This is a genomic window from Labrys sp. LIt4 (assembly GCF_017813775.1).
Classification (GTDB): domain Bacteria; phylum Pseudomonadota; class Alphaproteobacteria; order Rhizobiales; family Labraceae; genus Labrys; species Labrys okinawensis_A.
In genome coordinates this window covers 112,590-227,932 of sequence record NZ_JAGIPY010000005.1, presented here as the reverse complement: position 1 = coordinate 227,932, position 115,343 = coordinate 112,590, and the positions used below count along the sequence as shown (strand labels likewise).

General features: G+C 64.8%; 97 protein-coding genes (2 of these 97 cut by a window edge). 51 read left to right on the top strand and 46 right to left on the bottom strand.

The features are described 5' to 3' along the window. Nucleotides 1-684, top strand: the end of a protein-coding gene (locus J8I29_RS11755) for an EAL domain-containing protein (RefSeq protein WP_105862608.1). The gene continues 2,163 nt to the left of window position 1, outside the view; the window shows 684 of its 2,847 coding nt (coding positions 2,164-2,847); the start codon falls outside the window, past its left edge; it ends in the stop codon at nt 682-684. Nucleotides 685-771: 87 nt separating this feature from the next. Here the strand turns inward: J8I29_RS11755 and J8I29_RS11750 are convergent, their stop codons facing one another. After that, complete coding sequence (locus J8I29_RS11750; RefSeq protein WP_068291605.1) at nt 772-1,389, bottom strand: YqgE/AlgH family protein; 618 nt, start codon at nt 1,387-1,389, stop codon at nt 772-774. A gap of 167 nt (nt 1,390-1,556) precedes the next feature. Between J8I29_RS11750 and J8I29_RS11745 the strand changes: the two genes are divergently transcribed. The 3 genes from J8I29_RS11745 to J8I29_RS11735 all read left to right on the top strand — a co-directional run bounded on the left by J8I29_RS11745 (nt 1,557) and on the right by J8I29_RS11735 (nt 3,707). Beyond that, on the top strand, nt 1,557-2,399 hold the full coding sequence (locus tag J8I29_RS11745; RefSeq protein ID WP_209431778.1) for a protein-disulfide reductase DsbD domain-containing protein: 843 nt from the start codon (nt 1,557-1,559) through the stop codon (nt 2,397-2,399). Between the two features lie 96 nt (nt 2,400-2,495). After that, nucleotides 2,496-2,978 carry a peroxiredoxin gene (locus tag J8I29_RS11740; RefSeq protein WP_209431777.1) on the top strand — a complete coding sequence of 161 codons (483 nt, stop codon included), beginning with the start codon at nt 2,496-2,498 and terminating at the stop codon, nt 2,976-2,978. A 369-nt stretch (nt 2,979-3,347) separates the two neighbouring features. Further along, nucleotides 3,348-3,707: a hypothetical protein gene (locus J8I29_RS11735; protein ID WP_209431776.1), complete on the top strand. Its 360-nt coding sequence runs from the start codon at nt 3,348-3,350 to the stop codon at nt 3,705-3,707. A 39-nt stretch (nt 3,708-3,746) separates the two neighbouring features. Here J8I29_RS11735 and rnhA read toward each other — a convergent pair whose 3' ends face one another. The 13 genes from rnhA to J8I29_RS11670 all read right to left on the bottom strand — a co-directional run bounded on the left by rnhA (nt 3,747) and on the right by J8I29_RS11670 (nt 17,999). Beyond that, nucleotides 3,747-4,220, bottom strand: a complete 474-nt coding sequence (gene rnhA / locus J8I29_RS11730; RefSeq protein WP_209431775.1) for a ribonuclease HI — start codon at nt 4,218-4,220, stop codon at nt 3,747-3,749. Beyond that, nucleotides 4,217-5,182, bottom strand: coding sequence for a homoserine kinase (locus tag J8I29_RS11725; protein ID WP_105862486.1), 966 nt, complete (start codon nt 5,180-5,182; stop codon nt 4,217-4,219). Before J8I29_RS11725 ends, rnhA begins: the two co-directional genes overlap by 4 nt. 170 nt (nt 5,183-5,352) lie before the next feature. After that, complete coding sequence (ispH, locus tag J8I29_RS11720; RefSeq protein WP_209431945.1) at nt 5,353-6,342, bottom strand: 4-hydroxy-3-methylbut-2-enyl diphosphate reductase; 990 nt, start codon at nt 6,340-6,342, stop codon at nt 5,353-5,355. A 62-nt stretch (nt 6,343-6,404) separates the two neighbouring features. Continuing rightward, nucleotides 6,405-7,055, bottom strand: a complete 651-nt coding sequence (locus J8I29_RS11715) for a response regulator (RefSeq protein WP_209431774.1) — start codon at nt 7,053-7,055, stop codon at nt 6,405-6,407. Between the two features lie 4 nt (nt 7,056-7,059). Continuing rightward, complete coding sequence (locus tag J8I29_RS11710) at nt 7,060-8,130, bottom strand: ATP-binding protein (RefSeq protein WP_209431773.1); 1,071 nt, start codon at nt 8,128-8,130, stop codon at nt 7,060-7,062. Nucleotides 8,131-8,353: 223 nt separating this feature from the next. Beyond that, complete coding sequence (locus tag J8I29_RS11705; protein WP_209431772.1) at nt 8,354-9,688, bottom strand: nitrate/sulfonate/bicarbonate ABC transporter ATP-binding protein; 1,335 nt, start codon at nt 9,686-9,688, stop codon at nt 8,354-8,356. Between the two features lie 18 nt (nt 9,689-9,706). Continuing rightward, entirely contained in the window at nt 9,707-11,458 is a 1,752-nt protein-coding gene (locus tag J8I29_RS11700) for an ABC transporter permease subunit (RefSeq protein ID WP_209431771.1), read from the bottom strand. A gap of 85 nt (nt 11,459-11,543) precedes the next feature. After that, complete coding sequence (locus tag J8I29_RS11695; RefSeq protein WP_209431770.1) at nt 11,544-11,804, bottom strand: hypothetical protein; 261 nt, start codon at nt 11,802-11,804, stop codon at nt 11,544-11,546. A 345-nt stretch (nt 11,805-12,149) separates the two neighbouring features. After that, nucleotides 12,150-12,947, bottom strand: coding sequence for an ATP-binding cassette domain-containing protein (locus J8I29_RS11690; RefSeq protein WP_209431769.1), 798 nt, complete (start codon nt 12,945-12,947; stop codon nt 12,150-12,152). Beyond that, on the bottom strand, nt 12,947-13,933 hold the full coding sequence (locus J8I29_RS11685; RefSeq protein ID WP_209431768.1) for an ABC transporter permease: 987 nt from the start codon (nt 13,931-13,933) through the stop codon (nt 12,947-12,949). The genes J8I29_RS11690 and J8I29_RS11685 overlap by 1 nt, the downstream gene beginning before the upstream one ends. A gap of 97 nt (nt 13,934-14,030) precedes the next feature. After that, nucleotides 14,031-15,050: a substrate-binding domain-containing protein gene (locus J8I29_RS11680; protein WP_209431767.1), complete on the bottom strand. Its 1,020-nt coding sequence runs from the start codon at nt 15,048-15,050 to the stop codon at nt 14,031-14,033. A 143-nt stretch (nt 15,051-15,193) separates the two neighbouring features. Beyond that, nucleotides 15,194-16,756 (bottom strand): FGGY-family carbohydrate kinase, encoded by a 1,563-nt coding sequence (locus J8I29_RS11675; RefSeq protein WP_209431766.1) that lies wholly within the window; start codon nt 16,754-16,756, stop codon nt 15,194-15,196. A 199-nt stretch (nt 16,757-16,955) separates the two neighbouring features. Further along, entirely contained in the window at nt 16,956-17,999 is a 1,044-nt protein-coding gene (locus J8I29_RS11670; protein ID WP_209431765.1) for an LLM class flavin-dependent oxidoreductase, read from the bottom strand. Between the two features lie 119 nt (nt 18,000-18,118). Here J8I29_RS11670 and J8I29_RS11665 point away from each other — a divergent pair, with 119 nt between their 5' ends. Next, nucleotides 18,119-18,586, top strand: coding sequence for a helix-turn-helix domain-containing protein (locus J8I29_RS11665; RefSeq protein ID WP_245196887.1), 468 nt, complete (start codon nt 18,119-18,121; stop codon nt 18,584-18,586). Here J8I29_RS11665 and J8I29_RS11660 read toward each other — a convergent pair. Next, nucleotides 18,558-19,067 carry a hypothetical protein gene (locus J8I29_RS11660; protein WP_105862496.1) on the bottom strand — a complete coding sequence of 170 codons (510 nt, stop codon included), beginning with the start codon at nt 19,065-19,067 and terminating at the stop codon, nt 18,558-18,560. The two genes, J8I29_RS11665 and J8I29_RS11660, sit on opposite strands and share 29 nt — an antisense overlap. A 105-nt stretch (nt 19,068-19,172) precedes the next feature. After that, a complete protein-coding gene (gene msrB, locus J8I29_RS11655; RefSeq protein ID WP_209431763.1) occupies nt 19,173-19,649 on the bottom strand; it encodes a peptide-methionine (R)-S-oxide reductase MsrB in 477 nt (158 codons plus the stop codon). Between the two features lie 204 nt (nt 19,650-19,853). Between msrB and J8I29_RS11650 the strand changes: the two genes are divergently transcribed. The 4 genes from J8I29_RS11650 (at nt 19,854) to J8I29_RS11635 (ending at nt 21,474) form a co-directional block, all read left to right on the top strand. Next, nucleotides 19,854-20,219: a Rap1a/Tai family immunity protein gene (locus J8I29_RS11650; protein WP_209431762.1), complete on the top strand. Its 366-nt coding sequence runs from the start codon at nt 19,854-19,856 to the stop codon at nt 20,217-20,219. 235 nt (nt 20,220-20,454) lie between these two features. After that, nucleotides 20,455-20,781, top strand: coding sequence for a metalloregulator ArsR/SmtB family transcription factor (locus J8I29_RS11645; RefSeq protein ID WP_348536006.1), 327 nt, complete (start codon nt 20,455-20,457; stop codon nt 20,779-20,781). Further along, complete coding sequence (locus J8I29_RS11640; protein ID WP_105862499.1) at nt 20,778-21,209, top strand: SRPBCC domain-containing protein; 432 nt, start codon at nt 20,778-20,780, stop codon at nt 21,207-21,209. Before J8I29_RS11645 ends, J8I29_RS11640 begins: the two co-directional genes overlap by 4 nt. A 52-nt stretch (nt 21,210-21,261) precedes the next feature. Continuing rightward, a complete protein-coding gene (locus J8I29_RS11635) occupies nt 21,262-21,474 on the top strand; it encodes a hypothetical protein (protein WP_209431761.1) in 213 nt (70 codons plus the stop codon). 40 nt (nt 21,475-21,514) lie between these two features. Here the strand turns inward: J8I29_RS11635 and rocF are convergent, their stop codons facing one another. Continuing rightward, nucleotides 21,515-22,450 carry an arginase gene (gene rocF, locus J8I29_RS11630; protein WP_209431760.1) on the bottom strand — a complete coding sequence of 312 codons (936 nt, stop codon included), beginning with the start codon at nt 22,448-22,450 and terminating at the stop codon, nt 21,515-21,517. 125 nt (nt 22,451-22,575) lie between these two features. On the opposite strand from rocF, the gene J8I29_RS11625 reads away from it, so the two are divergent. Then, nucleotides 22,576-23,013 carry an Lrp/AsnC family transcriptional regulator gene (locus J8I29_RS11625; RefSeq protein ID WP_105862502.1) on the top strand — a complete coding sequence of 146 codons (438 nt, stop codon included), beginning with the start codon at nt 22,576-22,578 and terminating at the stop codon, nt 23,011-23,013. 232 nt (nt 23,014-23,245) lie between these two features. Continuing rightward, nucleotides 23,246-23,800 (top strand): GNAT family N-acetyltransferase, encoded by a 555-nt coding sequence (locus J8I29_RS11620; protein ID WP_209431759.1) that lies wholly within the window; start codon nt 23,246-23,248, stop codon nt 23,798-23,800. On the opposite strand, the gene J8I29_RS11615 is transcribed toward J8I29_RS11620, so the two are convergent. The 3 genes from J8I29_RS11615 to J8I29_RS11605 form a co-directional block, all read right to left on the bottom strand. Beyond that, the gene (locus J8I29_RS11615; RefSeq protein ID WP_209431758.1) at nt 23,769-26,822 is read right to left on the bottom strand and encodes an efflux RND transporter permease subunit; all 3,054 of its coding nucleotides are present in this window, start codon (nt 26,820-26,822) and stop codon (nt 23,769-23,771) included. The two genes, J8I29_RS11620 and J8I29_RS11615, sit on opposite strands and share 32 nt — an antisense overlap. Then, entirely contained in the window at nt 26,819-27,877 is a 1,059-nt protein-coding gene (locus J8I29_RS11610; RefSeq protein WP_181161156.1) for an efflux RND transporter periplasmic adaptor subunit, read from the bottom strand. The genes J8I29_RS11615 and J8I29_RS11610 overlap by 4 nt, the downstream gene beginning before the upstream one ends. A 143-nt stretch (nt 27,878-28,020) precedes the next feature. Next, nucleotides 28,021-29,139, bottom strand: a complete 1,119-nt coding sequence (locus J8I29_RS11605; protein WP_209431757.1) for an efflux RND transporter periplasmic adaptor subunit — start codon at nt 29,137-29,139, stop codon at nt 28,021-28,023. Between the two features lie 286 nt (nt 29,140-29,425). Here J8I29_RS11605 and J8I29_RS11600 point away from each other — a divergent pair, with 286 nt between their 5' ends. Then, complete coding sequence (locus J8I29_RS11600; protein WP_209431756.1) at nt 29,426-29,947, top strand: TetR/AcrR family transcriptional regulator; 522 nt, start codon at nt 29,426-29,428, stop codon at nt 29,945-29,947. 9 nt (nt 29,948-29,956) lie between these two features. Here the strand turns inward: J8I29_RS11600 and J8I29_RS11595 are convergent, their stop codons facing one another. Further along, entirely contained in the window at nt 29,957-30,907 is a 951-nt protein-coding gene (locus J8I29_RS11595) for a LysR family transcriptional regulator (RefSeq protein WP_209431755.1), read from the bottom strand. 93 nt (nt 30,908-31,000) lie between these two features. On the opposite strand from J8I29_RS11595, the gene J8I29_RS11590 reads away from it, so the two are divergent. Beyond that, nucleotides 31,001-31,876 carry an aldo/keto reductase family oxidoreductase gene (locus tag J8I29_RS11590; RefSeq protein ID WP_209431754.1) on the top strand — a complete coding sequence of 292 codons (876 nt, stop codon included), beginning with the start codon at nt 31,001-31,003 and terminating at the stop codon, nt 31,874-31,876. Nucleotides 31,877-32,015: 139 nt separating this feature from the next. Here J8I29_RS11590 and J8I29_RS11585 read toward each other — a convergent pair whose 3' ends face one another. The 3 genes from J8I29_RS11585 to J8I29_RS11575 all read right to left on the bottom strand — a co-directional run bounded on the left by J8I29_RS11585 (nt 32,016) and on the right by J8I29_RS11575 (nt 35,826). Continuing rightward, nucleotides 32,016-33,683 (bottom strand): OFA family MFS transporter, encoded by a 1,668-nt coding sequence (locus J8I29_RS11585; RefSeq protein ID WP_209431753.1) that lies wholly within the window; start codon nt 33,681-33,683, stop codon nt 32,016-32,018. 103 nt (nt 33,684-33,786) lie between these two features. Then, nucleotides 33,787-34,599: a glucose 1-dehydrogenase gene (locus J8I29_RS11580; RefSeq protein WP_209431752.1), complete on the bottom strand. Its 813-nt coding sequence runs from the start codon at nt 34,597-34,599 to the stop codon at nt 33,787-33,789. Nucleotides 34,600-34,899: 300 nt separating this feature from the next. After that, complete coding sequence (locus J8I29_RS11575) at nt 34,900-35,826, bottom strand: LysR family transcriptional regulator (RefSeq protein ID WP_105862512.1); 927 nt, start codon at nt 35,824-35,826, stop codon at nt 34,900-34,902. A gap of 268 nt (nt 35,827-36,094) precedes the next feature. On the opposite strand from J8I29_RS11575, the gene J8I29_RS11570 reads away from it, so the two are divergent. The 3 genes from J8I29_RS11570 to J8I29_RS11560 all read left to right on the top strand — a co-directional run bounded on the left by J8I29_RS11570 (nt 36,095) and on the right by J8I29_RS11560 (nt 39,105). Continuing rightward, the gene (locus tag J8I29_RS11570) at nt 36,095-37,123 is read left to right on the top strand and encodes an aldo/keto reductase (protein WP_209431751.1); all 1,029 of its coding nucleotides are present in this window, start codon (nt 36,095-36,097) and stop codon (nt 37,121-37,123) included. Nucleotides 37,124-37,464: 341 nt separating this feature from the next. Then, nucleotides 37,465-38,049 (top strand): histidine phosphatase family protein, encoded by a 585-nt coding sequence (locus tag J8I29_RS11565; RefSeq protein ID WP_209431750.1) that lies wholly within the window; start codon nt 37,465-37,467, stop codon nt 38,047-38,049. Between the two features lie 174 nt (nt 38,050-38,223). Continuing rightward, nucleotides 38,224-39,105, top strand: a complete 882-nt coding sequence (locus J8I29_RS11560) for an NAD(P)-dependent oxidoreductase (protein ID WP_209431749.1) — start codon at nt 38,224-38,226, stop codon at nt 39,103-39,105. 58 nt (nt 39,106-39,163) lie between these two features. On the opposite strand, the gene J8I29_RS11555 is transcribed toward J8I29_RS11560, so the two are convergent. The 4 genes from J8I29_RS11555 to J8I29_RS11540 form a co-directional block, all read right to left on the bottom strand. Then, nucleotides 39,164-39,910 (bottom strand): FecR family protein, encoded by a 747-nt coding sequence (locus J8I29_RS11555; protein ID WP_209431748.1) that lies wholly within the window; start codon nt 39,908-39,910, stop codon nt 39,164-39,166. A gap of 286 nt (nt 39,911-40,196) precedes the next feature. Then, on the bottom strand, nt 40,197-41,711 hold the full coding sequence (locus tag J8I29_RS11550) for a multicopper oxidase family protein (RefSeq protein WP_209431747.1): 1,515 nt from the start codon (nt 41,709-41,711) through the stop codon (nt 40,197-40,199). A 15-nt stretch (nt 41,712-41,726) separates the two neighbouring features. Then, nucleotides 41,727-44,057, bottom strand: coding sequence for a heavy metal translocating P-type ATPase (locus tag J8I29_RS11545; protein ID WP_209431746.1), 2,331 nt, complete (start codon nt 44,055-44,057; stop codon nt 41,727-41,729). A 141-nt stretch (nt 44,058-44,198) separates the two neighbouring features. Next, a complete protein-coding gene (locus J8I29_RS11540; RefSeq protein ID WP_348536005.1) occupies nt 44,199-45,410 on the bottom strand; it encodes an alpha-hydroxy acid oxidase in 1,212 nt (403 codons plus the stop codon). 246 nt (nt 45,411-45,656) lie between these two features. On the opposite strand from J8I29_RS11540, the gene J8I29_RS11535 reads away from it, so the two are divergent. Next, nucleotides 45,657-46,895, top strand: coding sequence for an MFS transporter (locus J8I29_RS11535; RefSeq protein WP_209431745.1), 1,239 nt, complete (start codon nt 45,657-45,659; stop codon nt 46,893-46,895). A 100-nt stretch (nt 46,896-46,995) separates the two neighbouring features. Here the strand turns inward: J8I29_RS11535 and J8I29_RS11530 are convergent, their stop codons facing one another. After that, a complete protein-coding gene (locus tag J8I29_RS11530; protein WP_209431744.1) occupies nt 46,996-47,883 on the bottom strand; it encodes a LysR family transcriptional regulator in 888 nt (295 codons plus the stop codon). A 171-nt stretch (nt 47,884-48,054) separates the two neighbouring features. Between J8I29_RS11530 and J8I29_RS11525 the strand changes: the two genes are divergently transcribed. Continuing rightward, nucleotides 48,055-49,554, top strand: coding sequence for a CoA-acylating methylmalonate-semialdehyde dehydrogenase (locus tag J8I29_RS11525; protein ID WP_209431743.1), 1,500 nt, complete (start codon nt 48,055-48,057; stop codon nt 49,552-49,554). A 138-nt stretch (nt 49,555-49,692) separates the two neighbouring features. Here J8I29_RS11525 and J8I29_RS11520 read toward each other — a convergent pair whose 3' ends face one another. From J8I29_RS11520 to J8I29_RS11510, 3 genes are all read right to left on the bottom strand, one after another. Then, nucleotides 49,693-51,117 (bottom strand): aldehyde dehydrogenase family protein, encoded by a 1,425-nt coding sequence (locus J8I29_RS11520; RefSeq protein WP_209431742.1) that lies wholly within the window; start codon nt 51,115-51,117, stop codon nt 49,693-49,695. A 255-nt stretch (nt 51,118-51,372) separates the two neighbouring features. After that, on the bottom strand, nt 51,373-52,692 hold the full coding sequence (locus J8I29_RS11515) for an FAD-binding oxidoreductase (protein ID WP_209431741.1): 1,320 nt from the start codon (nt 52,690-52,692) through the stop codon (nt 51,373-51,375). Nucleotides 52,693-52,764: 72 nt separating this feature from the next. After that, the gene (locus tag J8I29_RS11510) at nt 52,765-54,132 is read right to left on the bottom strand and encodes a glutamine synthetase family protein (RefSeq protein WP_105862618.1); all 1,368 of its coding nucleotides are present in this window, start codon (nt 54,130-54,132) and stop codon (nt 52,765-52,767) included. 115 nt (nt 54,133-54,247) lie between these two features. Here J8I29_RS11510 and J8I29_RS11505 point away from each other — a divergent pair, with 115 nt between their 5' ends. Beyond that, nucleotides 54,248-54,943 (top strand): GntR family transcriptional regulator, encoded by a 696-nt coding sequence (locus tag J8I29_RS11505; RefSeq protein WP_209431740.1) that lies wholly within the window; start codon nt 54,248-54,250, stop codon nt 54,941-54,943. 20 nt (nt 54,944-54,963) lie between these two features. Here the strand turns inward: J8I29_RS11505 and J8I29_RS11500 are convergent, their stop codons facing one another. The 4 genes from J8I29_RS11500 to J8I29_RS11485 all read right to left on the bottom strand — a co-directional run bounded on the left by J8I29_RS11500 (nt 54,964) and on the right by J8I29_RS11485 (nt 59,617). After that, nucleotides 54,964-56,394, bottom strand: a complete 1,431-nt coding sequence (locus tag J8I29_RS11500) for a GGDEF domain-containing protein (protein WP_209431739.1) — start codon at nt 56,392-56,394, stop codon at nt 54,964-54,966. Nucleotides 56,395-56,677: 283 nt separating this feature from the next. After that, nucleotides 56,678-57,187 carry a nucleoside deaminase gene (locus J8I29_RS11495; RefSeq protein WP_348536004.1) on the bottom strand — a complete coding sequence of 170 codons (510 nt, stop codon included), beginning with the start codon at nt 57,185-57,187 and terminating at the stop codon, nt 56,678-56,680. A 75-nt stretch (nt 57,188-57,262) separates the two neighbouring features. After that, entirely contained in the window at nt 57,263-58,030 is a 768-nt protein-coding gene (locus J8I29_RS11490; RefSeq protein WP_068289700.1) for an SDR family oxidoreductase, read from the bottom strand. A gap of 81 nt (nt 58,031-58,111) precedes the next feature. Then, nucleotides 58,112-59,617: an amino acid permease gene (locus tag J8I29_RS11485; protein WP_209431738.1), complete on the bottom strand. Its 1,506-nt coding sequence runs from the start codon at nt 59,615-59,617 to the stop codon at nt 58,112-58,114. Nucleotides 59,618-59,779: 162 nt separating this feature from the next. Between J8I29_RS11485 and J8I29_RS11480 the strand changes: the two genes are divergently transcribed. From J8I29_RS11480 to J8I29_RS11470, 3 genes are all read left to right on the top strand, one after another. After that, on the top strand, nt 59,780-60,610 hold the full coding sequence (locus J8I29_RS11480; protein ID WP_209431737.1) for a helix-turn-helix transcriptional regulator: 831 nt from the start codon (nt 59,780-59,782) through the stop codon (nt 60,608-60,610). 155 nt (nt 60,611-60,765) lie between these two features. Continuing rightward, nucleotides 60,766-61,449, top strand: coding sequence for an ankyrin repeat domain-containing protein (locus J8I29_RS11475; protein WP_209431736.1), 684 nt, complete (start codon nt 60,766-60,768; stop codon nt 61,447-61,449). A gap of 22 nt (nt 61,450-61,471) precedes the next feature. Then, nucleotides 61,472-62,731 (top strand): cyanate transporter, encoded by a 1,260-nt coding sequence (locus J8I29_RS11470; RefSeq protein ID WP_245196885.1) that lies wholly within the window; start codon nt 61,472-61,474, stop codon nt 62,729-62,731. Nucleotides 62,732-62,797: 66 nt separating this feature from the next. Here the strand turns inward: J8I29_RS11470 and fghA are convergent, their stop codons facing one another. From fghA to glmS, 3 genes are all read right to left on the bottom strand, one after another. Next, entirely contained in the window at nt 62,798-63,634 is an 837-nt protein-coding gene (gene fghA, locus J8I29_RS11465; RefSeq protein ID WP_209431735.1) for an S-formylglutathione hydrolase, read from the bottom strand. Nucleotides 63,635-63,956: 322 nt separating this feature from the next. Continuing rightward, entirely contained in the window at nt 63,957-65,300 is a 1,344-nt protein-coding gene (glmM, locus tag J8I29_RS11460) for a phosphoglucosamine mutase (protein ID WP_209431734.1), read from the bottom strand. 256 nt (nt 65,301-65,556) lie between these two features. Then, nucleotides 65,557-67,380: a glutamine--fructose-6-phosphate transaminase (isomerizing) gene (gene glmS / locus J8I29_RS11455; protein ID WP_209431733.1), complete on the bottom strand. Its 1,824-nt coding sequence runs from the start codon at nt 67,378-67,380 to the stop codon at nt 65,557-65,559. A gap of 1,135 nt (nt 67,381-68,515) precedes the next feature. On the opposite strand from glmS, the gene J8I29_RS30415 reads away from it, so the two are divergent. The 13 genes from J8I29_RS30415 (at nt 68,516) to J8I29_RS11390 (ending at nt 88,050) form a co-directional block, all read left to right on the top strand. Then, a complete protein-coding gene (locus J8I29_RS30415) occupies nt 68,516-70,567 on the top strand; it encodes a glycosyltransferase (protein ID WP_209431732.1) in 2,052 nt (683 codons plus the stop codon). A 326-nt stretch (nt 70,568-70,893) separates the two neighbouring features. Beyond that, nucleotides 70,894-72,279 (top strand): tetratricopeptide repeat protein, encoded by a 1,386-nt coding sequence (locus J8I29_RS11445; RefSeq protein WP_209431731.1) that lies wholly within the window; start codon nt 70,894-70,896, stop codon nt 72,277-72,279. Nucleotides 72,280-72,398: 119 nt separating this feature from the next. After that, complete coding sequence (locus J8I29_RS30410; RefSeq protein WP_209431730.1) at nt 72,399-74,594, top strand: glycosyltransferase; 2,196 nt, start codon at nt 72,399-72,401, stop codon at nt 74,592-74,594. Next, entirely contained in the window at nt 74,591-76,684 is a 2,094-nt protein-coding gene (locus tag J8I29_RS11435) for a glycosyltransferase (RefSeq protein ID WP_209431729.1), read from the top strand. Before J8I29_RS30410 ends, J8I29_RS11435 begins: the two co-directional genes overlap by 4 nt. Before the next feature lie 18 nt (nt 76,685-76,702). Then, entirely contained in the window at nt 76,703-78,580 is a 1,878-nt protein-coding gene (locus J8I29_RS11430; RefSeq protein ID WP_209431728.1) for a tetratricopeptide repeat protein, read from the top strand. A gap of 238 nt (nt 78,581-78,818) precedes the next feature. Beyond that, nucleotides 78,819-80,102, top strand: a complete 1,284-nt coding sequence (locus J8I29_RS11425) for a nucleotide sugar dehydrogenase (protein WP_209431727.1) — start codon at nt 78,819-78,821, stop codon at nt 80,100-80,102. Between the two features lie 206 nt (nt 80,103-80,308). Further along, a complete protein-coding gene (locus J8I29_RS11420) occupies nt 80,309-81,565 on the top strand; it encodes an ABC transporter permease (RefSeq protein WP_209431726.1) in 1,257 nt (418 codons plus the stop codon). Between the two features lie 5 nt (nt 81,566-81,570). Next, complete coding sequence (locus tag J8I29_RS11415) at nt 81,571-82,275, top strand: hypothetical protein (protein ID WP_209431725.1); 705 nt, start codon at nt 81,571-81,573, stop codon at nt 82,273-82,275. Next, a complete protein-coding gene (locus J8I29_RS11410; protein ID WP_105862543.1) occupies nt 82,253-83,431 on the top strand; it encodes a sugar ABC transporter in 1,179 nt (392 codons plus the stop codon). Before J8I29_RS11415 ends, J8I29_RS11410 begins: the two co-directional genes overlap by 23 nt. Before the next feature lie 92 nt (nt 83,432-83,523). Then, nucleotides 83,524-84,363, top strand: a complete 840-nt coding sequence (locus J8I29_RS11405; RefSeq protein ID WP_209431724.1) for a hypothetical protein — start codon at nt 83,524-83,526, stop codon at nt 84,361-84,363. Nucleotides 84,364-84,519: 156 nt separating this feature from the next. After that, entirely contained in the window at nt 84,520-85,521 is a 1,002-nt protein-coding gene (locus J8I29_RS11400; protein WP_105862545.1) for an NAD-dependent epimerase/dehydratase family protein, read from the top strand. 150 nt (nt 85,522-85,671) lie between these two features. Then, on the top strand, nt 85,672-86,664 hold the full coding sequence (locus J8I29_RS11395; protein WP_209431723.1) for a hypothetical protein: 993 nt from the start codon (nt 85,672-85,674) through the stop codon (nt 86,662-86,664). Nucleotides 86,665-86,874: 210 nt separating this feature from the next. Continuing rightward, entirely contained in the window at nt 86,875-88,050 is a 1,176-nt protein-coding gene (locus J8I29_RS11390; protein WP_209431722.1) for an endo alpha-1,4 polygalactosaminidase, read from the top strand. A gap of 156 nt (nt 88,051-88,206) precedes the next feature. On the opposite strand, the gene glmU is transcribed toward J8I29_RS11390, so the two are convergent. Together glmU and J8I29_RS30405 are read right to left on the bottom strand one after the other, a co-directional pair. Continuing rightward, nucleotides 88,207-89,562: a bifunctional UDP-N-acetylglucosamine diphosphorylase/glucosamine-1-phosphate N-acetyltransferase GlmU gene (gene glmU / locus J8I29_RS11385; RefSeq protein WP_209431721.1), complete on the bottom strand. Its 1,356-nt coding sequence runs from the start codon at nt 89,560-89,562 to the stop codon at nt 88,207-88,209. Between the two features lie 130 nt (nt 89,563-89,692). Continuing rightward, entirely contained in the window at nt 89,693-90,298 is a 606-nt protein-coding gene (locus J8I29_RS30405) for a lysozyme inhibitor LprI family protein (protein ID WP_348536003.1), read from the bottom strand. 263 nt (nt 90,299-90,561) lie between these two features. On the opposite strand from J8I29_RS30405, the gene gcl reads away from it, so the two are divergent. The 6 genes from gcl to J8I29_RS11350 all read left to right on the top strand — a co-directional run bounded on the left by gcl (nt 90,562) and on the right by J8I29_RS11350 (nt 98,108). Beyond that, the gene (gcl, locus tag J8I29_RS11375; protein ID WP_105862549.1) at nt 90,562-92,331 is read left to right on the top strand and encodes a glyoxylate carboligase; all 1,770 of its coding nucleotides are present in this window, start codon (nt 90,562-90,564) and stop codon (nt 92,329-92,331) included. Between the two features lie 97 nt (nt 92,332-92,428). After that, on the top strand, nt 92,429-93,214 hold the full coding sequence (gene hyi / locus J8I29_RS11370; RefSeq protein ID WP_209431720.1) for a hydroxypyruvate isomerase: 786 nt from the start codon (nt 92,429-92,431) through the stop codon (nt 93,212-93,214). Nucleotides 93,215-93,380: 166 nt separating this feature from the next. Continuing rightward, nucleotides 93,381-94,274, top strand: coding sequence for a 2-hydroxy-3-oxopropionate reductase (gene glxR, locus J8I29_RS11365; RefSeq protein WP_209431719.1), 894 nt, complete (start codon nt 93,381-93,383; stop codon nt 94,272-94,274). A gap of 56 nt (nt 94,275-94,330) precedes the next feature. Then, complete coding sequence (locus tag J8I29_RS11360) at nt 94,331-95,605, top strand: glycerate kinase (protein WP_209431718.1); 1,275 nt, start codon at nt 94,331-94,333, stop codon at nt 95,603-95,605. Continuing rightward, on the top strand, nt 95,605-96,873 hold the full coding sequence (locus J8I29_RS11355) for an allantoate amidohydrolase (protein ID WP_209431717.1): 1,269 nt from the start codon (nt 95,605-95,607) through the stop codon (nt 96,871-96,873). The genes J8I29_RS11360 and J8I29_RS11355 overlap by 1 nt, the downstream gene beginning before the upstream one ends. A gap of 11 nt (nt 96,874-96,884) precedes the next feature. Beyond that, entirely contained in the window at nt 96,885-98,108 is a 1,224-nt protein-coding gene (locus tag J8I29_RS11350; protein ID WP_105860804.1) for a M20/M25/M40 family metallo-hydrolase, read from the top strand. 597 nt (nt 98,109-98,705) lie between these two features. Here the strand turns inward: J8I29_RS11350 and J8I29_RS11345 are convergent. Further along, on the bottom strand, nt 98,706-99,977 hold the full coding sequence (locus J8I29_RS11345; protein WP_105860803.1) for a urate hydroxylase PuuD: 1,272 nt from the start codon (nt 99,975-99,977) through the stop codon (nt 98,706-98,708). 363 nt (nt 99,978-100,340) lie between these two features. On the opposite strand from J8I29_RS11345, the gene J8I29_RS11340 reads away from it, so the two are divergent. The 3 genes from J8I29_RS11340 (at nt 100,341) to puuE (ending at nt 103,235) form a co-directional block, all read left to right on the top strand. Continuing rightward, a complete protein-coding gene (locus tag J8I29_RS11340) occupies nt 100,341-101,294 on the top strand; it encodes a LysR family transcriptional regulator (RefSeq protein WP_209431716.1) in 954 nt (317 codons plus the stop codon). A 153-nt stretch (nt 101,295-101,447) separates the two neighbouring features. Beyond that, entirely contained in the window at nt 101,448-101,801 is a 354-nt protein-coding gene (gene uraH, locus J8I29_RS11335; protein WP_105860800.1) for a hydroxyisourate hydrolase, read from the top strand. A gap of 3 nt (nt 101,802-101,804) precedes the next feature. Then, nucleotides 101,805-103,235 carry an allantoinase PuuE gene (gene puuE / locus J8I29_RS11330; RefSeq protein ID WP_209431715.1) on the top strand — a complete coding sequence of 477 codons (1,431 nt, stop codon included), beginning with the start codon at nt 101,805-101,807 and terminating at the stop codon, nt 103,233-103,235. Nucleotides 103,236-103,401: 166 nt separating this feature from the next. On the opposite strand, the gene J8I29_RS11325 is transcribed toward puuE, so the two are convergent. Then, the gene (locus tag J8I29_RS11325; RefSeq protein WP_209431714.1) at nt 103,402-104,490 is read right to left on the bottom strand and encodes an AI-2E family transporter; all 1,089 of its coding nucleotides are present in this window, start codon (nt 104,488-104,490) and stop codon (nt 103,402-103,404) included. Nucleotides 104,491-105,143: 653 nt separating this feature from the next. On the opposite strand from J8I29_RS11325, the gene glgX reads away from it, so the two are divergent. The 3 genes from glgX to J8I29_RS30400 all read left to right on the top strand — a co-directional run bounded on the left by glgX (nt 105,144) and on the right by J8I29_RS30400 (nt 108,411). After that, entirely contained in the window at nt 105,144-107,261 is a 2,118-nt protein-coding gene (glgX, locus tag J8I29_RS11320) for a glycogen debranching protein GlgX (RefSeq protein WP_105860797.1), read from the top strand. A 132-nt stretch (nt 107,262-107,393) separates the two neighbouring features. Further along, a complete protein-coding gene (locus J8I29_RS11315; RefSeq protein ID WP_209431713.1) occupies nt 107,394-107,771 on the top strand; it encodes a response regulator in 378 nt (125 codons plus the stop codon). A gap of 151 nt (nt 107,772-107,922) precedes the next feature. Next, on the top strand, nt 107,923-108,411 hold the full coding sequence (locus tag J8I29_RS30400) for a response regulator (RefSeq protein ID WP_181161023.1): 489 nt from the start codon (nt 107,923-107,925) through the stop codon (nt 108,409-108,411). A gap of 45 nt (nt 108,412-108,456) precedes the next feature. Here the strand turns inward: J8I29_RS30400 and J8I29_RS11305 are convergent, their stop codons facing one another. Then, nucleotides 108,457-109,248, bottom strand: a complete 792-nt coding sequence (locus J8I29_RS11305; protein ID WP_105860794.1) for a response regulator — start codon at nt 109,246-109,248, stop codon at nt 108,457-108,459. Nucleotides 109,249-109,570: 322 nt separating this feature from the next. On the opposite strand from J8I29_RS11305, the gene J8I29_RS11300 reads away from it, so the two are divergent. The 3 genes from J8I29_RS11300 to J8I29_RS11290 are packed head-to-tail and all read left to right on the top strand — an operon-like array spanning nt 109,571 to nt 112,063. Beyond that, nucleotides 109,571-109,792 carry a NepR family anti-sigma factor gene (locus tag J8I29_RS11300; protein WP_105860793.1) on the top strand — a complete coding sequence of 74 codons (222 nt, stop codon included), beginning with the start codon at nt 109,571-109,573 and terminating at the stop codon, nt 109,790-109,792. After that, the gene (locus J8I29_RS11295; RefSeq protein WP_105860792.1) at nt 109,779-110,336 is read left to right on the top strand and encodes a sigma-70 family RNA polymerase sigma factor; all 558 of its coding nucleotides are present in this window, start codon (nt 109,779-109,781) and stop codon (nt 110,334-110,336) included. Before J8I29_RS11300 ends, J8I29_RS11295 begins: the two co-directional genes overlap by 14 nt. 32 nt (nt 110,337-110,368) lie before the next feature. Further along, nucleotides 110,369-112,063, top strand: a complete 1,695-nt coding sequence (locus tag J8I29_RS11290; RefSeq protein WP_209431712.1) for a sensor histidine kinase — start codon at nt 110,369-110,371, stop codon at nt 112,061-112,063. A 508-nt stretch (nt 112,064-112,571) separates the two neighbouring features. Here the strand turns inward: J8I29_RS11290 and J8I29_RS11285 are convergent. Continuing rightward, a complete protein-coding gene (locus J8I29_RS11285; RefSeq protein WP_209431711.1) occupies nt 112,572-114,602 on the bottom strand; it encodes a response regulator in 2,031 nt (676 codons plus the stop codon). Nucleotides 114,603-114,637: 35 nt separating this feature from the next. Then, on the bottom strand, nt 114,638-114,841 hold the full coding sequence (locus tag J8I29_RS11280) for a hypothetical protein (protein ID WP_209431710.1): 204 nt from the start codon (nt 114,839-114,841) through the stop codon (nt 114,638-114,640). A 388-nt stretch (nt 114,842-115,229) separates the two neighbouring features. On the opposite strand from J8I29_RS11280, the gene J8I29_RS11275 reads away from it, so the two are divergent. Next, nucleotides 115,230-115,343: the 5' portion of a DUF2934 domain-containing protein gene (locus tag J8I29_RS11275; RefSeq protein WP_181161021.1), read on the top strand. 177 nt of this gene lie beyond the right edge of the window; 114 of the gene's 291 nt are visible here — the first part of the coding sequence; its start codon is at nt 115,230-115,232; the stop codon falls past the right edge of the window.

The window sequence follows — 115,343 nt, the reverse complement described above, 5'->3', positions numbered from 1 at the left end:
GCCGGCTTCGAGGCGATCGTGCGCTGGGAGCATCCCAAGCTCGGCCGCCTGCCGCCAGGCGAGTTCAACGCCATGGCCGAGGAGACGGGGCTGATCGTCGATGTCGGCCTGTTCGTGCTCGACCGCACCGCCCGCCAGCTCTCGATCTGGCAGCGCCTCGTCGAGGTCGAGCCGCCCTTGTTCGGCATGGTCAACATCTCCAGCCGGCAATTGCTGCGGCAGGACCTCGTGCAGGACATCAAGGCGGTGATGGCCCGGGCGGGCATCGAGCGCGGCTCGCTCAAGCTCGAGGTCTCCGAGAGCCTGGTGATGGAAAATCCCGAATATGCCGCACAGATCCTGGCCCAGCTCAGCGATCTCGGCGTGGGCCTCGCCATGGACGGCTTCGGCACCGGCTATTCCAGCCTGTCCTATCTCCAGCGCTTCCCCTTCGACATGCTCAAGATCGATCCGAGCTTCGTCAAGGAAGGCGACCGCGGCCGGCCGGTGATCCTGCGCTCGATCATCGCGATGGCTGGCGATCTCGGCATGGAGATCATCGCCGATGGCGCCGAGGCCGACAGCGATGCCGAAGAGCTGGGCGAGCTCGGCTGCCAGTTCGCCCAGGGCGAGGCCTTCGGCGATCCCGTAACGGCGGAGGAGGCCCGCAGGCTGATCGCCGGGCCGGTGCGGCTGAGGGCGTAGCCCGGGACCGCCGGCTTTCAGCCGGCTCTTCCCATCCTAAATTCGTAGCGGTTCCAAGAGCCGGCTGAAAGCCGGCGGTCCCAGGGCTTACGCGTGGCCGGCATCCCGCGAGAACAGGCCGGGCTCGATGCCGAGCTTGCGCAGGGCCCGGGTATATTTGGTGTCGACCTGGTCGTCGAACAGCAGCCCCGGATCGGCATCGCAATGCAGCCAGCCATTGGCCTGGATCTCGCGTTCCAGCTGCCCGGCGCCCCAGCCGGCATAACCCAGCGCCAGCAAGGCCTGTTCCGGCCCCTCCCCGATGGCGATGCTGCGCAGAATGTCGAGCGTCGCCGTCAGGCAGATATTGTCCTCGATCGGCATGGTCGAATTGTCGATGAAGACGTCATTGGTATGGAGCACGAATCCCCGGCCGGATTCGACCGGGCCGCCATTGACGATGCGGATCGGCGCGCCTCGCGGTTGACGCATATCCGAAACCCCATCGATGACGCCCAATTGCTTCAGCAGATCGGGAAAGCGGATGTTCTTGGCCGGCTGGTTGACCACGATGCCCATGGCACCATCGGACGAATGCGCACAGATATAGATCACCGTGCGCGCGAAGCGCTCATCCTGCATGGACGGCGTAGCCACGAGCATCTTGCCGTCGAGAAATCCGCCGGATGAATCGCTGCCGAATGGAATATACCCTGTCATGGACATGATGGTGCCGCATCGTATCGGCTTTGTTAAGGCATAAATTTGGCCAACCTTGGCGAAGTGCCCGTGGCAGGCTTCACAAGAGTGTCACGCCTTCGTGCATGGCGCTATTGGCCATTCGCAGTTATCCGTCTGCCGACAATCTCTGTTTGGACCCGCAAGCGACCCGAATGCTCAACCGTCTAACCCTTCTCGTGCTCGCCTGGTTTCTCGCCTGCTGCGCCCTGCCGGCCGAGGCCGGCTCGTCGGATCCAAGCCAGTCGGATCCAAGCCAGTCGGATCCACACGCCGCCATTCAGCTGCTTCCCGGCCAGGCGCATCCCGAGGGACTGGCCGGCCTGGCGATTCAGCTCGCGCCGGGCTGGAAGACCTATTGGCGCAATCCGGGCGATGCCGGCATTCCCCCGACCTTCGATTGGTCCAGGTCGGAGAACCTGCGCGAGGTGACGGTGCTCTGGCCGGCGCCGAGCCGCTACGATCAGGAAGGCGCGTCATCGGCCGTCTATCACGATGAAGTCGTGCTGCCCCTCAGGATCAGCGCGATCGATCCGTCCAAGCCGGTCAAGCTAGCCCTCGGCCTCGACTACGCCGCCTGCAAGACGATCTGCGTGCCGGCCAAGGGCAGTGCCGACGTCATCCTCTCGCCGGGCACACAAAAAGGGGAAGGCAGCGCCGAGATCGAGCAAGCCTTGAAGAAGGTACCGGTATCGCGTGAGATCGGCGCCACTGAAACCCTCGCCATCAAGCAGGTCCGCCTGGATACCGCAACCAATCCGGCCCGCCTGACCATCGATGTCAGCGCCCCCTCCGCCTCGGCCCTGTTCGTGGAGGGGCCGATGAAATGGTACCTGCCGATGCCGGAACCGGCCGACAAGGCGGACAAGGCCAATCCCCAGAGCTTCGTGCTGCCGCTCGAAGGCCTGCCCAAGGGTGCGACCCTCGCCGGAAACGAGCTGCGCTTCACGCTCTCGACTGGCGAGGCCGGCGTCGAAAGCCTATATCGGTTGCCGTAGACTCTCGTCATGGCAGCGATCCGGCCATCCCGACCGCGCAGAGGCGCCCGGGATGACAGGGCAGCCTTCGCCATGGCGTCACCAAAGGAGATAGCAGTGACGATCAAGCCCGGCGACAAACTCCCCAATGTGACCTTCCGTCTGGTGACGCAGGACATGCCCGAGGCCAAGACGACGGCCGACATCTTCGGCGGCAAGAAGGTGGTGCTATTCGCCGTGCCAGGCGCCTTCACCCCCACCTGCCACCGCAACCACCTGCCGGGCTATCTGGAACATTACGATGCCTTCAAGGCCAAGGGCGTCGACACGGTGGCGGTGACCGCCGTCAACGACGCCTTCGTCATGCAGGCCTGGGCCAAGGCCACGGGCGGCCTCGGCAAGATCGAATTCCTCGCCGATGGCAGCGGCGACTTCGCCAAGGCGACCGGCATGGAGCTCGACCGCGTCGCCGCAGGCCTGGGCGTGCGCTCGCAACGCTATGCCATGCTGGTGGAAGATGGCGTGGTGAAGGTGCTCAACCTCGACGACGGCGGCAAGCTCGACATTTCCGGCGCCGAGACGCTGCTTGGGGCGATCTGATTAGGAGGGCTGCTCTCCCAGTTCCATCGGAAGATGGGACTGGGTCAGCCGACCTATGTGGTACTGCTAAAATGTGGGCGCCGTAACGTAGAAATGCAAGGTCAGGAGATCATCCTGGCCGTCCGTGCCGTGAGCGAGAAGCATCTCCAGACCATATTGCCAGGTCTCGATAACGCCTTGGTCGGGCTCGACAATGCAGTGAGACCCAAGATCAAGGTGTCGACTTTTTCACGGTCCATTGCGATCCCGCTGGCGTACCAAAGCTCATCTCAATGGGATATGCGTTATTGCAAAATTCCTGATTTCGACGACATCGTTGGTGTCAGACGCTAAAGTCATCGCTGAGTTTGGTCGATCCGGGGAGATCACGTGTCGGAAGGCTATCTTCAAACACTGCAGCGCGAATTCCAAGCCGGCGAAGGATCTTTTGTGCTGCGGCTGCGCAGCGACTTACAATGGGACAGACAAGCATTCGGAAACCTGGTTTCAGCAATGCAGGCATGCTGCAGGGAGCATGAAAGCACGCAGGTCCTTGACCGATGGATGGCCGAAGGGTTCTGGTACACTCAGTGGTTCGTCCGCAGCTGGGTCGATCATCCGAATTTTCCAAGGACGTACACGCAAGACTATTATCAGAAAGCCTGCACGCGCTTGGATGATCTGGCTCAGTGGTTCTTCTCGGGTATCAACCCATATGAGGGAGAGAGTGGCTTCGATCCCATTGAGTAAGTAGACTGGGGCGTTGCTGGATTTGCAACAGCGTTCGCATCACGACAGCGCCGCCGCCCTGTCCCGCTTCTCCTGCAGATAGGGCGCCATGCCCTCCCGGGCGAGCCGGTCGGCCTCCTCGTTGAGCGGGTGGCCGGCATGGCCTTTCACCCAGTGGAACTCGACCTCATGGCGCTCCAGCGCCGTATCGAGGCGGCGCCAAAGGTCCTCGTTCTTCACCGGCTTCTTGTCGGCGGTGCGCCAGCCATTGCGCTTCCAGCCATGGATCCAGCCGGTGATGCCGTTCTTGAGATATTGGCTGTCTGTGTGCAGGTCGACGGCGCAGCCGCGCTTCAGGGCTTCCAGCCCTTCGATCGCCGCCAGCAGTTCCATGCGGTTGTTGGTGGTCTCCAGGGCGCCGCCGCACAGGGTCTTGCGGTGCTCGCCAAACATCAGGATCGCACCCCAGCCGCCGGGGCCGGGATTGCCGGAGCAGGCGCCATCGGTATAGAGCGTCACCTTCTTTACCGTCATAGGTCGAACCCGTATTCGGCCGGGCCGGCGACGCGCTGGTGGAAGCGCAGCTTCTTCCAATATTCCAACGGGTCCTTCGGCTTCACCAGGGCGCCGGGCGGCACGTTGAGCCAGTCGACCAGGCGCGTCAGCATGAAGCGCAGGGCCGAGCCCCGGGCCAGCACCGGCATGGCCGCCATCTCGGCATCCGACAGCGGCCTGACCGCGCGATAGCCGGCCAGGAGCGCCCTGCCCTTGGTGGCGTTGTAGGCGTGGTCGGGTTCGAAGCACCAGGCATTCAGGCAGATCGCGACGTCATAGGCGAGAATGTCGGTGCAGGCGAAATAGAAGTCGATCAGGCCCGAAAGGCGCCCCTTGAGGAAGAAGACATTGTCGGGGAAGAGATCGGCATGAATGACGCCGGTCGGTAGCCCCTGCGGCCAATGCGCCCGGTGAAAGGCGAGTTCCTCGGCGATGGCGGCATCGAGCCCGGCCTGCACGCTGTCGGCCCGGCCATCCGCCTGGCTGTAGAGCGTTTCCCAGCCGGCGAGAGACAAAGCGTTGGGCCGCTCCATCGGGAAGCCCAGCGTGGCGTTGTGCATGGCCGCGAGGGCGCGGCCGACGGCGCCGCAATGCTCGACATTGGGCTTCTTGATCCAGACGCCTTCCAGGAAGCTGATCAGCGCGGCAGGCCGCCCGGCGAGTTCCCCCAGCACCTTGCCGTTCCGCCGCCGGATCGGGGTCGGGCAGGTCACGCCGCTCGCGGAAAGATGTTCCATCAGCGCCATGAAGAAGGGCAGGTCGTCCCGCCTCACCCGCTTTTCATAGAGGGTGAGGATATAGGCGCCCTTCTCGGTGCGCAGAATGTAATTGGTGTTTTCGACACCCTCGGCGATGCCCTTGCAGGCCAGTACCCCACCGATGTCGTATTCGGCGACGAAACAGGCGAGATCCTCGTCATTGACTTCGGTATAAACGGCCATCGTACCAGCTCATCGGGTCATCCCGGACGCAGGGCAGCATGCAATGCTGCGCCGCAGATCCGGAATCGCTTGCCGAATGGAATGCAGTTTCAGGGCGGTTCCGCGTCTGCGGCGCAGCATTGCATGCTGCATCGCGCGCGGAATGACGGGCGGAGCGGCGTAAACGGCCATCAGCGGCCAACATCTTCTGCGATTTTACGCATGTCGTTCTCCCTCAGATCCCGAGGCAGCGGGAAGAACACGCTTTCGTCGGCCGTCGAGACCGTCTCGACGGTGATGGTATAGCGTTCCGCGAAAGCGTCGAGGATTTCCTCGACCAGGATCTCGGGTGCGGAGGCGCCGGCGGCGACACCCAGGGATTTCAGCGAGCCGAACCGGCTCCAATCGATATCCGAAGCGCGCTGCACCAGTTCCGAGATCAGACAGCCCGAGCGCTCCGCCACTTCGCGCAGGCGCTGCGAATTGGAGGAGTTCGGCGCCCCCACTACGATGAAGGCCTCCACCCGCGGCGCCACGGCCTTGACCGCCTCCTGGCGGTTGGTGGTGGCGTAGCAGATGTCTTCCTTGTGCGGGCCGACGATCGAGGGGAAACGGACCTTCAGCGCCTCCACGATGTCGCGCGTATCGTCGACCGACAACGTGGTCTGGGTCACATAGGCGAGCGCATCCGGATTGGACGGCGTGAAGGCGGCGACATCGGCGACCGTCTCGATCAGGCTGACGGCACCGTCCGGTAGCTGCCCCATCGTGCCTATGACCTCGGGATGGCCGCGATGCCCGACCAGCACGATCTCGCGCCCGCGCTTGTGGTGGATCTCGGCCTCGCGGTGCACCTTGGTCACCAGCGGGCAGGTGGCGTCGATGGCGAAGAGATTGCGGCTCGCGGCCGCTGCCGGCACCGATTTGGCGACGCCATGCGCCGAGAAGATCACCGGCGCACGGGTCTCAGGCACCTCATCGAGCTCCTCGACGAAGATCGCGCCCTTCGATTTGAGGTTCTCGACCACATATTTGTTGTGCACGATCTCATGGCGCACATAGACCGGCGGGCCATAGATCTTCAGGGCCTGCTCGACGGCGTCGATCGCCCTGACCACCCCGGCGCAGAAGCCGCGCGGGGAGCAGAGCAGAATGGTGAGGGCGGGTTTTTCAGCAATCATCTCGGCCCGGATATGGGGCTGCGCCGCAAGGCGCGTCAAGCGCTTTGGCGACATCGCCGTCGCTATCCCCGCCCCGCCGGTTTGGCGGGCAGCCCGAGGCGGTCCGCCATGCGGATGAGATCGGCCAACGTGTTGGCCTGCATCTTGCGCATGACCTGGCCGCGATGGATCTTCACGGTGATCTCGCTCAACTCCAGTTCCCCGGCCGTCTGCTTGTTGAGCAAGCCCTGCACCACCAGCGCCATAACCTCCTGCTGGCGCTGCGACAGGGTCGCATAGCGGCGGCGCAAATCCTCCACCAAGGCCGTCTCGCCCCTCTGTGCTCGGCTCTTGTCCAGGCAAGCGGCCACGGCGTCGAGAAGATCCTGCTCACGGAAGGGCTTGAGCAGGAATTCCATGGCACCGGCCTTGATGGCCCGGACCGACATCGGCACGTCGCCGTGGCCTGTCAGGAACACGATGGGAATGGCATCCCCGGCCCTTGCCAGTTCGGCCTGGAAGTCGAGCCCGCTCTGTCCGGGCATGCGTATGTCGAGCACCAGGCAGGACGCTCCCTCCGAGTGCCGATACTGCATGAACTCGCGGGGTGAGGCGAAGCAGCGGACGCGGTAGCCGACCGATCTCAGCAGGCTGTCCAGCCCATCCCGCACCATGGGATCATCATCCACCACATAGACAGTCGCGATCTCTTCCGACAGGTCTAATCCTTGCATGGGTCTAATCCTTGCGTCTGCGCTCTCGCGCCAGCGGCAGAGTAAAGCGAAAGGTGCTTCCATGCGGCGCGGCGGCCCTGGCTTCTATGCGCCCGCCATGCGCTTCGACGATGGAACGGCTGATGGCCAATCCGATGCCCATACCGTCCTCCTTGGTGGTGAAGAAGGGATCGAAGACATGGTCCATGGCCTGCGCCGACAAGCCACGGCCGGTATCGGTAACGCCGATGCTGATCTCCCCCTCATCGGCGGAGGCATTGACCGTTATCTCCCGATTTCCCTGTTCCGCTTCCAGCGACGCTTCGACGGCATTGGCGATGAGGTTGAGCAGGACCTGCTGCAGTTGAACCCGGTCGCCCATCACCGGCACCACGCCATGCTGCAATTCTGTCCGCAGCGCAATCGCGTTCGCGCGCAGCTTGCCCCGCATCAAGGCCAGTGTCTCGTCGATCACCTCGATCATGTCGACGAGCTCGCGGGATGGAGGGGCACGGCGCACCAGGCGACGCACCCTTTCCACCACTTCGCCCGCCCGCTCGGCGGCTTCCACGATCCGATTGAGGGCATGCCGGGCCTCGGCCTGGTTGGGCGGCGAGGCCGAGAGCCAGCGCAGCGCAGCATTGCTGCTGGCGCCAATGGCCGCCAGGGGCTGGCTGACCTCATGGGCAATGGAGGCCGTGAGTTCACCCAGCATGGTGATGCGCGAGATGCGGGCGAGGTCCGCCTCTGCGCGGCGCACGGCGAGATCGGCAAGCTCGATCCGGATGGCGAGATAGGTAGTCGCGCCGATGGCCACCAGGCTGAGGGAGCTGTTGGCGATACCCGCCTCGGTATCGCCTCTCACCGTCATGAAGAAGCTGAGCACGGTCAGCAGGCTGCAGGCCAATCCGACGATCAGCACGGTCCGCGGCCGTCCCGTCCAGACCGAGATCAGCACCACGACCACATGCAGCACCGCGACGGCGATTTCCAGGTCGGTGACCGTATCGGCCACGAAAATGAGCAAGGCCAGCCCGGCCATGGCGAACCACAGCAGCGGCATGTCGACGGTCGATCCCAGGCGTTCGCGTTTCACCGGCTGCGTTCCCCATGATGGAAGGGCTGTCCCGCGCCACCACCGCCGCCGGCGCTGAACCCACGGCCTCATCCGTCAGGCACGATGGCGGGAATGCCACTGCAGATGTCGGCGCAGCAGCACCGCGCCCACCTTGTTGAGGCCTCCAGCCATGCGAAGCAAGCCTCTCGTCTCCGGCGGCAGCACTTGGTTGCGAAAGAAAAGGCGCCGCGTCGCCAGGCGTTCAGCTCGGGTTCTCCAGCGTGAAAAGATCCGCCGCTTCGTCATAGGCGAAATACTCGGCATAGCGGGCGAGGCTGATCACGGCGCGTACGGTACCGGCGGCATAGTCCTCCGACATGTGATCCTCCAATTCGTCGCGAAAGCGGCGGGCGGATGCCCGATGGCTCGGCCTTTCGTCGAGGATGCGGCGAATATGAGCCGCAAGCGGCACATAGGTCGCCAATTGCTGTGCAAACAGGCGCTTACGCTCGTCCACCTCGCTTTCGGCAAAGCGCTTCCCGGCGGCCGTAAGGCGGATATCACCGCCCTCCAGCTCGGCAAAGCGCAGCAGCTGCAGGGTCTCCGCCACCGGGAAGAGCTCGTCGATCTCCAGATGCAGGCCGGCGGCTAGGGGCGGCAGGTCCGCCTTGCCGTGATAGGGGCCGGCCGCCACCGCTTCGATCAGGCCGGCGAGTTCGTTGGACGAAACCTTGGGCAGCACCATGGCGATGCCGGTGCCGGGGAAAAGCCCCTCCCGCGCCGGAACCGAACCCGGACGGGCGGTCATGCGCGCATAGATGTCCTCCACCAGGGCCCGGAAGGCCGGATCGAGCCGGTTGCGCGGCTGTGGCAGCTCGACACGGACCTCGCCGATCACCCGGCCCGGATTGGAGCCGAAAATCAGGATGCGATCGCACATCAGCACCGCCTCCTCGATATTGTGGGTGACCATCAGGATGGCCTCGATCGGCATTCGGCCCTCGCACCACAGATCGAGCAGATCCGTGCGCAGTGTCTCGGCGGTGAGCACGTCGAGGGCCGAGAAGGGCTCGTCCATCAAGAGCAGCCTGGGATGCACCACCAGCGCCCGGGCGAGGCCGACGCGCTGGCGCATACCGCCCGACAGCTCCTTGGGATAGGCATTCTCATAGCCGTCGAGCCCGATCAGGTCGATCGCAGCCAAAGCCCGCTTGCGGCGCTCGGCCGGCAGACCCCCCTGCGCCTCGAGGCCGAGTTCGACATTCTGCTGCACGGTGAGCCAGGGGAACAAGGCAAAGCTCTGGAAGACCAGCGAAATGCCGCTGCTTGTGCCACTGACCGGCTCGCCACGGAAGGAAACGCTGCCCTCGCTGGGCCGGATCAGGCCGGCGATCGCGCGCAACAGCGTGGACTTGCCGGAGCCGGAACGACCGAGCAGGCCAACGATTTCGCCGGATTGCAGCGTGAGGTCGACCCTGTCGAGCACGACAAGCGGGCTCGATCCGCCCTTGTCATAGGTCTGGCGCACGCCGAGGACCGAAACCAGCGGGGCATTCTTGATGGCGAGGGGAGCATTCATGGTGACGGGAGCATTCATGGCGATATCTCCGGAAATTCAGTCGAGGCGCAGGCGGCGTTCCGCGAACACATAGAGCGGGCGCCACAGCAGGCGGTTGAACGTGGTGACGAAGAGCGACATCACGGCGATGCCGAGCACGACGCGCGGAAAGTCTCCCGCCTCGGTCGCCCTGGCGATGTAGGAGCCGAGGCCGTAGGCCTGGAGCCTGGTGTTTCCCCAATTCACGAATTCGGCGACGATGCTGGCGTTCCAGGAGCCACCGGAGGCCGTGAGAGCGCCGGTCACGTAATAGGGAAAGATTCCCGGCAGGATCACCCGGCGCCACCAGGTCCAGGACCGGATCTGGTAGATCGAGGCCGCTTCCCTGAGGTCCGTGGGAAAAGCGCTCGCGCCGGCGATGACGTTGAACAGGATGTACCACTGCGTCCCCAGCACCATCAGCGGCGACAGCCAGATGTCCGGGCTTGCCCCGGTCGCGACGATGGCGATCACGGCGAAGGGAAACAGCACGTTTGCCGGGAAGGCGGCGAGGAACTGCGCCAGGGGCTGGACCCGCTCGGCCAGAGCCGGGCGCAGGCCGATCAGCACGCCGATGGGAACCCAGATCAGGCTTGTCACCGCGATGAGAACGATGACGCGCAGCAGTGTGACCAGTCCGCCGCCCAGCGCCTCGAGGGCATCGGTCCAGGACAGGGTCTGGCACATATAGGCAATCGCCAGGAAGATCCCCCAGGCCGTGACGGCCAGAACGAGGCCGAGCCACAGGCGGTCGATCCAGGGCGAAGCCGCCCACGCGCGGCGAAAGGATGCCCGTCCCGATCGTCCGGCACCCACCAGCATCAGGCGCTGCCAGCCCCAGACCAGCGGGGCGGCCAGGCGCTTCATCAGCCGGGTGTGGCGGACGAGGTCATAGACCCAGGAGCGCGGCCTTTGCTGGCTGGCCGTCTGTTCGACGCGGAACTTGTCGGCCCAGGCCACCACCGGCCGGAACAGGAGCTGATCGTAGAGCACGATCAGGATGGCCATGGCCGCCACGGCCCATGCCACCGCCACGAAATTCTTCTGGTCAATGGCGAGCGCCAGGAAGGAGCCGATACCGGGAAGCTGCACGGTGGTGTCGCCCACCGTGATCGCTTCGGAGGCGACCACGAAGAACCAGCCGCCGGACATCGACATCATGGTGTTCCAGATCAGCCCCGGCGCCGCGAACGGCGCCTCGAGGCGCCAGAAGCGCTGCCAGCCGGACAGCCTGAAGCCACGGCTCACCTCGTCTAGGTCGCCGGGCACCGTGCGCAGGGACTGGTAGAAGGAGAAGGCCATGTTCCAGGCCTGGCTGGTGAAGATCGCGAAGATCGAGGCGCATTCCGCTCCGAGCTGGCTGCCGGGAAACAAGCCCATGAAGAAGGTGACCGTGAAGGTCAGGAAGCCGAGCACCGGAACCGACTGCAGGATGTCAAGCGCCGGGATGATGATCAGCTCCGCCCGCCGGCTCTTGGCCGCCAGCGTGGCCACCGTGAAGGTGAAGACCAGCGAGGCGATGATGGCGGCGAACATGCGCAATGTGGTGCGCAGCGCATAGTCCGGCAGACGGGCCGGATCGAGCGAAACCGGAGAAACGGAGAGGGCGTCCAGCGGTGTTTCCATCGCAGAGGCGCCATGCAGCACCAGGGCGATGAGCGCGATCACTAGCCCGCAGGCAATCACATCATAGAGATTGGGCAGGAGGCGCCCGCGGGCGAAAGCCGCGACGGAGCGCTGACCGGACCGGTCATGGGGCAGAAAAACCATGGCGAACCTCGTGGGAAGGCAAGGTCGGGGAAGGCGGAATGTCGGAAGGAAGGCAGGCTCTTGCGGCGCCCGCACAGGGAGACGCTCAGCGCCAGTCGGCGGCCGTTCCGGCGCATTTCGAACAAAGGAGCTGGGAGGCATCCGCCCTGCCCTGGCAACCGGACAGGTCCCAGCGGCATTCGAGACGCCCCGTGTCCGGATACAGGAGGCAGGAAGGCCGGAGAGCGGCGCGGATCGCGCCGGGCGCAACCTTCTGCCGCCTGCCCCGGACGACAGGGATGACGGCGCCGCGAACAGCCGGCGTGGCGGCCGCGACTCGGTCACCGAGCGGAATGACGTTGTTCATGTTTCACCTCGTCGGGCCGCCCTTGGCCACACCCGCGAGGCAAGCCGACGCGGACTAGAGCCGGCCGGTCATCGCCCGGCGCGCGAGACCGCCGGCGTTCCAGATCGATGGCGCACCCCTCCGGCGACGGCTGGGAGCCGAAGCCGGACGGCTACTGCGATCGTTGTCCATGTGCTTCCACAGCTGATTTTTCGGGTGTTATCCAAGGTGCCGAGCACCGCAGATACGGAGCCCTTCTGTCACTGCCCCAAAGCGGCGTCAACCGTGCTTTGGTGTGTGCAAACAATACCTTGGTATGGGTTGCGCCTTGCTAGGCTCCGGCTCGGCCCAAGGCCTTCGGCGGCATCACCCCTGCCCGCGCTTCTCGAAATCTTCGACCTTGGCCGCGCCGGTCATGATGGCCACCACATCGGCCATCGAATGGGTCTTGGGGCTCACCACCGCGGCCCGGCGCCCCAGGCGCATGATGTGGATGCGGTCGGCCAGTTCGAACACGTTGGGCATGTTGTGGCTGATCAGCACGACCGGCAGGCCGCGATCGCGGATGGCGCGGATCAGTTCCAGCACCTGGCCGGTCTCGCGCACGCCGAGGGCCGCCGTTGGCTCGTCCATGATCGCCAGCTTCTTGGCGAACAGGGCTGCGCGGGCCACTGCCACGCCCTGGCGCTGGCCGCCCGAAAGGGCCTCCACGGCATTGTGGATCGACGGCAGCCGGAACTTGAGTTCCGCCATCGCCTTGCGGGCTTCCTCGCGCATGCGCGTCTTGTCGAGGCGGCGGAACACGGTGCCGAGCACGCCTTGCATGCGCAATTCGCGCCCGAGGAAGAGGTTCGAGGAGATGTCGAGGGCCGGCGCCACCGCCAGATCCTGGTAGACGGTTTCGATGCCGCGATGGCGGGCATCGAGCGGCCCCTTGAAATGCACCGGCTGGCCGTCCAGCAGGATCTCGCCGCTGTCGGGCTTGAGGGCGCCGGTCAGCGCCTTGATCAGGGAGCTCTTGCCGGCGCCGTTGTCGCCGACGACGGCGAGGATCTCGCCCTTGCGCAGCTCGAAATCCACCCCGTCCAGCGCCGTGACGTGACCGTAGCGCTTGACGATATTGCGAGCCTCGAGGACGACCTCGGCAGAAGCGGATGCCGTCATCAGCGCCTCCCACGCGAAAGCTGGTCGAAGGCCACCGCCACGATCACCAGGATGCCCGTGATCAGGTCCTGCCAGAGCGGATCAATGCCGGCCAGCGTCAGCCCGTTGCGCAGCACGCCCACGATGAGGGCGCCAATCAGCGTGCCGACGAGACCGCCCCGGCCACCGAACAGCGAGGTGCCGCCGATCACGACGGCGGTGATGGAGTCGAGATTGGCCGTCTGCAGCGAATTGGGATCGGCATTGGGAATACGGCCGAGCGCCAGCCAGGCAGCGATGCCATAGAGCAGGCCGGCCAAAACATAGACCGAAAGCAGGTGCCGCCTGACGGGAATGCCGACCAGCCGCGCCGCCTCGGGATTGTTGCCGATGGCATAGACGTGGCGGCCCCATTTGGTCTGGTTCAGGAGATACCAGACCAGGGCATAGAGCAGCAGCATTGCGAGGACGCCATAGGTCACCACGAAGCCGCCGATGAGTTCGCCATTGCCGGTCCAACTCAGGAATTCGTCGTCGACCGGGAAGGCGCCGCCGGCCGAGATCAGGCGAAGCGCGGCCGTGATGATGCCGAGCGTGCCGAGCGTGACGATGAAGGGCGGCAGCTTCAGGCCGCTGATCAGACCGCCGGCGACGGTGCCTGACAGGGTGCAGAGCAGAATCGCCACCCCCATGGACAGGACGGGATCATAGCCGAGCGTCGCCATTTTGCCTGCGACGATGGTGCCGAGCACGCAGATCGCGCCGACGGCGAGGTCGATGCCTGCCGTCAGGATGATCAGAGTCTGGCCGATCGCCAGCGTGCCGACCACCACGGTCTGCTGCAGGATCAGCGAGATGTTCTGCAGAGCGAGGAAGCGCTCGTTGATGCTGGCGAAAATGACGCAGAACAGCGCCAATACCAGGAAGGGTCCAGCCGAAGGCACCGCGAAGATGCGCGCCAGGAGGCTGCGCTTCTCTTCGGGCGCGGGAACCGTGGTCGTGCTCATGCGATCCTCGACGAAACGGTCTTGCAGAGAGAAACGCGACTAACCTTCTCCCCTTGCGGGAGAAGGTTTGCCGCGCCCAACTCCGTTGATCTTCAGCCTATTCGCCGCCCCAGCAGTTTTTCAGGCCCCAGGCGGTGTCCTTGGAGTCGAGGCCGGGCATCGGCTTGTCGGTGATCAATTCCGAACCGGTGTTGATGAAGCCGCTCGGCTTCTTGCCGGTCTTGGCGTATTCGGCGACGGCATCGACGCCGGCCACTGCCATCTTGTAGGGGAACTGCATCACGGTGGCGGCGACCTTGCCGGACTTGACGTCCTTCACGCCCTGGCAGGAGCCGTCGATCGAGGTCAGCATCACGCTCTTGGCCTTGCCGAAGGATTTCAGCGCCGCATAGCCGCCGGCCGCGGCCGGCTCGTTGATGGTATAAACGACATTGATGTCGCCATTCTTCGACAGGAGATTCTCCATGCCGGTCTGGCCCTTGTCCTGGGCGCCATTGGTGATGGCGGAGCCGGCGATGACCGGGTCGCCCTCCTTGATGCCGAAGCCCTGCAGATAGCCATTGTGGCGGAAGGTATCGACGGTGCCGCCCGGCGTGCCGTCGAGCATGGCGAGCACCGGCTTCTTGTCGCCCATCGCCTTCTTGGCATAGGTGCCCTGCTTGACGCCGGCCTCGAAATTGTCGGTGGCGTAAGTGGCGTCGACAGCATCGGCCGGATCGGTCGCCGTGTCCAGGGCGATCACCAGAATGCCGGCATCGCGCGCCTTCTTGATGATGCCGAGCATGCCCGTGGAGTTGTTCGGCGTCACCAGGATGCCCTTGGCGCCGGCGGAGATCAGGTCCTCGATAGCCGCAACCTGGCCTTCATTGTCGCCGTCGAACTTGCCGAAGCGGGCGATCAGCTTGAGGCCCTTTTTCTTGGCCTCGGCCTCGGCGGCCTGGCGCAGCTTGACGAAATAGGGGTTGACCTCGGTCTTGGTGACCAGGCCGACGATCACCTCGCCAGCCGCCTCGGCCCTGTTGACCGTGGCGAGGGACGAAAACACGGCAAAGCCGAGAGCGGCCGTGGTGGCAAGGGCGGTGGATGCGAAGATGCGGCTCAGGCGGAGCGCTGACATGAAATCCTCCCAGATTTATGAATGGAGCTTGGCGCTCTCTTCTCGACGACGGCTTTTCCGTCATCGGCAGCGGATTAATGCATCATCGCTGAATGAATGCAAATTTATTTTGCCTGTTTTCAGGCATAACGATCCGCCACCGGCTATCGAACAGTCCCGATCCGGTTGAGCGCGTGCATGGCGGCCCGCAGCGATGCATCGCCTGCCAAAGCAGCGTAGTTGCGATAGAGTTCGGCATAGACGGATGCGGCCCGCGCGTCCGGCCGGTAGGTCTTGAACGCCCGCGCGCCGAACCTCGCGCCGCCTTCGGGATAATCGGCCACGACGCCGGCTGCGACGGCGCCATGGATGGCGGCCCCGACAGCTGTGGGATTGTCGATTTCGGGAACCTCGACCTCCCGCCCGAAGACATCGGTCATGATCTGCACCAGCAGGGGATTGTTGCGGGCGAGGCCGCTCGACAGGATCAGGCGATCGATGCCGAAGCCTCCGGCGATGAAGAGATCCTGAATGCTGCGCGCGCCATAGGCGAGCGACTCCAGCAACGCCCGATAGATGCCGGCAGCCGTGGTTCCCGTGGTCAGGCCGACGAGCAGGCCGCTGAGGCCGGAATCGGCCAGCGGCACGCGGTTGCCGCTCCACCAGTCGAGCGCCAGGAGGTGGTTGGCACCCGGCGCGAGACCGGCCGCCTCTTCATTATAGAGCCTGAAATTCTCCGCCGCTTCAGCGGCGCGCGGAAAAATCTTGACGAACCAGGCGAGCGTATCGCCGAAGCCGGCCTGCCCCGATTCATAGCACCAGAGGTCACGCACCGATCCGTCGAAGGCCACGCCCTCGATGCCCTGGGGCAAGGGCCGGAACGCGCGGCCGAGCATGAGATAGACGGCGGAGGTGCCGAGCGCCCCGACGAGGCAGCCGTCGCTGACGCCGCCGACGGCGGGCAAGACGACATGGGAATCGATCACTGCCACGGCGACCGCCGCCTGGCCGCGAATGCCGGTACGCTCGCGCCAGGCCGCCGACAGCCCACCCGCGGAGGTGCCGACCCGTCGCGGCGCGCTCAGGCGATCGGCGAGCCCCGGGACGATGCCGTCGGGATAGCCGGCCCCTTCGGCATATTGCGCCTTGTAGGCGGCAAAGCCGAGGCTACGCGTCTCCCCGCCCGTCAATTGCCAGACGAGCCAGTCACCCGCCTCGATGAAGCGCTCGGTTTCCCGCCACAACTGCGGTGCTTCCTCCGCCATTTGCGCCGCCTTGGCCAGCAGCCACTCAGCCGAGAGTTTCCCGCCGAAATTATCGAGGAAGGCCCCTCCCCGGGCATTGATGGCCTCGGCCTCGGCCTGGGCGGCACCATGCTTCCACAGCTTGACATAGGCATGCGGTTCCCCCGGATGCAGGCGGGAGAGCGGCACACCGTCGGCCGTGGCCGGCAGCGGCGAACTGGCGGTGAAGCCGAGGCCGATGCCCTCGATCTGCCTGTCGCGGCCGAGAGCGGACAGAATTTCCCGCGCTGCCTCGACATAGTCGTCCGCATTCTGGAGCGCCCAGAGCGGCGGCAAGGCCGCCCCATCCGGCAGGCGGGTCATCACGCCGTGTCGATAGGGTACGGCATGGCTGGCGAGCTGCTCGCCGCTGTCGGCATCGACAAGCACGCCGCGCGCCGATTCCGTGCCATAGTCGAGGCCGATCAGATAGCGGCGTGTCATGGCTGTGCCTTTCCTGCACGAGCGGTTTGCGATCCGACGGGAAACGCCGCCAATCGCAAAGACGCGTCGAACCAAAGAACCAGAGCAGACAAGCACTCACACTTGAACGCGCTCGCTCCGGCGCAGGTCCAGCTTAGGCCCAGCCCCCAGCAAAGCAATACTTTTGTATTTTTTCAATCAAAAGTCTTGTGGAGCAGTCCTATGCCGGCACGGGAGCCAGGGCCTTGCGGACGGCAGGGGCCACCACAGTGCCGAAGAGCTCGATCGATTTCATCATCTTGGCGTGAGGAATGCTGCCCATCGAGAACTTGATCAGGAAGCGCTGGTGCCGGAACAATTCGTGCTCGGCCAGGATCTTGTCGATCACCTGTTGGGGATCGCCGACGAAATCCGAGCCGCGCGGCGCGCGCGAGGCCTCGAACTGCGCCCGGCTCAGCGGCGGCCAGCCGCGCTCGCGGCCGATGCGCCCCATGACGTCGACATAATAGGGAAAGATCTCGTCCGCCGCCCTGTCGCCGTCCTCGCCGATATAGCCATGCGAATTGATGCTGACCGGCAGCTTGGCCGGATCATGCCCGGCCCGCCACGCCGCCTCGCGATAAAGATCGACCAGCGGCTTGAAGCGCGCCGGCTCCCCGCCGATGATGGCGAGCGCCATCGGCAGGCCGAGCGTGCCGGCGCGGATCACCGATTGTGGATTGCCGCCCACGCCGACCCAGACCGGCAGGGGCTGCTGGACCGGACGCGGATAGATGCTCTGGCGGTCGAGCGGTGCGCGATGCTCGCCCTGCCAGCTCAGCGTGGTCTGCTCGCGGATCTTCAAGAGCAGGTCCAGCTTCTCGGCGAACAGGCTGTCATAGTCCTTGAGGTCGTAGCCGAACAGCGGGAAGGACTCGATGAACGAGCCCCGCCCGGCCAAGATCTCGGCCCGCCCGCCCGACAACAGGTCCACGGTGGAGAATTCCTGGAACACGCGTACCGGGTCGTCCGAGCTCAGCACGGTGACGGCGCTGGTGAGGCGGATGCGCTTGGTGCGCATGGCCGCCGCTGCCAGCAGCACGGCTGGGGTGGAAGCAGCGAAATCGGGACGGTGATGCTCTCCGATGCCGAAGACATCGAGGCCGAGCTGGTCGGCAAGCTCGACCTCCTCCATCAGATTGGCAATGCGCTCCTGCGCGCCGATGACGGTGCCGGTGGCGGGATCCGCGGTGGTTTCCGCGAAGGTGTACAGGCCGAGTTCCATATCTGTCGCGCCTTGCCGGAACGCAGCGTCCCGGCTCCTTCAGGTTGAAATCTTCTGGTTACAAAACGTAACCGAGGCTAAATATGGTACAGGCATGGAGGGCACAAGGAGGCACATTCATGGCGGTAGGTGACATGGGTGTAACCGGCGGGGACGAGGACAAGGACAGCCTCACCGAGAGCTGCCGGCCGGTCACCGAAATCCTGTCCCGCATCGGGGACAAGTGGAGCATTCTGATCGTGATGGCGCTGAGCCAGGGTCCTCGGCGTTTCAGCGAGATCAAGCGCCGCATCGACGGCATCTCGCAGCGCATGCTGACGCTCACGCTGCGCGGCCTGGAACGCGACGGCCTCGTCAGCCGCAGCGTGACGCCCAGCATTCCGCCGCGCGTCGATTATGAGCTTACCGAACTCGGCCATTCGCTGCGCACGCCGGTGAGCGCGCTCGGCCAATGGGCCTTCGCTCACCGCACCGCCATTGTGGAGGCTCGCGCGGCGTTCGACCGGACCTGCCCTATCCAGCGGGCAACCATGCGGGATGAGCGGCAGGTGCCGGCGGCTACTCGGCCGGCGCCACGGCGAGCTTGACGCTCTGCGCCTTCACGCCGCTGATCTGCAGCGAAACCGGCCCCGGCGCCAGGTTGAAGCGCACGCTCTTGCGCAAGCCGGCGCAGGCCTTCTGGCCGGTCGCCGCCGAATATTTCACCGCTGCCCCGGCCTGCACGACATCGATCCAGCCCTCTTCCGAGAGCGTGACCTGATAGAGGCCGGCCTTCTCGACCGGCGGCAGGGTCAGCAACGCACCAAAGGTGCCGGCCGCCGGCTTGCGGCCGGTCGTGACGGGAAATTTCAGATCCGTCACCGGGCTGAGCTGCAGGTCGGCGGCCCCGTCGGCCTTGGCCAGCGCCCCGCCCGAAGCCAGCGTCGGCGGCGAGGCCTGGAACCAGCCCTGTTCGCGGGTCAGCGACCATTTGAACGGCTTGCAAGCCGTTGTCTCGGCCAGGGCTGGACTCGTCTGCAGGGCCATCAGTGCGATCAGGGCCAGACCGGCGCGGCTGAAGGGGGGCATTGCGCAATCTCTCCAGGAGGAAGGAATGCGCGATCATAGCAAGGGCCGCACCAGAAACAAGAACAATTCACGAACAAATTGCGGCCTGGTTGTAAAGGCGATCCGTCAGGCCGCGCCCGGCGCGAAAGCCAAGGCCAGCCCGTTGATGCAGTAGCGCAGCCCCGTCGGCTTCGGGCCATCGTCGAAGACATGGCCGAGATGCCCCTCGCATCGGGCACAGGCAACCGCGGTCCTGATCATGCCGAGGCTGTCGTCCCGGCTGGTGCGCACCGACCGGCCGAGCGGAGCACAGAAGCTCGGCCACCCGGTGCCGCTGTCATATTTGGTCCGGGACGAAAACAGGGCGTTGCCGCAGCCCGCGCAGGCGAAACGTCCCGATCGCCCCTCATGCAGCAACGGGCTGGCAAAGGGGGGCTCTGTACCTGCTTCCCGCAGGATGGCGAACCGGGCCGGCGACAGCCGCCGGCGCCATTCCGCGTCGCTGAGGACGAGGCGAGCAGGGCCTGCCGTCGCCTTTTGCGCTAAGGCAAAGCTCGCGCCTCCCAGCAGCGCCAGGCCAAGGACATCGCGGCGTGTCGGCATGGAAAGGTCTCCTCGCGGCATGCTGGTTCGGCTCCTGCTTCATCCTACGACAACCGGGCAGGGCTTGTTACCGGTTCGGGCACCATTGCCGGCGCGACCACCAGCTTACGGCCACCAAGGCAGCGGGCCTTCCAGGCTCGGATTTGACCATCAGCCCGGGAGATGCCACTTTACCGGAACAAGCTGGCATATGGAGGATTTCCCATGGTGAGAAAATTCCTACTTTCGGCCCTGTGCTTGACCGGCTTTTGCATACCCGCGGCGGCCGAGACCGTGCCGAACAGCGGCGACTATTATCGCGCGGCCTGCCGCAGCCTGGCGGCCAATACCGGGCCGACGCCGAGCGAACTCGTACTTCCATCCCTCCATTGCGCGATCGAGATCGAGGATCTCGCCTCGATGGGACGGCTGCTGACATCGGATACTCGTATCTGCAAGCCGGTCGACGGCTCGGTCGCCGAGACTGCCACCGTCATATCCGCCTTCCTCGATGCCCATCCCGACCGGCTCAGGGAACCCTTCGTGGTCCTTGCCACCACGGCCCTGCGGGAGAAGTGGCCCTGCTCCTGAAGCTGGCGACGCCGGGATGACACGCCACGGGCGGTATTCGCGATGATCCGCCTTCCAGCACCTTTTTTGACGCATCTGCCTCGCGAAGAGCCGTTTTGGTTCTGCAGAAAACACCCCGGGCCGTCGCGTTCGAGCCGCGTCACAGACTGACGGCGGTTGCACATTTTGCTGCGGACTTGACGAATTCATAACTATCGGGCTATGCGTTAAATCCATAATCGAGGAGTTATTGATTGTGACGCCCCACTCACCCGACCTCCTGTTCAGGACGCTTGCCGATCCGACCCGGCGGGCGATCTTCGAGCGCTTGTGCCGCAAGGGAGAGCAGACCGTGGGGGCGCTCACGACCCATGCGGGCGTCTCCCAACCGGCCGTCTCGAAGCATCTGGCGATGCTGAAACAAGCCGGGCTGGTTCGCGACCGCCACGAGGGCCGGCAGACCCATTATTGCGCACAGCTCGGCGCCCTCGGCCCTCTGATCGATTGGGCAAGCCGGATGACGCGATTCTGGGAAGCCCGCTTCGACGATCTCGAAGATTTGCTGAACAGGATGGACCAATGACCAACAGCGAGAGCGAAACCCGTACCGTCATCGTGGAGCGTGAAATTCCACATCCACCCGAAAAGCTCTGGCGCGCCCTCACCCAGCCGCATCTCATCGAAGCGTGGTTGATGAAGAACGACTTCGAGCCGGTTGTCGGTCACCGTTTCAATCTGCGCGGCGAATGGGGCGGCGTGCTCGATTGCGAGGTCCTCACCGTCGAGCCTCACCGGACCTTGTCCTATAGCTGGAACTTCAGCCATGAGGACGCCGCCTACGATTTGAAAAGCGTGGTGACCTTCACGCTCACGCCCACCGGCGCCGGCACGCATCTGCGCATGGAGCAGGCGGGTTTCCGGCCGTCCCAGCGCCAGGCCTATGGCGGCGCCAAGGCCGGCTGGCAGCAATTCCTCGCCAATCTGGAGCAGGTCCTGGCGGAGCCGGAATAGGCTCCATCCCTGCCCCGTCGGAGACATCGATGCGACGACAAAGGAGGCTTCCTTGAACTTCAGCGCCCTGATCCGGCAGACCCATCGCTGGCTCTCCATCGCCTTCACGGTGACCGTGATCGCCAATTTCGTCGCCATGGCCGTCGGCGAACCGCCGGCCTTGGTGGTCTACGCGCCCCTGCTGCCGCTATTCCTGCTGCTGTTCAGCGGCCTCTACATGTTCGTGCTACCCTATGCCCGCAGGGCAAGGCGCATCCAGGACTGACGGCCTGCGCAGCCGATGACGTGGCGTCTCGGCCCGCCGGCTAGGCCGTGCCCGCGCGCGTCGGCCGGTCCATCACGCGCTTCCCCATCAGGCTGGCGACGAGATCGACCATGAGCAGGGCGGTGCGGCCGCGTTCGTCGAGGAAGGGATTGAGCTCGACCAGATCGACACTGGCGACGAGGCCACTGTCATGCAGCATCTCCATGATCAAATGCGCCTCGCGGAAGGTCGCGCCGCCGGGCACAGTGGTGCCGACGCCCGGCGCAATGCCGGGATCGAGAAAATCGACGTCCAGGCTGACATGCAGCACGCCGTTCGCCTCCGCCACGCGGCGCAGGAAAGCCTGCAGCAGCGGGCCGACGCCGTGCTCGTCGATGGCGCGCATGTCATGCACGGTGACCCCTGCCGCAGCTAATGCCGTCCGCTCAGCAGGATCGACGCTGCGGATGCCCATCATGCAGATATGGTCGGGCCTTACGGGCGCGGCCAGCGGCGGAAAATAGCCCTCGAAACCGGGCTGGCCGGTGGCATAGGCGACAGGGCAGCCATGGAGATTGCCGCTCTGCGTACTGTCCAGCGTGTGGAAATCCGGGTGGGCGTCGAGCCAGAGCACGAAGAAGGGCCGGCCCATCTCGGCCGCGCGGCGACTGAAGCCCGCCAAAGTGCCGGCCGCCATGGCGTGATCGCCGCCGATGACGATGGGCATGCCTTCGGCGCCGAGACGATAGGCCGCGTCGGAGAGAGCCTCGGTCCACGCCGCCACCTCGGGCAGGTTCTTGATGGCAGGATTGGCATGGTGAAGCTGACGCCGGGGCGTGGGCGCCAGATTGCCACGGTCCTCGACGCTGTGGCCGAGTTCCTGCAGGGCGCCGGCCAGGCCCGCGGCCCGGAAGGCGCTCGGGCCCATGTCACAGCCGAGCCGTCCCGTGCCTTCCTGCAGCGGGGTACCCAGCAAGATACAATGTTTCGAAGTCATGCGAGCCTCTTGAAATCCGGCCGCAGTCTATCTGCCGGGCTTGGCGATATGAACAATGCAATTTGGCAGAAGGCTCAATATACCTTATCAAACTGGCATAAATTCATGATCATTCCGGCAAGTGCATGGACGACATCGACCGCCAGCTCCTCACCTTGCTGCGCCACAATGGCAGGCGCAGCATTTCCGACCTCGCCGGCGAACTCGGCCTGTCACGCGCCACCGTGCGGGCCCGCATCGAGCGCATGGAAGCAGAGGGCGACATCATCGGCTATACGGTGATCCTCAAGGCCGACGCGATCGCCATGCCGGTACGCGGCATCGTGATGATCGAAGTGGAAGGACGGGCGGCCGACCGGGTCATCGACGTCCTCGGCGGCTTTCCAGAGGTCAGCGCGGTGCACACCACCAATGGTCGCTGGGACATCGTGGTGGAATTCGCCACGCTGAATCTCAGCGATCTCGATGCCGTCCTGCGCCGCATCCGCCTGATCCAGGGCGTCACTGCCTCGGAGACCCATCTTTTGCTGGCGACGCCGCGCAGCACGCAGGCGAGACTCTAGGACTCCATTTTCAGGGTTTCTGTACGCAGCCTGAAATTGAATGGAAATGGATGCGGTCCCGAACGCCAGCTCAACGGCGTGCTAAGATCTCGAGGGGCGGCCGTGGTGACGGCGTCGCCGTCGCAGCATATTGTCTTGGAACGTCGGCGCCCAAGCCGCGTTTCATGGCCCTGAATGTTTTTCGAAAAAAGTGTTTGGTGAACGGATAACCGCCAGCTTTGGGAGCGATGGAATGAGTGCAGTCAACATCCGGTCTGCCCGTCTCGACGACGCCAAGGCGATAGCCGACCTGCATGTCGCGGTGTGGCGCCACGCCTATCATGCCCTCGCGCCCTCCAAGGCCTTCGTCGTACTCGACGAGGAGCATCGCTTCGCAAGCTGGCACAAGCGGCTCTCCTCCCCCGCCGCCGACCAGATCGTGCTGCTGGCCGAGGCCGGCGCCGGGCTGGTGGGCTTTGCCGCGGCCGGAGCCCCCACGCAGGCGGTTTTCGACGGACGCAGCGAGATTAAACACCTCTATGTCGACCCCCTGCACAAGCGCCGAGGTGTCGGCAGGGCCCTGCTCGAAACCATGGCGACACGGCTGATCGAGCAGGGACGCCGGAGCGCGGCCATCGGGGTCGTCGCCGGCAACGAACCGGCGATTGCCTTCTACGAGGCGCAGGGCGGCAGGCAGGCCGGATCCTACACGGATCCGGGCCCGCTCTGGCGCTCGCACAACCTCCTCTATGCCTGGGACGATCTGGAGGCGCTCGTCAGGCGGCAGCCGGTGTCTTCGGCTCCTTGATCCGGTACCAGGCCACATAGAGCGCCGGCAGAAACAGCAGCGTCAGCACGGTCGCCACCAGGATGCCGCCGATCATCGCATAGGCCATCGGGCCCCAGAACACCTCGCGGGCGATCGGGATCATGCCCAGGCTGGCGGCTGCCGCCGTCAGCAGGATCGGACGCATGCGATGGACGGTCGCGTCCACTACGGCCGTCCAGCGATCCATGCCCGCCTCTTCGTGATCTTCGATCTGCTTCACCAGGATCACCGAGTTGCGGATGATGATGCCGATCAGCGAGAGAATGCCGAGGATGGCGACGAAGCCCATGGGCTGGTTGAAGGGTAGGAGGCCGAGCACCACGCCAATCAGGCCGAGCGGCGCCACGCTGATCACCAGGAACAGCTTCTGGAAGCTCTGGAGCTGCACCATCAGGATGGTCACCATGGTCAGGAGCATGATCGGCACGATGGCGATGATCGGTCCCTGGCCCTTGGCGGATTCCTCCACCGCCCCACCCACTTCGAGCTTGTAGTGGTCCGGGAGGCCTGCCTTGAACTCGGCGACCCTCGGCGCCAGCCGGTCGACCACCGTCGCCGGCTGGACATCGCCCACCAGAGCGGCCCGCACGGTGATGGTGGGCAGGCGGGAGCGGCGCCAGACGATGGGCTGCTCCATGCCGTAGCCGATACTCGCCACCGCGCGCAGCGGCACCACGGTGCCGCCGGAAAGCGGGATCTGCAGGTTCTCCAGCGTCTCCACGGAGTTGCGCTGATCCGCGGTGGCGCGGCCGACCACGTTGACCAGATAGATGTTGTCCCGCACCTGGGTGAAGGCGGTTCCCGCCAGCGTGCCGTCGAGGATGGAGGCGATGTCCTGCGAGGTAACGCCGAGCAGACGCGCCTTGTTCTGGTCGACTTCGACCCTGAGCACGCGCGCCGGTTCGTTCCAGTCGAAGGTGATCGTGCCGAGATTGGGGTCGGCAGCGATGATGCCGGCAAGCTTGATCGCCTGCTCGCGCACCTTCTGGAGGTCGGCGCCGCTGACGCGATATTGCACGGGGCGGCCGACCGGCGGACCGAGTTCGAGCGGATGGACGAGCACATCGATGCCGACGAACTTGTCGCGCGCCAGGGCCTCCAGCTTCTTCTGCACCCGGTTGCGGGCCTCGATATCCTTGGTGACCACCACGGCCTGGCCGAAGAAGGGATTGGAGAGCTGCTGGTCGAGCGGCAGATAGAAGCGCACGGCCCCCTCCCCGACATAGGAGCTCCAGCGCACCACATCGTCATCCCCGACGAATGCCTGTTCGAAACGGTCCATCTGCGCCTTGGTCTCGCCGATGGCGCTGTTCTGCGGCAGCGTCATGTCGACCAGCAATTCGGGCCGGTCAGATGAAGGGAAGAACTGCTGCTGGACATGGCCCATGGCCACAACCGAGGCGCCGAGCAGGCCGAGGCAGATGGCGATGGTCACCCAGCGCCAGCGCATGGCGGCGAGCAGGGTGCTCTTGAAGGCGGCGGCGAACCGGCTCGGCTTTTCCTCGTGCTTCTTCATGCTGCTCGGCAGCACGGTCACACCCAGCAGGGGCGCGAACAGCACCGCGACGATCCAGGACACCAGCAGCGCCACCGCGATCACCACGAACAGGGTGAAGGTATATTGGCCCGCCGAGCTCGAATTGAGGCCGATCGGGATGAAGCCGGCCACCGTCACCAGCGTGCCCGTCAGCATCGGGAAGGCCGTCGAGGTATAGGCGAAGGTCGCTGCCTTGCCCAGACTGTCGCCGGCTTCAAGCCGGCTGATCATCATCTCCACTGTGATCATGGCGTCGTCGACCAGAAGGCCGAGGGCGATGATCAGGGCGCCCAGCGAAATGCGCTGCAGGGAGATGCCGCTATATTCCATCACCAGGAAGACGATGGCCAGCACCAGCGGGATGGAGATCGCCACCACCAACCCGGCGCGCAGGCCGAGGCTGACGAAGCTGACCGCCATCACGATGATCACCGCCTCCATCAGGGCGCGGGTGAAGCCGGAGATCGCCTCCTCGACCACCGCCGGCTGGTCGGAGACCAGATGCACGCCGACGCCGATCGGCAAGGTGCCGGTGACCTCGGTCATGGCCTCCTTCAGATCCTCGCCGAACTGGAGAACGTTGCCATTCGGCGCCATGGCGACCGCCAGGCCGATGGCGGGCTTGCCGTCAAAGCGGAAGAGCGAAGTCGGCGGATCGACATAGCCGCGCGTGATGGTGGCGACGTCGGAGAGGCGGAAAAAGCGGTCATTGACGCGCAGATTGATGGCCCTGAGGTCCTGTTCCGACCTGAAGCCACCGCCGACGCGCACGCTGACGCGGTCCCGCCCGGCCTGGATCACGCCGGCGGCCGAGACGGAGTTCTGCGCCTGCAGCGAGGCGATTACCGCCTGGCGGTCGAGCCCGAGGCTGGCCAGGCGCGCCGTGTCGAAGTCGAGATAGATCACCTCGTCCTGGGCGCCGAGGATCTGGGTCTTGCCGGCATTGGGCACCGCGAGCACGCGGTTGCGCACTTCCTCGACATAGTCGCGCAACTGGCGGAAATCGATGCCGTCGGCAGTGAAGGCATAGACATTGCCGTAGACGTCGCCGAACTCGTCATTGAAGAAGGGCCCCTGCACGCCACTCGGCAGCGTGTACCAGATATCGTTCACATGCTTGCGCACCTGGTAGAAGGCATCGCTCAGGGCCCGGCCATTGGTGGTGTCCTTGAGGTTGACCATGATGGTGGCCGTGCCGGGCCTCGTATAGCTGCGCGTATAGTCGAGCGCCCCGATCTGCTGGAGCTCCTTCTCGACACGATCGGTGACCTGGTTGAGGGTCTCGTCCAGAGTCGCGCCCGGCCAGTTCACCTGAACGACCATGGTCTTGATGTCGAAGGACGGGTCTTCCTCGCGGCCGAGCCGCACATAGGAGAGCGCACCGGCGATCACCGAGGCGATCATCAGATACCAGATGAAGGAGCGGTGCTTGAGCGCCCAGTCCGACAGGTTGAAGCCGCTCATTTCTGTTCCTCGAGAGTCTGGCTGCGCTGAAGATCGACGGCCTGGCCGGGCTGCAGGCTGCCGACCCCAGCTTCCACGACGATATCCCCGTCCTTGAGGCCGTCGACCACGGCATAGCCCGCCTTGGTGGAGACCAGGGTCACCGGGCGGGCCGCGACCACGGCCTTTGCCACATCGACCACCCAGACGGACGGCTTGTCGCTCGGCCCGGCCAAGGCCGAGACGGGAACGGCGATATAGGGAGCGACCTTTCGCGTGGCCGACACCGAAATGGTCGAACCAAGCCGGAAGCCATCGGGCGGATCCTGCAAGGCCAGGCGGGCCCGGCGCGTGCGCGTCACCGCATCCGAGGCGGGCGCGAGCAGGCGCAGCGTGGCCGTCGTGCGGATGCTGGGCTCACCGGCCAGCATGACGTCGAAGCGAGGATAGGCCTTGAGTTCGTCGGCCAGATAATCCGGCACGTCGACCACGGCCTCGCGCACGTCGGGCCGGGCCAGAGTGACGATGATGTCGCCGGCCGACACCACCTTGCCGACATCGGAATTCACGGCGGTGATCACACCGTCATAGGGCGCCACGAGCTCGGCATAGCCGAGCACGTTGCGGGCCTGCCGCAGCGAGGCCTCCGCCTGGGATACCTTGGCGGCAGCCGTCTCGCGCGCCGCCACGGCCGTATCGACCTGGGCCCGCGAGGCCGTCTCGGTGACCACCAGAGCGCGGCTGCGGTTTTCGGTCAGCACGGCGTTGGCGAGCTGCGCCTTGGCATTGGCAAGATCCGCCTCCGCCGACTGCACGGCAAGGCGCAGCAGGGTGGCATCGACGGCCGCCAGCCTGTCCCCCTGTTTGACCCTGTCGCCGACATTCACTTCGCGCGCGATGATGCGCCCGCCGACCTGGAAGCCGAGATTGGTCTGATAGCGGGCGTCGACGCTACCGACGAAGGGGCCGAAGCTCGCAGTATCTGTGCTGTGGACGGTCAGGGTCAGCACCGGCCGGGCACTCCGGTCCTGCGCCGAGGCGCCGCCGGCCGCCACCAGCGCGAGCAGCGCCGCCACGCAGATCATTGCTGATCGGACCGCAGGCTCGGCCAGCAAAGATCTGCAGGATTTCAAACATCTGCGGAGCTGGCCCGTTTCATCCGCTCCTGGTTGGAGCAGGCCAATTCTGCTCGGGGCGATGCGGGTAGGACGAGAAAAGCTCATCGCGCCTGCTCCTCGACGGTTTCGACGATCTGGCCCGGCCGCAGCAATTGACCGCCGCGCACGACGACGGTTTCGCCATCCTCGAGCCCGGCCGAGAGCACGACGTCATGCGTGGTGTAACGATCGAGCGTGACCGGGCGGGGCTGAACGGCCCGGGTATCGGCCGCGACGGTCCAGACGGCAGGCTTGCCCTGCCACTCGAACAGCGCGGAGGATGGCAGCACGAAACGCTTCTGGGCGGCGAGGCTGGCCTCCCCGCGCACGGCCGTGCCCAGCGACATGCCCGGCGGCGTCTCCTTAAGCCCGATCTTCACCCGGATCGTGCCCTTGCGGGCATCGACGATGGGCGAGATCTCCCTGACATGGCCGGTCGTCTTCACGCCGGGATCCGACACCAGCGCGATGGCGATCTCCGGCGAGCCCGGCGGCTTGTCGATCAGCGCTTCATAGACGTCGAAGACCGCATCGCGCGGGCCGTCCTGGGCAATGCTGACCACTGTCTGGCCAACCTGCACGACCTGTCCCGCCTCGACGTTGCGCGCCGTCACCGTACCGGCGACACCTGCGCGCAGATCCGCATAGCCGAGCTGCTCCTTGGCCTGTTCGACCTGTGCCGTCGCGGCCGCCACCGAAGCCTCGGCGACGCTGAGATTCTCCTGCGCGGCATCGAGGGAACTTTGCGAGGTGGCATTTGAGGTGATCAGCGTCTTCTGGCGCTGATAGGCAGCCTGACTCTGCTGGAGCTGCGCCTGTGCCGAAGCGAGGGTGGCGTTGGCGGTGTCGAGGGCGATGCGCTGCTCCTGCCCGTCGACGCGCGCCAGTATCTGGTCCGGCGTGATGTGATCGCCGATATCCACCAGCCTTTCAACGATGCGCCCGCTCACGCGGAAGGATATGTCGCTCTGGACCTGGGCCTCCACGTCGCCCGTCAGGCTGACGCTCGGCCGGTAGTCGGCAACCCGCGCGGTCACGACGCCGACACGCGCAGGCGCGCCCCCGCTCCAGGCGGCGCCGGGCGAGATCGCCATGATCAGGCTTGCAAGCAGGACGGCGCGCTGCAGCCCTACGAAGCGGCACGGCCGCGCGGGATTGCCGAGGTTTGGGATCATCGTCATCCTCGCTGATTCATGCCAATGCCGTTCGACGGAGCCGTTTCGAAGGGAAGTCCTGAGATCTGGTGCTTGTGGCATCGTCCTCACCCGCTCGGCGGTATCCAGAGGCCATGGTCCCTGCCGGGACGTCCGGTCCGGAACGATCATTTCACTTGTCGGCCGTTCCCATATCAATTAAAAACAAAACCGTCCAGACGGTTTTTATTCAATAGAGGTCATTTCAGCAACAATGCCCCAGTCTGCTCCCCCACCCCAGACCCTGCGCGCGCGCAAGTTGCAGCGGCGCAGCATGGAAACCATTGGACAGATCCTGACTGCGACGGTGGCGGTGATCGAGAGGGTCGGCGTCCACAATCTCACCATCGATCTGGTGGCGGCGGAGGCCGGCGTGAGCAAGGGCGGCGTATTGCATCATTTTCCGACCAAGACGGCGCTGATCGTCGCCGCCATGCGCCAGGACATGGAAACGCTGATGATGGAAATCGACGAAACCGCGGATGCGACCGTGAATTTCGCCTCGGCCCTGGCTCAGCTCGCCCGCCGCATCGCCCTTGAGGAAGGCGGCGTATCGCCGGCCTTTCTGGTGGCGGCCACCGAGATTCCCGAAGCAGCCGGCGTGCTGGCCACCATGTTCAGCGCACTGGTCGAGAGAGCGGGTAAGGACGACAAGGCCGGCAGCATCGATTCGACCCTGGTGCTGTTCGCCTCCTACGGCATTCTCATCAGCCTGGGCATGAAGTCCTTCCAGCCGAGCATCCCGCAATTGGAAACCTTGTTTGAGAAGCTGGACGGCTTCGCCGCAAAGGCCTGATGCCGTCGCTTACCCTCCCTTACCTGCGCGGGGATGGCTGTCCTCGGTGCTCGTCGGAGAGGGGCGGGAGGTCTTGACGAAATCGATGAACGCCCGCAGCGGCGCCGGGACCAGACGCCGCCCGGGATAATACAGGAAGGGACCGGAGAAGCGTTGCCACCAGGGTTCGAGCACGGGTTCGAGGGCCCCGCTCAGGAAATAGGGGCGCAGCCAGTCCTCGAACAGATAGATAATGCCGGTGCCGGCGATTGCCGCTTCGACGGCGAGGTCCGTTGCCGCGCCGACGCTCACCAGCAACGGCCCCGTCGTATCGACATTCACGATCTCGCCATCGCGCTCGAATTCCCACGCGGTCATCGCTCCGGATGAAAATCGGCCGCGCAGGCAGGCATGATGAAGCAAATCGCGCGGGTGCTCGGGCCGCCCCCGCCGATCGAGATAGGCGGGCGCCGCGGCGGCGGCAAAGCGTTGCGTCCGCGGCCCGATGGGCACGGCGATCATGTCCTGTTCCAGCCGTTCATCGTAGCGAATGCCGGCATCACAGCCGGCCGCCAGCACGTCGACGAAGCTGTCCTCGGCAATCACCTCCAGGCGGATATCGGGAAAGGCAGCGAGAAAATCGGGCACGATCGCCGGCAATACCAGCCGGGCCGCGCTGACGGGCACATTCAGCCTGAGCGTCCCCGCCGGCCTGTCTCGAAAGCCGTTGACGACGTCGAGCGCGGCTTCCACCTCGTTCATGGCCGGGCCGAGCCGTTCGAGCAGGCGCTCGCCTGCTTCCGTGGCCGCGACGCTGCGAGTCGTGCGGTTCAGCAGCCGGACGCCGAGCCGCGCCTCCAGACGGCTCACCGCCTCGCTCAGGCCTGACGCACTGGCTCCGGTCAAACGGGCGCCGTCACGAAACCCTCCGGCTCGTGCAACGGCCATGAAGGCATGGAGATCATTGAGGTCGACTTTCACTGTTCGCACCTCCGAACAACCTGTCCGGATTATGACCGATTGTCGGGCAAGTGGACAGGCCCTAGCTAGAGCGGACGAACAGGAGATCCGACCATGACTACGATCGAGCAGTCCACCCGTTTCAATCTCGGTGACCGTGCCGTGAAGCGTCTCGGCTACGGCGCCATGCAGCTTGCCGGTCCCGGCGTATTCGGCCCACCCAGGGATCCGGACGCGGCGCTGGCCGTGTTGCGCGAGGCCGTCGCAGCCGGCGTGAACCATGTCGACACCAGCGACTTCTACGGCCCCCACATCACCAACCGGCTGATCCGCGAGGCCCTGCACCCCTATCCGGACGATCTCGTCATCGTCACCAAGGTGGGCGCACGGCGCGGCGAGGATGCTTCATGGCTGCCTGCCTTCTCGCGGGAGGCCCTCACCCAGGCGGTGCACGACAATCTGCGCAATCTCGGGCTCGATGTCCTCGACGTCGTCAATCTCCGCATCATGTTCGACGTTCACGGGCCAGCCGAGGGTTCGATCGAGGCGCCGCTCACGGTGCTGGCCGAGCTTCGGCAGCAGGGCCTGATACGGCATGTCGGACTGAGCAACGTCACCGCAACGCAGATTGCCGAAGGGCGCCGCATCTGTCCGATCGTCTGTGTGCAGAACCACTATAATCTCGCCCATCGCGCCGATGACGCGCTGATCGATGATCTCGCCCGCGAAGGCACTGCTTATGTGCCTTATTTCCCGCTGGGCGGGTTCACGCCGCTGCAATCCTCGACCCTGTCGGACGTTGCCCAGCGCCTCAGTGCCTCGCCCATGCAGGTCGCGCTCGCCTGGCTCTATCGCCGCGCGCCCAACATTCTGCTGATCCCCGGCACATCCTCCGTCGCGCATCTGCGGGCCAACCTCGCCGCGGCGGAGCTCGACCTGCCGGCAGACGAGGTCGCCGCTCTCGATCGCATTGCGGCCGGGCATTCCTGAGGAAATGAGTATCAGCGCCCCTGTCATCCCCGGCGGGGTCGTAAACCCTGGGAAGGGGATCCAGGAGCCAAGGTTTCGACGATTGCCCCTGGTTTCCTTCCCCTCGCTACGCTCGGCCGGGAATGACAGCTTCAGCGTGCTAGTGGAACAGCTTTAAAGCGTTGGAGAAGGTGATCCATACGCCCCAGAGGATGGGAATGCCGACAGCAAGCCAGGCCAGCGCGGCCGGACCGTTCAGCCCGCCCCGCCCGATTCCCGAGGACCTCGCCTCCTGTGTCCCGCCGCTCTTCTGCAGGGCCGCCACCTCGGCATCGCTCATGAACCAGCGGGAGGCCACCGGCTTGATCATGAGATTGACGACAAAGCCGACGGCCAGCATGCCGGCGAGCACATACATGGTGCGGTCATAGACCTGTGCGCGCGGCACGCCCGCGGCAATCTGGGCGTCACGGATATAGTTGATCACCACCGGTCCGACGATCCCCGCCGTCGACCAGGCCGTCAGCAGGCGGCCATGGATGGCGCCGACGAACTGGGTGCCGAACATGTCGGCGAGATAGGCCGGCACGGTGGCAAAACCGCCGCCATACATCGAGACGATCACGCAGAAGAAGGCCACGAACACCGCCAGCAGCCCGGCATGGGCGGCCCAGGGCGCCGAGGCATAAAGCACGATGCCGAGGCCGAAGAAGGTGGCGTAGGTGAGCTTGCGGCCGAGCTTGTCGGAGAGCGAGGCCCAGAAGAAGCGCCCGAAGATGTTGAACAAGGAGAGCAGGCCGACGAAGCTCGCCGCGATGGTGGCAACCAGCTTGGCCTGCCCTGGATCGAGCGCCCCGAAGGCGATTTCGGGCTTGCCGATCAGCGAGCCGGCGAAGATCTCCTGCAGCATCGGCGAGGCCATGCCGAGCACGCCGATGCCGGCGGAGACGTTGAGGCAGAGCGCGGCCCAGATCAGCCAGAATTGCGGGGTCTTATGGGCATTGGACAGATGCACATGACCCGAGGTGATCATCGCCTTGGTGCTCTCGGGCGGCATCCACCCTTCCGGGCGCCAACCCGCCGGCGGCACGCGATAGCCGAAGGCGCCCGCCATCATGAAGACGAAGTAGATCACCGCGAGCGTCACGAAAGTCTGCCAGACGCCCACCCCGTCGGCGCTCTTGAAATGATTCATCAGGATGTCGGCCAGGGGAGAGCCGATCATCGCGCCGCCACCGAAGCCCATGATCGCCATGCCGGTGGCCATGCCGCGCCTGTCGGGGAACCATTTGACCAAGGTGGAGACGGGGGAGATATAGCCGAGGCCAAGGCCGATGCCGCCAATCACGCCCGAACCCAGCCAGATCAGCCAGAGCTGGTGAATATAGACACCGACAGCCGAGATGAGCAGCCCGCCGCACCAGCATAGAGCGGCCACGACGCCCGCCTTGCGCGGCCCGGCCCGTTCCAGCCAGCCGCCCCAGATGGCGGCGGCGGAACCGAGCAGCACGAAGAAGAGCGTATAGGTCAGCGTGAGGTCGGAAACGCGCCAGTCGCAGCTGGTGGTGAACAGGGCTCTCCCCAGGCCCGCGAGAGCGCCCCAAAAGCCGGGATCGACCGCGCAGGCTACCGGTTTGCTGATACCGAGCGCCTGTCCGAGAGGCAGCCAGAATACGCTGAAGCCATAGGCCATGCCGATGCACAAATGGATGGCGAGTGCCGCAGGGGGCACGAGCCAGCGATTGAAGCCCGGCCGCGCCACGATGCGTTCACGATCCAACAAACCAGGCGACAGGATACCGGCCTCAGCAGAAGCACTGCTATTCATTGGTATTTCCTCAATATTTTCTTCTTAATTTTGCGGATAAAGCGCCACTCTCGCGCGCAAACTTCCACGAAATCGAGGATTACGCAACGCCTTCACCTTGGCTTTACTGAGCTAGATATCCGCCATCCACCGGCAGGGTATGGCCGGTCACCATGGCGGCGCCCGGACTGGCGAGGAAGAGGATGGCCGGCGAGACCTCATGCGGCTCGGCGATCCGGCGCAACGGCGTCATCGCCTCGATCCGCTGCATCAGTTCGGGCTGGGCCAGAAGGGGCGCGATGAAGGGCGTACGGACATAGGTGGGAGCGACGGCGTTCACCCGGATGCGATGCGGGGCCCACTCCACCGCCAGGGCACGGGTGAGATTGACGATGGCGCCCTTGGTGGTCTGGTAGGAGATATTGGGATAGATGCCGCCGCCCGAGAGGGCCATGATCGAGGCGGTGTTGATGATCGCGCCACCCCGCCCGGCTGCGATCATGTGGCGGGCGGCCGTGCGCGCGCACAGGAAGACGCCGGTCATATTGACGGCCACCACCTTGTCCCATGCCTCCAGGCTGAGATCGACGGCAGCGTCCCGGATGGCGAGACCGGCATTGTTGACGAGAATGTCGACATGGCCGTGGCGGGCGACGATCTCCGTAAAACGCGCCGCCACTTCGGCTTCATCGGTCACGTCCATGACGAGGGCCTCGGCAGGCCGGTTCCCAGCGACGCCGGCGAGCACATCGTCTGCCACCGGCGCCCGGTCGAGGATGACGACCTGCGCACCGGCGGCTGCCAGGGCCTGCGCGGCCGCCAGGCCGATACCGCTGCCCCCGCCGGTCACCGCGGCAACTCTGCCCTCGAGGCCAAAGAAGCCGGAAAGGCTTACTGTGCCGCCACCCTGCTTCGCTTGTTGTTCCTGCACGCCCATGTTCGGTTTCCTCACTTGACGCCATTTTCGGGAAAGGCGCCTGCGCAGTGCCACGACAGCGGTATGGACCGCCCCGGAGCCTGCTTGTTCTTGAGACTGTGGCCGCCCTCCAAGAGGGGCCGATGTCCCGACTCAAAAGTCCGACATAATCATCTCTGGCATCAACCAAGGTTGGAGCAAAGGGTACACTGGGCGAGATGAAACGTTTTGGCGTAAAATGACAGGGTCACCTCCTGCATGCTGTAGCGCATCCAGGGCGACGAGGCGCACATCTACCGATCGACTTTCCTCGACAATGCTTCAGGCGGAAGGCTGGAAAGCAGCGGACTGGCGCAGATGCTCGGTGCAGGCCTCCACGAAGGCCCTCAGCTTGGGTTGGCTGCGGCTGGTTCTGGGGAAATAGATGAAGAGGGCGTCGCCCGCCGGCGAAAACTCTTCCAGGACGGGCTCCAGCAGGCCTTGTTCCAATTCCTTGGCCGATTGCAGGGTCGAGCCATAGAGCAGGCCCATGCCCTGCACAGCCAGAGAGCGCAGCAGGCCGGGATCATTGGCGACGATGGCGCCGGGCGGATCGATACTGAGCGCCTGGCCATCGCGCTCGAACTCCCAGCGATAGATGTCGCCGACATCCGGGCGCCGATAGCGCAGGCATTCGTGTCCGGCGATGTCCTCCAGCACCTGCGGCCGGCCCCGTCGCGCCAGATAGGCCGGCGCCGCCATCACCACCCAGCGGAAGATCGGGGTGACGCGCACCGCGATCATATCCCTGTCGATGAATTCGCCGACACGGATGCCGGCATCAAACCCGCCCTCCACGAGTTCGGCATGGGTCGAATCGACCGTCACATCCACGCGCATCTCCGGCCAGCGCCGGTGAAATTGCGGCAGGACGGGTTCGAGCACATGCACGAGCGCCATGCGATGCACCAGCAGGCGCAGCGTTCCCGACGGCTCCAGCCGTGACTGCACGAGCTCATCGAGCACGCCGACGATGGTCTCGGCGGCCGGCCCGAGCTGGGAGAGCAGGCGCTCGCCATCCTCGGTCAAGGCGATGCTGCGCGTCGTCCGGTGCAGAAGCGGCAGGCCGAGCCGCCGCTCCAGCCCCTGCAGCGCCTGGCTGACGGCACCGGCCGTGACCCCGAGTTCGATTGCCGCGGCTCGGAAACTGCCTCGGCGGACAATGGCGAGAAATTCGGTGAGGCCGTCGAAGGGGTCACTGCGTGCCATCGGCGCATCGTCGGATTAAGAGTGTCATGTCAAAGGCTTATAATGATTTTCGACCTGGGTTGAGAAAATCGCGGCAGACAGGCGCGGCAAGTTTGGTCGATGCCGCTCTTCACCATTATATAGCACAGCTATACAGCCTGTGGAGCAGCCGCCGGCTTTTGATGGCGGCCGTCATGGCCTAATTTCCTCCTGGACGCGAGACGGGATCCCGCGCCTTTCCATGCCGCCTGGACGGCAGGATGCACCTTCATTTCCTGGACATCATCTCATGCGCTACAAGACACTTGGCGGCAGCGGCCTGCTCGTATCGGAACTCTGCCTGGGCACCATGACCTTCGGTGGCGGCAGCGAATTCTGGAATGTGATCGGCACGCTCGATCAGGCGGTCGCCGACGGTATCGTTGCCCGCGCCCTCGACGCCGGCGTCAATTTCATCGACACGGCCGACGTCTATTCCGGCGGGGTGTCGGAAGAGATCACGGGGCGGGCCATCGTCAATTCCGGCCGCAAACGCTCCGACGTCGTGCTGGCCACCAAGGCGCTCGGCGTGGTCGGGCCGGGACCGAACGATCGGGGCGCCTCCCGCGGCCATATCATGGATGCAGTCAAGGCCAGCCTGAAGCGCCTGGGCACCGACTATATCGATCTCTACCAGATCCACGGCCTCGATCGCTTCACGCCGATCGAGGAAACCATGCGTGCCCTCGACGATCTCGTGCGGCAGGGTCACATTCGCTATGTCGGCATCTCCAATTGGTCGGCCTGGACGATCATGAAGGCCCTGGGCCTCGCCGACCGCCACGGCTGGACGAGACCCTCGACCCTGCAGGCCTATTACACCATCGCGGGCCGCGACCTCGAACGCGAGATCGTGCCGCTGCTCGAAGCCGAGAAGCTCGGGCTGATGGTGTGGAGCCCGCTTGCCGGCGGCCTGCTCTCGGGCAAGATCGACCGCGACGGCAATGGTCCCGACGGCTCGCGCCGGACCAATTTCGATTTCCCGCCCGTCGACAAGGATCGTGCCTTCGCCTGCATCGACGTGATGCGCGGGATCGCGGAAGCCCGCGGCGTTTCCGTCGCCCGCATCGCCCTCGCCTTCGTGCTGCACCAGCGCTTCGTGATGTCGGTGATCATCGGCGCCAAAACGGTCGAGCAGCTCGACGACAATCTCGCCGCGGCTGATGTCGTATTGAGCGCGGACGAACTCGCCCGGCTCACCGAAGTCAGCGCCCTGCCGCGCGAATATCCCGGTTGGATGATCGAGCGGCAGAGCGCCACCCGCCTGCCGGCGAGCTGAGCATTAAGGCGGAATAGCGTCATCCCCGGCTGAGCCGCTCGCGAGCGTAGCGAGAGAGGGCTTGTGACTGGGATCCTGGGCTATCCGGTGCGTTCATAGCCCCTGGATCCCCTTCCCGGGGTCTTCGACTCCGCCGGTGATGACAAAACGAACCTCACGAACGGGTCAGTCATTCCGCTCCTGACTTCAGGATTGCTCCGCTGCGTTCGCAATGACGAAGGAAACGGCATCGCAATTGCCACGACGACTGTAATGCCAGACCCGAGACATTCCGGCCGGACGGGTTGGCCATCGCCCGCCTCTTCGGCCAAGATGGTCCGGCTTTCATCGGAGACAGTCGCTTGGGTACCGTCAGGACTGCCTATTTCATCACCCATGCGGAAGTCGAGATCGATCCCGCCATCCCGGTGCCGCAATGGCGCCTGTCGGCCAAAGGGCGAACTCGGCACGAAGCCTTCAACCGGCAGGGCTTCGTGGCGGGCATCGGCAGCGTCTATGCCAGCGACGAGCGCAAGGCTCGGGACGGCGGCGAGATCCTGGCAACCCCTCTCGGCCTCAAGCTGCAGATCGTGCCGGCCCTGCACGAGAACGACAGATCGGCAACCGGCTTCCTGCCGCCACAGGAATTCGAGACGACCGCCGACGCATTCTTTGCCAATCCCGAGCAGAGCATTCGCGGCTGGGAGCGCGCGGCCGACGCCCAGGCCCGCATCGTCGCGGCCGTCACCGCCATCCTGGACAGGGATGAGGGCGAAGGCGACATCGCCCTTGTCGCCCATGGCGGGGTCGGCGCTCTGCTGCTCTGCCATCTTCTGTCCGTGCCGATCGACCGCCGCTACGACCAGCCGGCCGGCGGCGGCAACTACTTTGCCCTGGACGTGGCGAGCCGGCGCGTGCTGCATGGCTGGAAGCCTATCGACCCCTGATCCACGGCCCGAGGACCGCAGCCGAAAACAACCATCCATGCGAAACCCATGGCGACGTCATTGCCGGCAAGGTTGGGCCAACGCCACCTCTCCCGCACAATCATTCAAGATCGCCGTCTGGCCGAGGCATTAGGATCCCTTTCCTGAGCATCTCTGGACAAGAAACGCGTCATCATGCCTGTCGGCTTCATCGGTCTCGGCGTCATGGGAGAGCCCATGGCGCTCAATCTCGTACGGGCGGCAACGCCGCTGCTGGTCTGGAACCGCTCCCCGGATAAATGCGCCGGCCTGCAGGCTGCCGGGGCCGAAGTGGCCGGCAGCCTCGACGAGGTCTTCGCCAAAGCGCGCATCGTGATCCTGATGCTGGCGGACATGGCTGCGATCGATGCGGTGCTCGGCCGCGGCACAGCGGATTTCAAAAGCCGTACTGCCGATCATATCATCGTGCAGATGGGCACAATCTCGCCAGAGGATTCGCGCCGGCTCGACGAGGAGATCCGCGCCGCCGGCGGCCAATATGTCGAGGCCGCGGTTTCCGGCTCGCGCAAGCCGGCCGAAGCCGGGCAGCTCGTGGGCATGCTGGCGGGTGATGCCGCCGCACTCGCGGAGATCCGTCCCCTGATCGATGCGATGTGCCATCAGGCTTTCGACTGCGGGACGGTTCCCGGCGCCTTGACCATGAAGCTTGCCGTCAACCTGTTCCTGATCACCATGGTGACGGGACTGGCCGAGGCCGCCCATTTCGCTGAACGGCATGGTCTCGACATGCGGCAATTCCAGGCCATTCTCGATGCCGGCCCGATGGCGAGCCCGGTCTCCCGCATCAAGCTGCAAAAACTGGTCGAGGGCGATTTCGCGGTGCAGGCCTCGATCACCGACGTCCTGAAGAACAACCGACTGGTCGCCGAGGCCGCCCGCCACGCCGGGCTCGCCTCGCCCCTGCTCGATCTCTGCCACGCCCTCTATGGCGAAACGCAGGGTCTCGGCCTGGGCGGTGCCGACATGGCTGCCGTCATCCGCGCCATCGAGGCGCGATCGAGGCACTCAACGAGGTAAAAACGCTCAATCGGCGACCACTTGCCCCAGTCTGTTCCAATCCAGTGACACAGTAGAACTAGGGCTTCGGATGGCTGCCGCCCGATGTGTGATTCAGCGAGGTGCCGCCGCCTAACGGCGCCGCGCCACCACCGCCTGACGGCGGTGTGCTGCCGCCGCCGAGCGGCGACATGTCACCACCGCCAAAAGTGTTGCGCGGCCCGACCACGACGCTGCGCGCCTCGCTGATGCGCAGCGGACTCCAGGGCGCAGGCGCAGCCGGCGCGGCCTGCATGCCGGTGAGCTCGGTACCGAAACCCGGGGTGAGACGCACCGTTCCCCCTCTGGTGGCGACGTCGACGACGCCATCCTCGACATAGACGCCGAACTTGCCCCAGCTCGGCCCGGCGAAGAAGCGCGTGCCGCGCGCGGCGATCAGGCCGAAGGGCGTCGTCACGCTGAGTTCGCCTGAGGGACGGTCATGCGCGCGGTCGAACATGATGGCGCCGCGCTCGAGCACCAGCCGGCCGCCACGGTCTATCAGGAACTTGTCGATGCGCACCCTCGTGCGGGCGCCCAGCAGCAGGCGGGTGGCGTCGCCAAGCTGCGCAGACAGTCGCGCCCTCTCGCCGGTCGCCAGGAGATCGTTGAGATAGACGGGATCGCCGACCGAGAGGAGACGGATACGGCCGCGCGCCTGAGCGGTGCTTTCGCCGCTGGCTCCCAGGATCGAGCCCGCCTCCGCGGCCGCCCGAGCCAGGACTCTGTCCGGCCGTATTCCCGCGAGGAGCAGGCCAGCCAGGAGGGAACGGCGGTGGATCGGCATGATGAGGTCTTCCAGACAGGTTGGCGGATCAGCGGCAAACCGGACCCGACACCGCCAAGCCGGCGGCTTCCTCCCTGCCGCGACGATCCGTTTCGACGAATGTCCGCAGACGATGGTACCGCTCTATTCTTGATGCGCAGTCTTCTTCCGGTACCGGCCGCAAAGTAAGTTCCTCGCGTTCCTTGTTTGCGGCCAGTCATTCATCCTAGCTGAAACCCTTTCGTCTACAAGCCCCTCTCGCTCATGCAGAAGTTCTAGACTTCTACTCCAGAAGTGGCAGATTTGGTCAAGCCTGCACCTCGGCGACCCCCATCATTCCCAGTTGCTCATGTTCCAGGATGTGGCAGTGATACATGCGCGGACCCGGCAGGTCCTGCCGCACCAGCAAACGCACGGTTTCGCCGCGCGCCACATTGACCGTATCCTTCCAGGCGCGATAAGGCGCCTTGCTCACGCGGCCGTCCCGCTCGGTTTCCGCCACCTGGAACTGCGTGCCGTGAAGATGGAAAGGGTGATCCATGTCGGCACGATTGACGACCTCCCACAATTCGGTCTGCCCCGCCTTGGCGACGACGTCGACACGGTTCATGTCGAAGGAGGCACCATTGATGAGGAAGGCCATCTTCATGCCGCCCTCCCCCATCGACATGGTCTCGGTGAACTCGAAGCGCCGCCTGACGGCGGGCGAACCGAGATCGGCGATGCTGCGCAACCTTGCCGGCAGAGCCGGTGCCGGCTCGGCCTTGTCCGCCGTCACCTCGACGGTCATCAGTTCGGCAGCCATATCGGGGCGTCCGGGCCCCATCCAGCCGTGATCGACGTCCTCCGTCCTGAGCACCAGCCGCCCCGGCCTGTCGAAGGCGACGACGATCTCGGCCCGTTCGCCGGGAGCGAGATCGATCGTCCGGAGCCCGGTGACCGGTGCTTCCAGAAGGCCGCCATCGCTGCCTATCAGCGTCATGGCTGCTTCACCGAAAGTCAGATGCAGGAAGCGGGCATTGCTGGCGTTGAACAGGCGGAAGCGCCGCCGGCTGCCGGCTGGCAGCGTTAGGGTGGGCTTCTTCTGGCCGTTGACCAGGACATGGTCGCCGACCCGCCCATTCATCAGGTCCGCCATGGTGTTGGCCGGGATCAGGCCGTCCGCCGCCAGCCGCAGATCGGTGAAGAACAGCGGGGTATCGCCATAGGCGGCCGGGATCGGATCCTGCCGGGGCTTGACGATGAAGGCGCCGGCGAGACCGAGATAGACCTGCTCGGCCGTGCGGCCATGAGGATGGGGATGATACCAGTAGCTGCCGGCGCTGCCTTCCGGCAGCTCGAAGGCATAGAGCCGTTCGCCGCCGGACAACACCGGGTCCATGGGATTGCCGTCCTGGTCCGCCGGCACCGGCATGCCATGCCAGTGGATGGTGGTCTCTTCGCCCGGCAAGCGATTGGCGAAACGGATGGCGACCTTGTCGCCCTCGGTCACTTCGATCAGAGGGCCGGGTGCCTCGCCATTATAGGCGAGGATGGGCGTATCGATCCCCTCGGCAAAACGCACGGTGGCAGGCTTGGCCGTGAGTTCGGCCTCGAAACGCCCGGGCTCGTCGGCGCGGTTGGCGAGGCGAGGCAGGTCGCGCAGCGGCGCCCCTTCGGGCAGTGTGGGCAACGCCTCGGGAGCCGCCGTCTTGCCGTCCTCGCCGGACATGCCCGGCATGTCATGCATGCCGTGCTTGGAATGATCCTGCATCTGTGCCGCGGCCGGCCCTGAAATCACCAGGGCGGCAACGCCCGAGAGCAGAAATTCGCGTCTGTTCATATCCATGATCCTTACTCAGAACTGGCGCGTGCGCAGCCGCAACGCATTGGCGATCACGCTGACGGAAGAGAGCGCCATGGCGGCCGCCGCGAAGATGGGCGACAGCAGAATGCCGAAGAGGGGGTAGAGCACGCCTGCCGCGACGGGCACGCCGGCCGCGTTGTAGACGAAGGCGAGGAAGAGATTCTGGCGGATATTGGCCATGGTGGCCTGCGACAACCGTCTTGCCCTGACGATCCCCACGAGATCGCCCTTGACCAGGGTGACGCCGGCGCTCTCGATCGCCACATCGGTGCCCGCGCCCATGGCGATGCCGACATCGGCCGCGGCCAGGGCCGGCGCATCGTTGACGCCGTCGCCCGCCATGGCCACGACCTTGCCTTCGCGCTTGAAGGCCTCGACCAGCGCGCTCTTGCGTTCGGGCAGGACCTCGGCCTCGACCGTATCGATGCCGAGACGGCGGGCGATGGCCTCGGCCGTGACCCGATTGTCCCCGGTCACCATCACGACGTGGATGCCCTCCTCGCGCAGGGCGGCCAGAGCAGCCGGCGTGGTTTGCTTGACCGGATCGGCAATGGCGAGCAGGCCGGCCAGGCGACCCTCGACGGCAGCGAGGATCACGGTTGCCCCGTCCTCGCGCAGTTGATCGGCCTCGGCAGCTAGGGCGACCGCAACGCCCTCCTGCGCCATGAAGGCCGCATTGCCCAGGAGAACGAGCCGGCCCTCGACCGAGCCCCGCGCGCCCTTGCCGGTGGGGGAGTCGAAATCGGCAACAGGAGACAAGGCAAGTCCCTTCGCCTCTGCGGCCGCGACCACCGCCCGGGCCAGAGGATGTTCGGAGGCGCGCTCCACGCTGGCGGCCAGCCGAAGCAACTCGTCCTCCCCAAAACCTTCGGCGGGCCGTATGGCGATGAGACTCGGGCGTCCTTCGGTAAGCGTGCCGGTCTTGTCGACCACCAGGGTATCGACTTTCTCCAGCCGCTCCAGTGCCTCGGCATTCCGGACGAGCACGCCGAGGCCGGCGCCCTTGCCGACGCCGACCATGATCGACATCGGCGTCGCCAGGCCGAGAGCACAGGGACAGGCGATGATCAGCACGGTCACCGCCGCGACCAGCCCATAGGCAAAGCGAGGCTCCGGCCCGAACACTGCCCAGGCGATGAAGGCCGCCGCCGCGACCAGGATGACCAGCGGCACGAACCAGCCGGCGACCTGGTCGGCCAGGCGCTGGATCGGGGCACGCGAACGCTGCGCCTGCGACACCATCTGCACGATCTGGGCCAGCATGGTGTCGCCTTCGACCTTCTCGGCCCGGATCACCAGGGCGCCGGTCTGGTTGAGCGTGCCGCCGATGACGCTGTCGCCCGCGGCCTTGCTCACCGGCATGGATTCGCCGGTTACCAACGCCTCGTCGAGCGAGGAGCGCCCCTCGAGCACGCTGCCGTCCACCGGCACCTTCTCGCCGGGACGGATGCGCAGGCGGTCACCCACCGCCACCTTGTCGAGCGTAATCTCCTCCTCCGAGCCGTCCTCCCTTACCCGTGTCGCCGTCTTGGGGGCGAGGTTGAGCAAGGCGCGGATCGCTCCCGACGTATGTTCGCGGGCCCTGAGTTCGAGCACCTGACCGAGCAGCACCAGCACGGTGATCACCGCAGCCGCCTCGAAATAGACGGCCACGCTGCCGTCATCGCCACGGAAGACCTCGGGGAACAGGCCAGGGGCGAGCACCGCCACCAGGCTGTAGACCCAGGCGATACCGGTGCCCATGGCAATCAGCGTGAACATGTTGAGGCTGCGGCGCAGCACCGACTGCCAGCCGCGGACGAAGAAGGGCCAGCCGCCCCACAGCACCACGATGCTGGCGAGGACGAGCTGGATCCAGGCCGATTGGGCCGGTGGCACCAGATGATGCAGCGCGGGAACCAGGTGGGCTCCCATTTCCAGGACGAGGATAGGAAGGCTCAGCGCCAGGCTGACCCGGAAGCGGCGCGTCATATCCGCGAGTTCGGGATTGGGACCCGCTTCGGCCGTGACCTGCAGGGGCTCGAGCGCCATGCCGCAAATCGGGCAGAAACCCGGTCCCTCCCGCCGGATCTCGGGATGCATCGGGCAGGTGTAGATCGTGCCGGCGGGCGCGGCTGCGAGGGGCTCGGCTTTGCCGAGATAACGTCCCGGCTCCGCCTCGAATTTCGACTTGCAGCCGGCCGAGCAGAAATAATAGGGCCGCCCCTCATGCCGGAGCGAATGCCTGGCGGCCGCCGGATCGACCTCCATGCCGCAGACGGGATCCTTCACGCCGGAATGTGCCCCGGCATGATCGTGGTGATGGTGGTGAGGGTCGTTCATCAGCCCGTCCCATGCTTCTCGGATTATTCCCGCTGGACTCCCAGCCTTCCGAGAAGGGCGTAGGGCTTGACACCGTGGGAAGGTCAAGGGGGTGTTGGGAAGGCTGGCGATTTGTTTTGGCTTCGGGGTGATACGCCTCGATCAGCCCACCGCCCGCACATGCATCGGCTGCAGTTCGTCGAGGCGGCTCACGCCCAGCATGGCCATGTTGCGCGCGATCTCCGCCTGCAGGAGACCAAGGGCGTGGCGGATACCGCGCTCCCCGCCGACGGCGGCGGCGAACAAGAACGGGCGGCCGACAAAGACGAAGTCGGCCCCGAGCGCCAGCGCCTTGAGAACGTCCGTCCCCCGACGAAAGCCGCCATCGATCAGTACGGCCATCCCGCCGGCCGCCGAAACGGCATCGCGCAGGACCGACATGGGGGCGATCGCCGTGTCGAGCTGGCGCCCGCCATGGTTGGAGATCCAGACGCCATCGACACCCCTCTCGCGCGCGATCGTGACATCCTCGGGGGCTAGAATGCCCTTCACCACCAGCCTGCCGGGCCACAACTGCCGAATGAGATCGAGATGGCTCCAGTCGAGGCCGTCACGGGCGCCGATATCCCGCACCGCATTGCGGGACAGCAGGGTCGGTCCGCGAAAGGCATCCATGTTCTCGAAACGCGGCATACCGCCGGCCAAAGTGCGCGCGAAGGTGCCCAGTGACCAGGACGGATGGGTGATGCCGTCCCAGAACAATCTCAGGCTTGGCTTCAAGGGTGCCGAAAAGCCGGTGCGGGCATTGTTCTCGCGATTGGCGGCCACCGGCACGTCGGCGGTGAGCACCAGCGTCTCGTAGCCTGCAGCCGCCACGCGCGCCACCATGCGCCTGATGCGTTCGGGCTCGCCCGGCAGGTAGGTCTGGAACCAGCGGGCCTTTCCCTCTTCCGCCAGCCTTTCCAAGGGCATCAGCGAGGTGGCGCTGGCCACCATCAGGGCGCCCTCGGCCGCCGCGGCTTTGGCGAGAGCCAGATCCCCTTCGAAGGTGGCGAGGCCCGACAGCCCCATGGGCGCTATGCCGACCGGCAGGGAATAGGCATGGCCGAACAGGGCATGGCGTGTCGAGCGAGCCCTGGTATCGACGAGGACACGCGGCACCAGCCCGAGGGCGGCCAGCGCCCGGCTGTTGCCGGCATGCGCGGCATTCGTCTCGGCGGCACCGGCATAATAGCCATAAATCTGGCGCGGCAGATGCCGGCGGGCGACCGGCTCGAAATCCTCGAGCGCCAGGAAGCGCCGCAGGGACCGCGGCACATTGGCTTCAATGCGGCGGGCGGTGATCACGGTTCGGGAATGCGAATTGTCGGGCACTCTTGCTGTCTTCTCCGGCCTGGATCGTTTTCGCCTCGCCCCTCTATCCCTTGGCGCAAGCAGAGCCGTTTCGTCAATCAAGCGTACCGTTCACCATACAGGTATACCGTACAGTGAGTGTACAGACCGGCCATTCGGGTGAATCGTCCCTGCCATCGATCGAGCTCTCTCGAAAAGCGGGAATGAAGCGGCACCGGCGCGAACGCGATCGCCCTCTTCCTGGAGCAATACGCGATAGGAGGTGGAATGGCCCTGTCCGATCCAATCAACGTCAGGCCGGCCTACAGCCGCCAGACGCTGCTCATCCTGTCCGCCGCCGTCATCCTGAGCGCGGCCATGGGCATCCGGCAGACCTTCGGCCTCTTCGTCGAGCCCTTCTCGCTCGACCGGGGCCTTCCCGTCACCCTGATCGCCTTTGCCATCGCCATTCACAACCTGGTCTGGGGCGTGGCGCAGCCCTTTGCGGGAGCCGCGGCCGACCGCTATGGCTCGGCGCCCGTGGTGGCATTCGGCGCCGCCATGTTCGCGCTGGGCCTCGGCATTGCCGCCATGGCGCCATCGGGCCTCATGCTGGTCCTCGGTCTCGGCATCCTGGTCGGCATCGGCATCAGCTGCACGGCCTTCGGTGTCGTGCTGACCGCGGTCGGCCGCGGGACCTCGCCCGAAAAGCGCAGCATGGCCATGGGCATTGCCAGTGCCGGCGGTTCGTTCGGACAGGTCGCGATGGTTCCCCTGGCCCAGATCGTCTCGGAACATTCGGGCCTCTCCACCGCCCTCGTCGTGCTGGCGCTGGTGATGCTCGCAGCCGCCCCTTTCGGCCTGTTCCTGGACGGGCGGTCGCGACAGGGTACAGCCGGGACGGAGGAGGCTGCCCTGCCGCTGAGGGCGGCGCTCGAACAGGCACTCGGTCATCGCGGCTACTGCCTTCTCACGCTCGGCTTCTTCACCTGCGGCTTCCAGCTCGCCTTCATCGCCACCCATCTGCCGGGCTATCTTTCGCTCTGTCACATGCCTTCGGGCACCGGGGCGAAGGCCCTCGCCCTGATCGGCCTGTTCAACATGGCGGGAAGCTGGGCCTGCGGCTGGCTGGGCGGGCGCTACCGGCAGCAGCATGTGCTCGGCTGGCTCTATCTGATCCGGGGCGTCGCCATCGCCGCATTCTTCATGGCACCCAAGTCGGACGCGTCTGTCACCCTCTTCGCCGCCGTGATGGGCCTGACCTGGCTCGGCACGGTTCCCCTGACCAGCGGTCTCGTCGCCAAGGTCTTCGGCGTGCGCCATCTCGGCACCCTGTTCGGCATCTGCTTCCTCAGCCACCAGATCGGATCTTTCCTGGGGGCCTGGCTCGGCGGCCTGACCTTCGACCTCACCGGCTCCTACACGCTGGTCTGGTGGGCGACCGCCCTTGCCAGCCTGATGGCGGCAGCGCTGCATTTTCCGATCAATGATACGCCGCAGGTCGCGGTGGCCTCGGGACGAGTGTGAAAGCTTCCCTGGGACCGCCGGCATCCTACCGGCCTCTTCCAATCCAGCGAGCGTGGGCAATCAAGAGCCGCAAAGATGCCGGCGGTCCCAGGAAATCTTCTCAATCCCGGGCGAAATGGGCCCGTTCGGCCCGGACACGCAGGGTGATGTGGTCGGCGACGGCGGCGACGCGGCGGGTATTATGCGTGTCCGGATGGGAGACCAGCCAATAGCTGCGGGTGAAGCGCGTGCCCGGCAGCAGGCGGGTGAGCTCGGGATATTGCCGGGCGGCATAGTCGTGCAGGATGCCGATGCCATGGCCGGCCCTGACAGCCTCCATCTGGGCGACCACGCTGCCGCATTCGAAGCGCCGGCGCATCAGCCGGCCCAGCGTCTCGGCATAATCGAGCGCCCGGCTATAGACGAGGTCGTCGACATGGGTGACGAAAAGATGCCCGGCAAGGTCCTCCTCCCTGTCGATGGGAGCGGCTGCCTCGAGATAGCTTCTGGAGGCATAGACGCTCAGCGTATAGTCGGTCAGCTTCTTGACCATCAGCCGCCCCTGCACCGGACGGTCGAGCGTCACCACGATGTCGGCCTCCCGGCGGGAGAGCGAGAAGGTTCGCGGCAGCGGCACCAGCTGCACCACCAGTTCGGGATGACGGGCCGCCAGGGCGCCCAGTTCATGGGAGAGGAAGTAGTTGCCCAGGCCGTCCGGCGCGCCGACACGCACCGTGCCGCTGATCTCCGCCGTGGTGCCGGAGACCCGGGCGCCGACGCGCAGGAATTCGGATTCGGCCTTCTCCGCCGCGACGAGCAGGGCCTCCCCGGCAGCCGTCAATGTGCAGCCCTGGGTCTGACGCTCGACCAGCCGCGTCCCGAACGTTTCCTCCAGCGCCGTGAGCTGGCGGCCGACGGTGGCATGGTTGAGCCCGAGCTGGCGCGCCGCACCGAGCAGTTGTCCGTTGCGCGCCACCGCCAGGAAGATGCGGATGTGGTCCCAGTTCATGGGGGCTCTCGCCAGAGTGGATGTGCGACGCCTCCGGATGCCCGTGCGCCGGCTCGACTTTAATTTTCGCACATCGGAAGTGCAATCTCTCTCATTGCTGTGCGAACGGATCAACTGCATAGATCGCGCCGAACGCCGCCCCACCGGAAGGCGAAGGACAGGAGGAAGAGCATGACGCGCGAGATCTCTCATTTCATCGGCGGCAAGCCGGTAGCCGGCCGCAGCGGCCGCAAGGCGGCGGTCTACAATCCCGCCACCGGCGAAGCCGCGGCCGAAGTCGCCCTCGCCTCCATCGCCGAAGTGCGCGAGGCCTCTGCTGCCGCCAAGGCCGCCGCTCCCGGCTGGGCCGCCACCACCCCGCTGCGCCGCGCCCGCATCCTCAACAAGTTCCTGCACATCTTGGAAGAACGTACCGACGAGCTCGCCGCCGTGATTACGGCCGAGCATGGCAAGGTGCTGTCAGACGCCAAGGGCGAGATCCAGCGCGGCATGGAAGTGGTGGAGTTCGCCACCTCCGCGCCCCAACTCCTCAAGGGCGAGGTGACGGAGAATGTCGGCACCCGCGTCGACAGCCATTCCCTGCGCCAGCCGCTCGGTGTCGTCGCCGGCATCACGCCGTTCAACTTTCCCGCCATGGTGCCGATGTGGATGTTCCCGGTGGCGCTGGCCTGCGGCAATTGCTTCATCCTCAAGCCCTCGGAGCGCGATCCGTCCGCTTCGCTGCTACTCGCGCAGTGGCTCAAGGAAGCCGGCCTGCCGGACGGTGTCTTCAACGTCGTGCAGGGCGACAAGGAAGCTGTCGACGCCATCCTTACCGATCCCGACATTTCGGCTGTCAGCTTCGTCGGTTCCACGCCGATCGCCCGCTACATCTACGAAACCGCCTCGCAGAACGGCAAGCGCTGCCAGGCGCTGGGCGGCGCCAAGAACCACATGATCATCATGCCGGATGCCGACATGGACCAGGCCGTCGACGCCCTGATGGGCGCGGCCTATGGCTCGGCCGGCGAGCGCTGCATGGCGATCTCGGTGGCCGTGCCGATCGGCGAAGCCACCGCCGAGGCGCTGCTCGCCAAGCTGGAACCCCGGGTGCGCGCCCTCAAGATCGGCCCCGGCACCGATCCGGAAGCCGAGATGGGCCCGCTTGTCACCAAGCAGCATTTCGACAAGGTGCGCGGCTATATCGATACCGGCGTCGCCGAAGGCGCCAGGCTGGTGGTGGACGGGCGCGGCTTCACCATGCAGGGCTATGAGAACGGCTATTATCTCGGCGGCACGCTGTTCGATGGCGTCACCACCGACATGACGATCTACAAGGAAGAGATCTTCGGCCCGGTGCTGTCGGTGGCGCGCGCGCCCGACTATGCCACCGCTGCCCGCATGATCAACGAGCATGAATTCGGCAACGGCACTGCGATCTTCACGCGCGACGGCGATGCCGCCCGCGAGTTCGCCCATCAGATCCAGGTTGGCATGGTCGGCATCAACGTGCCGATCCCGGTGCCGATGGCATTCCACTCCTTCGGCGGCTGGAAGGCCTCCTTGTTCGGCGACCACCACATGCATGGCCCCGAGGGCGTGCGCTTCTACACCAAGCTCAAGACCATCACGAGCCGCTGGCCCACCGGCATCCGCGCCGGCGCCGATTTTGTGATGCCCACGATGAAGTAATGTCCTCCCGCGCGCGGTGCGGCATGCAATGCTGCGCCGAAGACGCGGGACCGCGCTCAGAATAAGCCCCACTCCGCCTGCGATCCCGGATCTGCGCTGCACCACTGCGTGCTGCAGCGCGTCCGGGATGATTGTTCCTTACGGCCTGTGCACCGTCTTCACCTCGAGGAAATCCTCCAGGCCGAAAATGCCGCCTTCTCGGCCATTGCCGGACTGCTTGTAGCCGCCGAAGGGGCTGCCATAGCGGTGCGGCCCGCCATTGATGTGCACCATGCCGGCACGCAGGCGTCCCGCCACCCGCTCGGCCCTGGCGTCGTCGCCCGTCTGCAGATAGGCGGCGAGACCGTAATTGGTGTCGTTGGCGAGCTCGATCGCCTGCTCCTCGGTGTCGAAGGGAATGATCGACAGCACGGGGCCGAAGATCTCCTCGCGGGCGATGCGCATGTTGGGGTCGACATCGGCGAAGATGGTCGGCTTGACGAAATAGCCCTTCTCATAGCCCTCCGGCTTGCCGGGGCCGCCCACCAGCACGCGCGCGCCCTCGGCGACGCCGGCCTCGATCAGGGCCTGCACGCGCCCGAACTGAACGTCGCTGACCAGCGGGCCGATATGCTCGCCTTCCTGCTTGGGATCGCCGACGGCCTGGGTCTCGCCTGTGCGCTGGGCGATCTCGACCACCTTGTCATAGACCGAGCGCTGCACCAGCATGCGGGTCGGCGCATCGCAGGACTGGCCGGAATTGTTGAAGCATTCCAGCACGCTGCCGGCAACGCGATCCTCGAGGTCGGCATCCTCGAAGATGATGTTGGGCGACTTGCCGCCGAGTTCGAGCGTGACGCGCTTGACGGTATCGGCTGCATCCTTGCTGACGGCGATGCCGGCCCGGGTCGAGCCGGTGAACGACATCATGTCGATGTCCTTGTGCTTGGAAAGAGCGGCGCCGACCGAGGGGCCGTCGCCATTCACGAGATTGAACACGCCGGCGGGAAAGCCGGCCTCCTCGACCATCTCGGCATAGAGCAGCGCATTGAGGGGCGTGAACTCGCTCGGCTTGAGCACGCAGGTGCTGCCGGTGGCGAGCGCGGGCACCACCTTGAGCGCGATCTGGTTGATCGGCCAGTTCCAGGGCGTGATCAGGCCGCAGACGCCGATGGGCTCGCGCAGCACCACGTCGCCATTGGGCAGGGTCTCACGATTCTTGAGATGGCGCAGCGCATCGATGAAGCCCTGCAGATGGCCGACGCCCACATCGGCCTGCTGGGCCCGGCTCATCGAAATCGGCGCACCGAGCTCGAGCGTGATGGTCTGCGCCATCTCCTCATAGCGGCGCTTATAAACTTCGAGCAGCTTTTCGAGCAGTGCCAGGCGCTCCTCGACGCTGGTGCGCGAATAGGTGGCGAAGGCCTTCTTGGCAGCAGCGACAGCCTTGTCGACATCGGCGGGCGTGCCCATGGAGATCACGGCGACCGGCTGCTCGGTCGCCGGATCCAGCACCTGGAGATCGTTGGGAACGACGGGATCGACCCACTTGCCGTCGATGAAGAACTTGCGCTTGTCGAGCATCGCTCACTCCCTGATTGCGGAGACGGTCTCCCGCCCCTCGTGAATATGTCGGACTTACACTGCCCCAGCGCACCGATCCACCGGAACAGCCATCATGTCGCAGGTGGAGGCATACCCACGCGCAAGCCGGCATGGGATTGGAGTGTCAATCTTCAGATTGACATGCGTCTTTCCGGCAAGACCCACTTCCAAGAACGTCAATCTGAAGATTGACACTCCATGTTTCGCGCCGCGGGTCTAAAGACCCGCCCCCCGTCAAAGCCCCAACCTGTCGCGCAGGCCATACCACCAGGCCCCGAGCACGGTCAGCGGCACCCGGAAGGTCTTGCCGCCCGGGAAGGGGTAATAGGGCAGGCTGCTCCAGACATCGAAACGTTCGGCCTGGCCGGCGACAGCCTCGCCCAGGATCTTGCCGAGGAGATGGGTGGTGGTGACGCCATGGCCGCTGTCCCCATGCGAGAAATAGATCGAGGGCGACAGTCGCCCGACATGCGGAATGCGCGTCAGGGTCAGGGCGAAATTACCGCTCCAGGCATAGTCGAGGCGGATATTGGCGAGCTGCGGAAAGGTCCTGGCCAGGCTGGGCCGGATCTTGGCTTCGATGCTGGCGGGATCGCCGCCGCCATAGACGATGCCGCCGCCGAAGAGCAGGCGGTTGTCGGCCGTGCGGCGGTAATAGTCGAGAATGTAGTTCATGTCCTCGACGCAGTAATTGGCCGGCAGCAGGTCACGGATCACAGCCTCGTCCAGCGGCTCGGTTGCGACCACCTGGCTGGAGACCGGCATCATCTTGCCGCCGATCTCCGGCAGGAGATTGCCGAGATAGGCATTGCCGCAGACCAGCAGGTAGTTGCAGGTCACCGCCCCGTGCTGGGTGTGTACCACCGGCCTGGCCCCCTGCTCGACCGACAGCACCGGCGAGCGCTCGAAGATCCGTCCGCCATGCTTTTCCACGGCCGCCGCTTCGCCCAGTACCAGGCTGAGCGGATGGATATGGCCGCCCTTGCGGTCGACCAGCCCGCCGACATAACGATCCGACTTGACGATGCCAGGCAGGCCCGCCTTGTCGACCCGCTCGAGGCCGCCATGGCCGTGGCGCTCCCAGATGCGCTGCTGGTGGTCGAGTTCGCGCAGCTGCTTGTCGGTGAAGGCGGCGAAGAAGCCGCCGGGTACGAGGTCGCAATCGATGCCATATTGGGCGATGCGGCTGCGGATGATGTCGGCGCCCTTCCCGGCCATGGCGCCGAGGGCCTTGGCGGCCTTCGCGCCATAGCGCTTTTCGATCACGTCGAGGTCGCGGCTATAGCCGTTGACGATCTGGCCGCCATTGCGCCCGGACGCGCCGAAGCCGATGCGCATGGCCTCAAGCACCACCACGCTATAGCCGCGCTCGGCCAGTTCCAGCGCGGCGGAGATGCCGGTGAAGCCGGCGCCGATGACGCAGATATCGGCGCTCAGATGCTCGTTGAGGACAGGACGTTCGAAGCCACCCTTGGCGGTCGCGGCATAGTAGGACGGCGCGTGGCCGGCGCTGGACGACGGCGCATGGGTGGTGGCGAACTCGACGGTGGACATGGCGGGCAGACCTCACGGACCGGCCGTCGCGTATCGGGGGCAGCGGCCGGTATCGATGGAGTGAAAGAGAGCTCAGACGATTTCGAGATAGGCGGCGAATTCGTAATCGGTGACCTGCTCGGCGAAACCGGCGATCTCCTGGCGCTTGCAGGCGATCAGCATGGAACGCAGCACCGGGTCGAAGATCTCGGCGGCGATCTCGCCGGCCTCGAAGGCATCGACCGCCTGTCCCCATTCGGACGGGATCTTGGCCGACGCGCTCGGCAGATGGGCGCGCCCCATGATGGGCTCGGGCGGCGTCCATTGCTTGCGAATGCCGATCAGGGCTGCGCCCAGAATGGCCGCGACCACCAGATAGGGGTTGGCATCCGCCCCGGCGACCCGATGCTCGATGCGGCGCGCGGCCGGGTTGCCGCCGGGAATGCGGACGGCTGCGGTACGATTCTCATAGCCCCAGGCGATCGTGGTCGGGGCATGGGTATCCGGCCGCAGGCGGCGATAGGAATTGAAGTGCGGCGCGAACAAAAGCGTGGTCTCGGCCATGCCGCGCAGCAGACCGGCCACGGCATGGCGCAGGATCGGCGAGCCTTCCTTGCTGCCGTCGTTGAAGACGTTGCGACCCTCGGCGTCGAGCAGGCTGAAATGCACATGCATGCCATTGCCGGAACGGGTGCCGTAAGGCTTGGCCATGAAGGTAGCGGCGAGGCCATGCTTGCGCGCGACACCCTTGACGATGCGCTTGAAGAACACCGCATCATCGGCAGCCTTGAGGGGATCGTCGCTGTGCAGGAGGTTGATCTCGAACTGGCCGATGCCGTTCTCGGCGATCGCCGCATCGGCCGCCACGTTCTGGCGCTCGCATTCGGCATAGACGTCCGAGATGAACTCACCGAAATCGTTGAGTTCGTCGATGGAGAGAATGGCGTCCGAGTCAAGCCGCTTGCCGGTATAGGGCGAGATCGGCGGCACCGCGCTGTCCGGCTCCGGATCGATCAGATAGAACTCCATCTCCGTCGCCACCACAGGCCGTAAGCCGAGCTTCTGGTATTCACGCACCACGGCGGCAAGCGCCTGGCGCGGATCGGCGAGGAAGGGCTCGCCGCTCTCTAGAAAAAGCCAGAGCGGCACCAGGGCGCTCGGCCGCGAGGTCCAGTTCACCGGCAGGATGCCGCGCCCGGTCGCCCCGCAGATGCCGTCCATGTCGCCCGAGGCGAACACATGCTCGCTGTCGATGATGTCCTCGCCCCAGACGTCGACGCCCACGATCGATAGGGGCATGCGGATGCCGCCGCCCAGCACCTTCTCGGCCTGGCTGACCGGCACCCGCTTGCCGCGCATGATGCCGTTGAGGTCGCAGACCACGGCCTGGATGCTCTCGATCGGGCTGTCTTCCTTCAGCAAAGCTGCCAGGGTGTCCCGATCGATGCTGTCGGCCGTCATCATGCGCGCTCCGTTTTGTGATCACATTATTGAGTATGTGACATCATATCCGACTGGAATCAAGCCCGGCTTCGCGATAAGCAGATGCGTGGGGGTTCCGAGGGAGGCGAGATTATTGAAGAAGCTGGCACTGCCGCCATTGGCTCGGGCCGATGGCATGACGACGCATGATTATGTCTTCCTGCGCCTCAGGCAGGCCATCATGGTGGGGGCTTTCCGGCCGGGGACCTCGCTGACCATACGCGGCCTTGCCGCCGCGCTCGAAAGCAGCTCGACGCCGGTGCGCGAGGCGCTCAGGCAGCTCACCTCGATCGGTGCCCTCAAGCTGCTCGAAAACCGGCGGATCCAGGTGCCCGTCGTCACGCCCGAACTCTTCGAGGAGCTGATCTCGCTGCGCGTGGTGCTGGAACAGCATGCGGCGAAACGCGCCGTGGCGCATATCACCGAGCACCAGATCGATCAGCTGGTCGAGATGGACCTTGCCATCGACCAGGCCATCGCCGAACAGGACAAGGTCGGCGCCCTGCTCGCCAACCAGCAGTTCCATCGTGGCATCTATAGCATCAGCCCCGATCGCATCGTGCTGCCGATGATCGAGAGCGTCTGGCTGCAGCTCGGCCCGGTCCAGGGCGTCGCCATGGAACATGTGGCCGAACTCTATGTGGTCGACCGCCACCAGGAAATCATCCAGGCACTGCGGCAGCGCAACGAAGAGGGGCTGGCGGCGGCCATCGGCGCTGATATCCGCGAAGGTATCGGCGGCTTCAACGCCGCGGCGATCGCTTCCCTGCTGGACGCCGCGGTGGCCTGAACGGCGCGGCTGGCGAGGCGCTAGCTCGGATCGGAATGATGCCTGTGCTTGTTCTCATACATCAGGAGATCGGCTCGCCTGGCGACGGATTCGAGCTTTTCTCCGTCCTGACTGGTGGCAGCGCCCATCGAGACGCTCAGGGCCATCTGTGAATAATATTGATTGTTGATCTCGACGAGGCGCTCGATGTTTTCCATCATGGCCGTCGCGCCGCGCTCGTCGACATAGGGAAGGACGACGGCGAACTCGTCGCCGCCGATGCGGGCCGCATGACCCGGCTTTTTGACGGCCTCGTTCAAGATCTCGCCAACACGCCGCAACAAGGCGTCACCGGTCGCATGGCCCCACTGGTCGTTGACGGTCTTGAGCCGATCGAGATCGATGGCGATGATCGACACCGGAGAATGCCGGTTGCGCTCCAGCCGGTTCAGCTCATCGACATAGAAGGCGCGGTTGAACAATTTCGTCAAAACATCATGCTTGCCGAGATATTCGAGATAGGCTTCCGCCTTCTTGCGTGCGGTGATGTCGGTCAGCGCGACCTGCACCTGGGACCAGTCCGCCTCATACCCCGGCAGGATGGACAATTGCAGCAGAAGATAGCGTTCGGTGCCATCGAGCGCGTGATTGAGCACCTCCCGGCGCTGAAAGAAAACACCGTTCCACAAATCGATCAATTGTTCGCGGAAATGACCTTCCATATCGGATTGGAACACTCGCGGGAGATTTTGCAGCAATGTCGGCTTGTCGGCGGCAAGGAAGAGAGCCAGCGTCTCCTTGTTGACGTCGAGAACACGGATCTCGCTCATGCATTGGCGCACGAATTCGGGATGGACATCCGTGAAAACCCGAAAATCGACGATGCCGCGCCCCCGCAGATCGTCCATCAATTGCTTGATGCGGCTGAAGTCCTCGACCCAGAGCGAAACCGGTGAGTGCTCGAAGAGGGCTGAAGCATATTGCTGCTGTTTCACCGTCTGACGGCGCGCATCCTCGAGGGGAGTCACGTCCTCGATGGCCAGGAGCACACGGTCCCAGAGCTGCTCATGTCCGGGCAGGATGATGCCGCGCAGCTGAATATCGAGACGCTTGCCGCCCAAGGTGTAATTGACCGTGTTGCTGCGGAATTCCTTCGCGCCGTCCCAGAGCTGCTTCAACTCATCGATATGCGCCTCGAGCATGTCGTCACGTAGCACTTTGCCGAGATTGGCGACGAGATGGTCGACACTGTCGGCTTCATAAAGAGAGAGGGTCTTGCGGTTGACCTTGAGCACACGAATGAGGCTCGAACAATGCGCGAGCCTGGCGGGGTCGGCCAAAAGAAAGGCTCGCAGATCCGTCACCCCGTCGGCGCGCCATGCCTCGAACTGCTCACGCAGGGCCGTGTAATCCTCCAGCCAGAGCGACATTGGCGCCAGATCGAAAATATTGTCGCTGTCGTCTGGAACCATCTCACTACTCTTCGCTAAAACTCTTGATAGAAATCCTGCCGTGCGGTCCGCGGCCCGGCACTCGGCCCCACCGCCCCGAGGTTTCGGACACGTTTCGAATCAAGACCTTGCACAGCCGGCTGGACTTCCAAAGCTTGCAAGATCGCGTATGGCGCAGCAAGGCAAGACTGCTGGGCCCCCTGCCTATCGGCGTTTGGCCAAGGCGGGCGCGAGTACCCGACAACGCCGCAATGATCGTCCGAGCAGGCAACGCCGAACATAGGTGTCAAGGACACCTTGCCCTTCACGTCCAGAAGCCCCGGTGTGGCACGGCCGCCTCCTCCTCCAGCGCGGGGCCGATCACTTCGATCCGCCGTTGTCCCCGCGCGAACACCTCGCGGCAAGGCAGCGAGAAGGTGGGATTTTCGGGATGTGCGCCGGTGAGTTCGAGCAAGCGATGCTCGGAGAGAGCATAGACCACCCGCCCGATACCCGTCCAATAGACGGCGCCTGCGCACATGCAGCAGGGTTCGGCGCTGGTGTAGAGTGTCGAGGCGGCGAGTTCCTCGGGCGTTCTGGCCTTGGCCGCCGCAGCGACGGCCACCAGCTCAGCATGCTGGGTCGGATCGCCCTCCGGCGGCATCGAATTGTTGCCGGCGGAGGAAACGACATTGCCGTCCCGGTCGACCACCAGCGCGGCGAAGGGGTGGCGGCCCCGCCGCCTGGACTCCTCCGACAGCGCGATCGACTGCCGCAAGAAAGCCAGATCCAGTGCGGACAGGCCGTCCACTTGCGTGTCGTCGCTGGCGCTCACCTCGCCCCCCATCATGATCCGGCCGGGACCACGATATCGCGCTTCGCCGGCCGGAGGAACGGTGAAGCCAAAGGCTCAGATCGCGGTGAAGCCGTTGTCCACGAACAGATGGGCCCCGTTGACGAAGCTCGACTCGTCGCTGGCGAGATAGAGCGCGGCGCGCGCGACATCTTCCGGCTCGCCGATGCGCCCCTGCTGGGCTGCAATGGCGGCATCGGAGACGTCGACACCATGCGCCTGCAGTTCGGCAACCTCGCGCAGGCCGTGCGGCGTGCGGATGAAGCCCGGGCAGACGGCGTTGCAGCGGATGTTGCGGTCCCGGAACTCCACCGCGATGGCACGGGCGAACATATGGCAGGCGCCCTTGGTGGTATCGTAGAGCACTTCCATCGGCGTCGCCGCCACCGCCGAGATCGAGGAGGTGCAGACGATCGAGCCGCCGCCATTGGCGATCATCTGCGGCAGCACCGCCCGCGTCATCAGGAACATCGAGCGGACATTGACCGCGTGCAGCCAGTCCCATTCGGCGAGGGAGATCTCAAGGAAGGGTTTGATCAGGATGGTGCCGGCATGGTTGAACAAGGTGGTGACGGGGCCATAGCGTTCACCGACCGCCTTGACCGCAGCCTCGACCTCGGCCTCCTCGGAGACATCGGCGACAAAGGCGGCGGCCTCGCCGCCGGCCGCACGAATGGCCGCCGCCGTCTCCTCCGCCGCGGCGGCATTGCGATCGATGATGGCGACCCTGGCGCCCTCGGCCGCGAACAGCTTCGACGCCGCCCCGCCCATGCCCGTCGCGCCGCCCGAAATGATGGCGGTCTTGCCTGCTAGCCTTCCGGCCATGATGTCCTCGCTTGTATCTGGACTATTCGATCCACAACCGGCCGGATGTTCCGGCCGGCGCCTTGTGCCTTGAGGGGAGCTTCAATGCTCGCCAAGCGGGCGGCCACGCATGCCGCCGGACACCGCGAATTCCTCTTCCGGCGACAGAACCAGGCGATGGCGGCGATAGAAGCCGAAATAGCCGAGGCCGATGAGGTACCAGGCCGCCGCCGCGATCGCCGCCCAGCGATAGAGCGGATCGAAGAACTGGTAGCCGAGCGTGAGGATGCAGATGGCGATGGTGGCATAGGCCCCGAAGGCGCCGAAGGGGCTGCGGAACGGCCTTGCGATATCGGGATAGAGTTTGCGCAGCCGCAGATAGGCGATGCTCTGCAGGATGTAGGACACCATGCCGGCGAACACTATCATGCTAACCAGGAAGCCTGCCATGAAGGCGACATTGTCCTTGCCGCCCAGGAACCAGATTGCCAGCAGCACAATGAGGGCAAAGCCCGCGCCGGTGGCCAGCGCGATGTTCGGCGTCTTGGTGCGCGGATTGGTCACCGACAGGACGGTCGGCAGATAGCCAGCCCGCGACAGCGAATAGATGTTGCGGCCGGAGGCGAAGCTGCCGGCAAAGAAGCTCGCGGCAAGCCCCAGCACCGCCACGCCCGCCAGGAGCTTGGCCCAGCCATCGCCGAAGATGGTGCGGAAGCCGTCGAGCAGCGGCTCGCCCGACGAACCCATGGCATGGGCGCCCGGCGGAATGGAGGCGCTGAAGAACAGCACGCCGAGGGCAAGCGCAATCAACGTCAGGATCGACAGGATCAGGGCGCGCGGCATGTCGCGCGTGGGATTCTTGGCTTCCTCGGCGGTGAGCGGCAATTGCTCGACGGCCAGGAACATGTAGACGCCGAAGGGCAGCGACAGCATGATGCCGGTGAGGCCAAAGGGCAGCCAGGGTCCCGCGCCGTCGGCGACGAGCTTGCCCTCCGTGCCGATGTTGAGCGCATGCCTGACGAAGTCGACATGCGGCAGGGCTACGGCGAAGAAGAACAGCAGGACCAGCACGGCCGCGACGGTGATCCAGACCACTACGCGCATCGACAGTTCCAGGCCGCGGACTGACAGGCCGAGCATCACCATGTAGCCCGCCACCCACCACAGCGGCAACCAGCTGTCCGACGTGCCGAAGATGGCGGCGAGATAGGAGGCCATGAAGAACATGTTGGCGCCGGGCGCCAGCACGAATTCGATGTTCTCGGCGAGGCCGGTGGTGAAGCCACCCCAGGGTCCGAGCGCAGTGCGCGCAAAGGAATAGGCACCGCCCGTATGCGGCAGCGCCGCGCTCATCTCGCTGATCGAGGAGCACAGGCAGACATACATGAAGCCGATGATCAAGACGCCGAACAGCATGCCGCCGAAACCGCCTTGCGACAGGCCGATATTCCAGCCCGAATATTCGCCGGCGACGACGGCGCCGACCCCCATCATCCACAGCGTGAACAGCCCGGCGTGGCGCTTGAGCTGGCGCTGCTCGAAATAGGCCTCGTCGACACTCTGATAGGTTACGCCGCCGGTCGGGCGGCCGGTCGTTTCGATCGTCATGGAAGTCCCCTCTTGCCGAGGAGCTTGTAAAATTCTCCTCTTTGCGACATCCCGATGATCCGCGAAGCAGCGTGGCGATAAATATCCCTAAAGAGATAGAGGCTGCCATTGACGGGAGCAGGCACACTGGCGACGCAGCATATCGGGCATGAGGGACCGGCCATGAACAACCGTGAACAATCGGCCGCAGACAGCTGGCATCATGCGACGCCGGACCTTGTCCTCTTGCTGGGCTCGCCGCAATTTGCGCCCGCCCTCGACACAGCGCTACGCCAGATTGCTCCCTTCGACCTGAGCTGCATCTTCGCCTATCCGCTCGAAGACAGGCCGACGCTGCTGTATGACGGCCTGAATGCGGTGTCGTCGTCCCAGATCATGGCCAATTATCTTGCCGGCACCTATCTGCTCGATGCAGTGTACACGGCCTGCATGCATGCCACGCCGGCGGGCCTCTATCGCCTGCACGATCTTGCCCCGGACGCCTTTTTCGAGGGCGAATACTACAATTCGCCCGACGTCCATCCCTGCATCTCGATGGAAAGCGGCTCGCTCGCGGAGGAAATCGTCTTCCTGCATCCCCTGCGCCCCGACCTCTATCTTGCCTATTCCCTGCTGCGCCAGAACGGCTCGCCCTCCTTCAACGCCGAGGAGATGGCCGATTTCACCGGGGCTGCACCGATGGTCATGGCCCTGCTCGGCCGCCAATGGCAGGCCCTTGCCGAAGGCAGGGAAAGCCAAGTCCCGCCTGCCCCGCGCGAACATGCCATCGAACAGGCCTTTCTCTCCTTCGCGCCGACCCTGCTGACGCCGCGCGAGCAGACCATCGTCAGCCTGGTGCTGCGCGGCCATTCCAGCCTCTCGATCGGCAGCCTGCTCGACATCGCCGAGGGCACGGTCAAGATCCATCGCAAGAACATTTATGCCAAGCTCGGCATCTCCAGCCAGACGGAGCTGTTCAACCAGTTTATCCGTCACCTGCTGTCGGAGAAATAGACATTATGGGCCGACGCGCGGTGGCCGTTGTGTCGGGATTTCGCGACGCCCCAATGGCAGCGTTGCATCATTCGAGTTTTGAATGATCGCCATGGGGACATTTAATTTCCAAATAGCCAGTTGGGCGGGTACGCATGGCCCCGAGGAGGCCGGCTATGCGCAGACCCTTGTCCAAACGCAATGTCCTGATCGTCATGGCGGGAACCATTCTCATGTCCATCGTATCGCAGGGCCTCCCGGCGAAAGCCATGCCGTCCCCGCTCATTGATTCCGCCGCACGCGGCGACCTGCCTGCCGTGAAGGCTGCCCTGGCTGCCGGCGCCTCGCTGGAGGAGCGGGACGGCAGTCGCCGCACCGCGTTGCTGGCAGCCGTCCAGGGCAATCATGTCGCGGTCGCGCGCCATCTCATCGAGGCCGGCGCCGACGTCAACGCCAAGGATGCCATCGAGGACAGCCCCTATCTGCTGGCCGGAGCGCGCGGCTATTTCGAAATCCTGCAATCGACGCTTTCGCATGGCGCCGATCTCAAGAGCACCAATCGCTATGGCGGCACCGCCCTCATTCCCGCCAGCGAACGGGGGCATGTCGAGACGGTGCACACCCTGATCGAAGCCGGCGTGAACGTCGATCACGTCAACCGGCTCGGCTGGACCGCCTTGCTGGAAGCCATCATCCTCGGCGATGGCGGGCCGCGCCATGTCGCGATCGTCCGGCTCCTGATCAAGGCAGGCGCCAAGGTCGATCTCGCCGACAAGGATGGCGTGACGCCGCTTCAGCATGCCCGGCAGCGCCACTATCGCGAGATCGCCGGCCTGCTCGAAGCCGCTGGCGCCCATTGACCGGGGCCGAGACCGGCCGATCATGTCCCAGATGCCGCCGCAATCGCCGGCCCGCCTGCCTGCATCATCCTCATCCCTGGTTCTGTTGTCCCTGGTGGTGCTGATCGGGCTCAACCTGCGTCCCTTCCTGACCGGTCCCGGCCCCCTGATTCCCGGCATCCAGGCCGATACGGGCCTCGGCTATGGCGGCATCGCGATGCTGACGCTGCTGCCCATGCTCCTGATGGGGCTCGGCGCCTTCCTGGTGCCCGGGCTGCAGGCCAGGATCGGCACCAGACGGGGCATGCTGTGGGCGCTCATCCTTCTGCTTCTGGGATCGCTGCTCCGGCTCTGGTCTCCGGACGGGCTCTCCCTGATTCTGACGGCGGCCCTGTGCGGTGCGGGTGTCGCCTTCATCCAGGCCGCCTTTCCAGGCCTCATCAAGCAGGGTTTCCCGCACAAGGTCGCCGCCGTGACCGGCCTCTACTCGGCCATGATCATGGGCGGCGGTGCCGCGGGTGCCCAGCTGACACCGATCCTCGCCCATGGCGGCCAGGACTGGCGGACGGCCCTCGCCTGGCTTGCCCTGCCCGCGGCAATAGCCTTGCTGCTGGCTTGGCGCGTGCTCGCCGATGGCAGGACCACCCGTCCCGACAGGGCTTTGGTATCGCGCCTGCTCCGTCGTCCGCGCAGCTGGCACTTGATGGCCTGTTTCGGCCTGGTGAACGGCGGCTATTCCTCCATGGTCGCCTGGCTTGCCCCCTATATGCAGGGGCGCGGCTGGGGCGTGGCCCAAAGCGGCAGCCTGGTAGCCATCATGGCCGCGGCGCAGGCGGTGGCCGCCCTGATCCTGCCGATCCTGGCCGCGCGCAGCGGTGATCGCCGCCCGTGGCTCTATCTCACCCTCGCCATGCAGGCAGCCGGTTTCGGCGGCCTTGCCTTTTTGCCCGGCACCCAGCCTTGGATGTGGATCATGCTGGGCGGCGCGGGCCTCGGCGGTTGTTTTTCGCTTTCCCTGATAACGGCGCTCGACCATCTGCCGCGCCCCGAGGACGCTGGCGCCCTCGCGGCCCTGATGCAGGGCGGCGGCTTCCTCCTCGCCGGCCTCGCTCCCCTGGCGGTGGCCCTTCTGCAGGGCTGGAGCGGCAGCTTCGCCGAGGGCTGGGTAATGCATCTGGCCTGGGTGGCGGCCGCCGCGCTCATCGCCACGCGTTTCGATCCGGCAGGCTACGCTGCCACCATGGGAGCGGATGAAAAACCCGCCATTGCCACCGGCCATCCGTTGAGGTCGACGGGCGGCTGACGCCGCTCGGCCGCCGGATGGGAGGGCGCAAGCGTCTCTTCGCCGGCGTGGCCTACACCTCGCCCCTCACGTGCCGAGCCGCTCGGCGTGCCAGGCAAGGTGATCGTCCATGAAGGTGGAAATGAAATTGTAGGAGTGGTCGTAGCCCTCCTGCATGCGGAGGGTCAGCTCAATGCCGGCCTTGCGGCAGGCTTCCTCCAGCAGCCAGGGACGCAGCCCCTCCTGCAGGAAACTGTCCGCCGTGCCCTGGTCGACCAGGAAGGCGTCGAAACGGTGGCCGTCGGCGATCAGGGCCGTGGCGTCATAGGGGCGCCAAGCCGATTCGTCGGCGCCGAGATATTTTTCCAATGCCGGCCTGGACCAGCCTGCGGTGCTCGGTTGCACGATCGGCGCGAAAGCCGAGCAGCTCCTGTAGCGCTGCTGATTCTTCAGGGCGATGGTAAGCGCGCCATGGCCCCCCATGGAATGGCCGAAGATCGACTGACGCGCCATGTCGGCCGGAAAACGTTCGCCGATCAGAGCCGGCAATTCCTGGGTGAGATAGGAATACATACGGTAGTTGCGGGCAAAGGGCTCTTGCGTGGCGTCGAGATAGAAGCCGGCGCCGGAGCCGAACTGCCAATTGTCCTTCTCGTCCGGCACGCCTTCACCACGCGGGCTGGTGTCGGGGCACACCACGATCAGGCCGAGCTCGGCGGCGAGGCGGCGATATTCGCCCTTGTCCATCACATTCTGATGCGTGCAGGTCAGACCCGACAGATACCACAGCACGGGGCACGCACGCTCCGCGGCCTGGGGCGGAACGAAGACCGCGAAGGTCATCTCGCAATCGCAGCTCGACGAGGCATGGGAATAGACGCCCTGGGTCCCGCCATGCGATCGAGAGGTGGAGATGGTTTTCATCAGCAAGGCCTTTCGCTCAAAATCGAGCCGACCATAGCCATCTCCGTCCGCGCGCGTCGAGTTTCGGGCCGGTCGCAGCCCCCGCGCAAAATGCCGCAGCAATGTCTGGCTCGGAGGGCAAGTGACCTGCGGGAAACCGAGACCGCCAGTACAAATGGCTCTCGCTCACGCGCAACCCGCACGCAGCACGACGACCCAGGCCGCCGCTGCATCCGCAACCAGGCAAACCGGCTTTGCGTTTACGCAAGATCGGATCGCGACATCATGCAGCTTGAGAGTAGCGATCGGCGGGCGGATTCCCTCGAATCCGCGCGCCGCAATCTCACGCGGCGGCCTTGGCGATGGCGTCGATCACCTCGTCCACGGCGGTCTCGACATTGATCGGGTCGTCGGCTTCGGCCATGACGCGGATCACCGGCTCGGTCCCGGAGGGACGGATGACGAGGCGCCCACCATCGCCGAGCTGCTTGCGCGCGCCCTCGATAACAGCGGCGACCTTGGGATCGTCCAGGACCTTGCGGCGCCGAATCCGCACATTCTTGAGGATCTGCGGCAGCGGATCGAAGCGGTGGCAGACCTCGCTGACCGGGCGATCGGCCTTCTTGAGCACGGCCAGCACCTGCAGGGCGGCGACGAGGCCGTCCCCGGTGGTGGCGAAGTCGGACAGGATGATGTGGCCCGACTGCTCGCCGCCGACATTGTAGCCCTGCGCCCGCATGCGTTCGAGCACGTAGCGGTCGCCCACCGCCGTGCGCTCGAGCTGCAGGCCGAGGCCGCCGAGATAGCGCTCCAGGCCGAGATTGGACATCACCGTGGCGACGATGCCGGGCTGGGTGAGCTTGCCCTCTTCCTTCCAGTCCGAGGCCACCACCGCCATCAGCTGGTCGCCATCGATGACCCTGCCCTTCTCGTCGACCATGAGGACGCGGTCGGCGTCGCCGTCGAGGGCGATGCCGATATCGCCACGCAGGTCCCGCACCTTCTGGGCGAGTGCCCTCGGCGCGGTGGAGCCGACATCGCGGTTGATGTTGAAACCGTCCGGCTCGACACCGATGGTGATCACGTCGGCACCGAGCTCCCACAATGCTTCGGGGGCGACCTTGTAGGCGGCGCCATTGGCGCAGTCGACCACCACCCTGAGGCCATCGAGGCGCAATCCGCGCGGCAGGGTGCGCTTGGCGAATTCGATGTAGCGGGCATGCACGTCGTCGATGCGGCGGGCCCGGCCGAGATCGCGCGAGCCGGCCAGCCGCGACGACAGGTTGGTGTCGATCAGGGCCTCGATGGCACGCTCGGTCTCGTCGGAGAGCTTGAAGCCGTCGGGGCCGAACAGCTTGATGCCGTTGTCTTCATAAGGATTGTGCGAGGCCGAGATCATCACGCCGATGTCGCAGCGCAGCGAATTGGTGAGCATCGCCACGGCGGGGGTGGGCATCGGGCCCAGCAGCATCACGTCGACGCCGACAGCGGTGAAGCCCGCCACCAGGGCATTCTCGATCATATAGCCCGACAGGCGGGTATCCTTGCCGATCACCACGCGATGGCGGTGCTCGCCGCGCTGGAAAGCGAGACCGGCCGCCATGCCGACCTTCATCGCCAGTTCCGGCGTAATGACACTATTGGCCAGGCCACGGATGCCATCCGTGCCGAAATATTTGCGGCTCATGTGATAACCCTGAGATTTCGAGGCATGGCTGCAGCATCTTTCTGCAGAGCCTCAGTTATTGTTTCCGCGTTACTGATCCAGAAGCATCGGGCCAGTCGAACCGCCCTTTTGAAGGGCAATTCCGGCCCGATGCCGCGATGTCATGAACAAAGCGCCGTCATCGCGGGGAATCGCTCTGCTCCGGCTCTGTGTTTCCGCGCAGCCTTGCGATGCAGTGCAGCCCCTTCCATCGCAAGACGCTTTGACGATCAGGGGCCTACTCGACCGTGACGCTCTTGGCGAGGTTGCGCGGCTGATCGACATCCGCTCCGATCAGCACGGCCGTATGATAAGCCAGGAGCTGGATCGGCACGGAATAGACCAGCGGGGAGACCACCGACGGCATTGCCGGCATCACGATGGTCTTGGCGCCGGGAAGCGCGGCGGCCTTGGCCCCTTCCTCGTCCGTGATCAGGATGATGCGTCCGCCACGCGCGGCGACTTCCTGCATGTTCGAGACGGTCTTTTCGAAGATCGCATCGAAGGGAGCGATCACCACCACCGGCATGCTTTCGTCGATGAGGGCGATCGGGCCATGCTTGAGTTCACCTGCTGCATAGCCCTCGGCGTGGATGTAGCTGATTTCCTTGAGTTTCAGCGCACCTTCCAAGGCGAGCGGGAAACTCGTGCCACGGCCGAGATAGAGCACGTCCTTGGCCTTGGAAAGGTCGCGCGCGCAGGCCTCGATCTCATGATCGAGGCGGAGGGCCTCCGCCATCAGGCGCGGTGCCTCGATCAGGGCCCGCACCAGTTCCTTTTCCGCTTCGGGTGTCAGCGTGCCGCGGGCCTTGCCGGCACCGATCGCCAGACAGGCCAGCACGGCCAGCTGGCAGGTGAAGGCCTTGGTGGAAGCGACGCCGATTTCCGGTCCGGCGAGCGTGCGCACCATGGCATCCGCCTCACGCGACATCGTGGAGGTCGGCACGTTGACGACGGCGAGCGTGTGCTGGCCGTTTTCCTGGCAGTAGCGCAGGGCCGCCATGGTATCGGCGGTCTCGCCCGATTGGGAGACGAAGAGCGACAATCCGCCCTTTTCGAGCGGCGCTTCGCGGTAGCGGAATTCGGAGGCGATATCGACCTCGACCGGCAGGCGCGCATAGCGCTCGAACCAGTATTTCGCCACCTGCCCGGCGAAGGACGCCGTACCGCAGGCCGAAATGGTCAGGCGACTGAGATTCTTCCAATCGAAAGGCAGGCTCGGCAAACGAACGGTTTCGCTGGTCATGTCGACCAGGGAAGCCAGGGTGTGGGAAATCACCTCGGGCTGCTCGTGAATCTCCTTGGCCATGAAGTGGCGATAATTGCCCTTCTCGACGATGGCCGCCGAAATCTCCGCCTTCTGGATCGGACGTTCGACCTGATTGAACTCAGAGTCATAGATCGTCGCGGTGGAGCGGGTAATCACGACACTATCGCCATCTTCAAGATAAGCGAAAGTATTCGTCAGTGGACCGAGGGCGATCGCATCCGAGCCCAGGAACATCGCCCCGTTACCGTAGCCGACTGCCAGCGGCGGCCCCAGCCGGGCGCCGATGATGAGATCGTCCTCCCCCGCGAACAGGAAGCCGAGCGAGAAGGCGCCGCGGATACGCTTGAGGCAGGCCTGCACGGCTTCGATCGGCGACAGACCCCTTTCCAGCTCGCGCGTGACGAAATGCGCGATGACTTCGGAATCCGTCTCAGACTGGAAATCAGCGCCATCTGCGCTTAATTCGTCCCGTAATTCGCGGAAATTCTCGATGATGCCGTTATGGACGACGGCTACGCGCTCGGTGGCATGCGGATGGGCGTTGTCCTCCGTCGGCCTGCCATGTGTCGCCCAGCGTGTATGCCCGATGCCGCTGGTGCCCTTGAGTGGCGCCTGGCCGAGCTTGGCCTCGAGATTGACCAGCTTGCCCTCGGCGCGCCGGCGGACGATGGCTCCGCCCTCCAGGGTCGCAATACCGGCGGAATCGTATCCCCGGTATTCCAGTCTTCGCAACGCATCCACCAGCGGCATGGCCACTGATTCGTTGCCAAGAACACAAACAATACCACACATGTGCTCTACCTTATCTTGGTCCGAATCAAAACAATGGTGTTTTCGATTAAGGAACTCTGGATAGAAGGCATATTCAAAATGCCTTACGTTTTGTAACGACAGGCGTCCGCAACCCGCCCGGCCCAAGGCCGCAGGACGAGTTTTTGCCAGACATTCGAGCAAGCTTCCGGCACCTCACAAGGTGCCCGCCACCCCCAGCCGATTTGTTGTCATGAGGTTGATGGCCGACAGCCAGAATCCGTTGCCGCGACAGGCTGGTGTTGGGATTGCCCACCCTGCGACAGCCGGTCCGGACACAGCGCCGAAACACATGGAACGGCGACCCGCAATCGAGCCGCTTCATACTTCCCTGCCTCGCAACTGATCACATCCCGGTCATAAATGATTCATAAACAGCCAGCCCCATAAACTCAACATACACAATATGGTCAGAATATGGTCAGTGTAAATACAGCATATTTCTTCCGTTATACCCATTCCGTTCATATAGATGAACAAAATGGGGTTTTATCACCCTATTTGCAACCATTCAAATTTGGCTTCACCAATGGGAAAACATTATAAGCTTGCAATCCATTTTCGATGAGTTTAAAAAGCCGACTCGCTGAGGTTGGCAATGCCATAGGTACTGATGAATCGTGCCGTATGGGGCATTGGTTGAATCGGAGGACGGATGGCGAAAGTGCCCTGTGCGCTATCGGTGTTTATGAGCGCAGCAGTTACCTTCGCTCATGCCGCCCACCCAACAGCCAGAACCCCGACGCATCTTCGGCTGCGCAGACATTGCTGCGATGCAATATCCGCGAGGGCCGGACGAGGCGAACATTCGGTTCGGTTGCGCATGCTGGTTCACCGCCATGCACTGGAATCACCAACCGTCCAGAACGGACAGAGGCCGCCCGAGGGAAAAACAGGAAAGATTGGAATTGTTCACAGAAACAATCCACATTTCTTGCTGTAGACGCCTAGACAACAATCAGTTGAAAACCAAATAGTCGCCTTACTTGCGTCATTCTTTTGTAAAGATTCTCAGGTCTTTATGGAATTGATGATTCAGTAGGGAATCTATACATGGGCAACCACGGGATAGGCACTATTGAAACCTAACAGATTTCCATCGTCGGAGACCGCCGACGTGCCTTTACTCGCGGTCCATGAAAGCGGCCGCGCTTGGTTCTCCGCTGCCGACGTCTATTCGCAAGCTGTGCGCGCCGAATGCGCCGACTTGGTCAAGCGTGCCGACAATGTCGAAACCGCCCAGGTCGCGCTGCCGCGCCTGAAATATCTGCTTTCCCGCTTTCCGGGGGAGCTGGACGTCAATCTCTCCCACGCGCTCGTCGCCGAGATGACCCGTGTCCGTGAGGGCATGCTGGAACTCTGGACGGACGTCCACGAGAAATTCCCTGACAATTACCGGGCCCTGCAATACCGCCTGCGCTGGCTGTCACGGCACCAGCGCACGGCCGAGGGGCTCGAAATCCTGGAGCGTCATTATCCGGGCATGCCCTCGGATGTGGACCGGCGCCTCAACAAGGCTGAGCTTCTGGTCGAGCTGCGGGAAATGGCCAGCGCCAAGGCGCTGTTCGTCTCGACCCTCGCGGATTTCCCGGACTCCAAGACCGCTCCGCTCGTCTATGCCAAGCGGTTGCGCGAATGGGGGGAATTGACCGAAGCCCTCGCGATCCTGGATCGGCTTCTGGCGACCGGACAAGCCCCCAAGAACGCCTCGGCGATGGCCGAGGAACTGCGCAAGGGCATGGAAGTCCTTGACCGGCGCGTGCCGGACTGGCGGACATGCGGCATCCCGGCGCGCATCGTGGTGCTGAGAGCGGCCATCGACATCTTCCGCGACCGCTCCGTGCGCCCGGTGGTGCCTGGGCAGCTCGGCTCCGTCTCCCTGATCACCGGCAGCCTCGGCACTGGCGGGGCGGAGCGCCAGCTTGCCCGCACGGCAGCGCGGCTGGAACGTACTCGGCGCGAGAGCGGAAGCATCTCGGGCCGAAAGATCCGAGGCCCCATCCAGGTGGTGGTCAAGTCGCTTAGCCGCGAGAACAATCACGACTTCTTCCTGCCGATGATCGCCTGCGAGCAGGTCGAAGCCTACCAGATCGACAACATGACCCCGGCCCGCCCGGCCGACCTCGTCGCCGAAGATAGTGATCTGCGGCATTTGCTACCCCTGGTGCCAGCCCATGCGGCGTTCGGCACGCAGCGCCTGGTCGAGCATTTTCGCCGGCATGAAACCGATATCGCTTATATCTGGCAGGACGGCGCCGTGCTGTTCGCCGCGCTGGCGGCACTCGTCGCCGGCGTTCCTCGCATCGTCCTCAATGTGCGCGGCCTGCCCCCGGTCCTGCGGCCGCACCTGTTCCGCGGCGAATATGAGCCGATGTATCGCGCCCTGGCCCAGATTCCCGGGGTCGAGTTCATGAGCAACAGCCATGCTGCTGCCAAAGCCTATTGCGATTGGCTCGGCTTGCAGCAGGAGCGTTTCACCATCGTCCACAACGGGGTGGAGCATCTGCCGGCCGATCCGAACGAGACGGACGAGGAGCGCTGGCAGAAATTCGAGCGCCGCACGGCGGATGCCACCGAGACGATTGGCGGTGTCTTCCGCATCGATGTCGATAAGCGTCCCGAGCTCTGGATCGACTTCGTGCGCGCCTATCACGAGACCCGGCCGAATGCCCGCTTCGTCCTGGTCGGCAGCGGGCCGCTGCTGCCGCGGGTGCGCCAGCGCGCCGCCGAACTCGGCATCGCCGACCGGATCCTCTTCGTGGGCCGTTCGGCCAGCGTCGGCTACTGGTTGGCAAAGATGGATGCCTTCGTGCTGCTGTCGCGCTTCGAGGGCCTGCCGAACGTGCTGATCGAAGCCCAGCTTGCCGGCATTCCTGTGGTGAGCACGCCGGCGGGCGGCGCCTGCGAAACCTTCACGCCGGGCGTGACGGGGTTGGCCACCGACACGGTCGAGGCGGTCGATCTGGAAGCCCTGTGCGCCAAGGTGGGCCATGTCGTCGACTGGCGCCGCTCGGATCCGAGCCTTGCCGACCGCATCCGGCAAATCGCTTCCGAACGCTTCTCCACCAGCCTGATGGTGCAGCGAACCGTGGATTTGTTGACGAGCCCGCCAGCGGCGGATCCTCCCGCCGAGCATCCCCGGAAATACAAGAGAGCCCGAGCCCGCTGACCCCTTCCAGCCGGGGGCATGCTGCCGCTGGCGACAAGGGATCAGTCACACCATAAAACGGGCAGTAAATATTTAAAATCGCAATGAAATTGCGCTTTTTATAATTACTGCAACTATAGTGTCAGATATTTGCAATATAATGTCGTTTACTAATATTTAATATCGCCATTATGCTGCCAAACTCAGATGCTGTATTGGCCATCTGGCCCAAAAAGACACACTGATTTGTACCAACACTTCTGATCATCTCAGCGTGATCAGATCAATTGATCACATGTGTGATCGCCGCGTGCCTGCCCAGGCAAATATGACGAGTGAGATAGAAGATGGACATTGCGAACGACGCCTTTTCGAACGCCTCCTTCGGCCATAGCGTCATTCCCGGCCCTGCAAGCTGGACTCAGCCGAAGCGGCGCATGTCGCCCTCGGCGCCGGAATTGCGCAGCCATCTCGAAACCATGCGCGATGCCTGGCAGGCCTCCAACTGGGACGCGGTGATCGCCGAAGCCGACAAGTTGCTGGCGATTTCGCCCAGCCATGCCAATGCGCTGAAGATGCGCCTGAGAGCGGCCATCAATGCCGGCCTGCTGGACAAGGTTGCCCAATCGGCCGTCGCCGCCGCCGAAGCGCACCCCTCGACCGCGTTTCTGGCAGCCAAGAAACTCCTAAGCAGCCACCAGGTCGAAGACGCCGCCAAGGTCCTGATTGCCATCCGCCATGCCGATGCCGGCAATATCGAGGGTTTCGACGATATCGCCGCGCGGGTCGGCAGCAATCTCGCCAAGGCCGCCGTCGAGCTGGAGCGGGCGGGTGACCAGGACGGCTATCGCCGCGTGCTTCGCCTCGGCAACACGGTGGCCCCTGCCGATCCGGTCCTGCGCAAGCGTATCATCGCCCTGCGCAACGACGTGGTGGACCAGGCCAAGCAGACCGATCTCGAACAGGATCCCGCCGCCTTTACAGCCGCCTGGGAACAGGTCCTGAAGGTCGACCCGCGCCATCCCACGGCGACCAAGCGTCTGGCGACCGCCGCCGAGCGGACCGGCACGCCGGAACGGGCGCTCGAATTGTGGTCGCGCCTGCTGGATATCGATCCCACAGATCAGGTTGCCGCCAAGCGCCTCGCTCGGGCCGCCGGACAGGCGGAACTCGAATATACCGGCCTGGTGACGCTGTATCAGGCCGGCCTGGCTGCGCCCGAGATCGACTATGTCAACCGCCTGATCCAGCGCGTCCGCCGTGCCGCCAAACTCGCCCTGCGCGGTGGCGAAGCCCGCCAGGCGGCGCTTCACCTCGCGCTGCTGGCCAAGGTCGGCCAGGACGACGACGAGCTTCAGCTGCTGCGCCGCAAGGTCTCGGCGATCCTCTCCAAGGAGCTGAGCGGCCATCGCCGCGAAAAGCGTCCGGCCGAAGCCGCGGACATCGCCTATCTCCTGCTGCAGATCGATCCGGAGAACGTGCCGGCGCTGACGGCGGTGGCACATCACCTCTATCAGACGCACGCCTTCACCGACTCCGCCAACTACTATCAGCGCGTTCTCGAGCTCAAGCCGGACTCCGCCACCCATTGGCTGCATCTGGCGCGCGCCAGCCATCGGGCCGGCGATCTCGCCACGGCCTCGGCTGCGGTCGCCCGCAGCCGCGAACTCGCCCCGGACAACAGCGCCAGCAAGAACCTGGAAGGTCTGCTGAACCTCAAGCTGGCGAGCTGAGCCTAAGCGTCCTGCGAGCCGGCGCCCACGCCGGCTTCGCAACACGCATCCGAACGAAAAGTTGAAACCAAGGCGCGTTCTACCGGAACGCGCCTTGTTCCGAGGAGCCGGAGATCAAGGTGAGCAGAGTGACCGAAGCGCCGGAGCTGCATCGTAACGGCGATGCGCCGGCAGAACATGCAAGTCCCAGGGCGGCCTCCTTCGATGACGGCCAGCTCGAAGGGGCGGCGATTGCCATGGGCGGCGCCCTGCACGGTTCCGGTTCCCCCGTCCGCCGCAAGGCCAAGCTTGCAGCGGTTACCACACCGCAGGATTCTTCCTCCGACGGCGAGCTCCAGGCCGCGCTCGACCGTGAGGCGGCCGCGACGCGGCGCATCCGGGAACTGGAAGCCGAACTGGCCGAGCGTTCCCTGGCCGAGGACACCGTCACGCTCACCACCCGGCTGCAGCAGCTCGAACGGGACCTCGACGTCTACCGCGAAGCCAAGCGCAGCGCCGAACTGGCCGTGCTCGACACGCGCAGCGTCTGGAAGCATGCGGAACAGCGCATCGCCAAGCTGCGCGAGAGCCATACCTACCGGCTCGGCCAGGTGATGATGAACGGATTTTCGAGCTGGCGCGACGGCTTGCGCCTGCCGGCCCGCATCGCCGAATGGTATCGCGACTATCGTCATTCGCTTTCGCTGCCGGGCGATCTCGTGCCGGCCGGCGCAGCCCCCGAATATCTGCAACTGTCCGAAATCGCCCTCGCCAAGGCGCAGAAGGACGGCCTGGCGGCAGCCGAGCGCTGGATCCAGGACCAGCGTCCGCGCGGCAGCGTGCTGTCGCGCGTGCTGCTCGATCTTGCCAAGCAGGCCCGGGCCACCGATCCGGCCGCCGCCGTCGCCCTTGCCAAGGCCGCGGCCGAGGCCGATCCCAACGAGGGACGGGTCAAGCTCCTGGCCTTCACGCTGATGGACGCCGGCTCGATCGACGAGGCCAGCGCCATTCTCCAGGAAGCCCTGCGCGCCGGCGCAGCTCTCAATCCGACCGAAACGCGTCGCTATGAGGAACTGATGGCGCTGGAGCGGTTCAAGGGCCAGGGCGTCCGCCTGCCCAAGCCCGTATCGCGCAAGGCACGAAGCACGCGCCTCAACATCCTGCTCTACGTGCCGCAGTCCCTGCCCTATCACTGGTCCGCCATCAGCATGCGCACGCATGCCCTGGCCCAGGAGCTCACCGGCCTCGGCTGTTTGGTGCGGGTGGTCACACAGCCCGGCTATCCCGTGCGTAACGCCGGCGCTTCCCGCAAATCCGGACCGGACGTGGTGGACGGCATCGCCTATCACCGCCTGGCGCCCGTCGAAGCGGCACCGGCCATCATCGATCACTACGCCCGGGAAGCCGGCGTGGCGCTCGGACGGATCGCCCGGACGCTGGAAGCCGACGTCATCATGGTGTCCGGCGATCTGGAGGCCGCCTATCCGGCCGCGATCGCGACCCGTATGACCGGCGCCGATCTCGTCCTCGACTGCCAGCGAGTGGCATCGACGACAGATGCCACGCCCGTCAACGACCGCGAAGCGCTTTTTCGCCAGGCGGATGACGTCCTGATGACGGAGGCGAGCCTGATGCTCGCCCGCTGGCCCGGCGCCACCGAAACCCTCGCGGCCCGGGGGATACCTGCCGCAAAGCTCTTGATGCTGGGCGAGAATGCGCCGACCTTCAAGCAAGACGAGAAGACCCCGGCTTGGCGCAGCGACCCGGCTCTCAAGGACCGGCTGGTTCTCGGTTATATCGGCGATCCTTATGAGGACCTCGACCTGGAGGGCATCGGAGACGCCTTCGACAGGCTCGTCGCCGACGGGCTCGACGTCGCGCTGGCGATTTTCGGCGTGGGTTCGCGCTTCCTCAAACTGCATGAGCGCCTGAGCCATATGGGCCATGGCGAGCGCGTGCTCTTTCCCGGCCGTCCCAAGGTCGGCGCCATCGCCGAAGCCTACAAGGCGATCGACATTTTCGTCACTCCGACCCTCGCGGGTTCGTCCCGGACCGAACGGACCCGGTTCGAACTGGTCGATGCCCTCATGCATGGCAAGATCATCGTGGCATCCGACGGCCCGGTGGCGCGCGCCATTCTGGGCGAGGCAGCCGTCTGGATCGATGAAGGCGAGAATGGCCTTGCCCAAACGCTCGGCCGGCTCGCCGGCGACACCTCGCAGCGCAATGCGCTGCAGGAAAGGAGCGCGGGCCGGGCCGAGGAATGGCGCGGGCTGTCCTCAGCAGGCGCGCTGGTCGAACGGCTCCGCAAGGCCCGGGCGGTTTCCTCGTCATGATGGCTTTCCGCACTCAGTCTGCCGTGCAGCCGGTGGATGACGCCGGCGCGAGCGACGCCGCGCTGACGCCTCACGAGATCTCGGCGCGAGACATCGTCTCGGCTGCTGTGGCCGAAGGTCTGCGGGCAGGCAATGGCGCGCAGCGCGTGACCACGGCCGAGGTCAATCAGGCCCGCGACATTTCCGGTGCGATGCGCCGGCTGCCCGAGCTGCCCGAGGCCCTCGACAAGTTGCTTCCCTACGTGGTCAAGCATCCGCGCGAGGAGCGCTTCCAGGCTTTGGTCGCCCGGGCGCTCGAGCGCGTGCAGGATCCGCGCGCCCTCCTGGTCTGGCGGGGTATCGACGAGCGCTTTCCCACCTCGCGCGAAGCCTTCTTCCGAGTGCTGCGCTGGACCATCCGCATCGACGGCGTCGATGCGGGCAGGACACTTCACGCCGAGCGCTTCCCCGAAGAGCCGGAAGATCCCTCGCAATTGCTGATCTATGGCCGCGGCCTGATCGAATTGAAGGATTTCGACGGCGCCGAAGCCGCCTTCGGGCAGCTCGTCGAGATGGACAACACGCCCGAATCCGTGCTGGTCGCGCTCGGACGCCTCTATGTCTCCTTGGGACAGCCGATGCGGGCGCGCGAAATCATCGAATTCGCACGCGACAAGTTCGGCGAGACCAAGCACATCGCCCAGACCCAGGCGCGGATCGAGCAGGACCTGCGCAGCCTCAGCGAGCTCGTACCCGATCACGCCGACAGTGACGACCATCTGCCCAATCTGGTGATCGAACGCGTGTTCGAGATGGCCATCGCCCAGCGTGAGGCGACCACGGATTTCGAACCGCGCCGCTTCGTCGGGCCGGTCGTGCTGATCAATGGCAGCCTGGGATCGGGTGGTGCCGAACGCCAGTTCACCAACACGGCGCTCGGCCTGAACCGGGCCATCCATTCGGCCAATCCCATTGCGGGCGCCGACATCATGGGGCCCATCCATGTGGTCTGCAGCTCGCTGCATTCGCGTGCCGGCGCCGATTTCTTCGTGCCGCAATTCGTGGAAGCTGGCCTGCCGATCCATGAATATTCGCTGTTTGCCGAATATGGCGGACGCCCGCGCTATTCCCGCGTCAAGGACCTGATCGGCTTCCTCGATCACCTGCCGACGCAGATGCGGACGGGCGTGGTCAGGCTCACCGACGCGCTGAAATATATCAGCCCCGACATCGTGCATATCTGGCAGGACGGCTCGGTCCTCGCCACGGGGCTGGCCGCCCTGCTGGCGGGCGTGCCGCGCATCCTGCTCGGCGTGCGCACATTGCCGCCGGAAGACCGTTTCGAACGCAACAAGCCCGAATATGAAGCGGTCTATCGCTCGCTGCTCTCGGCCCGGGGCGTCGCCATCGTGGCGAACTCACAGGCCGCCGGCGAGCGCTACGAGGCCTGGCTCAAACTGCCGCGCGGCTCGGTGCGCATCATTCCCAACGGGCTCGATCCCCTGAGCACCGCAACCGACGAGAAGACCCTGGCCCTGACCCGCAAGCTCGAGAGCTTCGACGTCAAGGCCGGTTTCACCATCGGTTCGGTCATGCGCTTCGACGACAATAAGCGCCCGCTGCTTTGGCTGGAAACTGCGGCGAGCCTGGCTGCACGCGTGCCGGATGCCCGCTTCATCCTGGTGGGCGACGGCCCGCTGCTCGGCAAGGCGACTGCCTATGCCGAGGAATTGGGTATCGCCGATCGCGTGCTGTTCACCGGCCGCTCGCCCCGTGTCGGTCACTGGCTGTCGCATATGGACGTCTTCCTGCTGCTGTCCCGCCACGAGGGCCTGCCCAACGTGCTGATCGAAGCCCAGTTCAGCGGGGTCCCCGTCGTCACCACGCCAGCCGGCGGCGCCGCCGAGACGCTGATGCCTAAAGTGAGCGGCACCGTACTGCCCTCGATCGACAATCTGGAGCCGGACGCCATCGCCAGCGAAGTGCTGGCCTGGCGCCGCGACCATCAGGAGCGCGCCGAACTCGCCGCCAATGTGGCCCAATGGTCCCGCGAACGCTTCTCCATGCGCCGCATGCTGGAGCTGACCGTCGATGCCTATCTCGACCGCTAATCCGCGAGGCGACAGCGCATGAAGCGAATGATCGAACAGGACACCAAGGCCGCGGATTCCGGGCAGGCGATCGACCAGGTCCTCGCTCTGGCCGGTGACGGACGGACGCAGGACGCCCTCGCCCTGCTGACGCTGCCGGTGGCCGCCGTCCCGCGCAATCGCAACCAGGTTCGCCGCCTCGTCGTCGCGCCGGCCATGCGTGCCGGCGAACTCGACACGGCCCGGATCTTCCTGGAACGCCTGATCGAGGCCAACCCCTCTTCCAGCGACGACCTTCTTACCCTCGGCAGCGTGATGATGCGCTCCGGCCGGCGCGAAGCAGGCCAGGCGCATATCGACAGGGCCGGAGAACTCGACCCCGACAATCTCGCCATCGCGGCGGTAAGACTGCAGGCTCTGGTCCAGGGAACCGATTTCGACGCCGCCCGCGACTTCGCACGCCGCTATGCCGACCGCAGCCCCGACCATGCGCGGCTCGCCCAGCTGTGCCTGATCGCCCTCGCGCGAGCAGGCGATCTCGATACCAGCCTCGTCATCGTCGAGCAGTTGCAGGATCGGGCCGACCTGACGGCCGACCTCGCCCTCGAAGTCGCCCAGGTCCTGCAGCTGGCGGGGCGCCACGAGCAGGCGCTGGCCATCGGCCGCAAGGCCCTGGACCAGGGCGGGGAGTCGCCCCGGCTTCATCTGGTCGTCGCCAATGCGATGCTGTCGCTGGGCGGGGATGACGCCGAGATCCTCGAGCATCTGCGCCAGGCCCGTGACAAGGCCGCAAAGGACGTGCTGCTGCTGCGTACCCTCGGCGAGACCCTGCTCAGGCTGCGGCAGAACGAGGAGGCGGTCGACGTCCTCCGCCAGGCCAGCGAGCTCGCACCGGACCTGCGCAACCTCAAGATGCTGCTGGCGCGCGCCCTGCGGCTGGCCCGCCACTATGACGAAGCAGCCACACTGCTGCGCAAGCTGGCGCAGGAAGACCCCCATTCGCCGGCCTTGCAGCGCTACACCATCTCGACGCTGCTGCAGGCGGGCCTGAAGGATGAAGCCCAGGGGCATTATGCCGATCTGGTCGGCCGGAAACGCGCCTATCTCCAGGGTTCCTTCGCCGATGCACTGGCTCGTCTCGACGAGAACCTGGCCAATGCGCCCATCCCCAAGGGCAGGCTCGACTTCGCCTGGTCGCTCGCAAGCCGGCTTGCCGGCCGCGAGCCCATGGACCGCAAGGCCTGGGACGACCGGGCGCGCTGGGGCTGTCTGGCTGACCTCTTGCTGCTCGATTGGCTCGAATGCGCTCCCGAGCGGGCGGGCGAAGTGGCCGCCATGCTCGATGGCATCGATGCCGCCGTGGCAGGCATCCGCAAGGGCTTGGACAAGGGCAAGGGAGCCCTGCTGATCAGCCCGCATATGGGGCCGATGTATGCCGGGCCGCTGGCGCTGCACATGGCGGGCATTCCGATGAAATGGCTCGCTTCCGCCCCCAAGATCGCCTCCTTCCCGCATGTCGGTTCGCTGATCTCCACCAGCGAACACTCGGAGCTGGAAGTCACGCGCGAGGTGATGACCTCCCTGCGCCAGGGCAATGCCGTGGTCATCGCCATCGACGGCGCCATGAGCCCCGCTGCCCCGCGCGTCGGCTGGGAAGGACGGCAGGTGACCTATTCCCAGTTCGCTGGCGGGCTGTGCTACCGCCTTGGCGTTCCGAGCTTCATCACCATTCCCTATTGGCAGGACCGCCGCGTGAAGTTCCACGTCGAGGCCATGCCGGCCAAGCAGGAGGGCCAGGAATTCCCGGCCTTCGCCCAGGCCTATCAGGACGCGTTCTTCCACGAAGTCGAACGGCAGATCCTGCGCGGCCCCGAAAACCTCCGGCTCAGCGGCGGCATCTGGCGAGGTATTCGCTGATGGCTCCGCTTGCCGCATCCAACCGATCATCCCCAGCCGAGCCTCACAGGCTTTCCTGTGAGCGCGAGGAGAAGAGGATGACGAAACCTCCATCCGCGAAGGGTTCCCTTCCCCTATTTCGAAACCCGTCCGCCGACCACAGGAGGACGGCGACCTATGGACGATCCGTCGGCTTCGGCGATCGACCCACGCAACCGCCCTCAGGGCGTCGCAATGACAAACCGCAAGGAGTTATGTCTTGAGTCAGAAACGCAAGATCGCAGTCATCGGGCTGGGTTATGTCGGCCTGCCGGTCGCGGTAGCCTTTGCCAAGCATGGCTATGACACCATCGGCTTCGACATCGATCAGACCCGCGTCAAGGAATTGCAGACCGGCGAAGATCGGACGCGCGAAATCTCCAGCGAAGAGCTGAAGGCGACACCGCCGATCTTCTCCTGGAATCCGGCCGACCTCAACAAGGCCGATTTCTTCATCGTCACCGTGCCCACGCCTGTCGATAGCGCCAACCAGCCCGACCTCGGCGCCCTGCGCGCGGCCTCCCGCACCGTCGGCGGCGCCCTCAAGCGCGGCGACATCGTCGTCTACGAGTCCACCGTCTATCCCGGCGCGACCGAGGAAGAATGCGTGCCCGTGCTGGAAGCCGCCTCCGGCCTTACCTGCGGCGTGGACTTCACCGTCGGCTATTCTCCCGAACGCATCAATCCGGGCGACAAGGAGCACACCTTCACCAAGATCAAGAAGGTGGTGTCCGGCCAGGACGAGGAAACCCGCGCCATCGTCGCCGAGGTCTATGGTTCGGTCATCACCGCCGGCGTGCATGTCGCTCCCACCATCAAGGTGGCGGAAGCCGCCAAGGTGATCGAGAACGCCCAGCGCGACATCAACATCGCCTTCATGAACGAGCTGTCGCATATCTTCCAGCTCCTCGACGTCGATACCGGCGACGTACTCGAAGCGGCCTCGACCAAATGGAACTTCCTGCCCTTCAAGCCGGGTCTGGTCGGCGGCCATTGCATCGGCGTCGACCCCTACTACCTGACCTATCGTTCGGAGAAGGCGGGCTACCATCCCCAGGTCATCCTGTCGGGACGGCGCATCAACGACTCCGTCGGCGAGCGCATCGCCCGCGAATGCGTGCGTCTGCTCCTGCAGGAGGGCCGGAGGGTCCAGAACGTGCTGCAGCTCGGCCTGACCTTCAAGGAAGACGTTCCGGATCTGCGCAACTCCAAGGCGGCCGGCATCCTCAAGGAGCTCAACCGTTTCGGCATCCAGACCGCGGTGCACGATCCCTGGGCCTCCAACGAGGAGGCGCTGCACGAGTATGGCGTCGAGCTTTCCGAGCTGGACGAGGTCGAGCCGGCGGATGCCATCATCCTGGCCGTTCCCCACAAGGAATATGCCACCCAGGGCTGGCCGCTGATCAAGTCGCGGCTGCGCAACGGCACGGGCGTGGTCATGGACGTCAAGGGCGTACTCGATCGCGCCACAGCGCCGGAGGGTGTCACGGTCTGGCGGCTGTGACCTCGCGCCCTTGAACGCCCAACGAACCATAGGCGCTCCGGCGCCACGCCTGCCCCGCTTCCATGGGGCAGGCACGGGCTTTGGCTTCTCCCTGCGTCGTCCCGGCGCGGGGATGAGGCCCCGTGCCCATTGCACTGGCGGACAGCAGACAGACCCGTTATCCCCCAGCTGTCACCGGCCCTTGGCGAACAGAAGGATCATGGCCGATGGCATCCGCTGAAGTGCTCGAACAAGATTGGGACGGGTATCTGACCCTGCTGCGCCGCGCGCTGCGCGATCTGCCCGAAAACAATGTCAAGACGCGGCGGGCGGTCTACAATCATGCCGAAAAGACCCAGAAGCAGCTTTTTGACGACGATGAAGGCGAGACCGATGCCGAGGATCTCGACTATCATCATCGCCTGCTGAGGACGACGATCCGCATCCTCGAAAACGACATCCGCGCCGATGTCGACGTCTTCGCCGACAGCTATGCGCCGCCGGATCTGCGCGAAGCCGCCAACAAGCTGGCCGAAGCACGCGACCTCAGGCGCTCCCGCAAGCGCAATGCCGCCGCCAGGGAGGCCCGGCTGGTCGAGGGCGGAGTCCAGGAAGACTATCTCAGCCGTGCCAGCCGGCAGGACCTGGAGCTGATCGCCCACCTCAGCAACGGGCTGTTCCTTGCCGACCCGGCCCGCGGTAAGAACGGCCGCGGCACGCGTGTCGCCGGTGCGATCGGTGTGATCCGCGCCATCCTCATCGTCCAGTTCCAGCTCATCGCCTCCGAGAGCCGCTTCGGCATCCTCTGGATGCTGATTCAGCCGGCCGTGTTGCTGACGCTGATCTCGCTGGTCTACTTCATTCTACAGACGCAGTTCATCATGAACATGGACGTGCCGACCTTTGCCCTGGTCGGAAGCACGACATGGATCATGTGCCGCCAGGTGATCTTCCGGGTGAGCACGGCGATCGCGCACAACCGCATCTTCATAAATCTGCCGCCCGTGCGGCCGATCCATCAGGCGCTCGCCTATGCGATCCAATATCTGATCATTTACGCCGTCGTCTTCGTGATCCTGCTGACCTGCGGAAGGCTGGTCAACATGATCACCCTTCCCGCCAATGTGCCGACGGTGATCAGCTATGTCGTCGCGATGTGGTCATTTGGTTTTGCGATCGGTCTCATCTTCGGCAGCATCGCCGTACATTGGCCGTTCTTCCTGCGCCTGGCTTCGGTGCTCGAACGCGCCTTGCAGCTGTTCTCTTCAGTGTTCTTCGTGACCGAGCAGTTGCCCGAGGAATATCGCGGCTATGTGCTGTGGTCCCCGACCGCCCACGGCATGCAGCTTCTGCGCGCGGCCTATTTCCCGGGCTACGCCTCCTCGGACGCGAACCCGACCTATTTCTATTTGTGTCTGATCGCCGTGCTCGGCATCGGCCTCCTGGCCGAAAAGCACGCACGGCCTCGCATCCAACCCGTGTGAGGATCATGATCGCGCTCGAACATGTCGTGGATACGCCGATGCTGGGGGGAGCTCCCTATCCGGTGGCGCTCGACATCACCATGACGCTGCCGATCGGGCGCTATGCCGTGGTTTCACCGGATCCGATCGCGCGCAAGCCTGCCATCGACCTGCTTGCCGGCCTGCGCCCTCCAACCAGCGGCCATGTCATACCAGGCGGCAGTTGTTCCTGGCCGATCGGGCGCGCGGGCTTTGTCCGTGGTAAATTGAGCGGGAGACAAATTGTAGCCTTAATCTCCCGTTTGTATCATCTTGACTATAGATTCTGTATATACCTCGTCGAGTCGATGTTGACTCTGCCGGAATACCTCGACGAGTTCGTAGAGCATTGGCCGGCCACAGCGCGGCAGGAATTCGGGTATATTTTGCCACTCCTGCCGACATTTGACATCTACGTCGTCGACGGCACGTTCCCCTATCGGAAAGATCGCTTCACTTTGTTGTGGCGAGCCCTTTTCGAGCAGCGCATTGACGGTCGGATGCTTCTCCTGTCGACCGTCCGCAAATCCGAAGTCGATGAGTTCTGTGACACCGCCCTCATCCTCAATCAGGGTCTGATCGAAATAGAGAGCCAACTTGACGAAGTCCTCCGCAAATTCCCTCTCCGTCCCGACATCAACGACACTGGACGAGGTCAACCCGAGCCCCTTGTCGACGATCAATTCGCTTAGAGGCGAGATTGCTCCGGAACAGAGTGCGGCCTTTCTGCGCTACCAGCACAAGGTGCGGCGGCGGCGGCGGCGTTTTTCCTTGATCGGACTGATGCTCGCTTTGCTGCCGCTGGCGCTGACGGCGTTCTATGTCTTCGTTGTCGCCACGCCTCTCTATACCGCGGAATCGCGATTTGCGATCCGGGGCGGCGATGTCCAGCCGCCCGCGGGCGTCGGCGGCCTGCTCACCCCCGGCTCGTCCGGCATGGGTGTCACTGGCTTCGTCGATGGCTACGCGGTACGCGACTTCCTGCAGTCGCGCGAAGCAATGGATGGTCTCGCCAAGAAGATCGATCTGGCCAAGATGCTCACCGAGCATCCGGCCGACCTGCTGGTGCGCCTGCCCGACAATCCAACGCCGGACGACCTCTACCGGGCCTACAAGTCGCTGATCACCGTGCGCTACAACATGATCGAGCAGATCGTCGTCATGCAGGTCGAGGCGTTCACCCCCGAGGATTCCGTCAAGATCTCCAACGCCCTGATCGATCTTTCCGACACCTTCGCCAACAATATGAACCAGCGCGCCCTCAACGATGCCCTCAAGGTGGCTCAGGAGGAAGTATCGCGCAGCGAACAGCGCGCGGCCGCTGCCCGCCTCGAAGTGGCGAACTGGCGCAACCGGAATGCCAATGTCGATCCGACGGGCGATCTCACCGTGCTGACCAATTTGATCGGCCAGCTCGAGGCCCAGCTTGCCACGGCCCAGACCGACCTCGGCCAGCTCAAGGCGACGCAGGGCGACAACCCGCGGCGCAAGAGCGTGGAGACACGCATCGCCACTCTCCGCAAGGAGATCGACGATACCCGCCAGAGGCTGGGTGGCGGCAGCGAAACGGTGGCCAAGCAGCTTTCGAGCTATGAGAGCCTCAAGATCGCGCAGGATTTCGCCGACACCAATCTGGCCTCGGCCCGCCAGTCCCTGGACCAGGCGCGCGTGGCGATCCTGCGCCAGCAGCGCTACGTCTCGCCGATCGCCCAGCCCAAGGCCGATTACACGCCCACCTATCCCCAGAAGCTCACGGCTCTCGGCTCCGCCCTGCTGGTGGGCCTGGCACTGGTTTTTCTCACCTCGGTGGCCGGTGGCCTGATCCGAAACGCGATCTCGGGCCGTTGAGGGTTGGCGATGAAGCTTGGCGATGACATTTGCTTGGGCTGTTCGATTTTCCAACCCTCCCGCTATCCCATTCATGCAAGGAGTGACGCGCGATGAAGGTATTCGTTCTGGGGTCCTGCCGTCTGCACAGGCCGATGGAGGAGATCGCCGCCACCGGGCGCTGCAGCCATTATGACGGCGGCTCGCGCGCCTATCTGCACTCGGTCGGCGAGGCCGTGCAGCGTCTGCGCTGGATGCGGGGCGAATTGACGATCCCCGACGGCATGGCGCCTTACGTCTTCTCGACGGAGCGTGTGCCCAGGCTTTCCGCCAACGCGCAGAAGGAACAGGCCAAGGCCGATTTCCTGCTCGTCGAGATCGCTTCCGAAAAGGAACTGATCTGTGACGGCATCTATCTCCAGCTCAACTATCTCCACCGCCATTTGCTCAGCCCCTTGGGCGAAGGAGGCAAATTGTGGTGGAAGGAGATGCTGCAGAAACGCAGCATTTCGGCCGACACCGCCCAGAAGGTCATCGCCTCCGAGCAGTTCGCCGAAGCGGGTTTCGGTGACGCCGATGCGCGGATCCTGCGCAACGCCCGCTGCGAACTCGCCGACGAGAATGCCTTGCGCCAGGGCCTGATCGAGCTCAGGCAGCTGTGGGGCAAGCCGATGGCCGCCGTATCCCATGTCGGCCTCCCGCTTCAGGACGGGCGTGTGCTGCAAAGCCGCGAAGCCTTCATCGCCCGGGTGAAGAAGATCGGCGGCGAACTCGGCATTCCCGTCTTCGAACCGCGCAGCGTGATCGAGGCCGTCGGCCGCACGCGTGCCCTGGAACGCCAGGGCGCCGATCTCGACCATTACGACCCCGGCTTCGAACAAATGTATGGCTGGTATCTGCTCAACCGCGTGATCAAGCCGAATGTTTCCACCATTCCGGACCTGGCGGCCTGACGGCCTGACGGCCCGCCGCGTCGGGTTTTATCCACCTCGGAGCAAGGCGCGTCTTGGTGCAACCGCCGCTCTGCTCCCGCTCTTTGTTGTGACGCGTCTTTGCGGTTCTCGGCGATATCGCCAAATCGCAAAACGCTATGAAAGGACTGACCCTTTATGCGCTTTCTGATTACCGGCACGGCTGGCTTCATCGGCTTCCACCTTGCCCGCCGCCTGTTGGCCGACGGCCACTTCGTGGCAGGCGTGGACGGCATGACGCCGTATTACGACGTCACACTGAAACAGGCCCGGCACGCCATGCTCGGCAAGACCAATGCGTTCCGTGAACACATCCTGATGCTGGAGGACTTCGGCGCGCTCGAGCAGGTCGTCGCCGACGAGAAGCCCGATGTCATCATCCATCTGGCGGCCCAGGCGGGCGTGCGCTACAGCCTTGAAAATCCGCGCGCCTATGTCGACGCCAATCTGGTCGGCACCTTCAACGTGATGGAACTGGCCCGGGCCCATTCCGTCGGCCATTTCCTGTTCGCCTCGACGAGCTCGGTCTACGGCGCCAACAAGGACATGCCCTTCAACGAGCGCGAGCGCACCGACCATCCGCTCACGCTCTATGCGGCGACCAAGAAGGCCACTGAAGACATGGCGCATTCCTATGCGCATCTGTGGAAGATCCCGACCACCGCCTTCCGCTTCTTCACGGTCTACGGCCCCTGGGGCCGGCCCGACATGGCCCTGTTCAAATTCGTCAAGGCGACGCTGGCCGGCGAGCCGATCGACGTCTACGGCCATGGCAAGATGCAGCGCGATTTCACCTATGTCGACGACCTGGTCGAATCCATCGCGCGCCTCACCAAGGTGCCGCCCGTGGAAGGCCAGCCGGTCAGCGACATCGATTCCCTGTCGCCGGCCGGCCCCTATCGCGTCGTCAATATCGGCGGTGGCCAGCCGGTCGGCCTGCTCGACTATGTCGACGCGGTCGAGAAATGCCTCGGCATGCCCGTGAAGCGGAACTTCCTCGATATGCAGAAGGGCGATGTTCCCGCGACCTTTGCGGCGGCCGATCTCCTGGAGCAGCTCATCGACTACAAGCCCACGACGACGATCGACGTCGGTGTCAGGGCTTTCGTCGAATGGTACCGCTCCTATTACCGGGTCTGAACCGTTCAGTCCTCGATCGTACACCACCGGCCCGGCTCGCCGCGATTTCGCGACGGGCCGGATGCCAGATCCACCTCCCCCGACAGGGGCAAACGCCGAGTTGCCAAGATGACCCTAGCCTCTCCAGCGGAGTCGCATACGCGCGCAAGCGTGGCACTCTTCAAGCTTGAACGCTTCGCCGAAGCTGCCGAGGAAGCACGGACCGCCCTGGCGATCACGCCCGATGACAATATTGCCCTGCGCACCCTGGCGCGCAGCACGCTGAGCCTGGGCGACATCGAGGGCACCGTCGCCGCCCTCACCAATCTCCTGCCTTCCTCGGTCAACGAGGCCGTCGCCGGCATTCGCGCCCTGCTGCGCCATGGCGAGGTCCAGGCGGCGGCGCGAGTCGCGGCCGTGGCACCGGACAGGATCGAAGCCAGCGATTCCGAAGTGCTGGCGCGCATCGTCACCCTGCTCCGCCAGCAGGCACTGCGAAAGCAGAACCCGGCGCAGGAACGGTTGGCCGCTTTCGAAATGGCGCTCGCCCTCGCCCCCGACAACGCCGCCCTTCGCATTGACTTCCTGAGGCTGCTGGCATCGGCGGGCGAAGCCAGCGCCTTTGCCCACAACGCCAAACTGGTCACGGATGCAACCGCCCTCGCCGATGCCTCGGCCACCCTCGCCCGCGATGTCGGCAATCGCGCCAGGCAGGCCTTCCGCGACCAGCGCTGGCAGGAAGCCCATGACTGGCTGCAGGCCGGCGGCCGGCTGGGTCTCGAACAGGCGGCAGGCGATCTTGCCGAACGCATCAAGGCACGCCGGCTCGCCGAAGCCCGCAAGGTGCTGGTCGCCAAGGAGCCCGACAGCCAGGAGCATACCGCCGCCCTGCTGGCCGACTACCCGGAGGACGGCGCCGCCCGCAGCCTGCATGCGCGTGCCCTGATCGCCAACCGGCACTATGCGCAGGCCAAGACGCTGCTGCAGGCCGTCTCCGCCCAGGGCGCGGCCACGGCCGACGACTATGTGCAGCTTGCACGCGCCTGCCGGGCCAGCCAGGACATCGAGAGCGCCATCGGCGCCTGCTTCGACGCCCTCGCGCTGCGCCACGAGGATCCGACGGCGCTGGTGCTCCTGGGCCATCTCCTGCCGGGCCGGGAGTAAGCGGAACGAGGCCGGCAAAGAATGTCGGCCCGTTTGCGAAGCTGGGGCCGCCCTCACCCGTTTTCATCTCGCCCGGCGGTCGGGCGAGACGAGCCGTTCTCTGCTTCAGGCGTCACGCGGATACCCCCTTGGCCGCGCTCCTGCAGGGAGAGGATAGCGGTGAGGGGCAGCGCGGATGGAGCAGAAAGCATCGAAACCAATGGAAGAGCCATGATGCAAAGACATTCGAGTTTCGGCCTTGCCGTCATCGCTTCCCTCGCGGGTGCCACCGCAGCGCTGGCACAGCAAAGCGTGCCGCATCCGGAGACGGTGGACCGCATCCCGCGCGCCCAGATCTTCAACGGCCGCATGCAGTCGCCCGCCAACCTGCCGAATGTCGGCTTCGTCTGGGGCTCCAAGACACCCCTGCGTTCGAACAAGGTGATCGACAGCTACTATTATCCCAATCAACGCGATCTCAACCGTGCCCATACGGCGGAATGGTACAAGGCCAATCATCCCAGCTGGATCACCTATCAGTGCGACCAGCAGACGCCCTCCTTCGGCTACACCTATTCCTGGGGCGCCTATGCGCCGCTGGACACCAGCAATCCCGAGGTGCGCCAGTATATCCTGAAGACCTATATCGAGCCGGCCCTGGCCAAGGGCTATCATTCCATCGCCTTCGACAATGTCGCCCTGCCCAATACCGACAAACGCTGCGGCGTCTGGCGCGACGGCAAATGGGTGCAGCTTTTCAGCGGGCAGTCACGCGATCCGGCGCATACAGCCCAGAAGCTCGACTATATCGGCTGGCTCGCCAAGGAAATCCATCAGCGCGGCGGCCTGATCGCACTGAACGCCAAGATCGATCCCAAGCAGCCCGACGAGACCAAGGCCCTGATCAACCTTGCCGATATCTGGGTCGACGAAGGCGGCTTCAGCGACAGTTGCCGGCGCCGCATCACCGGCGATGCCTGGCGTCTCAAGCGCGAACTCATCCAGCAGCGCAACAACCGGGCCTATGTCTCGATCAACTACACTTGCACGAACGGCTCGGCCCCGCCCGACAACGCCGAAATGTCCTGGATCGTCGCCAGCTTCCTGGTGAACCGCAACAATCGCAGCTACCTCGCCGTGCTGCCGCAGAAGGACACCGGACGCTGGGTCGAATATCCCAATCTCGATCCGCCCGTCGGCCCCCCCACGGGCCCTTCCGAACTTCAGGGAACGACCGCCTGGCGCAACTATCAGCGCGGCTATGCCGCCGTGAATTTTTCGGACCGGGATTCGGCCACGATCCAGCCGCCCGCGGGCAGCTGGCGCGACCTGTCCGGCCAGGCGATCAACGGCCCGATCGAGCTCAAGCCGCGATCCGGCGTGGTTCTGCTCCGGGCGGAGGGCTGACAGGCGATACGCCGGCGCCGCCGGGCGATTTCCGAAGCCCACCATGAAAATAGCCGGCTCACAGCCGGCTATTTTTTTGGTGTTGCGCAGAAAAGACGCACACGGATTGTTGCCTTCCCGCAGCGAGGGCGTGCGCACCCTCGCTGCCGGGGCTCTTCAACCCTTGGCCTTGGCTTCCTTTTCCGCCTTCTTCTTGGCGCGATAGGCCTTGGCCCAGCCATCGATCCCGACCTGCCGGCCGCGGGCCACCGCCAGGGCATCGGCGGGCACATCCCTGGTGATCACCGACCCGGCGCCGATATTGGCGTTGTCGCCGATCGTCACCGGTGCCACCAGGGCGGAATTGGAACCGACGAACACGCCCGCGCCGATATCGGTGCGATGCTTGAGATAGCCGTCATAATTGCAGGTGATGGTGCCGGCGCCGATATTGGCCTCCGCCCCGACCCGGGCATCGCCGATATAGCTGAGATGACTGATCTTCGCGCCTTTCTCGACGCTCGCCGCCTTGACCTCGACGAAATTGCCGACCTTGACCGCCTCGGCAAGATCAGCGCCCGGGCGCAGCCGGGCGAAGGGACCGACCGAGGCGCCGCTGCCGACATGCGCGCCTTCCAGATGGGAGAAGGCATGGATCACGGCACCGCTCTCAATGGTCACGCCCGGGCCGAACCAGCAGTTGGGCTCGATCACCACGTCGTTGCCGATGCGCGTATCGTGGGACAGGAAGACGGTCTCGGGCGCGGTCATGGTCACGCCTTCGCGCATGGCGGTCGCGCGCAGCCGCGATTGCATGACGGCTTCCGCCGCGGCCAGTTGCAGGCGATCGTTCACGCCCTGCACCTCCTCCTCGGCAATCGGCCGGGCGACGGCCCGGAGCCCCTGCCGATGCGCGATCTCAGCCGCGTCGGTGAGATAATATTCGCCCTTGGCGTTGTCGTTGCCGATCGCTTCGAGCAAGGCGAGGCCGTGCTCGCCGCTGAGCGCCATCAGGCCGCCATTGCAGAAGCCGACGGCCTTCTGCTCGGGCGTGGCGTCCTTTTCTTCGACAATCGACGTGAGCGCATCGCCTTCGACGATCAGGCGGCCATAGCCGGTGGGGTCGGCCGCATGAAAACCCAGCACGGCGACGCTGGCGCCATCCGCCAGGGCCGCCTTCAGAGTCTCGATCGACTGGGGACGCACCAGCGGCGTGTCGGCATAGAGCACGATGATGTCCTTGCCGCCGGCCAGCGCCTCTTTCGCCGCCAGCACGGCATGACCGGTGCCCTTGCGCTCGACCTGGGTAAACACGGCGCAGCCGGGCAGTTCCTTCTGGGCGACCTTGGCGACATCCTCCCGGCCAGGGCCGACGACGACGGCCGCATCGGTGATACCGGCCTGCTTCACGCTCGCCAGGACATGGGCCAGCATGGAACGGCCGGCGATGGCATGCAGCACCTTCGGCAGTGACGATTTCATGCGGGTGCCTTCACCTGCGGCGAGGATGACGGCTAGGGTCGGTCGGGACATGTCATGATCCGTATACGTTGCGATAAGTTGCCTGCGCTCTGTGAAGCGTTCGGTATCAGTTGAACGAACGACAGCTTCAGTGTCACAGCGGCAGTGCTACGTCATTGATATGAACACTCCTGTCCTTTCATCATGACGTTTGTGTGATTCTTCGATCGAATCCCGGAACTTTATAAAGTTTCAGCCCTCGGCGATCAACGCAGGCCGCATACATCCCCGGGAGAGGACGAGACGATGCGAGTCTGCTCCGGCAGAGCGGCAGCAGGAAGCCTATCGGCGAGGATCTTGTCAGAAATGCAGGCGAAGGGATGCGGCGCGCACTTAATTCGCCGCCGGCACCGAACAGCTCAAATCGCCTTCCGTGCAGTTGAGATAGGTCTTGAAGGTCTTGATGCGATCCTTCGTCAGGCCGTCGCGGCACTGCCAACGGATAGAGGGTGCCACCGGTGACGCCGGCACTTGAGAAATTGCATTCGGCGTCGCGAAAGGCGACCCAGGCTCTTTGCGCCGCCACCAGCAATTTCGTCTTGTCCGCATCGTCGTTCAGGCGTTTCTGAATCTGCTTGTAGAGCGTGTTCAGCTCGCCATCGGACGCCTTCAATGATTTGCCGGCGCATTGATTGAGCGCAGCCTCATTTTCGGCATTGGTACAGTCCCCGGCCGCAAAGGCCGGCCCTGCCGCGAAGACGACCGCCAGTCCCATCACAGCGATTCGTATCAAGCCAGGCAGCCGCATGGTCATTCTCCTCGATCGGCATGGCGATCACGAAGGAGGGACAACCTCTCACAATTTTCAGCTGCGGGCATCGGACTAGTATGGCGCCCCCATCAGCCATCAACAGAAAGGGTCTTTTCGTCTCGTGTGTCCGCCGGATTCGAGGGCCGTTTGCGCCAATCGGCCGCGGCTGGCGCAAGGGCCAGGTTGTATAAAGCGGTTGACACGCCTTCAAATGCTGGCATCTTGTATACCAGAAAAATCAGAAACAGGGCGGAACCTCCATGGCAAGAATGCGGGCAATCGACGCCGCCGTCAGGGTGTTGGAACGCGAGGGAGTGACCTGCGCCTTCGGCGTGCCGGGCGCTGCGATCAATCCTCTCTATTCGGCCATGAAGGCGCGCGGTTCGATCAACCATTACCTCGCCCGCCACGTCGAGGGCGCCTCCCATATGGCCGAGGGCTATACCCGCGCCAAGGCCGGCAATATCGGCGTGTGCATCGGTACCTCCGGCCCGGCCGGCACCGACATGATCACCGGCCTCTATTCGGCCGCTGCCGATTCCATTCCGATCCTGTGCATCACCGGCCAGGCGCCGCGCGCACGGCTCTACAAGGAGGATTTCCAGGCCGTCGACATCGAGGCCATCGCCAAGCCCGTGACAAAATGGGCCGTCACCGTGCGCGAACCGGCCCTGGTGCCGCGCGTTTTCCAGCAGGCCTTCCATCTGATGCGCTCGGGCCGTCCCGGCCCGGTGCTGATCGACCTGCCCGTCGACGTACAGACAGCCGAGATCGAGTTCGACGACGAGATCTACGCTCCCCTGCCCGTCTACAAGCCGGCTGCGACGCGGCTCCAGGCCGAAAGGGCCATCGCGCTCCTGCAGGAAGCCGAGCGCCCGCTGATCGTAGCGGGCGGCGGCATCATCAATGCCGATGCGTCCGACAAGCTCGTCGCCTTCGCCGAACTGACCGGCGTGCCGGTGATTCCGACCCTGATGGGCTGGGGTGCGATTCCCGACGACCATCCTCTGATGGCCGGCATGGTCGGCCTGCAGACCAGCCATCGCTACGGCAATGCCACGCTGCTCGCCTCCGATTTCGTCTTCGGTATCGGCAATCGCTGGGCCAACCGCCACACCGGCTCGGTGGAGGTCTACACCAAGGGCCGCAAATTCGTGCATGTCGACATCGAGCCGACCCAGATCGGCCGGGTCTTCAACCCCGATCTCGGCATCGTCTCCGATGCCGGTGCTGCCCTCGACCTTTTCCTGGATGTCGCCCGCGAGTTGCAGGCACAGGGCCGCCTCAAGGACCGATCCGCATGGGCCGACGAATGCCGCGGGCGCAAGGGCAGCCTGCATCGGCGCAGCCATTTCGACAATGTGCCGCTCAAGCCCCAGCGCGTCTATGAGGAGATGAACACCGCCTTCGGCCGGGATGTCTGCTATGTCTCGACGATCGGCCTCTCGCAGATCGCCGGTGCGCAGTTCCTGCGTGTGCACCATCCCCGCCACTGGATCAATTGCGGCCAGGCCGGCCCGCTCGGTTGGACCATTCCCGCGGCCCTGGGCGTACGCGCCGCCGATCCTGACAGGGAGATCGTGGCGCTGTCCGGCGACTACGACTTCCAGTTCCTGATCGAGGAACTGGCGGTCGGCGCCCAGTTCAAGCTCCCCTATATCCATGTCGTGGTGAACAACGCCTATCTCGGCCTGATCCGTCAGGCCCAGCGCGGCTTCGACATGGATTTCCAGGTCCAGCTTTCCTTCGAGAACATCAACGCGCCCGATCTCGAAAGCTATGGCGTCGACCACGTCGCCGTCGCCGAAGGGCTCGGCTGCAAGGCGATCCGGGTCCGCAGTCCCAACGAGTTCGGGCAGGCCTTCGCGAAGGCCCGCGAATGGATGCGTGACTATCAGGTGCCCGTCGTCGTCGAGTTCATCCTCGAGCGTGTCACCAACATCGCCATGGGCCCTGAGATCGACGCGGTCACGGAGTTCGAGGACATTCTCGACCTGCCCATCCGGTCGGAAGCCGTCGCGGCCGAATAGCCGGCCATCGCTTCATCCACCCCGTAGATCCCTGTCGAGGAACGGTTCCTCGACCGGATGGTCTCGCCCTCAATTCGCCTGAACCGGGAACCCAGCCATGCCCAGATTTGCGGCCAATCTGACCATGCTGTTCAACGAAGTGCCGTTCATGGAGCGCTTCGCGGCAGCCGCCCGCAACGGCTTTGCGGGCGTGGAATATCTGTTCCCCTACCCCTTCCCGGCGGCCGAGCTGGCCGCGGCCCTGAAGGAGCACAGGCTCACCCAGGTCCTGCACAACCTGCCGGCCGGCGACTGGGCGGGCGGGGAGCGCGGCATCGCCGTGCTGCCCGACCGCAAGGCCGAGTTCCGCGAGGGTGTCGCTGAGGCCATCGCCTATGCCCAGGCGCTCGACTGCAAGCTGGTCAACTGCCTGGCCGGCATCGCGCCCGCCGCCGTCGATGCGGGGCAGGCAAGGGCCACCTTCGTCGAGAACATCGGCTATGCCGCCGGCGAACTGAAGAAGGCCGGCATCCGCCTGGTGATCGAGGCGATCAATACCCGCGACATTCCCGGCTTCTTCCTGACCAACACCCGCCAGGCGGCCGAGATCATCGCCGAGACGGGCTCGGACAATGTCGGGCTGCAATACGACATCTACCACATGCAGATCATGGAAGGGGATCTGGCCCGCACCATCGAGAAATACCTGCCGCAGATCTGGCACGTACAGCTGGCCGACAATCCCGGCCGCAACGAGCCGGGCACCGGCGAGATCGCCTATCCCTTCCTCTACCGCTGGCTCGACCAGCTCGGCTATGGCGGCTGGATCGGCTGCGAATACAAGCCCAAGGGCGAAACCGAAGCGGGCCTGGGCTGGCTGAAGGCGGCGGGTGCCGCTCGCTGAACCTATCAGGACGTTGCCCTTCTCCCCTTGCGGGAGAAGGTGCCCCGAAGGGGCGGATGAGGGGTGGAGACGCCTCTCTGAGAGAGTTCGCAAGACCCCTCATCCCCCTGCCGGGACCTTCTCCCGCAAGGGGAGAAGGGAGCAATTCAACCAAAGGATCTTCACCATGAATATCGGCTTTGTCGGACTGGGCATCATGGGTTCCCCGATGGCGGGGCACCTGATCGCGGCCGGCCATACTCTCTTCCTCAACACCCTCGGCCCGGTTCCCGCCGAACTCACCGCCGCCGGCGGCAAGGCCGAGGCGACCGCCGCCGAGGTCGCCCGCAAGGCCGACATCATCATCACCATGGTGCCCGATACGCCGGATGTGGAGACGGTGCTGTTCGGCAAGGACGGTGTCGCCGAGGGCCTCTCCGCCGGCAAGCTCGTCGTCGACATGAGCTCGATCTCCCCCGTGGAGACCAAGAAATTCGCCAGGCGCATCAATGAGCTCGGCTGCGATTATCTCGACGCGCCGGTCTCGGGCGGCGAGGTCGGCGCCAAGGCGGCCTCCCTCACCATCATGGTCGGTGGCCCGGAAGCCGCCTTCGAGCGCGCCAGGCCGCTGTTCGAGACAATGGGCAAGAACATCACGCTCGTCGGCGGCAATGGCGACGGCCAGACCACCAAGGTCGCCAACCAGATCATCGTCGCCCTCAATATCGAGGCGGTCGGCGAGGCCCTGCTGTTCGCCTCCAAGGCGGGGGCCGACCCGGCCAAGGTGCGCCAGGCCCTGATGGGCGGCTTCGCCGCCTCCCGCATCCTGGAAGTGCATGGCGATCGCATGGTCAAGCGCACCTTCGATCCAGGCTTCCGCATCGCCCTGCACCAGAAGGACCTCAACCTCGCCCTCACCACGGCCCGCCAGCTCGGCCTTTCCCTGCCCAACACCGCCACGGCCCAGGAACTGTTCAATGCCTGCGTGTCGCATGGTGGGGCGGCCTGGGATCACTCCGGCCTGGTCCGGGCGCTGGAGATCATGGCCAATTACGAGATCGGCGCGCCGGTCAAGGGCTGACGCCGGCAAACGGCTGGCGGCGCGACCATGTAGCTTCTCTTCCTGAAAGGTTCGCCATGTCGGAGCGGGCATTGTTGACATCGATGTTCGAGGCAGCGGTTGCTGCGGCGACGCCTTCCGCCTGCATGCCGGCCTTCCTGCCGCGTCCGCCGAAGGGGCGCACCATCGTCGTCGGCGCCGGCAAGGCCGCCGCCGCCATGGCCAGGGCCCTGGAAGACAATTGGGATGGGCCGCTGCAGGGCGTGGTGGTGACGCGCTACGGCCATGCCGTGCCCTGCCAGCGCATCGCGGTGATCGAGGCCGCCCATCCCGTGCCGGATCTCAACGGCGTCAAGGCGGCTGCGCGCATGCTCGCCTTGGTCGAAGGAGCTGGGGAGGACGATCTCGTCATCGCCCTGATCTCGGGCGGCGGCTCGGCCCTGCTCAGCCTGCCGGCGAACGGGCTGCTGCTCTCCGACAAGCAGGCGATCAACAAGGCGCTGCTCAAATCCGGCGCGCCGATCGACGAGATGAACTGCGTGCGCAAGCATCTGTCCGCCATCAAGGGCGGGCGCCTGGCCGCCGCCGCCTTTCCGGCCCGCGTCGTCAGCCTGGTGATTTCGGACGTTCCGGGAGACGATCTCGCCGCCATCGCCTCCGGCCCCACCGTGGCCGATCCCACCACCTTTGCCGACGCCCGGGCCATCCTTGCCCGCTACGGCATCGAGGGGCCCGCGCCGGTGATCGCCCATCTCAAGGCCGCCCAGGCGGAGACGCCCAAGCCCGGCGATCCCCGCCTGGCACGCTGTGAAACCCATATGATCGCCTCGCCCCAGCAGTCGCTGCTCGCGGCGGCGGCGGTCGCCCGCAAGGCCGGCATCACCCCGGTCATCCTGGGCGATTCCCTGGAGGGGGAGGCCCGCGACGTCGGCATCGTCATGGCCGGCATTGCCCGCCAGGTCGCCCAGCATGGCCAGCCGGCAACGGCGCCCTGCGTGCTGATCTCGGGGGGAGAGACGACGGTCACCGTCCGCGGCACGGGCCGGGGCGGGCGCAATGTCGAATATCTGCTCTCGCTCGCCGTCAAGCTCGGCGGGCAGCGCGGCATCCATGCCCTGGCGGGCGATACCGATGGCGTGGACGGCGCCGAGGAAGTGGCCGGTGCGGTGATCGACCCCACCTGTCTCGCACGCGCGCGCGCCGCCGGGCTTGATCCGATCGCCAGCCTCGATAACAACGATGCCCACACCCTGTTTCAGGCCATTGGCGACCAGATCGTCACCGGCCCGACCCTGACCAATGTCAATGATTTCAGGGCCGTCCTCGTGCTGCCCGAAGGAATGAAGCTGTGATGAGATTAGCCCTCGCGACATCGGCCACATCCGGCGGTGCCCGCGCCATGGCCCGGCTGGACGAACTGGCGGCATGCTCGGCCGAAGAAGGAGCGCTGACACGGCTCTATCTGACGCCCGAACATGCCGCTGCCATCGCCCTGGTCAAGGGCTGGATGGAAGAGGCCGGCATGTCGACGGAGCTCGATGCGGCGGCGACGCTGGTCGGACGCTATCCCGGCGCCACGCCGGATGCGCCCGTGCTCATTCTGGGCTCCCACATCGATACCGTGCGCAATGCCGGACGCTATGACGGCAATCTGGGCGTGATCGTCGCCATCGAGGCGGTGGCGGCATTGCACCAGGCCGGCGAGAGACTGCCCTTCGCCATCGAGGTCACCGCCTTCGGTGACGAGGAGGGCGTGCGCTTCCCGGTGACGCTGACGGGGTCGCGCTCGCTCGCCGGCACTTTCCAGCCCGGCAATCTGGACGCCACCGACAAGGCCGGCATCAGCCTGCGCGAGGCGCTCGTGCAATTCGGCTGCGACCCCGACGCCGTCTCCCGCCTCGGCCGCGATCCTGCCCGGACGCTGGGCTATGTCGAGGTCCACATCGAACAGGGACCGGTATTGGAGGCGGAAGACCTGCCTGTCGGCATCGTCACGGCCATCAATGGCGCCAGCCGCTTCAAGGTCGATCTCACCGGCAAGGCCGGCCATGCCGGCACGGTGCCGATGGGCCTGCGCCTCGACGCCGGCGCCGCTGCGGCCGAGATGATTCTGGCGACCGAACTGATCACCACCACCTCCGGCGATCTGGTCGCCACGGTCGGCGCCTGCGAATTCCGCCCCGGCGCCGTCAATGTCATCCCCGGCAGCGCGCATTTCTCGATCGACATCCGCAGCCCCGACGACGCGATCCGCAACGCCGCCGTCGCCGAGCTGATTGCCAGGTTCGAGACCATAGCGGCCCGCCGCGGCGTCACCTTCGCCATTCACAAGACCTATGACGAGCCGGCCGCCCGCTGCGATCCGCGCCTGATCGAGACCTTTGAAGCGGCCGTGGCCGCGGCCGGCCTCAAGCCCCTCAAACTCTCGAGCGGGGCCGGCCATGACGGCCTCGCCATGATCAGCCTGTGCCCGATCGCCATGCTGTTCCTGCGCTGCAAGGGCGGTGTCAGCCACAACCCGGCCGAAGCCGTCCTCACCGAGGATGTCGGCGCCGCCCTGGAGGTGCTGCTCGGCTTCCTCAAGCGCCTGCCTGCCTCTCTTCCCCCTCTTCCAGCCTGAACGAGACCATTATGAGCATCAAGGACACCATCCGCACCTATCTGGAGAGCGAGCGCGAGCGGCAGACCGAATTCCTCGCCGAACTCGTGCGCACGCCGTCCGACAATCCGGCCGGCGATTGCGCCGCCCATGCCGAGAAGGCCGCGCGCCTGCTCGAGGGCCTCGGCTTCACCGTCGAGCGCCACGTCGTGCCGGAGGCGCTGGTGCGCCAGCATGGCATGATCTCGGCCACCAATCTGATCGTGCGCAAGCGCTTCGGCGACGGCCCGGTCATCGCCCTCAACGCCCATGGCGACGTGGTGCCCCCCGGCGAGGGCTGGACTCGTGATCCCTATGGCGCCGAAATCGTCGACGGCTGGATGGTGGGCCGCGGCGTCGCCGTGTCGAAGTCCGATTTCGCCACCTATGCCTTCGCCCTCAAGGCGCTGGAAAAGCTCGGTGGCGAGCTCAAGGGCACCATCGAACTCCATCTCACCTATGACGAAGAGGCGGGCGGCGAGATCGGCCCGGGCTGGCTGCTGTCGGAAGGCCTGACCAAGCCGGACCTGGCGCTGGCGGCCGGCTTCTCCTATGCCGTCGTCAATGCCCATAATGGCTGCCTGCATCTCGAAGTCGAGGTGAACGGGCGTTCGGCCCATGCCGCCAAGCCCTGGACGGGCGTGGATGCGCTCGAAGCCGCCACCAACATTTTGGGCGCCCTCTATACCTGGCGCACCTCGTTGGCCCAGCGTGTCTCGGAGGTGCCCGGCATCGGCGCGCCGCAGCTCACCATCGGTCTGATCCATGGCGGCATCAACACCAATGTGGTGCCCGACCGGGTGACCTTCCGCCTCGACCGGCGCATGGTGCCGGAAGAGAAGGGCGAGGCTGTCGAGGCTGAACTGCGCAGGGTGATCGAAGGCGCTGCCCAGGCGACGCCCGCCGCCCGCGTCGAGGTCCGCCGCATCCTGCTGGCGGAGCCGCTGACGCCGCTGCCGGGCTCCGAAAAGCTCTCCGAAGCGCTGACCCGCGAGGCGAGCCGCGTGATGGGCGTCGATGTCGCCACCAATGGCGTGCCGCTCTACACCGATGCCCGCCATTACGCCGCCAAGGGCATTCCGATCGTGCTCTACGGCGCCGGCCCGCGCAGCATCGAGGAGGCGAACGCCCACCGGGCCGACGAGCGTCTCTACCTGCCCGACCTCTATAAGGCGACCGAAGTCGTGGCCGCTGCGCTGGCCGATCTCCTGGCCTGAGTCCAGCACAACCGGGGAGGGGGCATCGTGCCAGCACACCTGCCGTCACCCGTCCGGTCCAATTTGCCGAAGAGCCTTCCCCGCAAGGGGGAGGCTCTTTGGATTTATGGTGTTCTCCGTCCCGGTGCGCCGTTCTCGGCAGTGACGGCGCTGCGGCGCAACGGCGCCAGCGCGGGACGATGTCTCGCCGATAGGGGATGGAGCGTGTCTGCGCTTTCCTGCGAAGCGCCGGCGCTGGCGCATGCGGCAGTCTCCGATGAGACAGCCTGTTCCCGCCCTTGTCCGCTCTGCTTCGGCCAAGCCATCGCCGAGGAGAGCGGGCATGGCACCCGGGTATGGGGGATGGCGAAGCCTCTCACGCCGCCCGGCTCGCGCTATCTCGACCCCTCGCCCGTAAGTAATGCCCACCCGGCCCCGGGCATGGTGATCGAGATCTTTCCGCCTATGTTTTCACGGCGCCGTGCTTTGCCCATGGGCGGGAGGCGCATGTTTGGCGGCAAGGTGGAGGGACATTGGCGCCAAACGCAAAAAGGCCCCGCAAGCGGGGCCATTGCATGTGTCGGAGGAAACGGGGAGAGAACCGGTGCCGAGGCTGCTTCAGCGGCCGGCGAGCTGAACCGCCGGGTTGGCCTGCGCCGCCGCCTTCCCGCGCTCGAGTACCCAGTCGCGCAACACGCGGCGTTCGTCCTGGGTCATCTCGGTGACGTTGTTGGGCGGCATGGCATGCGTCATCACCGATTGCACGAACACTTCATGCTCGTTGCGGGCGATGTTGGTGGGCGAATCCAGGAGCACGCCCTTGGGCGGCATGTTGATGCCCTGATAGACCGGCGTCTCGGCGTGGCACATGGAGCAGCGGCTGGTGATGATGTCGTGCACCGCCGCCGGAACGGTGGCGGCGAGGGCGGTTTCGGTTGCCGCCGGCGCCTCGATGGCGCCGAGGTCGAAGGCCTCGCGGAAGGCCGGCGAGCGGAAGGCGCTGATCCAGATGGCGCCGAAGATCAGGATGGCCGCAAGCGCCCAGGTCCACCACTTGTCGCCGCGTCCGGCATGGCGTTCGTTGTAGAACACCCGGATCAGCGCGCCGGCGACCAGGATCAGGCCGACCACCAGGAAGGCGTAGGGGCTGGAATAGGTCAGCGGATAGTGGTTGGACAGCATCAGGAACAGCACGGGCAGCGTCAGATAGTTGTTGTGCGAGGAGCGCTGCTTGGCCGCCTTGCCGAGCGAGGGATCAGGCGTCTGTCCGGCCTTGAGGGAGGCAATCACCTTGTGCTGGTTGGGGATGATCACGAAGAACACATTGGCCGACATCATCGTCGCCATCAGCGCCCCGGTGTGGATGAAGGCGCCGCGGGCCGAGAACATCTGCTGGAAGAACCAGGCCATGAACACCACGAAGACCAGGCCGATGCCGGCGAGCAGCGTCTCGTTCTTGCCGACCGGGGATTTGCACAGGAAGTCATAGACCAGCCAGCCGGCGGCCAGGCCGCCAATGCCGACCACCAGGGCCATAGCCGGCGACAGCACGCGGACGGCGGGATCGATCAGGAGCAGGCTCGACTGGGCGTAGTAGACCCACAGCAACAGGCAAAAGCCGGTCAGCCAGGTCGAATAGGACTGCCATTTGTGCCAGGTCAGGTGCTCGGGCAGGAAGTCCGGCGCCACCAGATATTTCTGCACCTGGTAGAAGCCGCCGCCATGGACTTCCCAGGCTTCGCCGCCCTGCCCCGCGGGGATCTTCGGCGTGGGGCGCATGCTCGCGTCCAGGTGCATGAAGTAGAACGAGGAGCCGATCCAGGCGATCCCGGTGATGACATGTGCCCAACGCAACATCAGACTGCCCCATTCGTACAGGGTCATCAGCATTGGTTATTTCCTCCCATTTCCGACCTAGTCCGCAAAGCCGTCCTTTACTACCGGCTTACGGGCTGCATGATTGTTCCCTACAGGCATGGCAACAAATGCCGCCCTGTGGAGCTGACAGGCAAGAATCTCGCCAGTTTGATGACCTTCGACCTTCATTCAGATCGTCGAATGGGTTCGAAGGTGGATAGTCGATCCTGGCTGCGAGCAGAACGAGGTGAAGCATGATCAAGCAGAAGCGAGGTTCTGACCGGCGCTCCGGATGCATCGGTCAGGCGACGACAATTGCTCCTTGTTACCTTCGTCTCGCCCCATCGGGGCTGGCCGAAACCACAGCCGACGCTCTGCTTTACGGAACCGCCTGCCATGCTTGAAAACTTCCGTTCCTTCGCCCGCGCCGTCGAAGCCGGCAGCTTTTCCGAAGCCGGCCGCCGCATGCGCGTCTCCGCCAATGTGATCAGCCAGCGCATCCAGGCGCTGGAAAACCACCTCGGCTGCCGGCTGTTCAACCGCACGACCCGCAATATGGGCCTGACCGAACAGGGGCGGATCTTCTATGACCATGTCATCGACGCCCTGCACACCATCGAGATGGCCGAGGCCAATATCGGCGAGCTCGGGGCCATGCCGCTCGGTTCGATCCGGGTCGCCGCGCCGCTGGGCCTGGGACGGCGCCTCGTGGGCCCGACCGCGGCGGCCTATCGCGACGCCCATCCCCAGATCGACGTGCAACTGCGTCTGTCCGAGCGCCGCCTCGACATCATCGCCGAATCCTGCGACCTCGCACTGCAATTCGTTACCTATGCCGACAGTTCGATGATCATGCGCAAGATCGCCGATGCCGAGCGTGTCCTGTGTGCCTCCCCCGCCTATGTCGAGCGTGCCGGCATGCCGATGACGCCGGCCGACCTGGCACGCCACCAGTGCCTGCTCCTGCGCTTTCCCGGATCGCGCGAGTTCCGCTGGTCCCTCAGCCAGGATGGCGAGGAGATCAGCGTTCCGATCAAGGGCTCGCTCGATGCCGACGACGGCGACGTGCTCACCGCCTGGGCCCTCGATGGGCGCGGCATCGTGCTCAAGCCGGTCTACGAAATTGCCGATGCGCTTGCCCAAGGTCGTCTTGTTCCCGTTCTGACCGCCAATCCGCCGCCGCCCGCCACGCTGGCCGTGCTCTATCCGACGCGAAATCTCGTACCGCTCAAGGTGAAGGCCTTTGCCGACCTGTTGGTCGAACGCGGCCGACGCTATCTTGCGACCGAACTCGCCCGGCTGGGTCCCCTGCCGTCCGGCCAATCGCCCTTGCAGGAGAATGAAGCCTGACAGCTTCCATAAGCCTCAGGACGGCATGCAGCAGAAGAGCATTCTTTATCGAAACATCTTCACAAAATATTTGGAAATGGCGGCCGGCAAATTCGCTATGGTCAGTGCGGTTCGCCAAAGCGCAGCTAAGAACAGGGATCGGGTGAGGACGATATGGGAAGGCTCTCCACGCATGTGCTCGACGTCTCCAGGGGCAAGCCCGCGCAGGGCGTGACCATCGAACTCCAGCGCCTGGATGCGTCGGGCGGGCGCCTCACCGTGACGACCACGACGACGAACCAGGACGGACGCACCGACCAGCCCCTGATGGTGGGCGATAGCTTCGTGCCCGGCGTCTACGAGCTCGTCTTTCATGTCGGCGCCTATTTCCGTGGTCTCGGCGCCATCGGGGCCGGCGAATTCCTCGATGTCGTGCCGCTGCGGGTGACGCTGGCCGACAAGGACGGTCACTATCACGTGCCGCTGGTCTGCTCGCCCTTCAGCTATTCGACCTATCGGGGCTCGTAAGCGATGGCCGGGACGACGCACGGACGCTATGATCGCGACCTCATCGGCTATGGCGGCAAGCCGCCCCAGGCGGCCTGGCCCGGCAAGGCGCGGGTCTGCCTGCAATTCGTGGTGAATTACGAGGAAGGCGGCGAGAACTGCATCCTGCATGGCGATGCGGCCTCGGAAGCCTTCCTGTCCGAGATCGTCGGCGCCCAGCCCTGGCCGGGCCAGCGCCACATGAACATGGAATCCATCTACGAATATGGCTCGCGCGTCGGCTTCTGGCGCCTGCACCGGATGTTCACCGAGCGCCAGATCCCGGTCACCGTCTTCGGCATCGCCACCGCCATGCAGCGCAATCCCGGCGCCGTCGCCGCCATGATCGAGGCCGGCTGGGAAATCGCCAGCCACGGCCTGAAATGGATCGATTATCGCGACTACACCAAGGAGGGCGAACGCGAGCATATCGAGGAAGCCATCCGCATCCACACCGAGGTCACCGGTTCCAGGCCGCTCGGCTTCTATCAGGGCCGCACCTCGGCGCAGACGCTGCAATTGACCATGGAGGAGGGCGGTTTTCTCTATTCGGCCGATTCCTATGCCGACGAGCTGCCCTATTGGGTCGAAGGGCCGCGCGGCCCGCAATTGATCGTGCCCTATACGCTGGATGCCAACGACATGCGCTTTGCCACGCCGCAGGGCTTCAACAGCGGTGACCAGTTCTTCGCCTATCTCAAGGACAGTTTCGACACGCTCTATGCCGAGGGCGGCGAGCAGCCGGCGATGATGTCGATCGGTCTGCATTGCCGCCTGGTCGGGCGGCCCGGCCGCGCCGCCGCGCTCGCCCGCTTCCTCGACTACGCCCGCGGCCATGCCGATGTCTGGTTCGCCACCCGCCTCGACGTCGCCCGCAACTGGATCCGCCAGCATCCGCCGGAAGGAGGCTATGTGCCGACGCGTCTCAATCGCGCCTTGTTCGTCGAGCGTTTCGGCGGCGTGTTCGAGCATTCCCCCTGGGTGGCGGAAGGCGCCTATGACAAGGGGCTGACGCCGGCCGAGGACACGGCCGAAGGCTTGCACGCGGCCATGATGAAGGTGCTGCTGTCCGCATCCGACGAGGCCAAGCTCGCCTTGATCATGGCGCACCCCGACCTTGCCGGAAAACTGGCACAGGCCAAGATGCTGACCGCCGAATCGACCTCGGAGCAGGCCTCCGCCGGCCTCGATCGCCTCACCCCCGCCGAACTCCAGCAATTCACCGAGCTCAACGACGCCTATAAGGCCCGGTTCGGCTTCCTGTTCATCATGGCGATCAAGGGGCGAAGCAAGGCCGAGATCATCGCTGCCTTCGAGCGACGCCTGCAGCATGACCGGACCCAGGAATTCGCCGAGGCCGTCAAGCAGATCGGCGAGATCGCCCGCCTGCGCCTGAAGGACATGCTGCCGGGCTGAGGGGGGCAGGTGTGCCGATCTCCAGATCGGCATGCTTGAAACGATGCGATCGCCGGCAGAGAAGATGCCGATCTGGAGATCGGCACACCGCTCCCGCGCCTCGCTTGCCGAAGTCGACCCCTGGAGCGAAGTGCGATTTCCCTGAAGCGCACTTTCCCTCCAATTCTCAAGCCTCCAGGAAACGGCCGATATTGTTGAGAGGGCCGACCCCGTCGCAGATGATCTTGAGGATGGCGAGCATCGGGACCGCCAGGATGGCTCCCGGTGCGCCCCACAGCCAGAACCAGAAGATCAAGGCAAGAATGATCAGCACCGGGTTGAGGGTGAAGCGTCGGGCCAGCAGCATGGGCGTGACGAGTTCGCCCTCGATCAGATGAATCACCAGATAAAGGCCGGCCGGCAGGAAGGCCGCCAGGAGCGTGTCGAACTGCAGCAGACCGGCAAAGGCGAACAGGGCCACCCCGAAGAAGGGACCCATGATCGGCACGAAATTGAGGGCGAAGGCAACCACCCCCCATAGAACCGGATCGCCCAACCCGGTGGCCCAGATGGTCAGGCCGGTGGCCAGCCCCACCAGCGCATTCATCACGGTGATCGTCGCCAGATAGATCGAGATGTTCTCCTCGATCTGCTGCGACAGCGTGACGACCTGCCGCTTGTCGCTGAAGCGCGGCAGGATTTCGACCATCCTGCGCAGGAACGTGTCGCCGGACACCAGCAGAAAATACAGGATCAGGATCGTTTCGAAGAAGCCGCTGGCGAAATGCTGCGTGCCGCGGAAAGCCGCGCCGAGAATATCGACATTGGCGCCGGCGGCGGCGCCGATCTGCTGCATGAAGTTCTGAAAGGTCTGGATCGGCCTGTTGAGGAAGGACAGGCGCTCCTGCAGCCGCGGCAGGGCGTCCGGCAGGCGGCTGGCCCATTCGGCGGCGGGACCCGCGACGGCCGCTCCCAGCCCCACGAACAGGCCGAAGAACACGAAGATCATCAGGAGGGCGGCGATGCTGCGCGGCACGCGCAAGCGTTCGAGCTGGCGCATGGCGGGCTGGAACAGCAATTTCAGCACGAAAGCGAGCACCAGCGGCAGGATGATGTCGGCGGCGACATAGGCGATCGTCAGGCTCGCGAGAACGAGCAGGCAAGCCTGGATCGCTGTCTGGGGCGAGACGCGGCTGACGGCCTCTTCGAGCTCGGGTGAGGCATCGGGTTGCGAGGCGGGCTTGTTGGTGGAAAGCGTGTTGTTCTGGTCTTGCATGCATGCCCCTGCTGTGGTGGGCGAATTCGTTGCCTTCCTATAGGGAAAGCCAAGCCGGCGCGCCATCTTTCGCCCAACACGATGGGAAGCCTGAGAGTTCCTGCCGGCATGAAACGACATGCGAACGGGGCGGGTTCAGGGGAACCATCGCCGATATGGCGTGTTGAATGCCGCGGTGCTCGTCGATGAAAGGATGATGTGCGTGGTTCCACCATCATGCGGCTTCGGCGGTGCCGGTTGGGCGGGTCTCCAAGCGGTGCCGGGCTGCGGCGCTTTCCCGGATCCTGCCCGTTTCATGTGAAACCGGAGCTGCATGTCGCCGTGTGATGTTGGGCAATTTCGTGGATCGCTGCTATAAATGAACTCCGTCACTGGGCATCTAAATTTTAAATATTTCGAAATGGATTTCGAATCAATTCTTCTAGATTCTTATGTATTTGAGCAATTTAGGATCCGTATAAAAGAAATTATATTTAGAGAAAACGATCGAGAATGACAGGAATCCAGGTGGTGCGGTTGCCTTTCGTTCCGGGGCGGGGTTCAAATGCTTGCATCTGCCCATGTTGCAGTGCAATATGTCGCGGTGATGCGCTGCCCATCCCGCCGCTCGATGCACCGGTGGTTCGCAGGACAGCCGAACGGGAGACGACGGCATGACCCAGCTCTTCGGCACCAGGATCCGCGAGGGACATCCCCATCCGCGCGGCGCGATCTGGGATGGAGCAGGCACCAATTTCGCACTGTTTTCGGCGCATGCCACCAAGGTCGAGGTCTGTCTGTTCGATTCGAGCGGCGAGCAGGAGCTCGAGCGCATCGAATTGCCGGAATTCACCGACGAGATCTGGCATGGCTATCTGCCCGATGTCAGCCCCGGCATGCTCTATGGCTATCGCGTGCACGGTCCCTATGAGCCCGAGGCCGGCCATCGCTTCAATCCCAACAAGCTCCTGCTCGATCCCTATGCCCGCGCCCATGTCGGCAAGCTGAGCTGGGACCCTGCCCTGTTCGGCTATACGCTCGGCGAGGGCGATCTCAGCTTCGATACGCGCGACAGCGCCCCCTTCATGCCCCGCTGCATGGTGGTGGATGCGCGTTTCGACTGGCCGGGCAATCGCTCGCTGGTGCCCTGGGACCAGACCATCATCTACGAAACCCATGTGAAGGGCTTCACCAAGCGCCATCCCGAGATCGCGCCGGCGCTGCAGGGCACCTATGCCGGTCTAGCCTCGATCCAGGCGCTCGAGCACATCCGTTCGCTCGGCGTCACCACGGTCGAGCTCCTGCCGGTGCATACCTTCGTCGACGATGATCACCTGCTCCAGCGCGGGCTGAGGAACTATTGGGGCTATAATTCCATCGGCTTCTTCGCGCCCGATCCGCGCTATGCCGCCGATCCCTCGGGCGTGCTGGCCGAGTTCAAGCAGATGGTGGCGCGTTTCCACGATGCCGGCCTCGAGGTCATCCTCGACGTCGTCTACAACCACACGGCCGAAGGCAATGAACTCGGCCCGACCCTGTCGTTCAAAGGCATCGACAACGCCTCTTACTACCGGCTGATGCCCGATCAGCCGCGCTACTACATCAACGACACCGGCACCGGAAATACGCTCAATGTCAGCCATCCGCGCGTGATCCAGATGGTGACGGACAGCCTGCGCTACTGGGTCAACGAGATGCATGTCGACGGTTTCCGTTTCGACCTCGGCACCGTGCTGGCCCGCGAAGTCGACGGCTTCAATCCCGAGAGCGGCTTCCTCAAGGCCGTCAGCCAGGACCCCGTGCTGGAGAACGTCAAGCTGATTGCCGAACCATGGGATGTCGGCCCCGGCGGCTACCAGGTCGGCGGCTTCGCGCCGGGCTGGGCCGAGTGGAACGATGTCTATCGCGACACCGTACGCGATTTCTGGCGAGGCGAGGCCCGGCCGGCGGCCCTGGCCCCGCGCCTGTGCGGCTCGCCCGACAAGTTCGGCCATCGCGGCCGCAAGCCCTGGGCTTCCGTCAACTTCGTCACCGCCCATGACGGCTTCACCCTGCGCGACCTGGTCTCCTACAATGACCGTCATAACGAAGCCAATGGCGAGGACAATCGCGACGGCAGTTCCAATAACCGTTCCTGGAATTGCGGCGCCGAGGGGCCGAGCGAGGACGCGGCCGTCAACGACCTGCGCGATCGCCAGATGCGCAATTTCCTGGCCCTGCTGCTGCTGTCGCAGGGGACGCCGATGATCCTGGCCGGCGACGAGTTCGGCCGCAGCCAGCAGGGCAACAACAATGCCTATTGCCAGGACAACGAGATCAGCTGGCTCGATTGGCAGGCGGCCGAAGAGGGCAAGGCGCTTACCGATTTCGTTCGCAGGCTGACCGCGCTCAGGCGTAAATATCCCATCCTGCGGCGGTCGCGCTTTCTGATCGGCGAGCGCATCAACGAGGCGATCGACGTGCGCGAGGCGACCTGGATCCATCGCAGCGGCGAGGAGATGACGCGGTCGCGCTGGGACGATACCGGCGAACCTTCCTGCTTCGGTCTGCTGCTGGACGGCCGGGCCCAGGCCAGCGGCATCCGCAAGCGCGGATCGGACGCCACGCTGCTCGTCCTGCTCAACGCCCATCACGAGACGATGAGCTTCACCATGCCTCCCTGCTATGACGGCTCGGCATGGAAGCGCCTGATCGCCACCGACGATCCGGATCTGCCCGAAGCCGACATCGCCGTCGGTGAAGCCTATGCGCTTGCCGGCCGCTCGCTGGTGCTGTTCGAGCGCGTCGATTGAGCGCGCTCCTGTTTTCCCGGCGGATCTCTATAGTGGCTCGGGCGCCCGAGGCGCCCATTTCAGCAGCTAGTGATTCTCAGTTCCGGAAGCGGTTTCCGGCAGCAATTTCGATTTGAGCCCGAGATCCGAAGCATGGCCGATCCCGACAAGAGGACCATTCTCGTCGTCGAAGACGAAGCAGTCATCCAGTTGCTCGTCGTCGATATCCTGAACGATCTCGGCTTCGCCACGCTGGAGGCCAAGGATGCCGATTCGGCCATTCCCCTGCTGGAGGGCCCACAAAGCATCGATCTGTTGATTACGGATATCGGGCTGCCGGGTATGAACGGCTGGGACCTTGCCCGGCGGGCACGCAAGGCGAGGCCTGCGCTGAAGGTGCTCTTCCTCACCGGCTATGAAGCCGCCGAGCGCCAGGAACTCGAAATGGACCAAGGTCAGGACGTCATCGTCAAGCCCTTCGAGACCGGCGAATTCGAGGCCAAGGTCCGCTCGATGCTACCTGCAAGCTGAGCCGGAACAAAGACCGGCGTTGGGCGTTCGTTCCCCAGAGCAAAGCGTGTTCGGGTTGAACGCCCGTCTGCTCCAACCCGTTGTTTCGAAACGCCTTTGCGATGCACCTCCACCGCTGGGCAGCCTGACGGAGCCTGAGGGGACAAGAATCGTGAAACAGCAAGCCTTCGCCGAACCGGCCATATACAATGCGCCGGAACACCATACCGGCTCGCGCAAGCCGGCCCATGACAGTCGTGAGACTGCATCAGGACACGATGACATCGATAGTTCCCCTCCGGTGACCGTGGTGCTGGTCGACGACGACAATGACGTCAGGCTGATCACGGCCGACCTGCTCGAGGATGCCGGCTTCAGGGTCCTGCAGGCGGGGCGTGCCGAAGCGGCCCTCGACATCCTGGCCTCGAACGGCGATGCCCGGGTATTGATCACCGATGTCCGCATGCCCGGCCCGATGAGCGGCTATGATCTTGCCTTGAAGGCCAGGGAGCGCTGGCCGAGCCTGGAAATCATGTTCGTTTCGGGCTTTGGCTTGCCGGAGCGGCGCCGGCTTTATTTCGATTGCCTGCTGGTCAGCAAGCCTTTCAATCCCGACGAATTCGTCAGCCAGGTGCGTGGCTTGGCCGAGCGCGCGAGCTGACCGGCCTGCTACAGCCGTTGCGCTTTCCGGCAATGGCCGCGGTTTTCAGGTGGAACGCAGGCTGGCGCGCTTGTCGAAAAACAGGGCTTGGCTGATTGTGGCCTTCACGATTTCGGGCCGGAAGGGCTTGGTGATCAGGAAAGTCGGTTCCGGCTGCTGCCCGGTCAACAGCCTTTCGGGATAGGCGGTGATGAAGATCACCGGCAACTCCACGCTCGCCAGGATCTCGTTCACCGCTTTCAGGCCGGAGCTGCCGTCGGCGAGCTGGATATCGGCGAGAATCAGGCCAGGCGAGTGCTCCGCCACCTGGGCGAGTGCCTGGGCATGGGTGCGGGCGATGCCGACGACCCTGTGTCCCAGCTCTTCCACGATCGATTGCAGATCGAGCGCGATGATCGGCTCATCCTCGATGATCAGGATCTCGGTTGCGATCTGGCGGGCTACCTCCTCGGTTGCCTCGGTCACCAGGATGATGACTTCCTTTTCGTCGACACGCATGACGGTGGCGGCTTCTTCCGAGGAAAAGCCCTCCATCGTGGTCAGCAGAAAGGCCTGGCGCGAGCGCGGAGCCAGGCGTTCCAGGCGCTGTTCCGGCGAAATGCCCTCGACCTGCTTGGCCGGTTCCATGTTCAGGGCGAGGGAAGACCACAATCTCAGGAACACCTGATAGAGCGCGATGCGCGGCGGCAGGTCGCGCGGAAAGGAGCCGGGATCGGCAACCAGGGCCTCCAGCGTCTCCACCACATAGGCGTCCCCGCTGGCCTGGCTGCCGCTCAGGGCCCGGGAAAAACGCCTCAGATAAGGCAGTTGCGGCGCTATCTCGGCTGCGATCGACATTGAACATGCTCCCAATCGGTCGCTCATGCGACTCGGAAGAGCACCACAGACGAATAGTTCCTGACAATGAATTTATTTCGTCGACAGGATGGAACGTATTCGGCATGGGATGCGTTTCGCCGGTTGGCATTGCATGATCTTTACCGACGTTGGGTTTCCAGCCAGCCCAAGCAGCATTCGCGGAAAGGCCCATGGTGGACCTTATCCAGGAACTCTGCAAATGGTCGGTATCTTGCAGGTCCCTCGCGAACGTGCCCATTGCGACGCGCGGGGAAACTGCTTGGAAGCGATGGCAGTGCCAGGCCGTTTTACGGGAGTAGTAATGTCGAGGAACAAGAAGCCAGACGAGGATCTGCCCGATCAGAGCTCTCCCGGCGGCGGCAAGCTCGATCCGCAGATTCGAGACTATGTCGCTCGCTCCCTGCAGGCTCATTATGAATCAATCATCCGGGCACCCGTGCCCGACAGGTTTTTGACGCTCCTGGCCGAGCTCGAAGAGCAGGAGAAGAAGGCCGGGGAGGGCAAGGACGATGAGCGGCGATAGCTTCAAGGACGGGCTCGTCGCACATATCCCCAGTCTGCGTGCCTTCGCCGCCTCCCTGTCGGGGTCGATTACCCTGGCGGACGATCTGGTGCAGGATACGCTGTTGAAGGCCTGGGCCAATGCCGACAAATTCGAGCCAGGCACCAATATGCGGGCTTGGCTGTTCACCATCCTGCGCAACATCTACTACTCTCTCTACCGCAAACGTTCGCGTGAGGTGCAGGACAGCGACGGGGTCTATGCCGAGCGTCTGGCCGTCCATGCCGACCAGGAAGGGCATCTGGCGGTGGCCGATTTCGCGGCGGCGCTCGCCAAGCTTCCCGAGGAGCAGCGCGAGGCCCTGATCATGGTGGGTGCCTCGGGCATTTCCTATGAGGAGGCCGCCGAGATCTGCGGCGTGGCGCTCGGCACCATCAAGAGCCGCGTCAACCGGGCGAGATCGCGGCTGGCCGAGATGCTCTCGACCAGCGACGTGGATGAAACCGGGCCGGATGCCAAGATGCTGGCGGCGCTGCGGGTCGGCGGACGCGAGCCACCCTTGTGACGGCGCGCTTTCGCCATGTCTTCAATAAGATCTTGGCCTTCGATACCGTCCAGGCCAAGCTGCTGACCTTCTTTCTGATGGTTGCCATACCGGTCGGCGCCATCACCAGCATTATCGCGGTGGTGACCTATCGCGACGATGTCAAGACGATCGAGACCTCCCAGGCGCAGACGGTCGGCAATTTCGTCGTCCGCATGAACATCTGGTATGTCGGCGTGCTGCGCGGCCTGATGATCTCGGCTGCCGAGGTCACGGCGGGGGCCTCCTGCGACGCGGTCGGCAAGGCCAATGTCGGGCAGCTCGACGGCTATCAGGCATTGTTGATCCAGGGGGATGGCGGCCCGGCCTGCCTGTTTTCCGGCGTGTCCGGTCTCGACCAGGCCGCACTCGCTGCAGAACTGGAGGCGCAGGCCGGCAAGTCGGTCATTCAGCCCCGGGCCGTGTTGTCACCGGTAACCAGCCGCTACGATTCGGTGGTGCTCGCTGGCGAGCGCCGGCTCGTGGTCTATGCCCGGCGCGAGGGCAAGCCGGATGCGCCGGGCTGGCGGGCGCTGCTGGTGGTCGCCCCGCAGGCTCTCGATCGCGTCTTCAATCTCGGCGAGGGCGATCGCGATTTCGTTGCCGCCCTGATCACCCTGCATGAGGACATCGTATTCGCGCGGGGTCGGCCGGCCGTCGACAATAGCTGGCTGCCGGGCAAGGGAACCATTCCCGGCACCCGGCAGCGCTGGGTGGCCGTCAGTGGCGCCGGCCAGACGCGGATCTACTACGCCATGCCGGCGGCCCCCGATCTTTATATCATCGCAAGCTTCCGCGACATCCATCTGCGGGCAGCACGCTCGCAATTCCTTTTCCTGCTGCTGGCGCCCCTCGCCGCGCTGCTGTTGCTGCTGGTCGTCTTTGCCCGGGTGATGAAGCGGCATCTGGTGCAATGGCTCAAGGGCATCGAGGCTGCGTCCCGCGCCCGTCGTCACTCCGGCTGGGGACGGGTGCCGCTCAGCGCCCAGATGCCGTCGGACATCCGCAATGTCGTGGTGGCTTTCAACGATATGGTCGAGGAGCAGGAAGCACGCGAGCACCGCCTGCAGACGGCGCTCGCAGCCAATCATGCCCTTACCCGCGAACTTCATCACCGCGTGAAGAACAATCTCCAGGTGGTGCAGAGCTATATCGGCCTCTCCAAGAACGCCTATGCCGGCGACGCACGCATGGCCTTGAGCGAGGCCGAGTGCCGGGTTCACGTGCTGTCGGCGGCCTATCGCGGCGCCCTGTCGGAGGGCGAGATGCATCCGGTGGCGGTCGAGCCTTTCCTGCGCGACGTCACGCTGGTGATCGGCAGGCTGCTCTGCCGCCCGGGGCAGGCCATGATTTTACGCGGCCGGACCGACATGGCGCTGCCCGTGGATCGCGCCATCCCCCTCGGCCTGCTCGTGGTCGACCATGCCTCTGCCATCCTGCACGCCGGTTTGGCGCTCGCCCTCACGCTCGAGATCGCGGATCTCGATGGCGGGCGGTTCGGTTTCGGCTTTTCCGCCGATAGGCCGGTCGAAGCGCCGCGGCCCTCGCGCATCCTGCTGGGCCTGGTGCAGCAGCTTGACGCGGCCGAGACGAAGGACCTCGCCGCGGGCAACCTGGGTGCCTGGGAGCTCGTCGTCGCCGGCGAGGGGGAGAAACAGGTGCAGGACCGGGGCGGTGATCCGAATGTCGGGGTGTCCGCCGGAGGCTGACACGGCGCAGTCCCGCTCCCTCGTCCATCGACGCTGCCGCAGCGGAATAACCCTTGCCAACGGTCATATAGTGCCTATGTTTTCCATGAGGGTACCGGCAGGTGATATCGCTCAGGCGATGTTCTCCCGCCGATGCTGCTCAGGCTAGGTGCCGCCCTATGGTCGGTCGCTGCGGGATTGTTAGGAAATTGTAACTGAACTTTGCGCCCCCTGGCGCGTTAACAATTCAGCATGATCGGACGTTCGGCCGAGTATCAGGGGTATAGAACATGATGAACACTCTGCTTGCGGTTCTTTCGACCTTACTGGCCACGGGGCTCTGCACTCTCGCGGTTGCGTCGATGCGCCAGCCGGCCCGTGTCAAGGTCGTCGCACGGCGCAACAGGCGGCCCCTGCCCCGGGATTGAGCCCGTTTCATAGCAAGTAGGACGGAATGGGGGAGGAACCTGGGTTCCTCCCCCATTCCGTTTTCTGGTACCGCACTGCTGAAGCGCAGGCGGTGCCAGCCTCATCCGTCGATAGCCGCCCGGACGCGGCGTGACAGCTGGTCGATCGAATAGGGTTTGTAGAGTGGCCTGGTGTCGAGGCCTGGAATGTCCACCGCGCCATTGTCGTCAGGGGCATAACCGGTGGTGAACAGCACCTTGATGCCGGGGGAATGAGCCCGGGCGCGGCTCGCGAGTTCGCCGCCATTCATCCCGGGCATGACGATATCCGTGAACAGCAAGGTGATCGGCCGGCCCGCCGCGACGAAACCGAGCGCCTCGCTCGGAGAAGCAGCTTCCAGAATGGTATAGCCGAGCCCGCTCAAGGCCTCCACCGCCATGGAGCGCACCCTGTCCTCGTCCTCCACCACCAGCACGGTTTCGCCGGGATGGCCGTGGAAGGTGGCGGGAAGCCCATCCCAGAGCGGACGCTGGGCTTCGGCCGCTTCGGAGCGCGGCAAATACAGCCTGATGGTGGTGCCCTGTCCCGGTGTCGATGCGATGGTGACATGGCCGCCGGTCTGGCGCACGAAGCCGAAGACCTGACTGAGCCCCATGCCGGTGCCCTTGCCCACGCCCTTGGTGGTGAAGAAGGGGTCGAAGGCCCGTGCGGCCACCTCATCCGACATGCCGATGCCCGTATCCATCACCGCCACGCTGAGATAGGGGCCGGCCGCGATGCCGAATTCCTCGGCCTGGGTGCGGCCAAGCATGACGTTGCAGGTCTCGATGGTGAGTTCGCCGCCATCGGGCATGGCGTCGCGGGCATTCACCGACATGTTGAGCAGGGCGTTTTCCAGCTGGCTCCTGTCGGTCTCCACCGCCCAGGCATCCGGCGCCAGGATGGTGGTGATGTGGATATGCTCACCGAGCGTGCGCGACAAGAGATCGGTCATGTCGGCGATCATCACATTCGGCGACACGGCTTCCACCGTCAGCGGCTGTTGGCGGGAGAAGGCGAGCAGGCGCTTGGTCAGCGCAGCGGCGCGCTCGGCGCCATCGAGAGCGCCGTCGATATAGCGCCCGACATTGGTCTGGCCGCGGTCGAGCTTGCGCTTGAGCAAAGTGAGCCCGCCGATGACCACGGCCAGCATATTGTTGAAATCATGGGCAATGCCGCCGGTGAGCTGCCCGAGGGCCTCGACCTTCTGCAACTGATGCAGGCTGTTCTCGGCCGCGGCCCGGGCGGCGATGGCGGCTTGGACCCGCTGCTCCAGCGTCTCGTTGAGTTCGCGAAGCTCTGCCTCCGCTTCTGTCTGCTTGGAAATGTCGGTGTTGGTGCCGAACCAGCGCAGGATCCGGCCGGTGTCGTCCCTGACCGGAGCGACGCGGGTAAGGAAGGGGCGAAAGATGCCGTCCCTGCCGCGGAGCGGGAAGACCATCTCGAAGGCGCTGCCCTGTTCGAGCGACTCCCTCCAGCGGGCGATGACCTGGGGCAGTTTCGCGCGGTCATGCACCGAGCGCCAGCCCCACCCCTGCATTTGCTCGAATGAGGAGCCTGTATAATCATACCAGCGCTGATTGTACCAATAGATGCCGCCATGCGCGGCGGCCATCCAGCACAGGATCGGGATATTGTCCGCGAGGGTGCGGAAATTGGCTTCGCTTTCGCGCAGGGCCGTCTCGGCCGCGCGGATGCGCAGCAAAGCGCGGACGGAGGCGAGGAGTTCGACCGGTTCCCAGGGCTGGGCGAGGCAGGAATCGGCGCCGGCTTCCAGAGCCCGCATGCGATTGTCGCCCGAAACGAAGGACGCCGAGGTCTGCAGGACCAGGGTCTCGGGATAATCCTGCTTGATGATGCGGCATAGATCATGGCCGCTCATGTCGGGCAGCCTCTCTTCGAGAAGCACCAGCGTCGGACGTCGCTCGCGGATCAGAACGAGGCCATCGAAGCCCGTGCCTGCCTCGATCACTTCGATTTCTATCGCCCGGCCAAGGGCCTCGGTCTTGGCACGCCTTTCGTCGGCGTGGTCGTCGAGGTTGAGGACGAGATGGCGTCGAAACTCCATTGTACCCACCACGATCACCGCCCTGCCATCGGGCTGTGTTCCCATCCGCATCCGAACATGAATTCTAAGGCGTTTTGTGATCAGACGGAAGCATCAAGGATCGCAAAACGCTCCAGCCAATCGTTGGATTGGCCTTGGAAACAAGAAACAAGGGCAAACAAGCGTTCGGTCATGAACGCGTCGGCCCTGAAAAACGTGTCCCTGGGGCGGAAGGTTCCAGCCTCGGTGCCATCGCCTGTTTCCGCACTTTGCCGGCCTTCCGTGAACGCATCCGAGATGCCCAAAATAACATGCCTAAAGGGCCGGGCTCCTGTCGGTCATTCAAAGATGGTCGCATTCAAAGCGCTTTGAGATGTCGATTTTGGTTGAAATCTGTCTCTCTCACCCTATCTTAACCGGGTCGCGCATCCGCCTCCCAGAGGTGCTCCGCCGAGCGGGAAGGAAATTGATCGCAGCGGGGAACCGCCGGGATCGTGGCGGGTTGAGGCTATATGCCATAGCGCGACGTTTGCCGCGCCCGGCTCGTTCCGGGCACCCGGACGAGGGGTGTTCGAGTTCGTCCGTGGGGACCGGAAGCCGCCGGTCGCAGTAGTTCCATGTTTGAGCCTGACAAGGCCATACAGACTCTAGGCCATGGGCGTTACTTGCCATAACCCAGACCGGGAGACATCGATGAGCAACGAGATAGAACAGAAGATCCGCGACAAGGCCCATGAATTGTGGGTTTTGGACGGGCAGCCGGAAGGCCGCGAATTGTTCCATTGGGACTTGGCCCGCCAGCTGGTG

What these genes read in the sequence shown, in the direction of transcription:
- J8I29_RS11750 (WP_068291605.1), bottom strand. Translation starts at nt 1,389, where the DNA reads ATGTCCATGACAGGGTATATTCCATTCGGCAGCGATTCATCCGGCGGA.
- J8I29_RS11745 (WP_209431778.1), top strand. Translation starts at nt 1,557, where the DNA reads ATGCTCAACCGTCTAACCCTTCTCGTGCTCGCCTGGTTTCTCGCCTGC.
- rnhA (WP_209431775.1), bottom strand. Translation starts at nt 4,220, where the DNA reads ATGACGGTAAAGAAGGTGACGCTCTATACCGATGGCGCCTGCTCCGGC.
- J8I29_RS11725 (WP_105862486.1), bottom strand. Translation starts at nt 5,182, where the DNA reads ATGGCCGTTTATACCGAAGTCAATGACGAGGATCTCGCCTGTTTCGTC.
- ispH (WP_209431945.1), bottom strand. Translation starts at nt 6,342, where the DNA reads ATGATTGCTGAAAAACCCGCCCTCACCATTCTGCTCTGCTCCCCGCGC.
- J8I29_RS11715 (WP_209431774.1), bottom strand. Translation starts at nt 7,055, where the DNA reads ATGCAAGGATTAGACCTGTCGGAAGAGATCGCGACTGTCTATGTGGTG.
- J8I29_RS11705 (WP_209431772.1), bottom strand. Translation starts at nt 9,688, where the DNA reads ATGAATGCTCCCGTCACCATGAATGCTCCCCTCGCCATCAAGAATGCC.
- J8I29_RS11700 (WP_209431771.1), bottom strand. Translation starts at nt 11,458, where the DNA reads ATGGTTTTTCTGCCCCATGACCGGTCCGGTCAGCGCTCCGTCGCGGCT.
- J8I29_RS11695 (WP_209431770.1), bottom strand. Translation starts at nt 11,804, where the DNA reads ATGAACAACGTCATTCCGCTCGGTGACCGAGTCGCGGCCGCCACGCCG.
- J8I29_RS11690 (WP_209431769.1), bottom strand. Translation starts at nt 12,947, where the DNA reads ATGACGGCATCCGCTTCTGCCGAGGTCGTCCTCGAGGCTCGCAATATC.
- J8I29_RS11685 (WP_209431768.1), bottom strand. Translation starts at nt 13,933, where the DNA reads ATGAGCACGACCACGGTTCCCGCGCCCGAAGAGAAGCGCAGCCTCCTG.
- J8I29_RS11680 (WP_209431767.1), bottom strand. Translation starts at nt 15,050, where the DNA reads ATGTCAGCGCTCCGCCTGAGCCGCATCTTCGCATCCACCGCCCTTGCC.
- J8I29_RS11675 (WP_209431766.1), bottom strand. Translation starts at nt 16,756, where the DNA reads ATGACACGCCGCTATCTGATCGGCCTCGACTATGGCACGGAATCGGCG.
- J8I29_RS11670 (WP_209431765.1), bottom strand. Translation starts at nt 17,999, where the DNA reads ATGGAACTCGGCCTGTACACCTTCGCGGAAACCACCGCGGATCCCGCC.
- J8I29_RS11665 (WP_245196887.1), top strand. Translation starts at nt 18,119, where the DNA reads ATGGCGGTAGGTGACATGGGTGTAACCGGCGGGGACGAGGACAAGGAC.
- J8I29_RS11660 (WP_105862496.1), bottom strand. Translation starts at nt 19,067, where the DNA reads ATGCCCCCCTTCAGCCGCGCCGGTCTGGCCCTGATCGCACTGATGGCC.
- msrB (WP_209431763.1), bottom strand. Translation starts at nt 19,649, where the DNA reads ATGCCGACACGCCGCGATGTCCTTGGCCTGGCGCTGCTGGGAGGCGCG.
- J8I29_RS11650 (WP_209431762.1), top strand. Translation starts at nt 19,854, where the DNA reads ATGGTGAGAAAATTCCTACTTTCGGCCCTGTGCTTGACCGGCTTTTGC.
- J8I29_RS11640 (WP_105862499.1), top strand. Translation starts at nt 20,778, where the DNA reads ATGACCAACAGCGAGAGCGAAACCCGTACCGTCATCGTGGAGCGTGAA.
- rocF (WP_209431760.1), bottom strand. Translation starts at nt 22,450, where the DNA reads ATGACTTCGAAACATTGTATCTTGCTGGGTACCCCGCTGCAGGAAGGC.
- J8I29_RS11625 (WP_105862502.1), top strand. Translation starts at nt 22,576, where the DNA reads ATGGACGACATCGACCGCCAGCTCCTCACCTTGCTGCGCCACAATGGC.
- J8I29_RS11620 (WP_209431759.1), top strand. Translation starts at nt 23,246, where the DNA reads ATGAGTGCAGTCAACATCCGGTCTGCCCGTCTCGACGACGCCAAGGCG.
- J8I29_RS11615 (WP_209431758.1), bottom strand. Translation starts at nt 26,822, where the DNA reads ATGAGCGGCTTCAACCTGTCGGACTGGGCGCTCAAGCACCGCTCCTTC.
- J8I29_RS11605 (WP_209431757.1), bottom strand. Translation starts at nt 29,139, where the DNA reads ATGACGATGATCCCAAACCTCGGCAATCCCGCGCGGCCGTGCCGCTTC.
- J8I29_RS11600 (WP_209431756.1), top strand. Translation starts at nt 29,426, where the DNA reads ATGGAAACCATTGGACAGATCCTGACTGCGACGGTGGCGGTGATCGAG.
- J8I29_RS11590 (WP_209431754.1), top strand. Translation starts at nt 31,001, where the DNA reads ATGACTACGATCGAGCAGTCCACCCGTTTCAATCTCGGTGACCGTGCC.
- J8I29_RS11585 (WP_209431753.1), bottom strand. Translation starts at nt 33,683, where the DNA reads ATGAATAGCAGTGCTTCTGCTGAGGCCGGTATCCTGTCGCCTGGTTTG.
- J8I29_RS11580 (WP_209431752.1), bottom strand. Translation starts at nt 34,599, where the DNA reads ATGGGCGTGCAGGAACAACAAGCGAAGCAGGGTGGCGGCACAGTAAGC.
- J8I29_RS11575 (WP_105862512.1), bottom strand. Translation starts at nt 35,826, where the DNA reads ATGGCACGCAGTGACCCCTTCGACGGCCTCACCGAATTTCTCGCCATT.
- J8I29_RS11570 (WP_209431751.1), top strand. Translation starts at nt 36,095, where the DNA reads ATGCGCTACAAGACACTTGGCGGCAGCGGCCTGCTCGTATCGGAACTC.
- J8I29_RS11560 (WP_209431749.1), top strand. Translation starts at nt 38,224, where the DNA reads ATGCCTGTCGGCTTCATCGGTCTCGGCGTCATGGGAGAGCCCATGGCG.
- J8I29_RS11555 (WP_209431748.1), bottom strand. Translation starts at nt 39,910, where the DNA reads ATGCCGATCCACCGCCGTTCCCTCCTGGCTGGCCTGCTCCTCGCGGGA.
- J8I29_RS11550 (WP_209431747.1), bottom strand. Translation starts at nt 41,711, where the DNA reads ATGAACAGACGCGAATTTCTGCTCTCGGGCGTTGCCGCCCTGGTGATT.
- J8I29_RS11545 (WP_209431746.1), bottom strand. Translation starts at nt 44,057, where the DNA reads ATGAACGACCCTCACCACCATCACCACGATCATGCCGGGGCACATTCC.
- J8I29_RS11535 (WP_209431745.1), top strand. Translation starts at nt 45,657, where the DNA reads ATGGCCCTGTCCGATCCAATCAACGTCAGGCCGGCCTACAGCCGCCAG.
- J8I29_RS11530 (WP_209431744.1), bottom strand. Translation starts at nt 47,883, where the DNA reads ATGAACTGGGACCACATCCGCATCTTCCTGGCGGTGGCGCGCAACGGA.
- J8I29_RS11525 (WP_209431743.1), top strand. Translation starts at nt 48,055, where the DNA reads ATGACGCGCGAGATCTCTCATTTCATCGGCGGCAAGCCGGTAGCCGGC.
- J8I29_RS11520 (WP_209431742.1), bottom strand. Translation starts at nt 51,117, where the DNA reads ATGCTCGACAAGCGCAAGTTCTTCATCGACGGCAAGTGGGTCGATCCC.
- J8I29_RS11515 (WP_209431741.1), bottom strand. Translation starts at nt 52,692, where the DNA reads ATGTCCACCGTCGAGTTCGCCACCACCCATGCGCCGTCGTCCAGCGCC.
- J8I29_RS11510 (WP_105862618.1), bottom strand. Translation starts at nt 54,132, where the DNA reads ATGACGGCCGACAGCATCGATCGGGACACCCTGGCAGCTTTGCTGAAG.
- J8I29_RS11500 (WP_209431739.1), bottom strand. Translation starts at nt 56,394, where the DNA reads ATGGTTCCAGACGACAGCGACAATATTTTCGATCTGGCGCCAATGTCG.
- J8I29_RS11490 (WP_068289700.1), bottom strand. Translation starts at nt 58,030, where the DNA reads ATGGCCGGAAGGCTAGCAGGCAAGACCGCCATCATTTCGGGCGGCGCG.
- J8I29_RS11485 (WP_209431738.1), bottom strand. Translation starts at nt 59,617, where the DNA reads ATGACGATCGAAACGACCGGCCGCCCGACCGGCGGCGTAACCTATCAG.
- J8I29_RS11480 (WP_209431737.1), top strand. Translation starts at nt 59,780, where the DNA reads ATGAACAACCGTGAACAATCGGCCGCAGACAGCTGGCATCATGCGACG.
- J8I29_RS11475 (WP_209431736.1), top strand. Translation starts at nt 60,766, where the DNA reads ATGCGCAGACCCTTGTCCAAACGCAATGTCCTGATCGTCATGGCGGGA.
- J8I29_RS11470 (WP_245196885.1), top strand. Translation starts at nt 61,472, where the DNA reads ATGTCCCAGATGCCGCCGCAATCGCCGGCCCGCCTGCCTGCATCATCC.
- fghA (WP_209431735.1), bottom strand. Translation starts at nt 63,634, where the DNA reads ATGAAAACCATCTCCACCTCTCGATCGCATGGCGGGACCCAGGGCGTC.
- glmM (WP_209431734.1), bottom strand. Translation starts at nt 65,300, where the DNA reads ATGAGCCGCAAATATTTCGGCACGGATGGCATCCGTGGCCTGGCCAAT.
- glmS (WP_209431733.1), bottom strand. Translation starts at nt 67,380, where the DNA reads ATGTGTGGTATTGTTTGTGTTCTTGGCAACGAATCAGTGGCCATGCCG.
- J8I29_RS11445 (WP_209431731.1), top strand. Translation starts at nt 70,894, where the DNA reads ATGGACATTGCGAACGACGCCTTTTCGAACGCCTCCTTCGGCCATAGC.
- J8I29_RS11435 (WP_209431729.1), top strand. Translation starts at nt 74,591, where the DNA reads ATGATGGCTTTCCGCACTCAGTCTGCCGTGCAGCCGGTGGATGACGCC.
- J8I29_RS11430 (WP_209431728.1), top strand. Translation starts at nt 76,703, where the DNA reads ATGAAGCGAATGATCGAACAGGACACCAAGGCCGCGGATTCCGGGCAG.
- J8I29_RS11420 (WP_209431726.1), top strand. Translation starts at nt 80,309, where the DNA reads ATGGCATCCGCTGAAGTGCTCGAACAAGATTGGGACGGGTATCTGACC.
- J8I29_RS11415 (WP_209431725.1), top strand. Translation starts at nt 81,571, where the DNA reads ATGATCGCGCTCGAACATGTCGTGGATACGCCGATGCTGGGGGGAGCT.
- J8I29_RS11405 (WP_209431724.1), top strand. Translation starts at nt 83,524, where the DNA reads ATGAAGGTATTCGTTCTGGGGTCCTGCCGTCTGCACAGGCCGATGGAG.
- J8I29_RS11400 (WP_105862545.1), top strand. Translation starts at nt 84,520, where the DNA reads ATGCGCTTTCTGATTACCGGCACGGCTGGCTTCATCGGCTTCCACCTT.
- J8I29_RS11390 (WP_209431722.1), top strand. Translation starts at nt 86,875, where the DNA reads ATGATGCAAAGACATTCGAGTTTCGGCCTTGCCGTCATCGCTTCCCTC.
- glmU (WP_209431721.1), bottom strand. Translation starts at nt 89,562, where the DNA reads ATGTCCCGACCGACCCTAGCCGTCATCCTCGCCGCAGGTGAAGGCACC.
- J8I29_RS30405 (WP_348536003.1), bottom strand. Translation starts at nt 90,298, where the DNA reads ATGCGGCTGCCTGGCTTGATACGAATCGCTGTGATGGGACTGGCGGTC.
- gcl (WP_105862549.1), top strand. Translation starts at nt 90,562, where the DNA reads ATGGCAAGAATGCGGGCAATCGACGCCGCCGTCAGGGTGTTGGAACGC.
- hyi (WP_209431720.1), top strand. Translation starts at nt 92,429, where the DNA reads ATGCCCAGATTTGCGGCCAATCTGACCATGCTGTTCAACGAAGTGCCG.
- glxR (WP_209431719.1), top strand. Translation starts at nt 93,381, where the DNA reads ATGAATATCGGCTTTGTCGGACTGGGCATCATGGGTTCCCCGATGGCG.
- J8I29_RS11360 (WP_209431718.1), top strand. Translation starts at nt 94,331, where the DNA reads ATGTCGGAGCGGGCATTGTTGACATCGATGTTCGAGGCAGCGGTTGCT.
- J8I29_RS11355 (WP_209431717.1), top strand. Translation starts at nt 95,605, where the DNA reads ATGAGATTAGCCCTCGCGACATCGGCCACATCCGGCGGTGCCCGCGCC.
- J8I29_RS11350 (WP_105860804.1), top strand. Translation starts at nt 96,885, where the DNA reads ATGAGCATCAAGGACACCATCCGCACCTATCTGGAGAGCGAGCGCGAG.
- J8I29_RS11345 (WP_105860803.1), bottom strand. Translation starts at nt 99,977, where the DNA reads ATGCTGATGACCCTGTACGAATGGGGCAGTCTGATGTTGCGTTGGGCA.
- J8I29_RS11340 (WP_209431716.1), top strand. Translation starts at nt 100,341, where the DNA reads ATGCTTGAAAACTTCCGTTCCTTCGCCCGCGCCGTCGAAGCCGGCAGC.
- uraH (WP_105860800.1), top strand. Translation starts at nt 101,448, where the DNA reads ATGGGAAGGCTCTCCACGCATGTGCTCGACGTCTCCAGGGGCAAGCCC.
- puuE (WP_209431715.1), top strand. Translation starts at nt 101,805, where the DNA reads ATGGCCGGGACGACGCACGGACGCTATGATCGCGACCTCATCGGCTAT.
- J8I29_RS11325 (WP_209431714.1), bottom strand. Translation starts at nt 104,490, where the DNA reads ATGCAAGACCAGAACAACACGCTTTCCACCAACAAGCCCGCCTCGCAA.
- glgX (WP_105860797.1), top strand. Translation starts at nt 105,144, where the DNA reads ATGACCCAGCTCTTCGGCACCAGGATCCGCGAGGGACATCCCCATCCG.
- J8I29_RS11315 (WP_209431713.1), top strand. Translation starts at nt 107,394, where the DNA reads ATGGCCGATCCCGACAAGAGGACCATTCTCGTCGTCGAAGACGAAGCA.
- J8I29_RS11305 (WP_105860794.1), bottom strand. Translation starts at nt 109,248, where the DNA reads ATGTCGATCGCAGCCGAGATAGCGCCGCAACTGCCTTATCTGAGGCGT.
- J8I29_RS11300 (WP_105860793.1), top strand. Translation starts at nt 109,571, where the DNA reads ATGTCGAGGAACAAGAAGCCAGACGAGGATCTGCCCGATCAGAGCTCT.
- J8I29_RS11295 (WP_105860792.1), top strand. Translation starts at nt 109,779, where the DNA reads ATGAGCGGCGATAGCTTCAAGGACGGGCTCGTCGCACATATCCCCAGT.
- J8I29_RS11285 (WP_209431711.1), bottom strand. Translation starts at nt 114,602, where the DNA reads ATGGGAACACAGCCCGATGGCAGGGCGGTGATCGTGGTGGGTACAATG.